The organism is Gordonia cholesterolivorans, assembly GCF_039531975.1.
In the GTDB taxonomy this organism is placed as follows: Bacteria; Actinomycetota; Actinomycetes; order Mycobacteriales; family Mycobacteriaceae; genus Gordonia; species Gordonia sihwensis.
In genome coordinates, this window is sequence record NZ_BAAARB010000006.1 from 1 (window position 1) to 114,401 (window position 114,401).

Below are 114,401 nucleotides of genomic sequence, written 5' to 3' on the forward strand. Positions count from 1 at the left end.
ACTTGCATGTGTTAAGCACGCCGCCAGCGTTCGTCCTGAGCCAGGATCAAACTCTCCAACAAAAAATGCAGAAACCACAAGATTTCAACACAAAGCCAGAAAACAGAACCTGACCAAATCCAAAAAAACTGACATGGTAAAAAATTCATCCAAAACACTCACCAACCCCCAAAAGGGCCGGCAAGCACAATCTGTCCAAAAATCTCCCACGCCACAAAACAAAAAATAGTGGCACAAGAAATCCAAAACACACTATCGAGTTCTCAAAGAACACACACCCACCAGAACCAACCCCCACAAACAAGGGCCGAACACCAGCAGACATCTGCAATTAACTGTCAGTCACCCCGTCTCCGAGGCGACCTTTCCAGCCTACCAGACCGGAATCCTCCCTGCAACCGCGACATTCTCGAACTCCGAAGAAGAACGGGAAGTCTGCCAGGGGCTGGACCGCTACTCTACCCCCACCGCCCCGGCAAGATCAACTCACCGACCGGAAGGGGCATTTCGCTCGCCAGCGCCGACGCGCTGACCTGCAATAAGTTACGCAGCGCGGCCCGGAAGGTCAAATCGCCAGGTCGCAAGAGTGAACATTCGGCGGTTTCCGCGGGTCGACGGTCGCAGACCTGTACTTTCGGTCAGCTCCCACGACCGTTGGGTCAGTTACCCCGAGGGCGCCACCGTCTTAGCGTCGGAGAATGAGCACCGCCACCGCACTCCCAGCCGCTCTATCTGCGCCGACACGTGGCTTGGTCGTCGAGACCGTGTCCGGCCGCTCGGCACTCGCCGGTTTCCGAGGATCCGGTCGGCTCAGGTGGCGTCGATCCGGCGATCTGCTCGAGCTGGCGCACCCCTACGGTCCACGCGACATCAGCGATTCGGTGGTTGTCGGCGAACTCACTGCGCTGGTGTCGGCCGGCGCGATCGCCGGCCAGGAGGAGTTCGAGGCCGCGGCGGTCGAACTCATCACCGGGTGCGCGGCCGATTCGGACGAGGCCTGGGTCGCCTTCTATCGCAACTCAGTCCGGGAACTCCGTGATGGCTCAGTGCCGTTCAGTCCGATCCATCGCCGCGCGCGCGGCCTTCTCGTCGGCGAATCCGTCCTCGAGGTGGGCTCGTGCTTCGGCTTCTTCGCCCTGCAGTGCGCCGGCGACGGATTCGCGGTGACGGCCACCGACATCTGCCAGGGCGCCCTGGACCTCCTCGGGAGCGCCTCGTCGAGCCTGAATCTCCCGGTGACGACCGTCCCGGGCGATGTTCGCCGCCTGCCTTTCACTGATGACAGTTTCGACACAGTGACGATACTGCATCTTCTGGAGCACCTCCCCGCAGACGATGTCTGCACCGCGATCGCCGAATGTTGCCGGGTCGCGCGGAGTCGCGTGGTGGTCGCGGTGCCGTACGAGGATGAAGTGTGTCCCCACTTCGGCCACCTCGAACTGCTCCGCGAGGCCGACCTCCGGCAGTGGGCGCAGGCGGTCGGTGAGCACCGCACGACGATCTTCGCCGACCACGGTGGCTGGCTCGTCATCGACCTGTAGACGAAGACCGCCGTCACTCACCGCCCGGGTCGGCGATCAGATCAGTCCGCGCTTGCTCGCGACGTACACCGCGTCCGTGCGCTTCGAGACCCCGAGCTTCCGGATCACATTGCGGATGTGGAACTTCACCGTCGATTCCGAGATGAACAGCGTTCTGCCGATGTCGGCGTTCGACTTTCCGTCCGCCAGCAGCTTGAGCACCTCGCGTTCGCGGTCGGTGAGATCCGCCGGCGCCTCGTGCTCGCCGGACACGGTGCGGAGCACGATCGCGGCACTGCGCGGGTCGAAGGCGCTTCCGCCCGTCGAGACGGTGCGGATGGCGCGGATCAGTTCGGTGGTGTCGACGTCCTTGACCACGTACCCCTTGGCGCCGGCGCGGACGGCCCGCACCACCAGATCGTCGTCGAGGAACGTGGTGAGCACCAGAGTCGCGACCCCGGGATTCCGCTTGGCTATCTCCCGGATCAGGCGCAGACCCTCGTATTCGGTACCCGCCGTGAGCTTGAGGTCCACCACGACCACATCGGGCGCACAGTGCGCGATCTCGGCCAGCGCGGCGTCGAAGGTTCCGGCTTCGCCGACCACCACCACGTCGTCGTCCCGCTCCAGCAACGACCGCAGGCCTTCGCGCAGCAACGCGTGATCATCGATCAGGACCGTCCGTATCGGTGCGCCCATCAGATCTCCTCCTCCGCCGAGTCGCCGTAACCCGGCGGAACGAGCGGCAACACGGCGGCGATCCGCACGCCACCGAGCCGCGACCTGCGGATACGCAGAGTCCCGCCGAGTTCTTCGGCCCGAGACGCCATGTTCGCCAATCCCCGATGACGGCCGGCCGCCCGGTCTCCGGCCAGTGCTGCCCGCAGAACCGAACGCAGGTCGTCGGGATCTCCGACCCCGTCGTCGTCCACCCACAGCGTCACCCGCTCATCGGTGTAGCCGAAGGTGACGTTCACCCGTTCGGCCTCGGAGTGCACGGCGGCATTGAACAAGGACTCCCCCGCGATCCGCAGCACGGCGTGCTGGAGGTTGCCGGAGAGCTCGCGCGGCCGCCCACGGACGGTCACTGACGTCTGTGTGTCGGCAGGCATGTGCAGGGCGCACAGTTCATCGAGGGTCTCGGCGATGCTGGGCGCCGGTGTCCGCGCATCGGCGAGCGTGTAGATCGCGTTCCGCAACTGCTCCATCGCGTCGCGAGTGAGCCGGACCGCCTTGTCGACGTGGTCGGCGGCCGGACCCGACACCGACGGGCGGCACAGTTCCATCTGCAGCCCGGCCGAGAGAACCGACTGACCGACCGAGTCGTGCAGCTCCCGCGCGATGCGCGCCCGCTCGCCGCCCAAGAGCGCTGTGCGCTGGGCCGCGGACAGCTCGCGCTGGGTCCGGAGCAGTTCCGAGTTCCGCTCCGCGAGTTCCTCAGCCCGACGGTCGGTCTCCGCGAACAGCGCGGCATTGACCATCGCCACGGTTGCCTGACCGGCGAGGATGCGTAGAACCATGAGATCGGCCGGGTCGACGTCGCGGTCGGAGGGCGTCCACGCCGACAGTCCGCCCACCACTCGCCCGTCCAATTCGACCGGCACATGGATGTGGTGCTCGGAGACGATCGGGCCGTGAAGGACATCGCGTTCGCCGCGCAGGACGTCGTTGAGCCGGTTGAGCACCTGATCGGGCAGATCCGTCGGCTCGGTCGCGATCCGGACGCCCTCGAAGGCCATGATCCGCCCGTCCCCCGACGCGATCAGGTGCCGCGGGGTGGTCTTGCCCAACTGACCGTCGGCCAGCGCGAACAGCACCCAGTCGGCGCCGAGATGGTCTCGTACCGTCTCGACCACCGCGACCACCAGTGCCTCGGGCCCCTCGGCGGTCTGCACCAGTGCCTTCGAGATCCCCTCCAACGCGGTCATCACCCGGCTCAGGCGCGCCGCCGTGCCCCGGAACTGCGCGTAGTGCCCGGCTTTGACGGTGCGCAGGCCGACGAGGCTGGCGAGATCCGGTTCCTTCTCGGGCACGGTCACATCGCCTGCCGGTACAGGTCGAGGATCGCGGCCTCCTCCGGCCGCCGCGGGTTGGTGATCATGCACGAATCCGCCAGAGCGTGTGAGGTGAGCAGATCCAGGTCACCGGACCGCACGCCGAGGGGCGACAACGTGTCAGGCATGCCGACCCGCGCCGCGAGCCGTGCGACGGCGTCGGCCAGCCGGTCGGCCACGGCCCGCGGGTCTCCCGACGTCGCCAGCCCGACGGCGTCGGCGAGTTGCACGAAGTCGTCCGCGCACACCACGGCGTTGTAGCGGATGACGTGCGGCAGCAGGACGGAATTGATGGTGCCGTGCGGGGCGTCGCAGTATCCGCCGACCGGGTGGCTCATGGCGTGGGCGGCGCCGAGGATCGCGTTGGTGAACGCCATACCGGCCCGCAGCGACGCCAGCGCCATCTCCTCGCCGGCTCCGGCGTCGCGCGGGTCGTCGACCAGCCGTTCCAGGTTGTTCCACACTCCGCTGAGCGACTCGAGCGCGAGCGAGTCCGTGAGCCTGCCGTGAGCCAGGGACACGTACGCCTCGACGCAATGGGTGAGCGTGTCCATCCCCGCCTGCGCGGTCACCTCCGGCGGTGCGGTGGTGAGCAGCGTCGGATCGATCACCGTCACATTCGGCACCAACGTGCGCCCGATGATGGTGACCTTGGTCCGCCGCTCGGGATCGTTGATGATGCAGAACTGAGAGACGTCGGCCCCGCTGCCGGCTGTGGTCGGTACCGCGACCAGCGGCGGCAGCGGCCGCACCGCACGGTCGATGCCCTCGAACTCGAGGATCACCCCGCCGTTCGACGCGAGCACGGCGACGCCCTTGGCCGTGTCGATCACCGATCCCCCTCCGAGGGCGATGAGGCCGTCGGCACCGTGTGCGCGATACGCGGCGAAGCCGTCGGCCACCTCGCCCGCCCGAGGGTTCGGCGTCACGTCCAGGTACGACGCCGGACTCAGACCCTGGGCGCGGAGGTCGTCGAGCAGTGCGCCGTACCAGGGCGCGGCCTCCAGGCGGCGGTCGGAGACCACCAGCGGCCGGCGGACCCCGAGCCCGGCGACGGCCACGGCGGCCTCCGGGAACGATCCGGGGCCGAGCACGATCTCCGGCGTGTGAAACTTCGCGACGCTGGTGGTGGCGCGCCGCGGCGCCCGGTCACCGGTCACCGATCACCTCCTGTTCGCCGGTGACGCTACCCCGCTCAGCGCAGCGCCGCGCCGAGTTCATCGCACCGGGTGAGGATCTCTTCACCGTCGCGCGCACTCACTACACCGGCACAGTGTTCGGCGTAATCGCCTAGCGCACAACCGGTTTGGTTCCAGTATCGGGACGGTTCCGGCGTCAGCCATGCCACTCGGTAAGCGCGGCGCGCGATCTCGGCGAAGAGGTCCACCCGGGGGTCGAAGGCGTTGCTCCGTCCGTCCCCGACCACCAGCACGCTGGTCCGCCGGGAGAGCAGGTCGCCGAAACGGTCGAGCACGGCGGCCCAGGTGCGTCCGTAGTCACTCGTCGCGGCGAGGTCGAGACCGTCGGCGGCCAGGACTGCCGCCAGAGCGTCGTCGGTGTCGGCGGCCCGCAGAGCCGGCGTCACGAGCACCGGATCGTCGACGAAGGCCATAACCTCGCATCGATCGCCGAAGCGGTGCAGGGTCTGAGCGAGCCGCAGGATGAAGCCGGCGACCGGGCGCACCGATAGGGAGACGTCCACGATCACCAACAGTCGCACCGGCCCGGGCACGGTCCGGCGTCGCCACAGGTCGACGGGAATCCCGTCGGTCGCGATCGCCGCGCGCATGGTGGCTCGCATGTCCAGACGGCCGGTGTCGGCGAGTCGGGGAACCCGTCTCGGAGCTCCTCGCATCCGCTGGACCAGCCGATGACAGGCCCGATCGAGATCGGCCTGGTCGCGGTGTTCGACGGCAGTCCCGGCCGGATCGGCCGCCACCGTCTCGATCCGCTCCGACAGTGCGTCGACGAACCGCGCGAGGGCTTCCTCCAGCGCCTCGCGCCGTTCGGCGCCGAGCCCGGCGACCTGGTCGCACGGACCGTCCTGCTCGTACGCCGTCCGGCCGTCACCCGCGCCGAGCGCGCGCAGCAGACTGGCCGCGTCGGCCAGCGACAGCGCGCCGCCCTGGACGCGCGCGGTGCTCGCGACCAGTTCTCCGACGTCCGCGGCAGCGGCGTGGTCGACATCGATCGTGTACGTCGCACCGCTGCTCACGTTGTCCGATTCGGTCGCGACCTGCAGTTCCTCGGTGCCGGACGAGACGGAGAAATCGTCGTCCTCGCGGTGCGAGCTCTCGCCCGTCCGTTCGGCGGCATCGGGATCGTCGATCATCAGATCGCCGATCTCCTCGGTGTGCTCGTCGGCACCGATCATCCGTCCGGCGCCGGTGAAGTCCTCGTCCCAGGCGACGTCGTCGGGCAGATCGTTGACGACGGTCCGCACCTTCGGCCGATCGGCGGCCGTCTCCTCGGGCCGGCCGAGACCGAAGTAGGTCGCGAACGCACGCTCGAACATCGGCTGCTCGTGCGAGTACTTCACGCTGGCGCACCGGAGCCCCGTCCGGAGGCGATCGAGATCGGCCGCTCCGACGATGTCCATCACACGCCGGATCTCGATCACCTCCGCGGGCGACGCCGGGAGGCCGTGGGCTCGCAGCGTGTGGCCGAAGGCCACGGCGAGACCGTCGAGCACGGTCATCGCCGCGCTCCGGCACCGGACCGGGCCCGGCCGGCACCGAAGGCGGTGGCGGTCCCCGAACCCGTCACGCCCGAACCCGCCGTCCCCGATCCGGCCTTCGCACCCGATCCGAGATCGGACGCGAGGAGCCGTCGCACCTGGTCGAGGTCGGTGCCGAACTTCACCAGCAACGACATCAACGCCGGGTCGCCGTCACCGGCTCGCCGATCACCCAGGAGTGCCGCGGCCCGCGCCGCGTCGATCACCTCGGCGATCGACGGACTCTTGCGGAGCGGGAGTTCGCGGAGCCGGCGCGCCAGATCGACGACGTCGGCGACCACCGCCTCGGGCACCCCGGGCGCCCGCACCGCCACGATGCGCTGCTCCCGCTCGGCCGTCGGGTACGACACCTGGAAGTGCAGACACCGCCGCTTGAGCGCGGGCGAGAGCTCCCGGGTGTCGTTGGAGGTGAGGATCACCCACGGCGCCGACCGCGCGACGAAGGTGCCGAGTTCGGGAACGGTCACCTGGCGTTCGGCGAGCACCTCCAGCATCACCGCCTCCATCGCCTCGTCCGTGCGGTCGATCTCGTCGACCAAGAGCACCGTCGGCGCCGTGGACATGATGGCCGCGAGGAGCGGACGCGGCACCAGGAAGTCCTCGGTGTACACGCCGACGTCGGTTCGCGCGAGCGCCGACGACGCGGCCGAGAGCGTCTCGTGGGCCGCCAGTTCGTCGCTGATGCGGTCACGGAGCATCTGCACGTGCAGCAGTTGGCGTGCGTAGTCCCACTCGTACAGCGCCCGCGCGTCGTCGAGGCCCTCGTAGCACTGGAGCCTGATGAGTTCCCGGCCCGACGCCGCGGCGAGGGCCTTCGCCAGCTCCGTCTTCCCGACGCCGGCCGGGCCCTCCAGCAGCAACGGACGGTCGAGCAGGGTCGCGAGGTGCAGCACCACCGCGAGGTCCGGCTCGATCAGATAACCCTGCGCCTCCAGCGACGCGGTCAGGTCGTCGACCGTCTCGAACTGCGCGATCGGTTCGCCGTCCCGCGGTTCGGCAGGCACGGGCTTCCTCGTCTTCGTCGTCTCCATCACGGCACGTATCTCCTCGTCCTGCTCGACCGTCGCGATCAGTAGCTTCCGGTCATCGCGTGGCGGATCATCGGAATCTGCGACTCGACCGTGCATTCGCGCGGATTGGCCGGCGTGCACCAGTCCTCCATCATGTGCTCGGAGATGGTGCGGATCATCTCGTCGGAGGTGTCGATCGACGAGCCGCGGCCTTCGTACTTGCCCGTGTTCATCCGGTTCTTCTGGTAGGTGTCGGGGTGCACCGAGCCGAAGTTGTCGGGAATGCCGAGGTCCTTCGACAGCCGGATCGCGGCCTCGACCGCGGCGTCGGCCGCCTGCACCGTCGTCATGTTGCGGGTGTCGACGCCCATCAGCGGAGCGATCTCGGCGAATCGCTCGTACCGCGCCGGCAGGTTGTACTCCCACACGCGCGGCAACGCGATCGCGTTGTTCAGTCCGTGATGCAGGTCGAAGTACGCGCTGACCGCATGCGACATCGAGTGGATCTGGCCGAGACCGCCCGAGTTGAACGCCTGGGCCGCGATGTACTGGGCGTGCATCATGCCGGTCCGTGCCTCCAGGTTGTGGGGGTCGTAGACGGCGGTGGGCAGGTGTTTCGCGATCAGCTCGATCGAGTACTTGGCGTTCCCCAGCGAGGGCGCGAAGTCCAGTCGCGAGACGTACGGCTCACTGGCGTGTGCGAGGACGTCGAAACCGCAGTACGCGGTGAACTCCTGCGGGCACGAGTAGTAGAGCAACGGATCGTCCATCGCCAGATCCACCAGGCAGGTGTCGTCGAAGGCCACCCACTTGTGCGGCTTGTCCATGTCGGAGGTGTCGGTGATGACGTACGCCCACGACGTCTCCGAACCCGTGCCCGCGGTGGTCGAGACCGCGATGTGCTTCGGGTTCTCCTTATTGGTGGCCTTGGAGAAGCCTTCGAACTCGTTGATGTTGCGGCCGTCGTGCGCGATCACCATTCGCGCGCCCTTCGCCGCATCGTGGCTCGAGCCGCCGCCGACCGAGATGATCCCGTCGCACTTCTCCGACTGGTAGCGAGCCGCGGCGTCCATCGCGTTGGTGTCCTTCGGGTTCGACTGCACCTCGTCGAACAGGACCACGTCGACGCCCTGGTACTCGATCTTCCCGGTCAGCTCCTCGATGATCCCGGAACCGCGCAGGCCGGTCGTCATCAACAGCACGCGGGTCATGCCGAGTTCCTTGGCTTCGACACCGAGCATGTCGTGCGCGCCGACGCCGAGCTTCGCCTTCGGGAACGGGTGGAACTCCTTGATCGGGAAGTCCCAGATCTGATTCAGCTCGATTGCCATGGGCTGGTCAACTCCTTCTGTCCGGGATGCGGTGCACCCCGTTGCCGAAACGGTCCCCACCAGCGTGTTCCCCGTCACATCATGGCGACAAGGGGCCCTGACCCGGCGCCGAGAGGATCAGCCCGAGCGGATGGGAGACGCACCTGGCCGTTCGGACAGGTTCTGCGTTGAAGGAGGGCGAACGACGAAGGGGCGTTCAGCCGGAGACGCGCTCGATCTTGCCGCCGAGCGCGCTCAGCTGCTCTTCGAAGTTCGGGTACCCGCGGTCGATGTGCTCCACGTCGTGCACCTCGGTGACGCCGTCGGCGACCAGACCCGCCAGCACCAGACCGACGCCGGCACGGATGTCGGACGACCACACCGGCGCGCTCGAAAGCGTCTCGACACCGCGGATCACCGCGTGGTGCCCGTCGGTGCGGGCGTCGGCGCCGAGCCGCACCATCTCCTCGACGAACCGGAAGCGCGCCTCGAAGACGTTCTCGGTGATCATCGACATGCCCTCGGAGACGGCCGCCAGCCCGATCGCCATCGGCTGCATGTCGGTCGGGTAGCCCGGATACGGCAGCGTCGCGGTGTTCACCGCCACCGGCCGGCCTGCCTGCACCACGCGGAAACCGTCGTCGAACCGCTCCACCGTGGACCCCGCGTCTTCGAGCTTCTTCAGCACGAGTCGGAGATGATCAGGGTCCACGCCGCGCACCCGGATGTCGCCGCGGGTCATCGCCGCAGCCACTCCCCAGGTTCCGGCGACGATCCGGTCGCCGACCACGTGGTGGCGGGTCGGGCTCAGCGACCGCACGCCGGTGACAGTGAGCGTGGGCGAGCCGACGCCGTCGATTCGGGCGCCCATCTGGATCAACATCTCACAGAGGTCGACGATCTCCGGTTCGCGAGCGGCGTTGTCGATGGTCGTGACGCCCTCGGCGAGCACGGCCGCCATCAGGATGTTCTCGGTGGCTCCCACCGAGGGGAACTCCAGCGCGACCGCCGCACCGGTGAGTTCCTCGGCCTCGGCGACCACGCAGCCGTGCTCGATCGCACTCTGTGCCCCCAGCGCGCGCAGTCCGGCCTGGTGCATGTCGAGCGGCCGGGAACCGATGGCGTCACCGCCCGGCAGGGCCACCACCGCCCGGCGTCGCCGGGCCATCAGCGGGCCCAGCACACAGACCGAGGCGCGGAACTGCTTCACCGCGTCGAAGTCCGCGTGGTACTCGGGCTCGGCGGGCACGTCGATCACCACCACGTCGCCGTCGATCATCACCTCGGCGCCGAGTCCGCGCAGCACGTCCGCCATCAGCGGGACGTCGGCGATCTCGGGCGCATTGGTCAGAACTGTGCGGCCCTCCGCGAGCAGTGCCGCCGCCATGAGCTTCAGAACGCTGTTCTTGGCTCCCCCAACCGTCACCTCTCCCGCCAGCCGTGCCCCACCAGTAACCAAGTAGCGATCACTCACGCACACAGCTTATCGCCGGACGCGTAGGTTGACAGACATGGCAGTCCATCTCACGCGCATCTACACCCGCACCGGCGACGACGGGACCACCGGTCTCTCCGACTTCTCACGAGTCCCGAAGACCGACTCCCGAGTGGTCGCGTACGCCGACTGCGATGAGGCCAACGCGGCCATCGGAGCCGCTCTCACGCTCGCCGCGGACGTCCCGCCCGATATCGCGGAGGTCCTGACCACGGTCCAGAACGACCTCTTCGACGCCGGGGCCGATCTCTCCACCCCGGTCGTCGACGATCCGAAGTATCCGCCGCTGCGGATCGAACCGGAGTACATCGACGCGCTCGAAGCCTGGTGCGACTCCTTCGGCGCCGAGCTCGCTCCCCTGGACTCGTTCATCCTCCCCGGCGGTACCGGGCTGTCGGCGCTTCTGCACCAGGCGCGGGTGGTGACCAGGCGAGCCGAGCGCTCCGCCTGGGCGGCGATCGCCGAACATCCCGACGATTCGTCCGTGCTTCCGGCCAAGTACCTCAACCGGCTCTCCGACCTGCTCTTCATCCTGGCACGGGTCAGCAACGTGCGCGCCGGGGTCGGCGACGTCAAGTGGGTTCCGGGAGGCGACCGGAAGCGGTGAGGAGCGGGGCGCGCCCGGTATCAGGCGGCCGGACGACGCCGCTTGGACCGCTTCGGGGCACGCGCCTCGATCCACGACTGGAAGGCCGTGGAGACCGCCGGGCTCATGCCGATTTCGTAGCGGCCACCGGCACCGGAGCGCCCTATCGACAGCTCGACGATGGCGAAGTCGGCGTCCATGATCTCCAGTTCGGTGCCGACCGGGGCTCGGCGTCCCACGATCTCGATCCGGCGGCGCGAGAGGCTGACGGTGGGGCCCGGACGCAGGGAACTGAGGCGGTAGTACGCGAGGGCGTCGTCGCCGTACTGCACCGACCCGTGCCGCCAGCCCTGATCGGCGTCGGCGGGCAGCGACCGCAGCAGCACCGGAGTCCCGGCGCGCCGGACCTCGATCAGCCGGTAGACGACGCCTGCGGCCACGAACAGGCCGGCCACGACGACGCCGACGATCACCCATACCCACATCGGCACCGCATCAACCTCCTCACATGCAGGTATACACGACCGCGGATGAGCCCTTCCTGAGACGACGACAGCCGCCCTGCAGAGCAGGACGGCTGTCGTCGTCTAAATCACATCTGCTGCGCGCAATGTCGCAGTCTCCCGGTCAGCCCACGGCTTCCGCGGCGCGGACCCGGGACTTGGCCCGGAGGAACTCCGCGCTGCCCTCGTCGGCCGACTCCAGCACCGAGCGCTCGGCGGCGACATCGATGTCGGAGGCGAACTGCGCGTGCTCGGCGAGCACGGTGACCGACTCGCCGGTCACCGACAGGAATCCGCCCTGCACCGCGAACGCGGTCCGGTTTCCACCGGACTCGGTCACGACGACGCAGCCGCCGGGAGCGAGCTCAGCCAGCATCGGAGCGTGGCTCGCGAGAATGCCGAGTTCGCCGACGGTGGTCTGAGCCACGAGGAACGTCGCGTCGCCGGAGTACAGTTCCGAGTCCGGCGAGACGACCTCGAGTCGGAAAGTCTTGTCAGCCATGAGCAGCGACTACTTTCCGGCGATCTTCTTGGCTGCAGCCTCGACGTCGTCGAGCCCGCCGCAGCTGTTGAAGGCCTGCTCGGGCAGGTGATCGAACTCGCCCTTGCACACGCGGTCGAAGGCCTCGATGGTGTCCGACAGCGGGACGACCGAACCCTTCTGGCCGGTGAACTTCTCGGCGACCAGGAAGTTCTGGCCGAGGAACTTCTGCAGGCGACGGGCGCGCGCGACCGTGACCTTGTCCTCTTCCGAGAGCTCGTCCATACCGAGGATCGCGATGATGTCCTGCAGCTCCTTGTACTTCTGCAGGATGCGCTTGACCTCGTTGGCGACGCGGAAGTGCTCGTCGCCCACGATCGAGGCCTCGAGGATTCGCGAGGTCGAGGTCAGCGGATCCACGGCCGGGTAGATACCCAGCTGCGAGATCGGGCGCGAGAGCTCGGTGGTGGCGTCGAGGTGCGCGAACGTGGTTGCCGGCGCGGGGTCGGTGTAGTCGTCCGCGGGGACGTAGATCGCCTGCAGCGAGGTGATCGAACGGCCCTTGGTCGAGGTGATGCGCTCCTGCAGCTCGCCCATCTCGTCGGCCAGCGTGGGCTGGTAACCCACAGCCGAAGGCATACGGCCGAGCAGGGTCGAGACCTCGGAACCGGCCTGGGTGAAACGGAAGATGTTGTCGATGAACAGCAGCACGTCCTGGTGCTGCACGTCGCGGAAGTACTCGGCCATGGTCAGGGCCGAGAGAGCGACGCGCATACGCGTGCCCGGCGGCTCGTCCATCTGGCCGAACACCAGCGCGGTGTCCTGAAGAACGCCCATCTCCTCCATCTCGAGGTGGAGGTCGGTGCCCTCACGCGTACGCTCGCCGACGCCCGCGAACACCGAGGTGCCCGAGAACTCGCGAGCGATACGGGTGATCATCTCCTGGATCAGAACGGTCTTGCCGACACCGGCGCCACCGAACAGACCGATCTTGCCGCCCTTGACGTACGGGGTCAGCAGGTCGATGACCTTGATGCCGGTCTCGAGGATCTCGGTCTTGCCCTCGAGCTGATCGAAGGCCGGCGGCTTGCGGTGGATACCCCACTGCACGCCGTCGCGACCGGTGCCCGGCGCATCCAGGCAGTCGCCCAGCGCGTTGAAGACGTGGCCCTTGACGACGTCACCGACGGGAACCGAGATCGGCTTGCCGGTGTCGACGACGGCCGCACCGCGGACGAGGCCGTCGGTGGGCTGCATCGAGACGGTGCGGACGACGTTGTCGCCGAGGTGCTGAGCGACCTCGAGCGTCAGGGTCTTCGCGACCGCCGGAAGGGTGACCTCCGCGTGCAGGGCGTTGAACAGGGCGGGAATGGCGCCGCGCGGGAACTCGACATCGACGACGGGGCCGATCACCCGGGCGACACGACCGGCTGTCGCGGACGCGGCCCCCGGCGTATCAGTGACTGCTGCAGTCATTGTTCTTCACTTTCCTTCAGGTGTGTCTTGTGTCGCGATCAGTTCGCCAGCGCTTCGACGCCGCCGACGATCTCGCTGATTTCCTGGGTGATCTGCGCCTGACGGGCCGCGTTGGCCTGACGGGACAGGTTCCTCTCGAGCTCGGTCGCGTTGTCGGTCGCCGCCTTCATGGCGGTGCGACGTGCCGCATTCTCCGATGCCGCCGACTCGAGCAGCGCAGCGAAGATCCGCGATGCCACGTACTTCGGCAACAGCGCGTCGAGCAGTTCCTTGGCCTCGGGCTCGAACTCCACCTCGGCGCTCACCTCGGCGTTGGCGGAGTCCTCGAGGATGTCCTCCCCCATGTTCAACTGCTCGATCTCGAACTCGACGTCGATCGGCGCCATCCGGCGCACCACCGGCTTCTGCGTCAGCATCGACACGAAACGCGTGTAGACGATGTGCAGTTCGTCGACGCCCTCGATCTCGCCGCCCTCGGGCAGCGCCACCGACTCACCGGATCCGGCCAGGAAGGAGTCCACGAGATGGTGGACCGCGTCGGCGCTGTCGGAGAACTTCGGCTGCTGGGAGAACCCGGACCAGCCGGCGGCCACCGGACGGTCACGGAAGGTGTAGTACCCGATGCCCTTGCGGCCCATCACGTACACGACCGGTTCCTTGCCCTCGCTGCGGAGCAACGAGAGGAGTTCCTCGGTCTCCTTCAGCACGTTCGAGTTGTACCCGCCGCACTGACCGCTGTCGCTGGTGACGACCAGGACCGCGGCGCGGCGCGGGTTCTCCCGATCGACCAGCAGCGGGCTGTCCAGGGACGTGGAGGCGTTCGCCAGCGTCGTGACGACCCGGGTGATCTCCTGGGCGTAGGGACGGGCGGCAGCCACCCGTGCCTGAGCCTTGGTGATCCGCGAGGTCGCGATCAGCTCCTGCGCCTTCGTGATCTTCTTCGTCGATTGAATCGACTTGATCCGTGAGCGCAGCTCCCGAATGGTTGCCATGTTACTTCAGCTTCTTCGTCACTCGGATCGTCTCGGACTCGACGTCCTCGGGCGCCAGCGGGTCGGCCTCGACCTCGACGACACGGCTGCCGTCAGAGGCGATGAAGCCGGCCTTGAAGTTGTTCGTGGCGGTCGCGAGCGCGGCCTTGTCCTCGTCGGTGAGCTTCTTGCCGCCGGCGATGTTGCTGTACACGCCGGAGGCGGTGTGCCGCAGATCGCCGAGGAGCTCGGCCTCGAAGCGACGGATGTCGGCCACCGGCACCGAGTCCATGAAGCCCTCGCCGCAGAGGTACAGCGAGACGATCTGGTCCTCGACGGCGACCGGGCTGTACTGATCCTGCTTGAGCAGTTCCACCCAGCGGGCACCGCGCTCGAGCTGTGCCTTCGACGCGGCGTCCAGGTCCGAGGCGAAGGCCGAGAAGGCCTCCAGCTCACGGAACTGCGCGAGTTCCAGACGCAGCGAGCCGGAGACGTCCTTCAGGCCCTTGGTCTGCGCGGCGCCACCGACACGGGAGACCGAGATACCGACGTTGATCGCCGGGCGGACGCCCTTGTTGAACAGGTCCGACTCGAGGAAGACCTGACCGTCGGTGATCGAGATGACGTTGGTCGGAATGAACGCCGAGACGTCGTTGGCCTTGGTCTCGATGATCGGCAGGCCGGTCATCGATCCGCCGCCGAGCTCGTCGGACAGCTTGGCGCAACGCTCCAGCAGGCGGGAGTGCAGGTAGAACACGTCACCGGGGTACGCCTCGCGGCCCGGCGGGCGGCGCAGCAGCAGCGAGATCGCACGGTAGGCCTCAGCCTGCTTCGACAGGTCGTCGAACACGATCAGGACGTGCTTGCCCTGGTACATCCAGTGCTGGCCGAGGGCCGAGCCGGTGTACGGTGCGAGCCACTTGAAGCCGGCCGAGTCGGACGCCGGAGCGGCGACGATGGTGGTGTACTCCATCGCGCCCGCCTCTTCGAGGGCGGTCTTGACGCCCGCGATGGTCGAGCCCTTCTGACCGATGGCGACGTAGATGCAGCGAACCTGCTTCTCCGGATCACCGGTGGCCCAGTTGGCCTTCTGGTTCAGGATGGCGTCGATGCAGAGCGCGGTCTTGCCGGTCTTGCGGTCGCCGATGACCAGCTGACGCTGGCCGCGGCCGATCGCGGTCATCGCGTCGACGGCCTTGATACCGGTGGCGAGGGACTCCTCGACCGGCTGACGCTCGAGGACGGTGGCTGCCTGCAGTTCGAGGACGCGGTCGCCCTCGGACTCGATGGCGCCCAGTCCGTCGATCGGCGAGCCCAGCGGGTCGATGACTCGGCCGAGGAACTTGTCGCCGACCGGGACCGACAGGACGTTGCCGGTGCGCTTGACTTCCTGGCCCTCTTCGATGTTCTCCGAGTCACCGAGGATGACGGCGCCGACCTCGTCCAGGTCGAGGTTCAGTGCGACGCCGCGGATGCCGCCGGGAAACTCCAGCAGCTCGTTGGCCATGGCACCCGGAAGGCCGCTGACGTGAGCGATGCCGTCGCCGGTGTCGGTGACGGTGCCGATCTCTTCTCGCGAGGCCTGGTTGCCCACGTCTTCGGTGTAACTTGCGATCGCGCTCCGAATTTCATCGGAGGAGATGGTCAACTCCGCCATGTTCCTGCTCTTCCTGGCTTTCTGGTTCTTGGTCTTGGGAATCGATTGTGGTGACGTGCGATGGTGTTACCGCAGGCCGCGACGCAGCGTCGCGATCTTGCCCGAGATGCTGCCGTCGATGCGTTCGTCACCGACACGCACCACGACGCCGCCGAGAAGCTCGGGATCGACGTCGACGTGCAGGGTGACGGGTGCCGAGTAGATCTCGGTGAGCTTGGCCGCGAGCGCGTTGCGCTGATCGCTCGACAGCTCGCCCGCGCTGGTGACGTAGGCGACCTTGCGGCCGTTGCTCGCCGCGGCGAGCTGCGACAGTTCGTCGACCGCGTCGCCGGGGAGCTCCTCGGTGGTCGCGACCGCGTTCACCGCCAGCCGCTCGGTGATGGTGTCCACCTTGCCGTCGATCAGCTTGTGCAGCAATGCGGTGCGATCGGCGGTGCTGCGTGCACGATCGGACAGTGCCTGCTCCAGAGCCGTGTCGCCCTTGATCACGCGTGCGAGGCGGAACAGCTCGTCTTCGACGGCATCGGACTTGCCCGCGTCCTTGGCAGCCAGCAGCAGAGCCTCTCGGCCCAGCCGGCGGAGGCCTTCGACGAGGTCGGCATCGCTCGACCACGCCCGTGCCGCCGTCGAGGAGACGATGGAACGGGTGGCGTCAGAGACCTTGCCGGTCAGGACCTTGTCGGCCACTGCCGCCCGGGTGTCGGGCGCAGTGCTCGAGTCGGCCAGCGCGATGCGCAGCGAGCGGTCACCACTGACGGCGTCGGACACCGACAGCAGTTCCTCGCCGACAGTCACCGCATCGGTGTCGGACGATGCGGAGGTTCCACGAAGGACGGTTTCCAGCTCAACGCGGGCCCCTTCGAGGGCTTCGCGGCTTGACGCTGCGTACATCTAGCTACATTCCTTGTCTAGGCGGACCCCGCCTGGGTGTCGGCTTGCCTCGGATGCGGCGGAGCGAGGGACGGAGATCTCTCCGACCCCCTCGCCGACCCGCACCATCGGTGTATCCATCGGATTACTTGGCGGTCTCGTTCGACACGCCGTCCAGCTCGGCGAGGAACCGGTCGACGGTTCCGGCCTGCTTGACGTCGTCCGACAGGGACGCACCGACCAGCTTCTCGGCCAGATCGACCGACAGCTTGCCGAGGTCACCGCGCAGTTCGGAGACGACCTGCTGGCGCTGGGCGTCGAGCTGAGCCGCGCCGTTGGCGATGATCCGCTCGCTCTCGGTGGTTGCCTGAGCCTTCATGTCCGAGACGATCTGCGCACCCTGGGTGCGTGCCTCGTCGCGGATCGCCGCAGCCTCTTCACGAGCGCCTGCGAGCTGCTCGCGGTACGCCGCCAGCTGCTGAGCCGCTTCGGCCTGAGCCGCCTCGGCGCGGGCGATACCGCCCTCGATCGTGTCGTGACGCTCGTCGAGCACCTTGCGGTACCGCGGGATGACGAACTTCCAGAAGACGAAGAGGACGACGGCGAAGGCGACCAGCGACCAGGTGATGTCGTACCACTCGGGAAGGAGCGGGTTATGGCTCTCGCTCTCTTCGGCGAGAATCAGACTGGTGTTGATCATGTCGTGGTCTCGTATCAGAAGATGAAGCCGGCGACGATACCGATCAGCGCCAGAGCCTCAGAGAGTGCGATACCGAGGAACATGGTGGTGCGGATCTGACCGGCCAGCTCGGGCTGACGGGCGATACCCTCGATGGCCTTGCCGGCCACGATGCCGACGCCGATACCGGGGCCGATGGCAGCGAGGCCGTAGCCGATCGCGCCGAAGCCCTTACCCGTGATGGTTTCGTCGGCCAGAGTCTGGGCGATGTAGCTCATCTTTGCGATTCCCTTTCTTGGTGGCTCCCCACCCGGTCGGGCGAGCGAGTCAGTCTGTGTCGGTCCGGCGCTCGTGCCGGCCCGAAGTATTCAGTTGGTCAGGACGAGTCGTGTCAGTGCGCGTCTGCGTGGATCGACTGGTCGATGTAGACCGCGGTCAGCAGAGCGAAGATGTACGCCTGCAGCGCGATGACCAGAAGTTCGAAGAAGGTGAAGCCGACGGCGGCGACGAGCGAGCCCAGTCCGGCGACGCTCCAGATGCCGCTCTTGTCGATGATGAAGAACTGCGTCGCGGCGAAGAACAGCGCGAGCATGATGTGGCCGGACAGCATGTTGGCCATGAGTCGGACGGTCAGCGTGAACGGCCGCAGAATGAAGGTCGAGACGAACTCGATCGGAACCAGCAGGAAGTGGATCGGCAGCGGCACACCGGGGAGCACGATCGAGGATCGGATGAAGCCGAAGAAGCCGAACTTGGCGATGCCCACCCAGCAGTAGGTGATGTAGGCGACCGCCGCCATCACCAGCGGCATGCCGATGCGTGCGTTGGTGGAGATGTTCAGGAACGGGATGATCGAGGTCAAGTTCAGGAAGATCGTCGCGAAGAAGATCGAGGCGATGATCGGCAGGAACTTGCGGCCGTTCTGCTTGCCGAGGATCTCCTCGGCGATGTTGATGCGCACCCAGTCGATGAAGCTCTCACCGACGTTCTGAAGACCACTCGGGACGATCTTGGGGCTGCGCAGAGCGAGCGCGAAAAACGCCGCGACGAGCACCGCCACGACGACTCGGATCAGCATGAGCCGGTCCATTCCCCACCAGGTGTCTTCTCCGAACAGCATCGGGGGGTAGAAGTCATCCAGGGACGGTGCGTGGAACTCGGCTGCGAGGGTGGCGCTCAGCGTTCTCTCCCGTTCTCGGGCCCGCACAACTTCTCAGCCGGCGGGTTCCATCGTTCAGTGTGCGAGGTGCCGCAGTGCATTGAACTGCACCTTGCCGCATCGACCCGCGGTGAGCAGACTAGCAAGTCAGGATGGTCAGCGACCAATCCGGGGCGACAATATCTGCATATCGTCCCGATGCAATCGTTCTACTATCAGTCGTAGTAGCTGGTCAGGCGACCCTTCGTGATACTCGTCACAATCAGACCTCCGAGTCGGCGTCCGGACCCACATAGGTCTGCCGTGTGGTCAACACTCCCCACAGTTCGCTGCCCAGAACCAGAACGATCGCGCCGATCAGCATGCTGACCAGCGCGCCTTTGCTGTAGAAGGTCATGTCCTTCAGAAGCGCGGTCACAGCGATCACGATGACCACCTTGACGAGGTATCCACCCATGAGGGCCCCCATCACCACGCTCGGTGACGCCTTCGCGGTGAGCAGGATGGTCAACACCGTGATGAGGATGAAGCCGCCGCCGATCGCTGCGCCCACCAGTACGCCCCACAACCCCGGAGTGCCCTTCCAGGGCCACCAGATCAGCAGGCCCGCGACGAGCAGCGCCCCGAGTCCGTAGAGGCCGTACTTGAGGCCGGCCCGCAGCGGCGCGGTGGGATCGGTGGCCTCGTCCAGCGCCCCCGAGTCGATGCCGCTCGCGGCCGGTTCGGGTGATTCGTTCTCGTCATTGGTCGACACGAGAGACCAGGTTAGCCAGCCGCCCCGCTATCGGGCGAACCGGCGGCTCAACCGCGGAGCGAAGGTCGCCGCCAGCGCGATGACCAGACCACCGAAGAACAGCGGCATCACCACCTCGAGAGGCAGCAGGCTGCCCGCCGCCACGGAGAAGGCCAGCACGCCCACCCACAGGTAGATCAGCAGCGCCACGCGTCGCTGCGAATGTCCGAGTTCGAGCAACCGGTGGTGAAGGTGCATCTTGTCCGGTGTGTAGAAGCCCACTCCGGCGCGAGTCCGCCGGATCACCGCCATGATCATGTCGAGCATCGGAATGAACATCACCGCCGCCACCAGGATCAGCGGCGAGAGCAGGGTGAACATATCCGCGGGGCCGTATGCGCTGCGGGCGACGCGGCCCGAGGCGCTCGTCGACGCGGCGGCGAGCATGAGTCCGATCAGCATGGCGCCCGAGTCGCCCATGAAGATCCGCGCCGGCGAGAAGTTGTGCGGCAGAAAGCCCAGGCACGCGCCGGCGAGAGCCACGGTGATCAGGGCCGGCGGGTAGTAACTCACGTCGCCGCCCTGGTCGTGGAGGAGTCCGAGGGAGAACAGGCAGATCGCACTGGCGGCGATGAGCCCGAGTCCGGCCGCGAGGCCGTCGAGTCCGTCGACGAAATTGATCGCGTTGATCGTGGTGACCGTGATGGCGACGGTGAGCAGGCCGGCCTGGAGCGGATCGAGGACCACCGTGCCGATGTCGGCGAACGGCACGTAGAGCAGGTACCAGCTGACGCCCATGATGACCAGGACGCCGGCGGCGGTGAGCTGTCCGACGAATTTGGTCAGCGCATCCAGGCCCCAGCGGTCGTCGATCACGCCGACGAGCACGATCACCAGTCCCGCGGTGATGACGGCCAGCATGTCGTGGGTGTACGAGAATCCGCGGTTCAAAGCGGGCAACTGTGCGGCCAGGCCGATCGCGCAGACGATGCCGATGTACATTCCGACACCGCCGAGCCGCGGCGTCGGGATCACATGGACGTCACGCTGCCGGGGCACGGCGACGGCGCCGAAGCGGACCGCACAGACCCGCACCAGCGAGGTCAGGAAGTACGTGATCCCCGCGGCGGTGAGGCCGACGAGCGCGAGTTCGCGCAAGGGCACGCCGGCACCGCCGCCGGACGACTCCAGCGCGTATCCGAGCACCGTCACCCCTCCCCCACGGCCGCCACGGCGGCGGTGATCGCCGCGCGGCGGGCCTCGTCGGATGGATCGGTCCGCATCGCGTCGAGCATGAGGTCGGCGATCTGCGGCATGTCCGCGGGCCGCAGTCCGTCGGCGGCAAGTACGGCCGTGCCGAAGCGGATGGCCGAGCCCTCGGAGACCGGCGCCTCGTCGAACGGGGTGACCGCCTTGTCGACGATGATCCGGCAGGCCGCCAGCCGCTTGGCCGCTTCCCGTCCGGTGATGCCGAGCGACGAGACCTCGATCACCGCCAGATGCGTGTCGGTGCCGCCCGAGACGGTGCGCAGCCCGCGCGCGCCCAGTTCGGTGGCCAGGGTGGCGGCGTCGTCCGCCACGTCGCGGGCATAGGCCGCGTACTCCGGGCGCAGGCACTCGCCGAACGCCACCGCCTTGGCCGCGATCGAGTGCATCGCCGGAGCGCCCTGCATGAACGGGTACACCGCCCGCGAGAGCGAGTCCTCGTGTTCGGACCTGGCGAGCAGCAGTCCGCCGCGCGGTCCGCGCATCACCTTGTTGGTGGCGACCGTCACCACGTCGGCGTACGGCACGGGCGAGTCGAGCACCCCGCCGACGGCGAGACCGGCCAGATGCGCCGCGTCGACCCAGAGGATGCAGTCGGCCTCGTCGGCGATGGTGCGCATCGCCGCGAAGTCCCACGACCGGGAGTAGGACGTACCGCCCGCGACGAGAATCCGCGGCCGGTGAATGAGGGCCAGATCCCGGATCTGGTCGTAGTCGATCCGCTCGTTGTCGCGGCGGACCTCGTAGTTCAGGACACTGAACCAGCGTCCCGACAGGTTCGCGCGCGAGCCGTGTGACTGGTGGCCGCCGTGCTTGAGGTTCAGGGAGAGCACCTGATCGCCCGGCTGCGAGAACGCGGCGTACACCGCGAAGTTCGCGAGCGCCCACGACAGCGGCTGGACGTTGACGTAATCGGCGCCGAACAGCGTGTGCGCGCGGCTGATCGCGAGCTGCTCGACCTCGTCGACCACCTCCGCTCCGCCGTGGTACCGGTGGCCGGGATAGCCCTCGGCGTACTTGTCCGCCAGAATCGATCCGACCGCGGCCCGCACCGCGGGGGTGGCCGTCGACTCCGCGGCCACCATCTGCAGGCTGCCGCGCCGGCGCGTCTCCTCGCGCCGAAGCAGTTCGGCGATCTCCGGATCACTCGCCAGCGGATCGGTCACGGCCGTCCCCGGAGCTCATCCGCGTCCACGTCGAGCACTTCGGCGATGTCCTCGGCGGTGATCGCGCCCTCACGCAGAATGCGAGGGTCCGGGCCGGTGAGGTCGACGATCGTCGAGGCGACGGCATGGTCGGCCGGACCGCCGTCGAGATAGACCGACACCTTCTCCTGCAGCTGCTCGCGGGCCTGGTGCACCTGCACCGCGGGCGGATGGCCGGAGATATTGGCGCTGGAGACGGCCATCGGCCCGATCTCCCGCAGCAATTCGATCGCGACCGGATGCAGGGGCATGCGGATCATCACGCTGCCCGAGGTGTCGCCGAGATCCCAGGCGAGAGACGGGGCCTGCTCCACCACCAGGCTCAAACCGCCCGGCCAGAAGGCCTGCACCAGCTCACGGGCCTGCGGCGACACCGACCTGACTAGACCGTCCACGGTATGCCACGAGCCCACCAGGACCGGTACCGGCATGTCCCGCCCGCGGCCCTTCGCCGCCAGCAGCGACGCGACCGCTTCGCTGTCGAATGCGTCGCACCCGAGTCCGTAGACCGTGTCGGTCGGCATCACGATGAGCCGCCCGGCGCGCACGGCTCCCACCGCCGCCCGGATTCCGGCTTCCCGCTCGTCTGGATCACTGCAATCGAACACCGCGCTCACGTATTCCATCCTTCCACGCCGTCGGCCCCCGATCGCGCAGGGTCACCGACGGCTGCTCGTACAGCGGTCACGAACCGGGGTCGCCCGGCGAGGTCGTCATGGGTGCGGACGGCGGCGAATCCGCCGGTCGCCGTCAGCGCGTCGCGCACCAGATCGGCGGTCGTGTCGTCGTGCTCGACGGCCACAGACGCGCCCACTCGCAGAGCCGAGGCGAGGATCGGCGCCAGTTGATCGATCAGGTCCATTCCGCAGTCGCCGGAGAAGACCGCCTCGGGCGGATCGTGCGCCACCTCCGGTGAGACCTCGGCGCCGGACGGAACGTACGGCGGGTTGCTCACGACGACGTGCGCCGAAGCCAGCAGGGGCGCGACCGCCGCGACATCGGTGACGTCGGCCCGCACCACGGCGACCCGTTCCGTGAGTCCGGTCGCCTCGAGGTTGCGTCGCAGATACGACAGCGCCCGCTCCGAGCGCTCGACGGCCGTCACCGTCGCGTCGGGTGCGCCGGCGGAGATCGCCAGGGCCAGCGCGCCGCTCCCGGAGCACAGGTCGACCACGCGGATCGGGTCGCCCGCACTCTCGCGGAGTTCGGCGATGCGGGCCAGCGCCCACTCCGCTAGCAACTCGGTCTCCGGCCGCGGAATGAAGACTCCCGGTCCCACCGTCAACTCCAGGCCCGCGAAGAATGCGCGAGAAGTGATGTGCTGCAAAGGAACCCGCGAGCAGCGTTGCTCCACGGCGGCAACGACGCGACCGCGCAGCTCGGCAGGCACCTCATCGACGAGAAGCAGCCGTCCGGGATCCACCCCGAGCATCTGCGCCACCAGTTCGGCGGCCTCGGCACCGGCCGAGTCGATCCCGGCCTCGGCCAGCCGCACCGCCGCCCACCGGCGCAGAGCGTCGGCCGAACCGCCTTCGGGTGCCGTCACTGCTGCAGGCGTGCCTGCTTGTCGGCGTCGACGAGCGCGTCGAGCAGCGCGTCCATCTCACCGTCGAGCACCGAGTCGAGGTTGTTGGCCTTGTAGCCGATCCGGTGGTCGGTGATGCGGTTCTCCGGGAAGTTGTACGTGCGGATCCGCTCCGAACGGTCCACGGTCCGGATCTGCGCCTGCCGGCCGGCGGCGGCCTCGGCCTCGGCCTCCTCCTCCGCCAGGGCCTTGAGCCGCGCCGCGAGCACCTGCATGGCACGGGCCTTGTTCTGCAACTGCGAGCGCTCGTTCTGACAGGTCACGACGATGTTCGTCGGCAGGTGCGTGATGCGGACCGCCGAGTCGGTGGTGTTGACGCCCTGACCGCCCTTCCCGGAACTGCGGTAGACGTCGATCCGGAGGTCGGACTCGTCGATGTGGATCTCCTCCACCTCGTCGGGCTCCGGGTAGATCAGCACCCCGGCGGCCGATGTGTGGATCCGGCCCTGGGACTCGGTGACCGGAACCCGCTGAACCCGGTGGACACCGCCCTCGAACTTCAGCCGCGACCACACACCGTCGCGGAGCGTCTCCCGCGCCTTGATCGACACGGTGGCCTCCTTGTAGCCGCCGAGATCGGACTCGGTGACGCCCAGGACCGTCGCCTTCCAGCCGCGCTTCTCGCAGTACTTCAGGTACATGCGGACGAGGTCGGAGGCGAACAGCGCCGACTCCTCGCCACCCGCTCCCGACTTGACCTCGAGCACGACGTCGTCGGAATCGTGTGGATCGCGGGGCGCCAGCAGGTCGGTCAGCGCGGCGTCCAACTCGGCGACGGTCGACTCGAGCGCCGGGATCTCCTCGGCGAATCCCGGATCTGCCTCGGCGAGTTCCCTGGCCGCCTCGAGGTCGTCGCGCGCGGCCGTGAGCTTGGTGTAGGTGGTCATCACGGGTGCGAGTTCGGCGAACCGTTTGCCCACGCGGCGCGCGTTGGCCGGATCGTCGTGCAACGACGGGTCGGACAACTGAGCCTGGAGTCCGGCGTGCTCGGCGAGGATGTCGTCGATCGCGGACGGTTCCTGCGTACTCACCTGATGATTCTCTTTCGTCCTAGGAGGCTCCACCCAGACACTCCGGCGCGGCGCGCCGCGGCAGACGGCGGCGTCGAACGACAGCGGGCGTTAACCGACGGTGGGCGTTAAACGACGGTGGGCATTAAACGACAGACGCCCGACTCGAGATCCGCTGGGATCTCTCGCCGGGCGCCGGGTGCAAGCTACTTGACGCGCTTGCCGTAACGCTTCTCGAAGCGAGCCACACGACCGCCGGTATCGAGGATCTTCTGCTTGCCGGTGTAGAACGGGTGGCAGTTGGAGCAGACTTCCACGGTGATGTGGCCGCCCTTGGCGGTGCTGCGCGTGGTGAACTCATTCCCGCAACCGCAGTTGACGGTGGTCACCTCGTAGTCGGGATGGATTCCCTGCTTCATTGATGTCCCTTCATCATGGTCGCCGGGTCACCTCTGATTTTTCAGTGGTGTGAACCGGAACCGGACTGACCGAAGAATTATTCCACAACCCCGGTCACCCCGGCCAATCGCGCAGGTGCGAGGCCTGGCGGTCCTCCAGCGCGACAGCAGTCAGATCGCAGTGAGACCGGTCTCTCTTCCTGTCGGGCCCAACCGGAGCCGACCGCCGGACGGTCTACCCTCGTACTCGGACCGGCCCGGTCGAGGACGCCGTCCACCCCGCACCACGTCCCTGCGAGCCTCCGGGAGCACCGAGTACACATGACGACCGCGAATCCGACGAGTGATGCCGCAACCGCCCGCGCCTCGAAACGGCCTCGCTGGTCCCGCCGGAATCCGTACCCTGCGACCGTGGTGCGCAACAGCCTCCTGACGGCACCCGACAGCGACAAGGAGGTGCGCCACCTCGTACTCGACATCTCCGGCTCCGGGCTGGAGTACCTGCCGGGCGATGCCGTCAACGTCACCCCCGCCAACGAGCCGGCGCTGGTCGCCGCGATCGTCGACCGGCTCGGCGTTCCGGGCGACACGGTGATCACCGACCGCAAGGGTGAGCGGACGCTCACCAATGCACTCACACACGGTTTCGAGATCACCTCGGTCTCGCCGTACCTGCTCGATCACCTCGCGAACGCCCGCGGCGTCGGAGAGGTGGCCGACCTGCTGGCCGGCGACCGTGCCGCACTCGAAGAATGGTCGCGCGGCCGGGACGTCCTGGACCTGCTCAACCTGGACCCCACCTGGTTTCCGACGCCCGAGGCCTTCCTCGGCGAACTGCGCCCCCTCGCCGCCCGGACGTACTCGATCTCGTCGTCACCTGCCGTCCACGAGGGAACCCTGCACCTGACGCCCGCCACCGTGCGACATTTCGCGACCGAGTTCTGGGGCGATGGCCGCGACCGCGGCGGCGCCGCGTCCACCTATCTCGCCGACCGCGTGGAACCCGGCGACACCGTGGGGATCTACGTGACTGCCAACAAGTCGTTCCGGCTGCCCGAGCCGGACACCGACATCATCATGGTGGGCCCGGGCACGGGCATCGCCCCGTTCCGGGCCTTTCTGCACGAGCGCCGCCAGGACAACGGCCGAGGACGCAACTGGCTGTTCCACGGTGCTCGACATCGCGACCAGGACTTCCTGTACCGCGACGAGATGTGGGCGATGGAAGCCGACGGGACCCTCCGGCTCGACGTCGCCTTCTCCCGCGAGCAGGACGAGAAGGTCTACGTCTCGCACCTCATGGGAGGACGGGGCGAGGAACTGTACAGCTGGATCCGCGACGGCGCGGTCCTCTACGTATGCGGCGACGCCACCAAGATGGCACGCGACGTGGAGGAGACCCTGGTGGCGATCATTCGCGAGTACGGCGGCTTCGACGATGAGGGAGCACGCGCCGAACTCCAGCGGCTGCGCGAGTCGGGTCAGTACCGCCGCGACGTCTACTGACGCCGCACTCTCCCGAAACGCCACTGTGCCGTACCCCGTGACCCGATTCGGGTCACGGAATACGGCACAGTGCACCAATCCGCGGTGGAGGCCTCAGTCGTTGTCGACGACGCTGGGCGCGTTCTTGCTCACCTGCATCAGGAACTCGACATTGCTCCGCGTCTTCTTGAGCTGCACGACGAGCAGGTCGATCGCGGCCTGCGAGTCCAGTCCGGAGAGCAGACGGCGCAGTTTGTGGACGATGGCGAACTCATCCGGCGACAGCAGGAGCTCGTCCTTGCGCGTGCTCGACAGGTTGACGTCGACCGCGGGGAAGACGCGCCGCTCGGCGATCTTACGGTCGAGCTTCAGTTCGGCGTTGCCCGTTCCCTTGAACTCCTCGAAGATCACCGTGTCGCCCGTCGACCCGGTCTCGACCAGCGCCGAAGCGATGATCGTCAGCGATCCGCCGTTCTCGATGTTGCGCGCGGCACCGAGGAATCGCTTCGGCGGATACAGCGCCTGGGAGTCGACACCACCGGAGAGGATGCGGCCCGAGGCGGGCGATGCGTTGTTGTACGCGCGGCCGAGACGGGTGATCGAGTCGAGCAGCACGACGACGTCCATACCGTTCTCCACCAGCCGCTTGGCACGCTCGATCGCGAGCTCCGCGACGCTGGTGTGATCCGACGGCGGGCGGTCGAAGGTCGACGCGATGACCTCGCCCTTCACGCTCCGCTGCATGTCGGTGACTTCTTCGGGACGCTCGTCCACCAGCACCACCATCAGGTGGCATTCCGGATTGTTGGTGGTGATCGCGTTCGCGATGTCCTGCAGGATCGTCGTCTTACCGGCCTTCGGCGGGGAGACGATCAGCGCACGCTGCCCCTTGCCGATCGGCATGATCAGGTCGATGACGCGGGTAGAGATCCGTTCGGGCGTGGTCTCGAGCCGCAGTCGCTGATTCGGGTAGAGCGGAGTCAGCTTGGTGAAGTCGGGACGCTTGCGCGCCGAGTCGACGTCGGTGCCGTTGACGGTGTCCAGCCGCACCAGCGGATTGAACTTCTGCCGCTGGTTGTTGGGGTTCTCGCCCTCGCGCGGCACCTTCACGGCACCGGTGATCGCGTCACCGCGGCGCAGTCCGTTGCGGCGGACCATGTTCATCGACACGTAGACGTCGTTGGGTCCGGCCAGGTAGCCGGACGTCCGCACGAACGCGTAGTTGTCGAGCACGTCGAGGATGCCCGCCACCGGCGCGAGGACGTCGCCCTCGTTGACCTGGGGCTCCCCCGCGTTGCCGCCGTCGCGGTCGCGTCCGCGACGACGCTCGCGGAACCGGCGTCCGCGGCGACGACCACCGCCCTCGCCGTCGTCGTCATCGTTGTTGTTGCGGTTCTGGTTCTGACCGCCGCCCTGGTTGCCGCCCTGGTTCTTCTGACCCTGGTTCTGGTTCCCGCCCTGGTTCTGATTGCCCTGACCCGACTTATCGCCGCCGTCCTGGCTCTTGTCGCCCTGGTTCCGCTCTCCCCCGCGGTTGCGGTTGCGGTTGCGCCGGTTGCCGTCGCCGTCCTGCTCGCCGCGCTGCTGGGCGGGCTTCTCGTCGCGGCCCTGCTCGGTGTTGCGCTGCTCGGAGCCCTTCTGGTCGGAGCTCTTCTGGTCAGCGCTCTTGTGGTCAGAGCTGTCGGTCTCCGGAGCCTTCGCGGCCCGCGACGATCCATCATCGCCCGCAGCATCGGCGCCGCGCCGGGCATTGCGCCGTCCACTGGGCTGCTGATCGTTCGCGGCACGCTCGCCGGCCTGCGGCTTCTCCGGCGCAGACTTCGCTGCGTCGGACTTCTCTGCGTCGGACTTCTCTGCGGGCTTCTCCGCACGCTTGTCCGCCGCGGCCTTCTCTGCGCCCTTGGCGGAGCCGGCTCCGCCGTGCTGATGAGCCCTGATCACGTCGATCAGATCGCCCTTGCGCATTCCCGACGTGCCCTTGATGCCCAGCTCAGCAGCCAGACTGCGGAGTTCGGGCAGCAGCATGGCGGAAAGTCCGGTACGGGCCCGCTTGGGTGCCTGCACATCCGTTTCGGTCACGGAATTCCTTTCGTTCCCCGGCTTCAGATGCCGGGGGCCCCACCCAGAACACGGGTGGAGGAGCAAAAATTGTTGGTTCGCCGGACAATCGGGTGGAGATCAGACACGCCCTGGGTCCCGGTGAAGCACTCTCAGCGTACCACCGGGTAGCCGCTGCGTCAGGAGACCACCTCGACGCCGTCCGCCACCGCGACGGGGATCATCGCGAAACCCAGATCGGCGGCGAGGTCTGCCTCGTGCGTTCCGAGGGGACGCGTTCCCAGCACCAGAACCGAAGGCCCAGCACCCGATACGGTAGCGGCGTGTCCGCGTTCGCGCAATGAATGCACCAGGCGAGTCGTCTCGGGAAGCGCCTGTTCGCGATAGCCCTGGTGCAGACGGTCCTCGGTGGCGTCGATCAGCCACGCGGGATCGGTGGTCAGTGCCACGACTCCCAGTGCCGCGCGGCTGACGTTGAAGACCGCGTCCGCTCGCGGCACCGCGTCGGGCAGCAGGCCGCGCGTGGTCTCGGTGGACGACTCGGTCTGCGGCACGAATACCGTGGCCACCACCGCCGGATGCAACTCCAACCGGCGGGCGTAGAACGACTCCTGACCGTGCGACCACGTCACCACCGCCGAGCCCAGCACGGACGCCGCCGCATTGTCGGGATGGCCTTCGAACTCACTGGAGAGCTGCACCAGCGCAGCGTCGTCGAGGGCCGGGCGCCGACCGTCGAGGGCCACCAGCGCCGACGCCGCCGCGAGTCCGCCCACCGCTGCCGCGGCCGACGACCCCAGCCCGCGCGAGTGCGGGATCGCGTTGCGGCATTCGAGGTGGAAACCGCCGACTGCGACGCCGGCGCTCTCGAATCCCCGGACCACCGCGCGCGCCACCAAGTGGCGCTCGTCGAGCGGAACCTGGCCGGCGGCTTCGCCGGTCACCGCGACGGTGATGCCGGTTCCGGTGACGGTGACCGCGACCTCGTCGTAGATCGCGAGGGCCATGCCGAGGCAATCGAACCCCGGACCCAGATTCGCACTCGACGCCGGGACCTTCACTCGGACCGAAAGCCCTTCGGGCAGAATGCATTCCGCGTCGGGATGCCCGATCAGCGCGTCGTTGGTCATCGCCGTTTCCACGTCGTCAGTTCACACCCAGCGCAGTCGCCACGGCGACGGGATCGACCTGGATCGCATCCACCTTCGGCATGCCGAGCAGCGCCGTGTCCGGGTCCTTCAAACCGTTGCCGGTCACGGTGCACACCACGGTCTCCCCCGGCTTCACCCAGCCCTCCTCGCGGCTCGCGAGCAGGCCGGCGACGCTGGCGGCCGAGGCCGGCTCCACGAAGACGCCTTCGCGTCCGGCGACCAGCTTGTACGCCTCGAGGATCTTCTCGTCGGTGGCCGCGCGGAACATGCCGCCCGACTCGTCCTTGGCGGCGACAGCCTGGTTCCAGCTGGCCGGCGAGCCGATGCGGATCGCGGTCGCGATGGTCTCCGGGTCGCTCACCGGGGCTCCGTTGACCAGCGGCGCAGCACCGGCGGCCTGGACGCCGAGCATGCGCGGCAGGGAGTCGATGATCCCGTCGGAGTGGTACTCGCGGTAACCCTTCCAGTACGCGGTGATGTTTCCCGCGTTACCGACCGGGAGTGCGTGCACGTCGGGGGCCTTGCCGAGGACGTCGACGATCTCGAACGACGCCGTCTTCTGGCCCTCGATGCGGGCCGGGTTCACCGAGTTGACCAGCTCGATCTCCGGGTAGTCGGCGGTCACCTTGCGCGCGAGCTCCAGACAGTCGTCGAAGTTGCCCTGCACCTGGATCACCTTCGCGCCGTGCATGACGGCCTGAGCGAGCTTGCCCATCGCGATCTTGCCCTCGGGGATCAGCACCGCACAGGTGATTCCCGCGCGCGTGGCATACGCCGCCGCCGAAGCCGACGTGTTGCCGGTCGAGGCGCAGAGGACCGCCTTCTTGCCGTTGTTGACGGCATTGGTGACGGCCATCGTCATACCGCGGTCCTTGAACGACCCGGTGGGGTTGAGCCCCTCCACCTTGAGGTAGACCTCGCAGCCGGTGATCTCCGAGAGCACCGGAGCCGCCACCAGCGGCGTCGCGCCCTCCAGGAGGGTGACGATCTTCCAGTCGTCGCGCACCGGCATGCGGTCGCGGTAGGCCTCGATCAGGCCCGGCCATCCGCGGTGGACGGGCTGGTACTCGGCGTTAGTCATTGGTTCCCTCCAGACGGAGCACGCTGGACACCTTGATTACGGAGTCCATCTGTTCAAGTGCGGCAACGGTTTCCGACTGTGCGCGGTCGGAGGCGCGATGTGTGACGACGATCAGCCGGGCGTCGGTGCCCGCGCCCTCCTGGCGTACCGCGGCAATGCTGACGTCGCGCGCCGCGAACTCGCCCGCCACCTGCTGAAGGACTCCGGGCTTGTCGGCGACCTTCATCGAGACGTAGTAGCGCGTCGGGACCTCGTCGATCGACGCGATCGGCAGCGAGGCGTAGGTGGATTCCAGCGGACCGCGCCCGTGGTACACCCGGTTCCGGGCGGCCATCACCAGATCACCGAGCACCGCCGATGCGGTGGGTGCGCCGCCGGCGCCCTGACCGTAGAACATCAGGCGGCCGGCATTCTCCGCCTCCACGGCGACGGCGTTGAACGCGCCGTTGACGGTGGCGAGCGGGTGCTCCAACGGAACCAGCGCCGGGTAGACGCGGGCGGAGATCTTCTCCCCGTCGGCGGTCTGGATGCGCTCGCAGATGGCCAGGAGCTTCACCGTGCAGTCGAACTTCTTCGCCGCCTCGAGATCCTTCGAGGTGATCTTGGTGATCCCCTCGCGGTAGACGTCCGACGCGGTGACCCGGGAATGGAAGGCGATCGAGGCGAGAATCGCGGCCTTCGAAGCCGCGTCGTACCCTTCGACGTCCGCGGTGGGATCGGCCTCGGCGTAGCCCAGCCGGCCGGCCTCGGCGAGTACCTTGCCGTAGCCCGCGCCGGTCTCGTCCATCTCCGAGAGGATGTAGTTGGTGGTGCCGTTGACGATTCCGGCCACCCGATTCACCGAGTCGCCCGCGAGCGACTGGGTCAGCGGGCGGATCACCGGGATCGCGCCCGCGACCGCCGCTTCGAAGTACAGGTCGACCCGGTTGTCCTCGGCCGCCTTGGCCAGTTCGCCCGAATGCGCGGCGATCAGCGCCTTGTTGGCGGTGACGACGGACTTGCCCGACTCCAGGGCGGTCTTGATGAGCGCGCGGGCCGGCTCGATGCCGCCGATCAGCTCGACCACCATGTCGACGTCGTCGCGGGCGACGAGGCTGTGCGGATCGTCGGTCAGCAACGCCGGATCGACGCCCTCGCGCGCTCGGGAGGCATCGCGCACCGCGACGCCCCGGAGCACGAGCGGCGCGCCGATCCGAGCCCGCAGGTCGGCGGCGTTCTCGGTCAGAATCCGAACGACCTCGGTGCCGACATTGCCCATGCCCAACACGGCCACGCCGATCGGACGGGATGATTCGCTCATTCCGGGTCCACCTCCAGGCTCAAGAAGTCCTCCACCGTCTCCCGCCTCAGCATGAGCCGGGACCGGCCGTCATTGACTGTCGCGACCGCCGCACGCGGCACCATGTTGTAGCGGCTCGACATGGAATAGCAGTAGGCGCCGGTGGCGCCCACCACGAGCAGATCGCCCGGGGCCAGGTCGTCCGGCAGCCAGCAGTCGCGGATAACGATATCGCCGCTCTCGCAGTGCTTGCCCACCACCCGGCAGACGACGGCCTTCGCGTCCGAGACGCGCGAGGCGAGCCGGACGTCGTACTCGGCGTCGTAGAGCACCGTGCGGATGTTGTCGCTCATGCCGCCGTCGACCGAGACGTACCGGCGCACGGTGTTCCCGTCGAGTGCGACGTCCTTGACGGTTCCCACCCGGTACAGCGTCACGCCCGCCGGCCCCGCGATCCCGCGACCGGGTTCGACCGCGATGGTCGGCATCGGCAGGTTCAGCGCGGCCGACTCGCGGCGGACGATCTCCGCCAGCGCCTCGGCCAGCACGCTGACCGGCGGCGGGTCGTCGCTCTCCAGGTACGAGATGCCGAGACCGCCGCCGAGGTCGAGCACCTTGAGCTGCGAGGTCTTCTCGACCCCGAACTCGGCGACGATGTCGGCGAGCAGGCCGATCACCCGGCGTGCGGCGAGCTCGAATCCGTCGATCTCGAAGATCTGCGAGCCGATGTGGCTGTGCAGCCCCACCAGACGCAGGTTGTCGGCGGCGAAGACCGCGCGAACCGCGTCGAGCGCCACACCGCCGGCGAGTGCGAAACCGAACTTCTGGTCCTCGTGCGCCGTCGAGATGAACTCGTGAGTGTGCGCCTCGACGCCTGGAGTCACCCGGACCAGCACGTCGGCGACCACTCCCCGTTCACCGGCGAGACGGTCCAGACGCTCGATCTCGATCATCGAGTCCAGGACGATGTCCCCGACACCGGCGTCGAGTGCCGCCGCCAGTTCGTCCTCGGCCTTGTTGTTGCCGTGCAGCGCGATGCGCTCGGCGGGGAATCCCGCGTGCAGCGCCACCGCCAGTTCGCCTCCGGAGCAGACGTCGAGCGAGAGGCCCTCGGACTCGATCCACTTCGCGACCTGCGAGGAGAGAAAGGCCTTCGACGCGTAGTGCACGCGGCCGTACGGCCCGAACGCCCGCTGCATGTCGGCGCAGCGCGACCGGAAGTCCGCTTCGTCGTACACGAACAGCGGGGTGCCGTACTGCTCGGCGAGCCGGTCGACCCGGACTCCGCCGATCGTCACGACGCCGTCCTCGTCGCGGACGGTCCCACGCGGGTAGACTTTCTCCGGGATACGGGAGAGCTCTTCGGGGCGGTTGGGGCGCTCCGCGAGGTGCGGAGCGGCGAGGATCTCGGCGTGGCGGGGGCCGGCGGGGTGTGCCATCACATTCTCTCCGGAGCGCTGACGCCGACCAGCTCGAGGCCGTTGGCGAGGACTTGGCGGGTGGCTTCGCAGAGCGCGAGCCGGGCGGCGTGCACATCGCCCGCCTCCTCGTCGCCCTGCGGGAGGACGCGGCAGCGCGCGTAGAACCGGTGATAGGCACCGGCCAGCGACTCCAGGTAGCGGGAGACCCGATGCGGTTCGCGCAGTGCGGCGGCGGTGGCGACCACCTCGGAGAAGTCGCCGATGGTGCGGATCAGATCGCCCTCGGACTCGTCGTCGAGAAGCTCCAGACGCGCGGTGCTCGCCGACAACCCGAGCTCGGCCGCGTGACGGGCCAGCGCCGACAGCCGGGCATGCGCGTACTGCACGTAGTAGACCGGGTTGTCGGAGGACTGCTTGCGCAGCAGATCGAGGTCGATGTCGATGTTGACGTCGATCGACGAGCGGATGAGCGCGTAGCGGGCGGCGTCGACTCCGACCGCCTCGACGAGGTCGTCGAGCGTGATGACGGTTCCCGCGCGCTTGGACATCCGGACCGGCTGTCCGTCCCTCACCAGATTCACCATCTGCCCGATGAGGACCTCGACGGCTTCGGGGTCGTATCCCAGCGCGGCGGCCGCGGCCTTCAGCCGAACCACGTAGCCGTGATGATCGGCGCCGAGCATGTAGATGAGGTGATTGGCGCCGCGGTCGTGCTTGTCCTTGAGGTAGGCGATGTCGCCGGCGATGTAGGCGGCGTTCCCGTCGCTCTTGATGACGACGCGGTCCTTGTCGTCGCCGTAATTCGTCGACCGCAGCCACCAGGCGCCTTCGGCCTCGTACAGGTTCCCGTTGGCCTTGAGCTCGTCGATCGCCTGCTCGACGAGGCCTCGATCGAACATCGAGTTCTCGTGCGTGTAGACGTCGAAATCGGTGCCGAACTCGTGCAGCGTCCGCTTGATGTGCGCGAACATGAGCTCCACGCCCTCGGCACGGAAGACCTCCCGCGCCTCCGCGACCGGCAGCTCGAGGACTCCGGGCGACTTCTCGACGACGGTCGCGGCGATCTCGTCGATGTACTCGCCGGCGTACCCGTCGTCGGGGGTCGGCTCGCCCTTGGCCGCGGCCAGCAGCGAGTTCGCGAACCGGTTGATCTGCTCGCCGTGGTCGTTGAAGTAGTACTCGCGCGTCACCTTCGCGCCGCGTGCGGTGAGCACGCGCCCTAGTGCGTCGCCCACCGCGGCCCAGCGTGTGCCGCCGAGGTGGATGGGGCCGGTGGGATTGGCGGACACGAACTCCAGGTTCACGTTCAGCGCCGAGAGCTCGTCACCGCGGCCGTACGCATCCCGCTGTGCGAGGACGGCGGCGACCGTCTGATTCTGTGCGGCCGCAGCCAAGCGCAGATTGACGAATCCGGGTCCGGCGACCTCCGCGGAGTCGATGCCGGGGTCGGTCGCGAACTCGTCGGCCAGCCACGTCGCCAGTTCGCGCGGATTGGCTCCCGCGCGCTTGCCCAGTTGCAGGGCGATGTTGGTGGCGTAATCGCCGTGCTCCGGGCTGCGCGGACGCTCCACGACCACGGTCTCCGGAATCAACGACGTATCGAGGTCATGAGCGTGGAAGACCTTCTGCGTCGCAGCGCGAAGCAGAGCAGCGAGTTCGGTGGGAGTCACGGGAACCTATCTTATTGTCCCAGGTGCGGTTCACGACAATCGGACCTCGGTGCCGGGAATCGGCGCTGTCCGAGGCCCCACCCGCCGGGGGAGTGCTCAGGGCAGGTTCAGCTGCCAGGACACTCCGAATCGGTCGTTGACCCAGGCGAAGGCCTGCGAGAAGCCGTAGTCGCCGATCGGCATCAAGACCCCGCCGCCTTCGCCGAGAAGTGCGGCGAGACGCTCGAGCTCGGCGCGTTCGTCGACGTCGACGAACAGCGAACTCGACGGGGTGAAATCGAAGGCGTGGCCGACGGCGCTGTCGCTGACCAGCACCCGCAGGCCGGCGAGATCGAGTTCGGCGAGCATGATGCCCTGGGCCGGGTCGGCGTGCGGCGCGGACGTGACCACGCGTCCGCCGGGGAATGCGGAGAGGTACAGGTCGATCGCGTCGGCGGCGACGGCCCCCTGGAACATGAGGAACGGACGGATCTGCGTCATGACGCGAGCGTAGTGGCGGTAGCTCGGTTCAGCAGCCGAGCAGGGTCGCGAGTTCGTCGATGCCGCGAACGTGGAAGCGATCGTCGGGGCAGCGCGCCTCCGGCTTGGGCTCCGGACCCCATTCCGCGGGCCGCTCCACATACGCCGTCTGCAGGCCGAATCCACGCGCCGCGGCGAGATCGGTCACGTGCGTCGCGACCATCAGGACCTCACCGGGATCCACCCGCATCAGCCGCGCGAGCCCGAGGTACACCTCACCGGACGGTTTGTAGTGGCGCCAGAGGTCCGAGCCGCCGATGAAGTCCCAGGGCAGACCCGCGGACTTGGCCATCTCGGTCAGGAGTGCCACGTTGCCGTTGCTCAGGGCGCAGATCGTGTACCTCTCCTTGAGGCGGCGGAGTCCCTCGGGCGAATCCGGCCACGCCGGGAGGACGTGCCACGCGTGCACCGCGGCGTCCAGCTGATCGGCGCCGGCCCGGATTCCGTGCTCTTCGCGCAGCAGCCGGTCGAGTGATTCGCGATGCAGATCGTCGAGCAGCGTCCAGTCCCGGCTCCCCTGTTCCACCTCGGCCAGTGCCGGCGCGTAGGTTCGTCGCCAGGAACGCGCCAGCGCCGAGGCGTCGATCTCCGGAAAGATCTGAGCCAGAACACGACTGACCCCGGTATGCCAGTCGGCCACCGTCCCGAAGGTGTCGAAGGCGATCACTTTCACCGAGGGCGCGCCGGTAGTCGAAGTCACCCGGTCAGTGTCGCATCGCCGGCACGTGAGTACTCGGACGCCTCCCGGATCTGTTCCGGCGTCGGCGTCACTCCGGTGTAGAGCGCGAACTGCGCCGCGGCCTGTCCGGCGATCACCGCGTCTCCGCTGATCGTCTCGAGTCCGCGGGCCCGCATCGCCCGCACCATCGGCGTGTCGGGCGGCATCGCCACCACCTCGAGACAACCGGTCGCCGCGTCGACGAGAGCCTCGTCGAACGGCAGCGCGTCGGCGTCCGGTCCCCCGGCCATGCCGATCGGCGTCGCGTTGACGAGAGTCGCGGGGGCGAGTCCCGCTGCGTTGACCGCATGCCGGTAGCCGTATCGCGCGGCGAGCACGGCACCGGCGGCCCGGTTGCGCGCGACCACGGTCACATCGGTGAAGCCGGTCGCACGCAGCGCCGCGACCACCGCCTTCGCCATTCCGCCGCTTCCGGCGACGGCCACCGGCGCGGTGCGATCGAAGCGCGAGGCGGCCAGCAGGTCGGCGACCGCCTGATAGTCGGTGTTGTACGCGTGGAGCACGCCGTCGTCGTTCACGATCGTGTTCACCGAGTCGATGGCCGCGGCCGACTCCTCCATCACGTCGATCAGGTCGATCACCGCCTCCTTGTACGGCATCGACACCCCGGCACCGCGGATCGGGAGGCCACGGATCCCGGCCACCGCCGAGGCGATGTCGGTCGGCGCGAAGGCCTTGTAGACGAAGTTCAGGCCCAACCGGTTGTAGAGATAGTTGTGGAAGCGGGTCCCGATGTCGGACGGCCGCGCCGCCAGCGAGACGCACAGCACGGTGTTTCGGTTGAGAGCGCGGGAATGCGGGGCGGTCATGGACCGACCGTAGCGGGCAGCCGGTGCCACGAGCCACCGAGCCGGCGACCGATTCGCTCTGAAGAATGCGAAACATGCAATTCTATCACGCCGCTGAAATCACTCCCGACGAGTTTGACATCGGTCGGACAATTCACCATCGTGACCCTTGGGACGACCATCGATCGTTTGACCACAGATGGGCCGGTACACGGCCCGGGACCGGCGGATTCCAACGACATCCCTCAGTCCAGTCTGGCGTGAAAGGTAAAATGTTGAATAGTGTGAAAAGAGTTGCGATCATCGGCGCGGGGCCCAGTGGAATGGCAGCCCTGCGCGCTTTCAAATCGGCGGAGAAGTCCGGCTCCGAGATCCCCGAAGTGGTCTGTTACGAGAAGCAGGACGACTGGGGTGGACAGTGGAACTTCACCTGGCGCACCGGAACCGACGGGTACGGCGAACCCGTGCATTCGAGCATGTACCGGAATCTGTGGTCCAACGGCCCCAAAGAGGCGCTCGAGTTCGCCGAGTACACATTCGACGAGCATTTCAACCGTCCGATCTCCTCTTATCCTCCTCGCGAAGTCCTCTGGGATTACATCAACGGCCGTGCCGTCCAGTCGGGTGTGAAAGAACTCGTCCGATTCGCTCACGTGGTGCGTCGGGTGGAATTCGACGATGAGACCGAACAGTTCACCGTCACCGTCGACGATCTGCGCGAGCATGTGACCTCCACCGAGGTCTTCGACGAAGTCATCGTCTCGACGGGTCATTTCTCATTTCCCAATGTCCCCGACATCGCGGGAATCGAAACCTTTCCCGGCGAGGTGATCCACGCGCACGAGTTCCGCGGCGCCGAGCGATTCGCCGGTCAGCGCCTGCTGCTCGTCGGGGGGTCGTACTCCGCCGAGGACATCGGCATCCAATCTCACAAGATGGGGGCCCGGCACGTGACGATGAGCTACCGGTCGCGGCCGCAGGGATTCGCGTGGCCCGACGGTGTCGACGAGAGACCGCAGATCGACCGGATCGACGGCGGTGTCGCCACCTTCATCGACGGCTCATCCGGAGAGTTCGACGCGATCATCCTCTGCACCGGGTACCTGCACCACTACCCGTTCCTCCCGGAGCATCTGCATCTGCGTTCGCCCAACAACCTCTACCCCGGCGGTCTCTACCGGGGCGTGACGTGGCAGGCGAACCCGCACCTGCACTACCTCGGCGCGCAGGATCAGTGGTTCACGTTCAACATGTTCGACGCGCAGGCCTGGTATGTACGGGACCTCATCCTCGGTCGAGCCCAGCTCCCGTCTGCCGATGAGCGTGCCGCGCACATGCGTCAGTGGGCCGATCGTTACCGCGGCGTCGAGGACGACGCCGCCGCGGTGCGTTTCCAGGCCGACTACATCCGCGATCTGATCGAGCAGACGGACTACCCGATGTTCGACCTCGACGAGGTGGTGCGGATCTTCCTCGAATGGAAGGCCGACAAGAAGCGGAACATCCTCACCTACCGGGATCAGGTGTACCCGTCGGTGATGACGGGAACGATGGCCGCCGTTCACCACACCCGCTGGATCGACGAGCTCGACGACTCCCGGGAGCGCTACCTCGAATCCCAACCCACGGCCGACCGTGTGACGAGCTGACGGCCACCGGCGCAGACGGCCGGATGTCGGAGGGCGCACCTACAATCGGGGCAGCATCCGCGCGACGAGGAGCACAGCGTGCAACAGCCGTCACTCTTCGAGCCCGACGACACCGGCCGTCCGCTCGCCGACCGAATGCGGCCTCGGTCGATCACGGAGGTGGTCGGGCAGGACCACCTCCTCGGCCCGGACGGAGCGATCGGCCAGATGGTCGCCGAGAAGCGGCTGGCGTCGATGATCCTGTGGGGTCCCCCGGGCTGCGGCAAGACGACGATCGCGCGGCTTCTCGCCGAACAGACCGACCTCGTCTTCGAACCGCTGTCGGCGACATTCGCGGGAGTCGCCGATCTGCGGAAGGTGTTCCGCGCGGCGGAGAAGCGCCGCGAGCTCGGCCGCGGCACCCTGCTGTTCGTCGACGAGGTGCATCGGTTCAACCGCGCGCAGCAGGACTCCTTCCTTCCCTACGTCGAAGACGGCACCGTCGTCCTGGTGGGCGCGACCACCGAGAACCCCAGCTTCGAGCTCAACGCCGCCCTGCTCTCCCGCTGCCGAGTCTTCGTTCTCAAACGACTCGAGGAGGCCGCGCTCGTCGAGTTGGTCGAACGAGCCGAGACTCTGACGGGACGGGAGCTGCCCCTCGACGGCGAGGCCCGGCAGGCGCTGGTCGCGATGGCCGACGGCGACGGACGCTATCTGCTCAACCTCGTCGAGCAACTCGGCCACATCAGCACGCCGATCGGCGTCGACGAGTTGGTCCGGCTGGTGCAGCAGCGGGCTCCCCTGTACGACAAGTCGCAGGAAGGGCACTACAACCTGATCTCGGCCCTGCACAAGTCGATGCGCGGCTCCGACGCCGATGCCGCCTTGTACTGGCTGGCCCGGATGCTCGACGGCGGAGAGGATCCGCTCTACATCGCCCGGCGCATCGTGCGCTTCGCCGCCGAGGACGTGGGCATGGCCGATCCCCGGGCGCTCGCGCAGGCGCTGGCCGCGTGGGACACATACGAGCGGCTCGGCTCACCCGAAGGTGAGCTCGCCATCGCACAGGCGGTGGTGTACTTGGCCACCGCGCCGAAGTCGGTCGCCGTCTACCGGGGATTCGGGGCGGCCCGGGCCCTCGCCCGGCGCACCGGATCGCTCATGCCGCCGAAGCACATTCTGAATGCGCCCACCGGATTGATGCGCGAGCTCGGCTACGGTGCCGGCTACCGCTACGACCCGGACACCGAGGACGGATTCTCCGGGGCCGACTACTTCCCCGAAGGCCTGGAGCACGAACCGCTGTACCGGCCGACGGCCAACGGTTTCGAAGCCTCCGTCCGCGAGCGCATCGCCGAATGGGACCGGTTGCGTCTCCGCCGCCGCGGCGAGGGACGGTGACCGCGCCTCAGCGGATCGAGCGGTACACCGCGGTCTCGAAGTCCAGGAAGGCGGCGACCGACGCGGGATCGGCGAACGGCAGCACTTGCGAGCCCCACATCCCGGCGACGTCCGCCTCCCTGTCGATCCAGTAGTAGAGGTTGGCCAGTCCGGCCCACGCGAGCGAGCCTGCCGACCGGCCCGTCGGTGCGGGCTCGTCGTTGACCATGAACGAGTAGGCCCACGACTTGGACTGCCCGGGGAAGAACTCCGCGTCGTGAGTCAGGGCCGGCGCCGACCCGACGAGCTTTCCGACCTTCAGCTCGCCCAGCCCGTTCCGGGATGCCGCCCGCACGGTCTCGGGCGCGAGCACCCGACCGCGCTCGCCCTCGCCGTCCCGCAACCACATCCGCAGGAAGCGGGTGTAGTCCGGGATCGTGGCGTACACCCCCTGTCCGCCCATGTCGACCTCCGGGTCCTGCGGAAGCACCAGGCCGGTGGCGACCAATGACCCGTCGTCGCCGCGCTGGTGGACCTCCGCGCGACGATCCGCCATCGACCGGCTCATGACGAAGGCCGAATCGTCCATGCCGAGGGGCTCGAAGATCCGCTCCCGCATCACCTGCGACAGCCGTTGTCCCCGAACGGCTTCCACCACCAGCCCGGCCCAGTCGATGTTGGTGCCGTATCCCCACCGAGTCCCGGGGTCGAAGAGCAGTGGCGAGGTGAGGCATTCGCGGGATGCGGTGAGAATGTCCGGCTGTCCCGTCGACTCGAGCAGGCGGGCGTAATCCGGTGAGAAGAAGGAGTACGACAGGCCCGCCGTGTGGAGCAGCAGCATCCGGGTGGTGATCTGCGTCGACGGTGGCCGCAGTCGCGGTGAGCCGTCCGGGGCGAAGCCCTCGAGCACCTGCAGCCGGCTGATGTCCGGTACATAGTCCGCAGCCGGGGCGTCGAGGTCGACCAGCGCCTCCTCCACGCATTGCAGCACGGCGGTGGAGGTGAGCGCCTTGGTGCACGAGAAGATCGCGAATACCGTGTCGGCGGTCATCGGCCGACCGTCGTCCACGGACCGGACGCCCGCGGTGCCGAGGTAGGCGTCGCCGCCGCTGCGGGTGACGGTCGCGACGACGCCGGGCACGCGCTGGGCGTCGTCGGCGGAGGCGGCTCGGTTCAGAATGTCGTCGAGGCGGGTGAGGTCGGGCATCGGGATCTCCTGTGCAGCAGTTGATGGCACCAGTGATCCTGGCCGGTGTTCACGGCCGGGTACGTCTGCGAACGGCAGGCACCGTCTCCGAGCGGCGAGCTTCTCGTAGCGGAGACTCGTCCCTACCGGCGGCGGGTCACGACCGCGCGCGAGCGAGCGTCTCGGAGGGATTCTCGCCGAACCTGCGTCGATAGGAGGCCGCGAAGACGCCGAGGTTCACATAACCCCAGGCGTGGGCGGTCGCCGTCACCGACTCGGCGCCGGAGCGCAGTTCGCGGTAGACGCCTTGGAGGCGCTGCTCGACGAGATAGGAGCGCACCGACGTTCCCAGATAACGAGCGAATCCACCGCTCAGCGACCGCACGCTCACGCCCGCCGCGGCCGCGATCTCGGCCACCGTCGGCAGGTCGCGGGCGTGGGCGTCGATGAAGTGCGCCGCGGTGCGGACATAGCCCGGTGCCGCCACGGCGGGCCGACGTTCGAGGTCGACGGCGGCTCGCAGCGCCCAATCGTGCAGGAGTTGCGCGGCGATGAGCTCCTGCAGATGGAGCCCGATTCTGCCCGAGGCGACTGCCTCGGGCGAGATGGCCGCCGTACTCGTCGCATACCCGAGCAGATTCCACCACGGGCTCCCCGATCCGCCGATCACGGCGCCGCGGGACCACAGGGCGTCGTCGGGGACGTGGCCCCACCACTGCAGCGAGAGATCGGCGAGCAGTCGGTGCGGCACCGTGAGATTGAGTTGCAGATGGTCGTCGTCGGCGGCGAGCCGGAAGTCGGTGCGGCTGCAGTCCGCGACGAACGTCTGCCCGGCCCCGAGTTCGGTCCCCTCGGCGCGCCCCACCCGGTGCCGCGTCCGTCCGCGCAGCGTGGTCAGAACCAGCACGTTGCCCGCTTCGGCGTCGAAGTCCCGCAGTGCCACCTCGGTGCCGTACCGGAAGTGCGTCATGGTGATCTCACCGACGTCGATCGAGAACATCGACGAGCAGGGCGACGTCGAACGGCCCGACGGCCGGACGTCGAATGACATGTACTTGTCGTCGGTCCACGCCGCGATCGCATCCCAGTCGGTCTCCGTCACGGACGAGAGGACACCGTTCGGGCGCGGATCGAGCTGTGTCGGCATGGTCGGTAGGTTACTGACACACTGCGACGTTCGGCAGGGATTCAGCAGGCCGGGCGAGGTCTGGGAAGACCGCTGAGAATGATCAGCGCTGACAGATCTGGTGCCCCCCGTAGGATTCGAACCTACGACCTTCTGCTCCGGAGGCAGACGCTCTATCCCCTGAGCTAGGGGGGCTCATCGGGCGAAAGCAACATTAGCGCACAGGGACCTCACCGCCCAACACCGGGGTCACCGCAGCGCGTCAGACGGCGATCAGCTTGGCTCCGGCCACTTCCCGGTACCGGTCGGGCGTGCAGGTCAGGACGATGATCTGCGCATCGCCACCCGCGGTGCCGAGCACATGGGCCATCGAGGCCAGGCGCGTCGGATCGGTGTAGCCGAGCGCATCGTCGAGGATCAACGGCACCCCGTCGGCCTTGTCGACCAGAGTGGCGCAGGCGAGCCGGGCGAGCAGACCGAGCTGCTCCTTGGCACCGCCCGAGAGCGAGTCGACGTCGACCGTGACGCCGTCGAGGGTGCGGGTGGCGATGACGAAGTCGTCGTCGATGTGGAACGACACACCGGAGCCGAAGACCGGGGCCGCCAGCTCCTCCAGACGCTCGGCGAATGGATCCACGTACCGCGCGCGGCTCTCGTTGCGCTTGCGCTGCAGCGTCTCGTGCAGCACACGCGCTCCTGCGGCGCGCTCTCGGACGCGTTGCAGGTGCGCCTGCGCGGCGTCGTTCGCCGCGACCGCCTCCGACAGTTCATCGAGACGTCCGTCGCTTCGGCACACCTCGAGTCTGGTCGACAGCTCGGTCTGGATTCGCTTCTGCTCCGACACCTGCCTGCGCAGCCGGTCCTGCGCGGCCTCGGCCTGCGCGAGCTTCTCGCGCAAACCGTTCAGATCCAGCTGCTCGAGGCGCTGCGTCAGCCGAGCCAGATCCGCCTCCGCGTCGTCGACCTCGGCCGCGTGCTCACGGACCCGCTCCGCGAGCGTTTCGTCGGACGCCGCGGCGGCGGAGTCGCTGAGCTCGGACTCCAGCGCGGCCGACTCTTCGGCGATGCGGACGCCGGTCTCCTCCAGCGCCGATGCCCGCGACTCGTACTCACGCACCGCTGCCAGCCGCGCCTGCCGTGCTCGGTCGGCTTCCGCGGCGAGATCGGACGCGTCACGCTCGATCCGCCGGAGCTCGGCGAGGTCGGCGTGAGCGCGCTCTCCCTCGTGCCCGTTGCCTGCGTCTGCTCCCGCCTGCTGAGTGAGGCGAGACAGCAGGTCCAGGCGCTGCCGTTCGAGGTCCTCCGCCTCGGCTCCGCCGAGCTCACGCGCCAGGGCACGCTCGGTGTCCTGAATCCGCCGAAGGATCTCCGCTCGTCGCGCGGCCGCCGATGCGACGAGCGACAGTTCGGCTACTCCGCACCGGCGACGAAGCTCTGCGGCCCGCTCGCGGAGCGTCTCCAGTTCTGCGGCCGGCTCGGCGGAATCGGCGCCCGGCCGGACCTCGACGCGCACCGATCCCGGCACCTCCACGACTGTGGGCCGCGCCGCCGAGACCTGCGCACCGTCCGCCGCCGTCTCACCGTCGAGGAGGACCTCGTCCGCGCCCAGGCGAGTGATCGTGACCGTGGGTGCGGCCGCGTCGAGCCGAGCCGCGGTGGCGGCGAGATCGCGCTCGAGTGCGGCGGCGAGCCGGACGTCGTCCTCGCTCACCGGGACGGCCGCGGCTTCGGCACGCGCCGACGCCAATTCCGATCGCAGCCGCCGGACCTCGTCGAGTGAGTTGTCCAGGCGGGCCAGACGGGCCCGATCCGATGCGACCACCGCCGCCCTCTCGGCCGCCCGGAGTTCCGCGCCGAGGTCGTCTCGCCGCTTCTGCGATTCCGCGAGCGCCGACGCCAGCTCGGCCGCCTCGCCGGCGGCGGCCTCGGCCTTCGCGCGCGCCTGACTCACGGCTCGGCGATTCTCCGCGAGGGACTCGCGCAGCGCCGCGGCTCGTTCCCGGTCGCGCCGACGGCTTCGCAGCGCGTCGGCCGCGACCCGGTGCGACAGCTTCCTGCTCTCGACTGTGGCCAGAGCCGCCTTGACCTGCTCGCTCACCGCTTCGGCCTCCGCCAGCGCCGCGGCGGCGGTGGAGACCTCGACGTTGCCCGACTGCTCTTGCGCCACCAACTGCCGGATGGTCTCGGCCACGCGGGGAAGCCGATCAGCGGCGTCCTGAACCCGCGCCAGGATCTCCTCGCGCTCGGCGACCGCGGCGGCTGCCCGATCGGCCGCATCGGCGGCCGCGGCGAGTTCACCGGTCGGCCGTCCTTGGGCGAGGGTGAAGTACTTCTTGTACTCCGCGGCCACCGCCGCGACCAGTTCCTGGGTCTGCGGCGTCTCGCCGCCGTCCGACTCGGACTGTCCCGCCGCACGGTCGAGCGCCTGCGAGAGCGCCGAACTGTTCGCGAGGTCGCCCAACCGCGGGTCGGCCGACTGCAGCAACCGGAGCGCCCCGAACAACGTCTTGTCGAGCGCCTCCGCGAGAATCTGGTCCACACGCTCGTGCGCCTCGCGCCCGGTGAGTTGCTCACGCACCGGCCGCGTGATCGTCAAGGTGGTCTCCGGCTGCCGATTGAAACGTTTGAAGTACTCGAAACGCCAAGAGCCGCAAGAGATATCGGCCCACACCTCGGTACCGACGTCGCGCCCCGCGGGCTGGACGGCACGGACGTTCCTCGCCTTGCTGCTCGCCTGAGCGGTCAGCAACAGGTCGAAGGCCTCCATCATCGACGACTTGCCCGCCTCGTTGTCGCCCTCGATGACGGTGACGCCCGTGTCGGCGAACTCCACCTCACGGGCGGCCACTCCGCGAAAGTTCGCCACTCGCAGTCGGTGCAGTCTCATCGGCCCGCCCCCGACAGCCGGTACAGCAGGGCGAGGGCCGCGCGCGCGTCGGCGGCGTCCGCGATGTCGGAATCCGACGCCGCCCGCTCGGCCAGCTCGGCCGCGGCGAGCGCCGCATAGCCTTGGAGATCGAGCTGGGCGACATCGGAAGGATCGGACACGACGGTCAAGTCGTGGTGCCGCTCCCAGATCTTCAACGCCGCGAACCGGTCGCCGAACTCGTCGAGCAGGTCGGCCAGTGCGACTTCGTCGGTCACGCTGATGGTCCCGGTCAACGCCAATTGCACCACCGTGCGCGACTTGTCCGGGATCTCGGAGAACAGTCCGCGCAGCCGCGCGATGTCGTCAGCGCCGTTCATGTGCTCGCGGACCGTGCGAAACGACCACTGCCCCACGCGGTGCGGGGTCACCTCGATCGATGACTCGCCGCCCCGGCTCAGGGTCACCTCCAGAACGTGCCCCGGCGCGGACTCGACATGATCGAACGCGGTCACCTCTGGCGCACCGGAGTACCACACGCGCCCCGAGTCGCCGACCGAAGTGAGCGAATGACGATCCCCCAGGGCGACGTAGTCGACGAGTTCCGCGGCCACCGCGACATCCAGGGCGGCGCTGCCGACGATCGACGGGTCGTCGTTGGGACTGAGCGAATCGACCCCGCCGTGTCCGACCACGATCCGAATGTCGTCGGACTCGGTCAGCTGGGACAGTTGATCGCTCACCAGGTCGGTCAACGGCCGTTTCGTGGTCCATGGGGCCGCCACCAATGCGACACCGTCGCGCACCGCCACCACCCCGGGCTCGTCGAGGACGATGACGTTGTTCGGGCAGGCGGCGACGAACTCGCGCGAGCGGTACACGCTGGTGGCATCGAGCGGATCGTGATTGCCGGGCAGCAGGTACACCGGGACCGGATACTCGCCCAGCGCAGCGAGCGTGCGGCGGATGATCCGGGTCGACACCCGGGGGTCGTCGAAGACATCTCCGCACACCACGACGAACTCCGCTCCGGTGGCGCGTGCGAGATCGCCGATGCGCACCACTGCGTCGTCGCGGGCCGCACTGTACGTCGACTGCGCGTCCCCGGACAGGAAGTGCCGGGTCATGCCGAGTTGCCAGTCGGCCGTGTGCAGGAAGGTGACGCTCCGTGCCGCGGCGGGCTCGGGCGTCGATTCCGCAGCGTCGGCGGGGACGGAGAACAATGCCAGCGGTTCGAGGTCGAACAGCGGTTCCGTCACGCACGACGCGCCGTCGAGCGCCGAATCGTCGTAGGCCGGCCGTGACATGCTCCCGCTCCCTCCAGATCGTCTGTCGGACCGGAGTCGGCCCGTCGTGACGATGGTACGAGGCACCTCCGACAATCCGGGTCAGACGCGGCCGCGGCTCAGTCCGCCGAACCGACTCAGGTCCGTACGAGGAAGAGCGTGGCGACGGCACCCACCAGCAGGACGGCGGCGCCGAGATAGATCGACTCGCCCATCGCTCTCGCGAATCCGTCGCGCAAGAACTCCGGCAGCTGATGAACCTCGCCGCTGTGGCCGGCGGTGTCGACTCCCGGCAGGTGCGCCGAGAGCCGTGACATCATCAGCGCACCGATTCCCGCCGAACCGATCACCGAGCCGATGACCCGCGTGGTGTTGTACACGCCGGCGCCCGCCCCCGCCTGATGCCAGGGCAGATTCCGCGTCGCGGTCGCCGCCAGCGGCGCCCAGATCCCGGCGCTCGCCAGACCCATCAGGAGCGTGGGCGCGACCAGGAGCCACACCGGGCTCTCCGGCCGGAACACGGCTCCGGCCCAGAAGGACGCCACCGCATAGACGAACAGTCCGAGCGCGACCACGTTTCGCGGATGGACCCGGTCGAGCACGCGCCCGACGATCGGCGCGAAGATGCCGGTCAGCACGGCCATCGGCACCAGGACGAGCGCCGACCGCAGCGGCGACATCCCGCCGACCAGCTGGAGGAAGAACATGATCGGGATCATCGAACCGGAGACGGCGAATCCCATCGTGGCGATACCCACGTTCGACACACTGAAGTTGCGGTCGCGGAACAGCGACAGGGGCACCAGCGGCTCCCCCCGCGTGCGGCTCTCCCAGAAGACGAACACCCCCATCACCGCGACTCCGGCGCCGATGAGCACCCAGATCCATGCCGCCCAGTGGTACGACTCTCCCTCCTGGATGCCGAAGACCAGCGCCGTCAGACCCACCGCGGACAGCGCGACGCCGACCCAGTCGAACTTGTGGTCGTGGGTCTCCACCCTGGGCACCAGCATCTGGGCGAGCACCAGTCCGACCAGCCCGACGGGGAGATTGACGAAGAAGATCCACTCCCACCCCAGCGAGTCGGTGAGGACGCCGCCGAGAAGCGGACCGACCAGTGTGGCGACACCGGCGACCGTGCCCCAGACGCCCATCGCCGCACCGCGCCGCTCGGGCGGGAAGATGCGGGTGATGAGCGCCATGGTCTGCGGTGTGATCAGCGCCGCGCCGAGTCCCTGCACGCTGCGGGCCGCGATGAGTTCGCCGATGCTTCCCGACAGTCCGCACCACACGCTCGCAGCGGTGAACAGGAACAGGCCGGCCTGGTACACCCGCTTCGGCCCGATCTTGTCGCCGAGACGGCCGGCGACCAACAGCGGCACCGCGTAGGTGAGCAGATAAGCGCTGGTCACCCAGACGATCCCGTTCACATCGGCGTCGAGCGCCTCCATGATCTGCGGCTGGGCGACCGCGACGATCGTCATGTCGACGAGGATCATGAAGAAGCCGACGCACAGCGCCATCAACGCCGCCCACGGCCGATCGGTGACCGATTTGAACACCGGAGTCTGCAGGGTTGTGGTCACGTGCGCGTCCTTTCGGATCCGGACATCGGCGCGAGGCCGAGCGAGGGCATCAGGTTAACACCGCTCACCGACCTGTTCCGGACGCCGCCGGGCTCTCTGGCGGACGCTCGGCGCACCACCGATGTCAGTGGTCGCGCATATTGTGGAGTCGTCGCCCGGCCATCGCGTCGCGCACCGGTCGCGCGGAATCCTCGCGCGGAATCGGAGTACACGTCCGCGCCGACAGCCCGGCCGACAGGGAGGATCGACACATGCGCAAGTCGAAATCCGTCGCGCACAGCGACGACAACCGCCGCAGTGGCGCGCCCGCTCCGGTGACCTACGTCGACGGCCGGGCCGCCCAGAACGCGGGCAAGTCGTCGCTGGCGATCTTGACCGTGCTCGTCGACAAGGCCCAGCGACTTCAACAACCGGCGGTGGCGAAGTACGTGCGCCGCGTGCGCCGCAAGCATCCCGACGAGGGTCCCGAGCAGGTGATCCGACGGCTGGAGAAGCACTACCTGCGCTCGGTCACCGCATCGGGAGGCGCGGTCGGCGCGGCCGCGGCGATTCCCGGCGTGGGCACCCTCACCGCCCTCGGCGCGATCACCGCGGAGAGCGCCGTGTTCATCGAGGCGTCCGCCCTGCTGGCCCTGGCGGTCGCCGAAGTCCACGGCATCTCGCCTGCGGACACCGAACGCCGCAAGACGCTGGTGCTCGCCGTCGCGCTCGGCGAAGAGGGCACGTCTGTCGTCGGGAAAGCGCTCGGAGCGCGAGGCGGTGACGCGATCGCCAAGCTCGGCGTGCCCGGGATGCCCGGGGTCAACCTCTCGACGCTCAATAAGACGCTCGGCAACCGGTTCATCAAGAAGTTCACGATCGGCAAGGCACCCGTCGTGATGGGCAAGCTCATTCCGGGCGGCATCGGCGCGGTGGTCGGCGGCGTCGGCAACCGGGCGCTGGGGTCGCTCGTGGTCCGCAATGCGCGCGAAGCCTTCGGTCCCCCGCCCCGCTTCTGGGACGTCGACGGGGAGGTTCTCGCGCACCAGCGCACGATCGAGGCCGGTTGACCGGCCGCGCGGCGCCGGCCGCGCAGGGCTGGATTCGCCGCCTGGTCGGCGAGTGCGGACGACACCGCCGCCTCGCCGTGGTGCTGGTCGCCGTCACCCTCGGCGCCGTTGCCGTCGATCTGGTCACTCCACTCATCACCAAGGCCGCCATCGATTCGGCCACCGGTCAGCAGGCGGCCCGTGTGGGATTTCCCGTCCTCATCGGTGCCCTGCTGGTGGCCGCGGCACTGCGCTACGCGTGTCAGTTCGGCCGACGGATGACCGCCGGTCGCATGTCGGTCACGGTCCAAGACGGTCTGCGCCGCCGGCTGCTGGACACCCTCCATCACGTCGACGGACCGGCGCGCGACACGATTCGCACCGGCCAAGTGGTGTCCCGCTCCATCTCCGACCTCCAGGTGGTCCAGTCACTGCTGGCCATGGCACCGCTCTCGCTCGGCGGCGCGGTCCAGGTGGTGCTGTCGCTGGGTGTGATGGCCTGGCTGTCGCCGCTGCTGACGCTGGTCGCGATCGCCATCGTCCCGCTCATCGCGGTGATCGTGTACCGCAGCCGCAAACGGCTGTTCGCCGCCACCTGGGCGGCGCAGCAGGCCTCAGCCGAGGTGGCCGGCCACGTCGAGGAGACGGTGACCGGCGTGCGTGTGGTGAAGGGTTTCGGCCAGGAACGCAGGGCAACCGACGAACTCGCCGCCCTGGGCGAGCGGCTGTACCGCTTCAAACTGCGCGCCGCAAACCTGAGCGCGCGCTTCACGCCGACCATGGCATCGATTCCGCAACTCGGGATGGTCGCCGTCATCGGTCTCGGCGGATACCTCGTGTATGCCGGCGACATCACCGCGGGCACCTTCCTCGCTTTCTCCACCTATCTCGCCACCATGACCGGCCTCGCGCGCATCCTCACCAACCTGGTCGTGAACGCGCAGCTCGCCGCATCGGCGGTGACTCGCGTGTACGAGGTGGCCGACCACCCGCGCGATCGCGCCTTCGAGAACACGACGACCGTTCCCGACGGCCCGCTCGGCCTGAGCTTCGACGGCGTCGGACTCACGCTCGGCGGACGCCGGGTTCTCCGCGGCGTCGACCTGCGCGTGGCGCCGGGGGAATGCGTCGCCGTGGTCGGCGGGCCCGGATCCGGCAAGTCGACCCTCGCCGAACTCGTGACCGGCGCCTATCGGGCCGAGTCGGGGACGGTCGCGCTCATCGGCGCCGAGGGAAGCGGTCTGGACGTCACAGAGCTGGCGCCCGACGAACTGTACCGAGCAGTGGCGTTCGCCTTCGACGACCCGTTCCTGTATTCGACGACGATCGCCGCGAACATCGGCCTCGGCCCGCAACCGGTGCCGCCGGACGGGGTCGACGATTCCATCCGGGTCGCCGCACGCGCGGCGGCCGCCGACTTCGCCGCGGAACTGCCCGACGGATACGCCACCGAGGTGGGCGAGCGAGGCCTCACTCTGTCCGGAGGACAGAGACAGCGAGTCGCCCTCGCCCGAGCCCTGTATCAGGGCAGCCGGGTACTGGTCCTCGACGACGCGACGTCGGCGGTCGATGCCGCGACCGAGGCGCGGATCTTCGCTCATTTCCGCGCTCTCGGGACCACGATGCTGGTGTTGGCGCACCGCGATTCCACGCTGGCGATCGCCGATCGGGTCGCGGTCCTCGACGACGGCGTGGTCACCGACGTCGGAACGGTCGCCGAACTCACCGAACGCAGTGCGCGTTTCCGCGCGCTGATGTCGCCGACCGACACCGCGGAACAGCGGGCGGCGGCCTCCGCGAGCGTGCGCGCGCAGAACGACATCGGCATCGAGGAGCTGTGGCCCGGCGGCGTCGACGCGCCGGCTCCGAAAGCCCGCCGTGAGGCCGCGCCCCCGATGCGCATCGGTCCCGGCGGCGGCGGTCGGGCCGGAGTGCTCGGCGCCATGCCCGCCACCGACGAGATCCGTGCCGCGGTGGCCGCACTGCCGCCCGCCGACGACGATCCGAAGGTGGACGTCGAGGCCGCCCGCGCCGAACGCACCGACTTCAGTCTCAAACAGATTCTGCGTCCGGTGGCCGGTCTGCTCGCCGTGGTGCTGGCGACGATCGCTGCGGACACGCTGATCGGACTGGCCTTCCCGTCGCTGGCGCGCACAGTTCTGGACGCCGCCTCGCGTTCGGATGCCGACGTGATCGGGGTCGCCGCGCTCACCGGCTTCGCGCTCGTCGCCGCCGCCTGGATCGCGGGGGCGGTGAACGTGGTGGCGGCGGCCCGCGCGGGAGAACGCGTCCTGTACGGCCTCCGGATCCGCAGCTACGCCCACCTGCAACGACTCGGCCTCGACTACTACGAGCGCGAACTCTCGGGCCGCATCATGACGCGGATGACCACGGACGTCGATGCCCTCTCCGGATTCGTCCAGAACGGGCTGTCGTCGGCCGTGGTCGCGGTGCTGACCCTGGTCGGTGTCTTCGGCGCCCTGATCGCGACCGACTGGGAGCTCGGTCTGGTGATCGCTCCGGTGTTCCCGGTCCTGCTGATCGCGACCGTCGTGTTCCGCCGGATCAGCTCGCGCGCCTACACCCGCACCCGCGAACTGGTGTCTGCGGTGAACGCGGACTTCCAGGAGAACATCGCGGGTCTGGCGACCACACGCGTGTACCGGCACATCCCGGTGGCACGGGCCGAGTTCGGCCGGCGCAGCGACGAGTGGGTCGACGCTCGGATGGACTCCCAGCGCGCCATCTCGGTGTACTTCCCCTTCATCACGTTCTGCTCCGACGCGGCCACCGCCGTCGTCCTCGGGTTCGGCGCCCATCAGGTGGCCTCCGGCGCGATGTCCTCGGGCACCCTGATCGCGTTCGTGCTCTACCTCGCGATGTTGTTCGGGCCCGTGCAGCAGCTCACGACGGTCTTCGATTCGTATCAGCAGGCGGCGGTCGGTCTGCGTCGCATCCGCGATCTGCTGCTGACCCCGAGTTCCCTGGTGGACGCACCGCAGGCCGATTCGGAGGCCTCGCCCGCCGAACTGGCGGCTCCCGCGTTCGACGGCGACGTTCGGCTCGACCGCGTGGACTTCCGTTACGCCGGGGCCGACCGCGACGCGTTGAGCGGGATCGAGATGCACATCCCGGCGGGCACCTCGCTGGCGCTGGTCGGCACCACGGGCGCGGGCAAGTCGACCATCGTCAAACTGCTTGCGCGCTTCTACGACCCGACGGCCGGCAGCGTGCGGATGGACGGTATCGATCTGCGGACCATCGATCTGCACCGCTATCGCAGCCGCCTGGGCGTGGTCCCACAGGAACCCCACCTGTTCGCGGGGACCGTTGCCGACAACATCGCCTACGGCAGGCCCGGTGCCTCGCGCGAAAGGATCGCCGAAGCCGCGCGACGAGTGGGCGCGGCGCAGATGATCGCCGGTCTCCCCGGAGGCATGGAGTTCGGCGTGTCCGAACGCGGGCGGGGACTCTCGTCCGGGCAACGCCAGTTGATCGCGCTGGCCCGCGCCGAACTGGTGGAGCCGGATCTGATCCTGCTCGACGAGGCCACCGCGACTCTCGATCAGGCCACCGAGGCGCAGGTTCTCGCGGCCGGCGAGGCACTCTCCCGGCGCCGCACGAGCGTGATCGTCGCGCACCGCCTCGCCACCGCCGCACGAGCGGATGTGATCGCGGTGGTCGAGGGCGGCCGGATCGTGGAGAGGGGCACGCACCACCGACTGCTGGCGGCACACGGCGAGTACCGGCGTCTGTGGGACGCCGGCGTCTCCCCCGACGACTGCGAGGCGCCGGCTGCCGGGCCGCGCCCGGCCGACCGCTCCAGCGTCGGCTGAGCCGCTCGGCGTTCCGCTGACCGAGACGATCCCCGCTGTCACACGGTGGTCAGCACGTGAGATTGACCACTTACCGCGGCGTGTCACCGTCTGTGCGGCACACAGCGCCCGAGCCGCGAGCGGTCCGCGTACCATCGATTGATGGCAGGTCGGCCGCGGTTCACGAGACCAGCGGTTCACCCGCCACGCGATCGAAGAACACCTGGGTGAATTGAGGCGAGACAGCGCTGTGAGCAGTTCGATTTCCGAATCCGACTTCGGACAAAACGAATGGCTGGTCGAGGAGATGTACCAGCGATTCCAGACCAACCCCGAATCAGTCGATCCGAGCTGGCACGAGCTTCTCAAGAACTATCGCCCGGGTTCGACGGCGACCGCCCCGTCCTCGAACGGTGCGGCCCAGGCGACCCGGGTGGCTCCGAAGCAGGCGGTCACGCTCGACACCGAACCGACCAAGGCCGCACCGGCGCCCACCCGCGCCCCCGCACCGGCACGTGAGTCGGCCGCGACCAAGGCCGCATCCGGTACCAGCCTGGCGGCGTCCGCCGCCAAGCCTGCCGCCGATGCCGGGACAGACACGAATAAGGTGCTCCGCGGCCCCGCCGCGACCATCGTGCGCAACATGTCGGCCTCGCTCGAGGTCCCGACCGCGACCAGCGTCCGCGCGGTTCCCGCGAAGCTGATGATCGACAACCGCGTCGTGATCAACAACCACCTCGCCCGCACCCGCGGCGGCAAGGTGAGCTTCACGCACATCCTCGGCTATGCGATCGTCCAGGCGATCAAGGCGTTCCCGAACATGAACCGCCACTTCGCCGTCGTGGACGGTAAGCCGAACGTCGTCACGCCCGCCCATACCAATCTCGGCCTCGCGATCGACCTGCCGGGAAAGAACGGGAACCGCACGCTGGTCGTCGCCGCGATCAAGGGCTGCGAGACCAAGAACTTCTCCGAGTTCGTCGCGGCGTACGAGGACATCGTCCGCCGGGCCCGCGACGGCAAGCTCGGCGCCGAGGACTTCGCCGGCGTCACCATCTCGCTGACCAACCCCGGCACCATCGGCACCGTCCACTCGGTGCCGCGGCTGATGCAGGGCCAGGGCGCCATCATCGGCGCCGGAGCCATGGAGTACCCGGCCGAGTTCCAGGGCGCGAGCGATGAGCAGATCGCCGAGATGGGTGTCGGCAAGCTGATGACGCTGACGTCCACCTACGACCACCGGATCATTCAGGGCGCCGAATCGGGCGACTTCCTCCGCAAGGTCCACACGCTGCTGCTCGACGACTCCTTCTGGGACGAGCTGTTCACCTCGCTGCAGATCCCGTACGAGCCCGTCCGCTGGCGTCGCGACGTCCCCGCCGGACTCGTCGACAAGAACACGCGCGTCCTCGAGCTCATCGCCGCGTACCGCAGCCGCGGTCATCTGATGGCCGACACCGACCCGCTGATGATGAACGCGGCCGCCAAGGCCTCGCATCCGGACCTCGACGTACTGACCTACGGCCTGACTCTCTGGGATCTGGACCGCACCTTCAACGTCGGCGGCTTCCACGGACAGCGGAACATGAAGCTGCGCGACGTGCTGTCGATCCTGCGCGACGCCTACTGCCGCCACGTCGGCGTCGAGTACACGCACATCCTCGACCCGGAGCAGCAGCGCTGGCTCCAGGAGCGGGTGGAGATCAAGCACGCCAAGCCGTCGGTCGCCGAGCAGAAGTACATCCTGAGCAAGCTGAACGCCGCCGAGGCGTTCGAGACCTTCCTCGCGACCAAGTACGTCGGCCAGAAGCGCTTCTCGCTCGAGGGCGCCGAAGCCGTCATCCCGATGATGGACGCGGTTCTCGATCAGAGCGCCGAACACCAGCTCGAAGAGGTCGTCATCGGCATGCCGCACCGCGGCCGGCTGAACGTCCTGGCCAACATCGTCGGCAAGCCGTACTCGAAGATCTTCACCGAGTTCGAGGGCAATCTCGGCCCCGCTGACGCGCACGGCTCCGGCGACGTGAAGTACCACCTCGGCGCCGAGGGCAAGTACTACCAGATGTTCGGCGACAACGAGATCACCGTCTCGCTCACCGCCAACCCCAGCCATCTGGAGGCCGTCGACCCGGTCCTCGAGGGCATCGTCCGCGCCAAGCAGGACGGCATGTCGGAGGACCGCGAGTTCGACGTGCTGCCGCTGATGCTGCACGGTGACGCCGCCTTCGCCGGTCAGGGCATCGTCGCCGAGGTGCTGAACATGTCGATGCTGAACGGCTACCGCACCGGCGGCACCGTCCACATCGTGGTGAACAACCAGGTCGGTTTCACCACCGCACCCGAGCACTCGCGCTCCACGCAGTACTGCACCGACATCGCGAAGATGATCGGCGCACCGGTCTTCCACGTGAACGGCGACGATCCGGAGGCCTGCGTCTGGGCCGCCAAGCTCGCCGTCGACTACCGCGAGGCGTTCCACCGCGACGTCGTGATCGACCTCGTCTGCTACCGCCGCCTGGGCCACAACGAGGGCGACGATCCGTCGATGACCCAGCCGGCGATGTACGACGTCATCAACAACATCCGCAGCGTCCGCAAGAGCTACACCGAAGCGCTGATCGGCCGTGGTGACATCTCCACCAAGGAGGCCGAGGACGCACTGCGCGATTACCAGGGACAACTCGAGCGCGTCTTCGTCGAAGTCAAGGAACTCGAACGGTTCACACCCGAGGCGTCGCCGTCGGTGGAGGGCGAGCAGACGCTGCTCACCAAGCTGGTGACCGCGGTGCCGCAGGAGAAGCTCGCGGAGATCGGCGACGCCTTCGGCAATCTGCCCGAGGGATTCAACGCCCATCCGCGCGTCAAGCCGGTCATCAAGCGGCGCCACGAGATGCCGGTCAAGGGCGACATCGACTGGTCGTTCGCCGAGATCCTCGCCTTCGGCACCCTGGTTCAGGAAGGCCGCACGGTGCGGCTGTCCGGTCAGGACTCCCGCCGCGGAACGTTCACTCAGCGCCACTCGGTGCTGATCGACCGCGAGAACGGCTCGGAGTACACACCGCTGAACCACCTGCCCGACGCGACCGGCCGCTTCCTGGTGTACGACTCGCCGCTGAGCGAGTACGGCGTGCTCGGCTTCGAGTACGGCTACGCCCTCGCCGACCCCGACGCACTCGTCCTGTGGGAGGCGCAGTTCGGCGACTTCGTCAACGGTGCGCAGTCGATCATCGACGAGTTCATCAGCTCCGGCGAGGCCAAGTGGGGTCAGCGCAGCGACGTCGTGCTGCTGCTGCCGCACGGCCACGAGGGCCAGGGTCCCGACCACACCTCGGGCCGCATCGAGCGCTTCCTGCAGTTGTGCGCCGAGGGTTCGATGACCGTCGCGCTGCCCTCGACTCCGGCGAGTTACTTCCACCTGCTGCGGCGCCACGTGCACGATGGCATCAGCCGGCCGCTGGTGGTCTTCACCCCGAAGTCGATGCTGCGCAACAAGGCGGCCGTCTCGCCGGTGGAGGATTTCACCGAGGGCAAGTTCCTCTCCGTGATCGACGATCCGCGTTTCGCCAAGCAGGGCGGCGACCGCGACAAGGTGCAGCGCGTGCAGCTGGTCAGCGGCAAGCTCTACTACGAGCTGGCCGCACGGCAGGCGAAGGACGGTCGCGACGACGTCGCGATCATCCGCGTCGAGCAGCTGTACCCGGTGCCCTACCGCAGGCTCGCGCGCACGCTGGAGCAGTACCCGAACGCGAAGGACTTCGTCTGGGTTCAGGAGGAGCCGGCGAACCAGGGTCCGTGGCCGTTCCTCGGTCTCTGGCTGCCGGAGATGCTCCCCGAGTTGCTCGGCGGCCTCCGCCGGATCTCGCGCCGGCCGATGTCCGCGCCGTCGTCGGGCTCCAGCAAGGTCCACGCGGTGGAGCAGCAGGAGATCATCGATCAGGCCTTCCGCTGATCTGATGCGACTCTGACACGACACACGAGAGGGGCCGCCCCGCTTCGGCGAGGCGGCCCCTCTCGTGTGTCCGCGGCCGGCATCGCCGGCGCCGGCTCATGTCTGAGTCACGTTCCCGACCAGCCCGGCTAGGGTGGGCAGAGCGGCGACGAAGATCTGTACGAGCTGTTCCCGGGTGATCACCGGGTCGTCGAGCCAGCGGACGAGCGTCTCCTCCACGAAGGCGATCCAGCCCGCCACCGACAGTTCGATCGCCGGGCTCCGTTCGATCCCGATGGCGGGCGCGTGCGTCAGAATCCGCTCGGTCATCGCCGCGCGCGTCCGGTCGGCGACCGCTCTGATCGCGTCGTCCGCACTCGCCGCGCCGCGGATGACTCCCACGAACCCGCGCCCGTTGTCGGCGACGTAGTCGACGTAGGCGGTCATCGAGGCCTGGAGCATCGCGATCGGATCGCCGAGCTCGGCCTGCGGCTCCGTGCGGGCGAGCATCTCCTCCGCCTGCTCGGTGATGACGCTCAGATGGAAATCGGCCTTGGACTCGAAGTAGTGGAAGATCAGTGCCTTCGACACTCCCGCCGCTTCGGCGACCGCTTCCATCGTGACCGACTCCAGGGGACGGTCGCGTGCCATCTGCACGCCCAGATCGATGAGCTGACGACGGCGTGCAGCAGGGCTCAAACGGGTTCTGGCGGTGGTCATGCACCAACCGTAAGCGCTTATTGACCTGAATTCAATTGCCTATTGACTCGCGGTCAACACGCGCTTATCGTAGGCACCATGACAACGCATGATGTAGAGATCGCGATCATCGGAGCCGGGTTCTCCGGACTCGGTGCAGCCATCAAGCTCAGCCAGGAGGGTGTGGACGATTACGTCCTGCTCGACCGCGGCCAGGACTTCGGCGGCACCTGGCGCGACAACGTGTACCCGGGTGCCGCGTGCGACGTCCCGTCGCACCTGTACTCCTACTCGTTCGCGCTCAACCCGGACTGGTCCCGGTCGTACTCTCATCAGCCCGAGATCCACCGCTACATCAACGCCGTCGCCGACGAGCACCGCATCGGCGAGCACGCTCTGTTCGGCTCCGATGTGCGCCGTGCGGAGTGGGACGAGACCGCCGGACGCTGGAAGCTGGACTACGAGCGGGACGGCGAGAGCCACACCCTCACCGCGCGCACCCTCATCGGCGGCGTCGGACCGCTGTGCGAGCCGAACCTCCCCGATATCGAGGGCTTCGGCGACTACCGGGGCAAGATCGTGCACTCGGCCCGCTGGGACACCGACTACGACTTCACCGGCAAGCGCGTGGCCGTCATCGGCACCGGCGCCTCGGCGATCCAGATCGTGCCGCAGCTGGGCAAGGTGGTCGGACACATGGACGTGTACCAGCGCACCGCGCCGTGGATCATCCCGCGCAACGAGCGCCCGTACCTGAGCGTGGAGAACTGGGCGTTCAAGAACGTCCCCGGTCTGCAGGCGGCCATCCGCGGCGGCATCTACTCGTTCAACGAGGTGGTCGCGGCCGGGATGACCTACGCCCCGAAGGCGCTCAAGCCCGTCGAGGCGCTCAGCCGAGCCAACATCTTCCGCGGTATCCGCGATCCCGAGCTCCGCAAGGCGGTGACCCCGCGGTTCGCGGTGGGCTGCAAGCGCATCCTGAAGTCCAATGAGTGGTACCCGACCCTCGACCAGGACAACGTGGAACTGGTGACCGACGGCATCGACCGCATCACCGAGACCGGCATCGTCACCGCGGACGGCACCGCCCGCGACGTCGACGTGATCGTCGTCGCGACCGGATTCCACGTCACCGACTCCCCTGTCTTCGACACCATCGTCGGAGCGAACGGCGAGAGCCTGGCACAGGTCTGGGAGCGCGAGGGCATGCAGGCCTACAAGGGCTCGTTCGTCCACGGTTTCCCGAACCTGATGCTGCTGATCGGACCGTCGACCGGCCTGGGCCACACGTCGATGGTGTACATGATCGAGTCACAGCTGAACTACCTGGTGGACTACGTGCGCAAGTCACGCGCCCACGGCATCACCAGAGTGGACGTGCGCAAGGACGCGCAGGACCGTTTCAACGCGGGGATCCAGCGCACGCTGCGGTCCAGTGTCTGGGTGAACGGCGGGTGCGCCTCCTGGTACAAGGATCACAACGGCGATATCACCGTCCTGTGGCCGGGGTTCACCTTCAACTTCCGCAATCAGACGCGTTCGTTCGACCTCGACGCGTACGACGTGCGCACCGCGGACCGGCCCGCCGTCGTCGCAGAGTCCGTGCAGACCGCTGACGATGCCCCGGCCGAACCCGTCGGCACCGACGCCTGACCCGACCGGCACCCGACTTCCCGACACCGCAACTTCCCGACTTCAGGAGAGAACTATGAAGGATTTCAACAACAAGGTCATCGTCATCACCGGCGCCGGTTCCGGGATGGGCCGCGACCTGGCGGTCAAGCTCGCCAAGCGCGGTGCCAAGATCGCCATCTCCGATGTGAACCCGGACGGTCTCGCGGAGACCGAGCGGCTGGTCGCAGCGACCGGTGCGCAAGTGCACAGCCAGTTGCTCAACGTCGCCGAGCGAGAGGCCGTCCTCGCGTACGCCGACACCGTGGCCGGCCACTTCGGCACCGTCAACGCGATCTTCAACAACGCCGGCATCGCGCACCACGGTGAGGTCGAGACCATGGAGTTCAAGGACATCGAGCGTGTCATGGACATCGACTACTGGGGCGTCGTCAACGGCACCAAGGCGTTCCTGCCGTACCTGATCGCGTCGGGCGACGGCCACGTCGTCAACACCTCGTCGCTGTTCGGCCTGCTGGCCGAACCGGGTCAGGCCGCATACAACTCCGCCAAGTTCGCCGTCCGCGGCTTCACCGAGGCGCTGAATCAGGAGATGATCATCGCGAAGCACCCGGTCAAGGTGACCTGCGTGCATCCGGGCGGAATCAAGACGGCGATCGCCCGCAATGCGACCACGTCGGGCGATCACGACCAGGCGAAGACCGCGGAGTTGTTCGACAAGTACCTGGCGAACACCAGCTCGGAGAAGGCCGCCGACATCATCATCAAGGCGGTCGAGCGCGACCGCGCACGCGTCCTCGTCGGCGCGGACGCGAAGGTTCTCGATCTGTGCGTCCGTCTGGTGGCCTCCGGCTACCAGGGCATCGGCGCCCGCGTCACCGGTTGGGCGCTCAAGCGCACCAAGTAGCCTCCCGGACCACGGACGGGGCCGCCGCGACGAGACGATCGTCGCGGCGGCCCCGTCTCGGTGTACGAGCCCGGCGGATCAGACGCCGTGCGTGCCGATCCATTCGTTCGCGACGGCCGCGGGGTCGGCGCCCCGCTCCACGCGCGCGGCGAGCTCGGCCAGATCCGCGGTGGTCAACTCACCGGCGACACGGCTGAGCGCCTTCATCTGCGGCTTGCCGATCAGGGATGCGCGGAATACGGGCACGAGATCCTGCGCCATCGGCCCGGATTCGGCCGACCGCAGGGCCGTCACGTCGTCGCGGCCGGCCAGCGCCGTCGCCGCCTCCAGCCCGGTCAGCGTTCCGAGCGCCTGCCCGCCGCGGACGCGGTCGACCACCTGCTGCGACGTCAGGCGCTCCGTGATCGCACCGAACCGGCAGACGCTGAACGCCTGCTTCTCCTCCGCGGTCAGCTCGCCGGTGCTCACCAACGGCAGTCCGGGCGGCACCGCCCCGCATTGCGCCAGGTCGGTGAGGTGATCGGCGTCGGAGACGGTCTGGGCGAGGATCAACTGCCTGCGGTCGTTCACCGCTGCCGGATCGCCGATCGTCACGCCCTGCGGCAGAGCGCGGTTCACCGCCTCCTCCACGTCTTCACTCGACACGGCGTCGGGCCCGGGCATCAACGCGGTCAGCAGATCGCCGGTGAACGCCGGGAACAGGTCCACATCGCCCTGCGCCGCCTCGTCGAGGAGCCGTCTGTCGGCCGACGCCCGGCCGCCGACGTCGACTCGGACGCCGGTGCGCGCGAGCGCTCCCGCGTAGATCTGCGCTGCCACCTGCATCTCGGGGGTGCCGTCGGTACCGACGCGCAGAGGTGCCGGTACATCGGATCCGCACGCCGTGATCAGGGTCGCAGCCGCGCCGATCGCGGCCGCGAGAGCGGCGGCGCGGCGGGAGAATCGTCGAGTAGACATCGCCGACCAGACTAATCGACGCTCACGCCGTGGCCGCGAAACCGATCACCGACGTCGCGATCAACTGGACCGCGATGGCCGCCAGAAGCAGACCGGCGATCTTGGCGAGCAGCGTGATGCCGCTGACCCGCAGCACCCTGATGATGCCGGTCGAGAAGAACAGCGCCAGCGCCACCACGGCATGGACGGTGAGAATGGCCGCGGCGATCGCCGTGTACCCGGGCACATCTCCGTGTACCTGGCTGACGGCGACGATCACCGCGGCGATGGCTCCGGGGCCGGCGAGCATCGGTGTGCCGAGCGGTACCAGCGCCACGTTGACGTCGTCGGACACCTGTGCGGCGGTCGAACCGCCGAGTCCCATGAGCAGTTGCAGCGCGACCAACAACAGCAGCAGTCCACCCGCGCCCTGCAGCGCCGGTATGCCGATGTGCAGGTAGGCCAGGATGGCGCGGCCGCCGACCGCGAACAGGCTGATGACGAGCAGCGACACCAGCGGTGCCTGCCAGGCGGCCTTACGCCGGTACTCGGCTGAGCGCCGGCCGACGAGGGACAGGAACACCGGAACCTGCCCGGGCGGGTCCATGATGACGAGCAGGGTGATCGCGGTCGTCGTGTACACGGAGACGTCGAATGGCACGGACTGAGTGTAAGCGGGCGGCCCGGCGGCTCGCTAAGGTCGACGTGTGCCGTCCATGCCGAGAATGCTGCAGCCGGGTAACCGCGGGCCGGGTAAGAACCCCGAGGTCGCAACGCCCCCGGTCCCCGTGGCTCGCGCGATCGTCGACTGCGGCGTCTACGTCGACGGCATCCGGCAGCCCACCCCGCCCGACATCCGCTCGGCTCTCGCATTCGTGCGGACCACCGGAAGCGGCTTCGTGTGGCTCGGTCTGCACGCACCGGACGAGCGGCAGATGAACGACGTCGCCGAGACCTTCGGGCTGCACCCGCTGATGGTCGAGGACGCCGTCCACGCCCACCAGCGTCCCAAGCTCGAGACCTACGACGACACTCTGTTCCTCGTTCTGCGGACCGTCAAGTACATCGACCACGACGACGACGAGGTCGCCAACGACATCGTCGAGACCGGCGAGATCATGGTGCTCGCCGGACGGGACTTCGTCATCACCGTCCGCCACGGGGAACACACACATCTCGCGGGCGTACGCGCGCGCCTCGAGCAGACACCCGAGCATCTGCGGCTCGGCCCCGCGACTGTCGTCCACGCGATCGCCGACCGGGTGGTCGACTCCTACCTGAGAGTCGTGCGCGAGATGGAGGCGGACGTCGACGGGCTCGAAGAGCGCGTCTTCGCGGCGTCGTCACGGGATCTCGACATCGACGTGGTCTACCTGTTCAAACGCGAGGTGCTGGAGCTGCGCCGCGCGGTCCAGCCGCTGGCGGTGCCGCTCTCACTGCTGTCGGGCAGCTCCGGCACACTCGAATCGGCGGCGCTCACCCCGCACGACACCGAGATCCAACGGCACTTCCGCGACGTCGCAGACCATCTGACCACGGCGAACGACCTGGTCGTCGAGTACGACGAGCGCCTGACGGCACTGCTGAACGCCGCCGCGACCAAGGTCAGCACCCAGATGAACACCGACATGCGGAAGATCTCGGCGTGGGCCGCCATCGCCGCGGTCCCCACCGCGGCGGCGGGGATCTACGGGATGAACTTCGACTTCATGCCCGAACTCCACTACCGGTACAGCTACCCGCTGCTGCTGCTCACTCTGTTCGCGGTGTGCTTCACCCTGTGGCGGATCTTTCACCGCTCCCACTGGCTGTGAGCGACGCTACGGCGACACCGCGGCCCGGCCGGGGTCGGTCACATCCGTGCCGGCCTCAGCCCACGCCGCGCGCAGCTCATCGGCGCCCTTGAGCCGCACCCATGCCGCTTCGTTCGCGGTGATCGGCACCGCACGCAGGAAACGCACCGGATCGGCGGGGTCGTCGAGCGGCAGATCGGCGAACCGGTCGTCGCCGGTGAGGAGGAAGGCCGAGCAGATCGCCCCGGCCCACAGCGGCTCCTGCAGGTCGATCAGCGAGTCCTCCGCCAGGATCAGCCCTTCGACGGCGGGCGCCGCGGCGAGCATGGCCAGCGACTTGTGCAGTCCTTGCAGCGGCATGCTCGCGCGCAGGGTCACCGTCACCTCGGCTCGCGGTCCGCGGACCGGGTCGGGAGCGAAGTCGGCCGGATCGTGCATCGGGTGGCGTGCGCACCCCACCGTCACGTAGACCACTCGGTCGCCGTCGGCGAACCGCAGCACGTCGATCGGTTCGACGCCGAGAAAGGTGACCGACGCCCGCTGCGGCTCGCTGCCGACGGCGGCGGACACGTGGGCGATCACCCGATCGCTGACAGAACTCACCCCACCAGTTAAACACCGGTGGGGTGAGTCGGATCGGTGCGGGGCCGTGCCCGGCGCACGGCCTCAGCGCAGGCTGACGCCGCTCGCGGTGTCGAAGACGTGCATCCGTGCCGGGTTCAGCGCCAGGGTGAGCGTCTCGCCCCTGCGGGCCTGGGTGTAGGGCGACAGCCGGGCCACCTTCTGCCCGCCCGCGGTGGTGGAACCGAGGTCCTCTGCCAGCTTCGAGAGCACCTGCGTCGCCGAGTCGGGCGCCTGCCAGCCGAAGTACACGTACTTGTCCGACCCCATCGACTCCACGAGGTCGACCGTGATCGGAAAGCTGAGGAAGCCGGCCAACTCGGCCTCGTGCGTCAGCGCCGCGTCCACCAGGTGCTCCGGCCGGATGCCCAGCAGCACCTCGCCGTTGCTGTCGGCCTGGCGCGCACGGCCGGCGATCTCGTTGTAGTCGGGGAACTCGATGTGGCCGATGGCGGTGTCCGCGCCGGTCGCGGTCAGCCTGCCCGGGAGGAAGTTCATGGCCGGCGAGCCGATGAATCCGGCCACGAACAGGTTGGCCGGGCGGTCGTAGAGCTCCTGCGGCGCGCCGACCTGCTGGACGTAGCCCGCGCGCATCACCACGACGCGGTCGCCGAGCGTCATGGCCTCGGTCTGGTCGTGGGTCACGTACACGGTCGTCGTCCCCAACCGGGCCTGCAGCGAGGCGATCTCGGTACGCATCTGGACACGCAGCTTCGCGTCGAGGTTCGACAGCGGCTCGTCCATCAGGAACGCATTGGGCGTGCGGACGATGGCCCGACCCATCGCGACGCGCTGACGCTGACCGCCCGACAGGTTGGCGGGCTTGCGGTCGAGGTACTCGGTGAGGTCGAGCATCGCGGCGGCCTCGTCGACGCGGCGGGCGATCTCGGCCTTGTCCATCTTCGCGAGGCTGAGCGGGAAGGCGATGTTCTGACGCACCGACATGTGCGGGTACAGCGCGTAGCTCTGGAAGACCATCGCGATGTCCCGGTCCTTCGGAGCCACCTCGTTCATCCGCTTGCCGCCGATGCGCAACTCACCGGACGTGATGTCCTCGAGACCGGCGATCATGTTCAGCGTCGTCGACTTGCCGCAGCCCGACGGTCCCACCAGGATGACGAACTCGCCTTCGGCGATGTTCAGGTTCACCCCGTGCACGGCGATCGAGCCGTCCGGGTACTGCTTGGAGACGTTCTCCAGAACGATGTCGGCCATGGGTTATCCCTTCACCGCGCCGGAGGTGAGGCCGGCGACGATACGACGTTGGAAGAAGAGCACGAAGATGATGATCGGAATGGTGATGACGACGGCCGCTGCGGCGATGGCCCCGGTGGGCTCCTCGAACTGACTGCTGCCCGTGAACTGCGAGATCGCGACGGGCGCCGTCTCCGCATTCTCGGTGGAGGTCAGCGACAACGCCAGAAGCAGGTCGTTCCACGCGAAGATGAAGACCAGGATCGCGGCGGTCACCACGCCCGGCGCCGCCAGCGGGACGATCACGCGGCGGAACGCCTGAGCCGGCGTGGCTCCGTCCATCTGCGCGGCCTTCTCCAGGTCCCATGGGATCTCCCGGAAGAACGCCGAGAGAGTGTAGATCGCCAGCGGCAGCGCGAAGGCCACGTAGGGCAGGATCAGACCGAGCCACGTGTCGAACAGGCCGAGCCGGCGTTCGATGTTGAACAGCGGCGTCACCAGTGAGATCTGCGGGAACATCGCGATCAGCAGGGCCGCTCCGATGAGCAGCTTCTTCCCGCGGAACTCGAGCCGCGCGACCGCGTAGGCGGCCATGGTTCCCAGCAGCACGGCGATTACCGTGGTGATCAGGCCGATGCCGATCGAGTTGATCAGCGCCGACGTGAACAGGCTGGTGTCGAAGATTCCCTTGTAGTTGTCGAAGGTCCACTGCTTCGGGATGAAGCTGCCGTCGGTCACACTGCCGGTCGGCTTGAACGACAGGCTGATGATCCACCACAGCGGGATGATCGCGTAGAGGACCACCAGAACATTGGCGACGGTCCAGCCGACTTTACGGCGAATGCTCGCATCCATCGGTGGTCACCTCCCCTCGTCGTCGGAGCCGGGGGCGGCGGTGCCGAACCCCTTGATGAACACGAAAGCGATGATGGCGACGCACAGGAAGATCAGGATGCTGATCGCCGAGCCGACACCGAGATTGAAGGCCTTGAAGAGGTTGTCGTAGCCGAGCATCGACACCGACCCTGTGCCGTTGGAGCCGGCCGTCAGGACGTAGATGTTGTCGAAGATGCGGAACGCGTCCAGCGTGCGGAAGAGCAGCGCGACGAGGATCGCCGGCTTCATCAGCGGCAGGATGATGCGGAAGAGCCGGGTCCACGCGCCCGCGCCGTCGAGTTGGGCGGCCTTGAGGAGGTCGTCCGGCACCAACGCCAGCCCGGCGAGCAGCAACAGCGCCATGAACGGCGTCGTCTTCCACACCTCGGCCAGGATGATGATGAACAGCGACGGCCACTGCTGGGTGAGCGGCGCGGAGCCGTCCGGGAGCAGGTTGGCCAGGTAGCCGGTGCCCGGCGTCCACGCGTAGTACCAGGAGAACGCCGCGGCGACCGTCACGATGCCGTACGGGATGAGGACCACGGTGCGGACCACGCCCCGGCCGAACAGGGTCCGGTGCATGACGAGGGCGATCGCCATGCCCAGCACCAGTTCGATCAGCACCGACACCAGGGTGATGAACACGGTCACGCCCAGCGCCGACCACCAGTAGCCGTCCGAGAGGACGGTGCCGTAGTTCGACAGGCCGATGAACTTCTGCTCGTCCGGCGCGGTCAGCGTCGCCTTGTTGAGCGAGAGCCAGAAGGCGTAGACGATCGGGTAACCGGTCACCAGCGCCATGACGATCGCCGCGGGTGCGATGAGCCAGTACGCCAGACGTCGCTCCGACGACTTGCGTCCAGTCGCCTTCGGCGCCAGGGGCGCCGGCTGCGCCGGAGTGGGACCGGTGTCGAGGATCTCAGACATCGAACCTCCGTTCATTCCAGGCCCGGCGGGAGTCGCTCCGGCGGCAGCCGCGGCCATCGCGGTCTCGGGCACGGCCTGCGGCATCGGTGGGGGCGGCGGTGGCGGGGCGGGTTCACCGGGTCGGGGTGCGGCGGCCTCCGGCGGCACCCATACGTCGGAGTGCACCGGCTCGGCGCCGTCGCGGGAGTGCTGACCGTGCCCGTCCCCCGAGACGCCGTCCCCGTCACGGGGTTCCGGCGACCGCTGGTCGTCGTGCTTGTCGTCGCTCACGGGATGATCCCCTCGCCGTCGATGGCCTTCTGGACCTGCTCGGTGAGCTTGTCGACCATCTGTGCGGGATCCCAGGCGCCCACCGGCGCGAGGGTGGCGGTCACGAGCGTCGAGATCGCCTGATACTGCGGCGACGCCGGCCGCGGCGCCGAGTGCTCGGATTCGAGCTGGGTGCGGATCACGTCGCCCATCGGATACGCGAGCTTGAAGTCCTTATCGTCGTAGATCGACGCGATGGTCGGCGGCGTTCCACCCGATATCGCGTACACCTTCTGCGCCTTCTCGCTGGTCATGCACTTCGCCGCCTCGAAGGCGAGCTCCGGCTGCCGGGAAGTGGATGCGACGGCCACGTTCAGCCCGCCGGGCGTCGACTTCGCGGTCTTGCCGGGGAAGACACCCGGGTAGAGCGCGAAGTCGAAGTGCTTACGCATCTTGGCGTTGATCGGAGCGAGCTGCGCGTCTGTCGGCGGATTGTCCTCGTCGGTGAGCAGAGTCTTGTACGGCGAGAGAACGTCCTGGAGGAAGGCGACGTCGCCGGTCGCACCGTTGGTGCGCGCCGAAGCCCACACGAACGGCCAGTTGATCTCGAACGCCGCCTTGCCCGTCTCCATCCCGAGCCGGGCGGTGCCCTCGTCGGACTGGGTGATCGACGGGTCGTGCCCCGGCGCCGTGGCCACCGCCTTCATCACCTCGAGCGCCTTCAGCGTCGCCGCCCGGTGCTCCGGGGTGTCGCTGAGGGTCACCTTGGACGCGTCGTTCGGATCGAGCACCGAACCACCGGCGCTGGCGAGCAGCGAGTTGAACCAGACCATCAGGCCCTCGTACTGCTTGGCCTGGACCATGATCCAGCTCGGTCCGCCGGCCTTCTTGATGGCCTGCGTATCGCTGAGCATCTCATCCCAGGTCGCCGGCGCCCGCCGGCTGCCGAGCGTGTCCTTCATCAGGTCGGGCCGGTACCAGAGCAACTGGGTGTTGGTCCAGATCGGCATCGCGTACATGCGTTTGGCCGCGTCGTCGGGCCGCTGCCACATCGCTGTGGCCACCGGGCCGCCGAGATTGGTCTTCTCGATCTCGGCCGCGGTGTCGTCCGGGACCGGCACGAGCCAGCCGGCGTTCGCGAACTCCGCGGTCCACACGACGTCCATGCCCATCAGATCCAGGGTGTGGTCGTTTCCGGCCAGCCGCCTGGCCAACTGCAGTCGCTGATCGTCGGCGCTCTTGGGCAGGACGTTGGCCTGCAGCTTGTAGCGCCCGCCCGACTCCTCGGTACAGGTCTGCGCGAACTGCTTGATGTAATCGAAGCCGTCGGCCGGCGCATAGATGTTCAGAACACCCTGCTCGTAGCCCGTGGAGCAACCGGCCAGCATCGGCGCGGCGACCGCCGCCGCCACCGCCACTGCCGACAGCCGCCTGGCCAGAGATCGTCCCCTCGGCGCGGATCTACCCTTGCTCATCTCGCTGCCAGCCTCCTGCCTGTCGGCCTCGTCTAAGAATCAGCTGTGAAAGCTGATGCGGGCCTTAGGTTATCCCACGACAGGTGACATAGCGCACACGATGGCACATCGGCGCGCCCGAGACGGCGGAGGAGCGGTCAGAGAGCCAGTTTGGCGAGCATGTCGCGCGCCTGTTCCGCGGTGCGCGGATCGCACAGCACGTCGTACCGTCCGGCGACCAGTTGCATGGTGGAGGTGAAGTCACGCTGGCCGCGGGTGGCCGCGTACGGGATGGCGGCGCTGATCAGCCCGAACACCATGCCGGCGAGCACGCCGAAGAGGATCGGCGTCCACGACGTCCCGACCACCAGTGAGACGAGTGCGCCGAAGAACAGGCCCAGCCAGGCGCCGGACCCGATGCCTCCCGCGATCACCTTGCCCCAGGTGAGTCGTCCGAGGACTTTCTCGACCTGCATCAGGTCGACGCCGACGATCGTCAGATTGTCGACCTGGAATTCGTTGTCGGACAAGTAGTCCACCGCGCGCTGGGCCTGCGCGTAGGTGTCGTAGGACCCTACCGGCCAGCCCTTCGGCGGCGTCGGCAATCCCGGCATCGGTCGCATTGGGTTCGTCACTTCGGCTCCTGAGCTCGGCTCACTTTAGGCTTGACGTATGACGCCCGCCCTCAAGGTCTTCGTCGCCAGACTAGTCGGCCTCGCCGTTCTCGGCCCTGATGGTGAATCAATCGGTCGGGTCCGGGACGTCGTGATCTCCATGCACATGCCGGGCAAACAGCCGCGCGCGCTCGGGCTCGCCGTCGAACTCACCACGCGCAGACGCATTTTCGTGCCGATGCTGCGTGTGACGAGCATCGAGCCCGACGCCGTCACCCTGACCACCGGACACGTGAATCTGCGACGCTTGCGGGTGCGCCCGAACGAGGCGTTGGCGGTGGGTCAGATCCTCGACACCCGGGTCCGCACCGACGATCCGGACTACCCCGAACTGCACGATGTGGACCTGACGGTGGTGGATCTGGCGATCGAGCAGAACCGCAGCCGCGACTGGATGGTCAGCCGCGTGGCGCTGCGCACCACCCGCAAGGGCCTGCGCAGGCGCGGCGAGACGATCGTCGTGCAGTGGCGCCACGTCCGCGGCATGAACCGTCTGGAACTCTCTCGCCCGGGACAGGGCGTGGAGATGGCCCTGGCGCAGTTCGAGGACATGCGTGCGCCCGACGTCGCCAACGCGCTTCGCGAACTGCCGGTGAAGCGGCGCGACGAGATCGCCGCGGCGCTCGACAACGAGCGTCTCGCGGACGTGCTGCAGGAGATGCCCACCGACGATCAGACCGCGATTCTCGGCAGCATGGAGCCCGACCGCGCCGCCGACGTCCTCGAAGCGATGGACCCCGACGACGTCGCCGACCTGATGGGTGAACTGCCCCAGGCCGAGGCCGAGGCGTTCCTGTCCCGGATGGACCCGGAGGACTCCGAATCCGTCCGGCGGCTGCTGCTGCACTCCCCCGACACCGCCGGCGGCGTCATGACGCCGGAACCCCTGATCGTCACCGCGAACGCGACGGTGTCCGAGGCGCTGGCCCGGGTGCGCGACCCGGACGTGAACTCGGCGGCCGCGAGCATGGTCTTCGTCGTCCGCCCGCCGACCAACACCCCCACCGGGAAGTTCCTCGGCGCGGTGCACACGCAGGCACTGCTCCGAGAGCCGCCGGCCAATCTGGTGGGCGGCATCCTCGACAAGGAGATGCCGCGACTGCTCCCCGACGACTCGCTGGAGAAGATGACCCGGTTCTTCGCCACCTACAATCTGGTCTGCGCACCGGTGATCGACGAAGCCGATCACCTCCTCGGCGCCGTCGTCGTCGACGACCTCCTCGATGCCCTGCTCCCGCGCGACTGGCGCGAGACCGACCCCGAAGGGACCGCTCCATGAGTCCTTCCGGACGCCATCTCGACACTCCGAGCCCTCGTCGCAGCCGGTTCAACGTCAATCTCGACTCCGACGTGGTGGGCGTGTACTCCGAGCGGATCGCCCGCTTCCTCGGCACCGGCCGGTACCTGCTGATCCAGACCGTGATCGTGGTGATCTGGGTGCTTCTCAACGTGGGCCTGTTCGCCTTCGAATGGGATCCGTACCCGTTCATCCTCCTCAATCTGGCCTTCTCCACTCAGGCCGCGTACGCCGCGCCGCTGATCCTGCTGGCACAGAACCGCCAGGAGAACCGGGACCGTGTCTCGCTCGAGGAGGACCGCGCCCGCGCCGCCCAGACCAAGGACGACACCGAGTTCCTGGCCCGTGAACTCGCCGCCGTGCGGCTCGCGGTCGGCGATACCGTCACCCGCGACTATCTGCGCCGCGAACTCGACGATCTGGTCGACGAACTGGTGGAACGGATTTCGGCACGCGCGGGCAAGGGTGAAGAACCGGATCCGACATGACCGGAGGAAACGCTGCATGTATGCTGGCTCACAGTCGTCGGGGGGATGATCGCAGACTCCCCCTGATTCGACGTGAACGACACGCCGAATGCAGTGAGAGTCGATGAGGACCAATGGGATGACTTTCTGGCGCAGCCGCCCGAACCGGATTCACGTGCCGCGCCGCGGCCTGGCGGTCGGGACCACCGCCGCCGCACTCGGCGCGCTGGTGCTCGGCGGAACGGTGTCGAGTGTCGCGGCCGATCCGGTGTCCTCGGTCCAACCGGGACCCTCGATCGATCTCGCGGGTGCCCAGAGCGCGGTGGCCGCCCGCGCGGTCGCGGAGACCGTGCCCTCCGGCAGCAGCCAACTCGTCGGATTCGCTCCCCCGGCCGACCCCACGGCCGCCGGCGGCGGCGACCCGCAGTTCCGGCTCGCCGCCGACCTTCCCGCAGGTCCCCTCGGCATTCCCGGGATGGTCCTCAAGGCGTACAAGCTCGCCGCCACCCGGGTGGCCGCCGAGTCGCCGCAGTGCAAGCTGCCCTGGTTCCTTCTCGCCGGCATCGGACGCATCGAGTCCGGCCACGCGGGCAACGGGAACGTCGACGCGTACGGCAACACCCTGACCAAGATCCGCGGCCCGGTACTCGACGGCTCGCTCGCCGGAAACGCCGTCATCCACGACTCCGACGGCGGCAGGCTCGACGGCGACGGCGGGCACGACCGCGCGATGGGTCCGATGCAGTTCATCCCGAGCACGTGGGCGGCCTGGGGCGCCGACGCCAACGGCGACGGCAAGGCCGACCCGGACAACATCTTCGACGCCACCTATTCGGCCGGACGCTACCTGTGCGCCGGTTTCACCGACATCATGGCCGGCCAGAACAAGGTGAACGCGGTCCTGCGCTACAACCACTCGATGGCCTATGTGAACAACGTGCTCGCATGGGCGGCCGCGTACTCGACCGGCGTGATGCCGACCACACCCATCCCGGAGATGTCGGCGACTCCGGACGACAAGGACAAAGACAAGAAGGACAAGGACCGCGACAAGAAGAACGGGGACCGCGACAAGAAGCCCGGCGAGTCCACCCGGCCGTCCACCCCGAAATCGTCCACGCCGCCGAGTAAGCCGTCACCGAGCAAGCCTCCGCAGGCCTGCCTCGGCATCATCTGCCTGCCGCCCGGCATCGGTCCGGCCCCGGCGCCCGCCCCCAAGCCCTCGCCCAAGAAGCCGGCGCCGGCTCCCGCCGGCCCGGCGAAGACCGCCGACCGCTGAGGCGAGAAGCCGAGTCCGTCTCGGCAGCGATATGGTTGAGGTGTGACCACCCCCGCCACACCCACTGAGTCCGCCGTCCGTTCCGCACTGAGCAAAGTGATGGACCCGGAGATCGGCAAGCCGATCACCGACCTCGGCATGGTCAAGTCCGTCGCGGTCGCCGCCGACGGCAGTGTCGACGTCGGGGTGTACCTGACCACGGCGGGCTGCCCGATGCGCACCAAGATCTCCGACAACGTCGAGACGGCCGTCGCCGATGTGCCCGGTGTGGGCGCCGTGCGCGTCGAACTGGACGTGATGGACGACGAACAGCGCACCGAACTCCGCAAGAAGCTGCGCGGCGACCGTGCCGAGCCGGAGATCCCGTTCGCCAAGCCGGGCAATCTCACCAGGGTGTACGCGATCGCCTCCGGCAAGGGCGGTGTGGGCAAGTCGAGTGTCACCGTGAACCTGGCGACCGCACTCGCCGACCGCGGTCTGTCCGTCGGCGTCCTGGACGCCGACATCTACGGTCACAGTGTTCCGCGCATGCTCGGCAGCGACGCGAAGCCCACCCAGGTGGAGTCGATGATCATGCCGCCGCAGAGTCACGGCGTGAAGTTCATCTCGATCGGCCAGTTCACCGACGGCAACACGCCGGTCACGTGGCGCGGCCCCATGCTCCACCGGGCGCTGCAGCAGTTCCTCGCCGACGTCTACTGGGGCGATCTGGACGTGCTGCTCCTGGATCTGCCGCCGGGCACGGGCGACGTCGCGATCTCGATCGCCCAGCTCATTCCGGGTGCGGAGATCCTGGTGGTGACCACCCCGCAGCAGGCCGCCGCAGAGGTCGCCGAACGCGCGGGCGCGATCGCCCTGCAGACTCGGCAGAAGATCCTCGGCGTGGTCGAGAACATGTCCTGGATGCAGCTCCCGGACGGCACGCGGATAGAGCCCTTCGGCTCGGGCGGCGGCCAGTTGGTGGCGCAGCGGCTCACCCGTGCCGTGGGATCTCCCGTAGAACTGCTCGGGCAGGTCCCGCTGGAACAGGAACTCCGCGAAGGCGGCGACGTGGGCACTCCCGTGGTGCTCTCGGCACCCGAATCCGCCTCCGGCTCGGCGCTGCGCGCCATCGCCGACAAGCTGGCCGTCCGCCGGCGCGGGCTCGCCGGCATGAGCCTCGGAATCGACACCACCCGGCACTGACCCGCCGGGACCCGACCGGTCCGGCTAGGTCGCGTCCCAGTCGGTCACGTCGTACTTGCGGGCAGGAGGTGCGGGCGGCTGCGGCGATTCGCGCGACACCTGCCGCTCCCCATCCGGCTTCGCCAGCGGCCGACTCACGTCGAGGGTCTCACGCACCGACTTGCCCAGATCGTCGATCGTCGACGAGTCACCGTCGAAGATGTGCTTGGTGACGATGCTCTTCGGGCTCATCTGGCGGAGTTCGTTGAGCTGAGTGAGCGGCTCACGGAGCTGATCGAAATCGGGCCCGAGTTCGTCACGCAGCTGCGAACTCGCCCCCGTCGCATAGTCGCGCACCTTGCGTACCGCGCCCATCGCCCAGCTGACCGCGCCCGGCAGACGTTCGGGGCCGAGGATGATGAGCGCTGCGGCCAACAGAATGAGGAGTTCACCCCAACCGACACTGCTGAACATGATTCCTCGCCGCTCTCTGGACTGGTCCGACGCTTCCGGCGCTAATCGCTGACCGGGGTGAGCTCGCCGTCGAAGTATCGACCGTCGCGCCAATACGTGAACTTCACCTGCTCACCGATTTTCGACGTCCGCACCGCGACGGTCAACTCGTCCGCGCTCTCGATCGGGCGCCCGTTGAACTTGGTGATCACGTCGCCCTCGCGCAGACCGGCCTGGGCCGCCGGACTGCCCCCGGCGACGTCCTTGATCTGCGCACCGAAGATGCGGTCGTTTCGAACGGTGGCGGCGGTGATGCCGACCGACGGGTGCTTCACCTTTCCGTCCGCGATCAGGGTGTTCGCGATCGGGATGACCTCGTTGATCGGAATCGCGAAGCCGAGACCGATGGACCCGCCGCCGGTCATCGCGCCGGCCGTGTTGACGCCGATCACCTGGCCGTCGTCGTTGAGCAGGGGCCCGCCCGAGTTGCCCGGGTTGATGGCCGCATCGGTCTGGATGGCGTTGATCACAGCGTCGGTATCGGAGTCGGCGTCCGGCCTCAGCGGCACCGGCCGATCGAGTGCGCTGATGATGCCGCTGGTGACCGTCTTGTCCAGCCCGAGCGGCGAACCGAAGGCGATCACCTCCTGACCGATCTGAAGGTCGGCGGAGTCGCCGAGCTTGGAGACCGTCAGATTCGCGACGTCGTCCACTTTGATGACGGCCAGATCGGTCTTCACGTCACGTCCGACGAGCCGCGCGGGCACGCGCTGACGATCGGAGAAGACGACTTCGAGCTTGGCTTTGGAGTCATTGGCGGCCTTGGAGATCACGTGGTTGTTCGTGACGATGTACCCGGCCTTGTCGACGATGAATCCCGAACCCGAGCCGCCGTCGACCGCGGTGCGGACCTCGATGGTGACCACCGATCGCTGAACGGCCTTGGCGACCCGCTCCACATCGGTGCCGCCGGTCGCGGAGTCGGGGCTGTCGCCCTCGAGGTGAACGGTGTCGGCGTGCAGCGGCGTGACGACCTCTGCGGTCCATCGTCCGACGAGCCCGCCGAAGAGTCCGACGAGCAGTGCGAGCAGTCCGAGAGTCGCCAGAGCCCACCAGTGCACCCGGCCGCCGAACAGCAGCTCGCGTATCCCCAGTAGCGGCCCCTTCTCCCTCGGCGACGACTCCGGGTCGACGCCGACAGCCGGTGCGGACAGGTGCGCGGCGCTGTCGGGATCACGCCACGGATCCGGTTCCGGCACGTCGTCCGTGGCGGGCTGGGCGTACGGGTCGCGCTGCAGCGTCTGGGTCTCGCCCTCCGGCCGGCCGAAGGCCTCCGCGAGGACCGGATCGGGCGGTGCGATCGTGGGCTGCGGGCGCTCCGCCGGTGATGCCTCGGGAGCGAACGAGCCGTCGACACCCTCCGGCCTGCCGAAGGTGGCGGCGAGGTCGGACGCCGGTTCGTTCGCGGGCAGCACCGGATCGGTCGGCCGGTCGTCGGACGAAGCAGAGCTGTCGGTCACGAGTCAGCGGCCCCAGCGGTTGGTGCGTCGATCCCTGCGGAAGTCGATCTCCTGAGTCGGGATCTGGCTGAGCTGCGCGCGGAGCGAGTCGGGCACGCTGAGGTCGGTCTGGCAGGTCTGCAGCATCGCCCGCGCACGCGCCTGTGCGGCGACCTCGCGCGAGCAGTCGGGGCAGAGCGCCAGATGAGCGTCGGCACGCGCCGACGCCTGACGGGTGAGTTCGTCGTCGACGTAGGCGACGACCGCCTCGGGATTCAGATGCTCGGTGGACGCGAATACGGTCGGGCGCCGGTATTCGGGGTTCGGTGCGATCGACGTCGGAAACGGCGACCACCGACTCCCGCGTGAACGTCCTGTCTGGCCCAGACCCACCGGCGTCACCCCTCTCCTCAGATGCACTCGAACTCGATTCAGAGCCACGGTCCAGCGTAGCCGACAGAACCGGAGAGGGTCGCGGAGGTCACTCTGCGGCCGCGACCGAGCGGCTGTCGGTGTGGCCGCGAGCCGCCAGGTACTGGCGGATGCCCTGGCGTCCGCGGTGGATCCGGCTGCGAACGGTGCCCATCTTGACCCCGAGCGTGGCGCCGACCTCCTCGTACGAGAGTCCCTCGATGTCGCAGAGGACCACGGCGGCGCGGAACTCCGGCGCCAGCGAGTCGAGGGCCGCCTGCAGATCGGGATCGAGGTTGGCGTCGGCGAAGGCCTGCTGCGGGTCCGGGGTGTCGGTGGGGATACGGTCGTAGTCCTGCTCCAGCGCCTCCATGCGGATCTTGGCGCGGCGTCGGACCATGTCGAGGAACAGGTTCGTGGTGATGCGGTGCAGCCAGCCCTCGAAGGTGCCGGGCTTGTAGTTGGTCAGCGACCGGAACACCCGGATGAAGGTCTCCTGGGTGAGGTCCTCGGCGTCGTGCTGATTTCCGGAGAGGCGGTACGCCAGCCGGTACACCCGGTCCGCGTGCTCTGACACCAACTCGTCCCACGAGGGCATCAGATCTCGATCGCCGGTCGCGTCGAAGCCCGCGGTTCCGCGGAACGCTCCGGTGGTGGTGTCGGGGTCTGCTTTGCCGATCATCGGGACGGTCATCGTGTAGGTGCCAGTTCCTTTCCTCGCTCCGGGCCTGTCAGGGCTATTCTCCCCGATCAACGCGCCCGGCGCGATCGATATTCCGGACCATTGCGCTCTACCCTGTCGCACCTGAATGTGGTGCCCCTATAACTGTCCTGAGGGTTTGATAAGGAAGACCGGGCCCGCAGACGGCGTGCCCGCAACCGCAGGTCAACGACCGTATGGCACCCTCGATGTCATGAGTGACACAGCGGCCGCGGCCGCAAGCCTGAGCGAGTACGCCGAAGCCGCGATCATCGAGGACGAGGCCCTGATCGAAGCCCGCATGCGCGCCGAGGAGCTCGGCGCCACGGCGATCTCCCCCGCCACCGGAGCGCTGCTGTCGCTGCTGGCCCGGGTCGCCGGGTCGACGCACGTGGTCGAGATCGGCACCGGAGTCGGCGTCAGCGGGCTCTGGCTGCTGGCGGGCATGCCCGAGAACGGCGTCCTGACCACGATCGATCCCGAGCCCGAGCATCACCGGGCCGCCCGCGAGACCTTCGCCGACGCGCACATCGGTCCCGGCCGCACCCGGCTCATCAACGGCGCGCCGACCGACGTGCTCACCCGGCTCGCCGACGAGACATACGATCTCGTCTTCGTCGACGGAGCACCGCTGAGCTATCCCCTGTTCGTCACCGAGGCGATCCGCATTCTCCGGCCGGGCGGACTGGTCGTCGTGAACAACGCCTCGGCCGACGGCACGATCGCCGACCGTGAGGCCGACGATCCGCGGACCCTGGCCGCGCGCGAGGCGGCGTCGATCATCGCCGAGGACGACCGGCTGCTGCCCGCTGTGATTCCGGTGGGAACGGGTCTGCTCGCTGCCGCCAAGGCCTGAGCGGCCGGCCGATCGCGCTCGGGATCACACGTCGGTCGAGAACCGGATTCCGCTCTCGGGGATCTGCACTCCCGGCCATACGCGCGCGCCGCGCAGCAGCTCGCATCGGGCACCGACCTGTGCACCGTCGCCGATGACGGTGTCGCGCACCAGCGCATGCGCGCCGACGGTGGCGCCGAACCCGACGATGCTGCGCTCGACCACCGCTCCTGCCTCCACCGACGCGCCGTCGAAGATCACCGCGCCGTCCAGCCGTGCCCCCGACCCGACCCGCGCGCCGCGGCCGACGACGGTGCCGCCGATCAGCACGGCGTCGGACGCCACGTCGGCGCCGTCGAGCGAGAGCGACTCCCCGCAGGGCTTCGCCAGCGCGGGCGACGGCGCGATGCCGCGGACCAGGTCCGCCGAACCGCGGACGAAGTCCTCGGGAGTCCCCATGTCGCGCCAGTAGGCGTCGTCGACGTGCGCCTGAATGTGCCGTCCCTGCGCGAGCAGCGACGGGAACACCTCGCGCTCCACCGACACCGGCCGACCGGCCGGGATCTCGCCGATCACCTTGCGGTCGAAGACGTAGGTGCCCGCGTTGATCTGATTGGTCGGCGGATCCTGAGTCTTCTCCAGGAACGCCGTGACCCGCCCGTCGGCGTCGGTCGGCACGCAGCCGAAGGCGCGCGGATCACCGACCCGGACCAGGTGCAGGGTCACTTCGGCACCCGAGCGCTCGTGCGTCGACAGCACGTCGCGGATGTCGGTGCCGCCGAGGACGTCGCCGTTGAACACGAGCACCGTGTCGGCGGTCAGCTCGTCGTAGACGTTGCGGATGCCGCCGCCGGTGCCCAGCGGTTCGCTCTCCGTGACGTAGGTCAGATTCAGGCCCAGATCGGAACCGTCGCCGTAGTGGTCGGAGAAGACGTGCGCCTGGTAGGAGGTGCCGAGGACCACGTCGGTGATCCCCGCCTCCCGGATCCGCGACAGCAGGTGAGTCAGAAACGGGGTCCCCGCAGTCGGGAGCATCGGCTTGGGCGCCGACAGGGTCAGCGGCCGCAGCCGCGTGCCCTTTCCTCCGACGAGGATCAGTGCCTGAACTGATGAGGTCACAGAGTTTCCTTCCTTGTCCACACTCGTGTCGCGGCTGTTCACGCGGGCCCTCCCGTACGGCGCTGTTCACGCAGGGCCGCGGCGACAGCGATCTTCGATCGCACCGCCAGCCCGGCCCGCAACGCCAGGCGGATCGGCGCGCGCAACGGGCCGGGATTCCGGTCGGCGGTGAAACGATAGGCGCTCGCATGATGAGCCGGAATCATCTTCTCCGGATGTCTGCTGACCGAATGGCTCTTCGCGTGCATCACCGACACCGACGGCACGAAGACGTTGAGCCACCCCGACCGGCCCAGCCGGTCGCCGAGGTCGACGTCCTCCATGAACATGAAGTAGCGCGAGTCGAAGCCGCCGATGGCGTCGAAGGCCGCGCGCCGCAGGAGCAGACACGAGCCCGAGAGCCAGCCGACCGGCCGTTCGGTGAGGTCGGCGTCGTCGTTGCGGTACGCAGCCGTCCAGGGGTTCGACTTCCAGACCGTGCCGAGCACCGCGTGGCCGGTGCCCGAGATCAGATCGGGGACGCGGCGCGCGGACGGGTACACGGTGCCGTCGGGCTCGGTGATCAGCGGCCCCAGACTCGCGGCCCGCGGCCAGCGGCGCGCCGCCTCGAGCAGTCCGTCGATCGCGCCCTCCGACCATTCGACGTCGGGGTTGGCCACCACCACGAACTCGATGTCCTCGTCTATCTGCGCGACTCCCCGGTTCACGGCGCCGCCGTAGCCGATGTTTCCGCCGGTGTGCACCAGGGTGACGTTGTCGTGGTCGGCCGCCGCCTGTTCCGGTGCGCCGTCGGTGGACCCGTTGTCGGCGATGATCACTTCGGGCGTCTCACGCGATGCGCGCGTCAGCGTGCGAAGGAAGTTGTGGAGGTAGTCGCCCGAGGAATAGGTCACGGTCACGACGGCGAAGCTGGCAGTCACGCGCTCAGACTAACCGAGCGTCCGGGTGCGGACCGCGATCGCATCGTGCAGGGCGAGCGTCCAGTTCCGCAGCGGTGTGAGACCCGCGGCAGCCCAACTCGCGCCGGAGAGCACCGAGTACGCGGGCCGCGGCGCGGGGCGCGGGAACTCCGCGGTGGTGCACGCCTGGACCCGGGCCGGGTCGGCACCGAGCTCGACGAACACGGCGCGGGCCAGATCGCACCAACTGGCCGTTCCGGCGTTGGTGGCGTGCAGAGTCGCGCCGTCGCGCAGATTCGGCCCGTCGCACCGTTCGGCGAGTTCCCACAGGCCGGCCGCGAGATCGCGCGCGTAGGTGGGCGATCCCACCTGATCGTCTACCACCCGCAGAGTATCGCGCTCGGCCTCCAGTCGGGCCATCGTCGCGACGAAGTCGCTGTCCGCGGACCCGCCGGTGAACACCCACGCGGTGCGCACGACGATCGTCCGCGGATCGGCCTCGCGCGCGGCGCGTTCGCCGGCGAGCTTGGTGGCGCCGTACACCGTCGGCGGCTCACCGGAGACGTCACCGGGTTCGAAGGGTCGCGGTGCGTCGCCGGAGCCCGCGTCGTCGCGGGCGAAGACGTAGTCGGTGGACAGATGGATGAGTCGCGCCCCCGACGCGCCGGTGACGGCCGCCAGATGGGCCGGACCGAGTGCGTTCACCGCGTGCGCCGCCTCGCGGTCGGTCTCGGCGGCGTCCACGGCGGTGTACGCCGCGGTGTTGATCACCACATCGCCGCGCGCAAGGCCACCGAACGCGTCGCGAACCGATCGCTCGTCGCGCACATCGACATCGGACGAGGTCAGCATGACCGCTTCCCGGCCGCCGCGCGTCGACGCGAGCGCCGATCCCACCTGGCCGGAGGCGCCGACGATGTACACCCGATTCGAACCCATGAGTGACCATCCTGGTGCATCCGGACCTCCGCCGGGAGCTCACGGTCGCGGGCAGTGCTGCAGATCACCGGGCCCGGCACCGGCTGCGCCTCCCCGGCAACGGCTCTCCCGATCAGTATTCTTGCGGAAGACCAGCAGCCGAGACGACCGGAAGGGACATCGCGACAGGTGGAGTCACGACGCGACGGCTCGGCAGAGCCCGAGGACACCGACGCCGACGCCGTTTCCGGCGGCCGTGCCGGGGAGCCCTCGACGCGGCGGTCCGTGCCGACGCGCACGGGTGCGGGCACCCGGTCCCGCCGGACCTCCGAGGAGATCCACACGCGGCCCCGCCGACGCCCCCGCAGCACCGACCCCCGCAGCAAGACGGACCGGGGCGCGCGCCACGGCGCCCGGACACGCACGCGGCCCTCCGGTCCACCGCCGGGCAGCTTCCGCGCCGCCCTCAAACTCTGGACGACCCGCCCGATCGCCGGGATCGCACCGAAGAACATCGGCCGGGCACTGATCGCCCTCGTCACCGTGATGACACTGGTCGTCACGGGGCTGGGCTGGGCGAAAGTGCGCAGCCTCAACGGGGCCGTCACGCTGCTGGGAGACCTCGGCCTCGGCGGCGGTGACGACGGCGCCATCGACATCCTCCTCGTCGGCACCGACTCCCGAGTGGATGCGAAGGGCAACCCGCTCTCGGAGCAGGAGCTCAAATGGCTGCGGGTGGGCGGCGACGTCAGCACCAGCACCGACACCATCGTCCTGGTGCGCATCCCGACCGACGGGTCCAAGGCCACCGCCATCTCGATCCCCCGCGATGCGTACGTCGACGTCCCCGGGATCGGCATGAGCAAGATCAACGCCGCCTACGGCGCCACCAAGGAGGGCGTCCGCGAGCGCGAGGTGGAGCAGGGCACCAGCGAGGAGCAGGCGGAGAAGGACGGGACCAAGGCCGGGCGCAAGGCCCTGATCGATTCCGTCGCGAATCTGACCGGCATCACCGTCGACCACTACGCGGAGGTGGGACTGCTGGGATTCGCGCTGCTCACCGATGCCGTCGGCGGAGTGGACGTGTGTCTCAAGAATGCGGTCGACGAGCCCTTCTCGGGCGCCAAGTTCCGCGCCGGCCGGCAGACGCTGAACGGTCCGAAGGCGCTCAGCTTCGTCCGGCAGCGCCACGATCTTCCTCGCGGCGACTTGGACCGGATCACGCGACAGCAGGTGTACATGGCTTCGCTGGCGCAGAAGATCCTCTCGACGCAGACACTGACCAACGCGGGCAAACTCCAGGAGTTGCAGGATGCCGTGTCGCGCTCGGTGATGATCGACGACGGCTGGGACGTCCTCTCGTTCGCAGAGAATCTGAAGGACCTCACCGGCGGCAACGTGAAGTTCACGACGATCCCGATCGAAGACGATCAGGCCTGGAGCGATGACGGGACGCAGAGCGTGTTGAAGGTCGACCCGCAGGCGGTCCACGCCTTCGTCGACCGGCAGCTCGGCCGCACATCGAAGGCCGGATCGGAGAATCCCCGCTCGGACTACACCGTCGACGTGGTGAACGCGGGCACCGTGGACGGTCTGGCGTCCAACGTGATGCGGCTGCTGAGCGGCCTCGGCTACCAGCAGGGCGCCACGTCGAGCAAACCGATGAACGAATTCGATTCGCTGATCTTCGCCGATTCGAAGGACAACGAGGGCGCCAAGCAACTGGTGAAGGACCTCAAGGCGGGCCCCATCGAGATCCGCGAGGACTCGTCGCTCCCCGAGGACAAGCTCCGGCTGGTGCTGACGAACACCTACAACTACGGTCTCGGTGCGGTCTCCGACACCGGCGGCGACAGCGGTTCGGACTCGGGGTCGTCGGCGGCGCCGTCGTCCAAGCGCCCGTCCCCGGTCATCAAGGCCGACGGCGACGGACCGGTCTGCGTCAACTAGCTCCGGCGGTCGCCGGAGCCGGACACGATAAGCGAGGACACTCGATGAGCCACGACACCGTCACGGGCGCGATCTTCGCGGCCGTGCCCGACCATGCGCGGCCGATGCTGACCTACTACAACGAGTCGACCGGCGAGCGCACCGAGCTCTCCGGTGCGACGCTGGGCAACTGGGCCGCCAAGATCGCGAACTACCTGCGGGACGGGCTGGGCCTGGCGCCCGGCGACCGCGTGCGGGTGGATCTGCCGGAACACTGGCAGACCGCGGCCGTTCTGCTCGGTGCGTGGTGGGCGGGCGTCGCCGTCGATCTGAGCGACGACGCGGCCGACGACCGCGCGACCTTCACCTCGCGGGAGCGGGTCGACGAGCACGACACCGACGAGGTGATCGCGGTTCCCCTGGATCCGTTCGCCATGGGTGTGCGCGACCTCCCGGTCGGCGTCGAGGACTTCGGCGAGTCGGTGCGCGCGCACGGTGACCAGTTCGTCCCGGCGGGTTCCGGGCGGGACGCCGTCGACGAGGTGACGGTGGCGCAGGTGCTCTCGGCCGCCGACGGCGGGCTCGATCCGGCCGACCGACTGCTCAGCACCCGCGGATGGCGCACTGTGACCGACGTCGTCGCGAACCTCGCCGCTCCGCTGTTGTCCGGGGCGTCTCTCGTCGTCGTCGCGGGGGGCGTCGAGGACTCCCGTCTGCGGGCGATCGCCGAGACCGAGAAGGCGACCGTCGTCCGGACCTGACCGAGACGAATGCGCGGGCCGACCGCCACCCGCTGACCTCTCGGTCGGGACGGCGGCCGGCCCGCCCATTCGACGGTCCGGCCGGGTTCAGCCGCGCAGCAGCGCGCGGCTCATGACGACGCGCTGGATCTGGTTGGTGCCCTCGTAGATCTGGGTGATCTTGGCATCGCGCATCATGCGCTCGACCGGGAAGTCGGTGGTGTATCCCGCACCGCCGAAGAGCTGAACGGCGTCGGTCGTGACCTCCATCGCGACATCCGACGCCAGGCACTTGGACGCCGAGCTGATGAAGCCGAGGTTGCCCTCGCCGCGCTCGGCACGAGCGGCGGCGGTGTAGACCATCAGGCGCGCGGCCTCCACCTTCATCGCCATGTCGGCGAGCATGAACTCGACGCCCTGGAACTGGCTGATGGTCTTGCCGAACTGCTTGCGGTCCTTGACGTACGCGATGGCCGCGTCGAGGGCGCCCTGCGCCACGCCGACGGCCTGCGCGCCGATGGTGGGACGGGTGTGATCCAGGGTGGCCAGAGCGGTCTTGAAGCCGGTGCCCTCGTCGCCGATGATCCGGTCGGAGGGGATGGTGCAGTTCTCGAAGTACAGCTCCGCGGTGGGGCTGCCCTTGATTCCGAGCTTGTGCTCCAGCGGGCCCACCGTGAAGCCGGGGTCGTCCTTGTGGACCATGAACGCGGAGATGCCGTTGGCGCCCTTCTCCGGGTCGGTGACCGCCATGACGGTGTACCAGGTGGACTTGCCGCCGTTGGTGATCCAGCACTTGGAGCCGTTGAGCACCCAGCTGTCGCCGTCCTTGCGGGCGCGCGTCTTCATCGAGGCGGCGTCCGATCCGGCCTCGCGCTCCGACAGTGCGTACGACGCCATGGCCTCACCCGAGGCGATCGACGGCAGCACCTTGGCCTTGAGCTCGTCCGAGCCCGACAGGATCAGGCCCATGGTGCCGAGCTTGTTGACCGCGGGGATCAGCGACGCCGAGACGTCCACGCGCGCAACCTCTTCGATCACGATGCAGGCCGCGACCGAGTCCGCACCCTGCCCGTCGAACTGCTCGGGAACGTGCACCGCGTTGAAGCCGCTGGCCACGAGTGCGGCGCGCGCCTCCTCCGGGAAGCGAGCCTTCTCGTCGACGTCCTTGGCGTGCGGTGCGATCTCCTTCTCGGCGAGCGCGCGGATGGCCTCGCGCAGCGCCTGGTGCTCCTCCGGGAGCTGGAAGAGGTCGAAATCGGGGTTCCCGAACTTGCCCATCGTTTCTCCTTAAACCGGCGCTACGAGCCCTGTCACTCAGTGCCGTGATCGTCTTCTCGATAAGTGCATCACGGCACTGGGTGCCGCGTCAATCGCCTCCGCACCGCCTCCGCGACCTCATCGGGCGTGGTCCCGGCCGGAAAGCTGACCACCGCGACCTCGGGAGCGGAGGCCGACGACGGATCGGCGTACTCACCGACCACGCCGTAGATCGCGAGCAACTCCCGCCGCAGGGTCTCGGCGGTGGCGTTCTCGTCGCCGCGGACCATCGACCGCAACAGATAGTTGTGGGCGCCGGTCACGGCGGCGGCGAAGGCCACGATCCGCACCCGCGGCACATCCGGCAGAGCGCGGCGGAGGAACTCCTCGAACTTGCGCTGATAGCGGTAGGTGGTGACCAGCTCCCGGTCGCGCAAGGCAGGCACCCGCGCCACCACCTGATAGCGCCGGACCGCGAGATCGCGGAGCGTCGCGAAGTGCGCGAAGACGAGCTCGGCCGCGGCACACACCGCCCACCAGGGATCGGTGCCCGCCTCTTCCTCGCCTCGAAGCAAGTCGGTGACCTGTTCGAGCAGGGACTCATGGTCGGCGAAGATGAGGTCCTCTTTGGACCGGAACTGCCGGAACAGGGTCCGGCGCGACACGCCGGCGGCGGCGGCGACCTCGTCGACCGGTGTGGCTTCGTAGCCGCGTTCGGAGAACAGGCGGATCGATTCCGCCACCACGTGCGCGGCGAACTCCGCGGGATCGGTGTGCACCTGGTCGGTCGTCGCCATGCCGACATTATCGCGCAGATCCCCTCGCCTCATGCCTCGGCCTCGCCGACCGCCCGTCGATACGGCAAGCTGGAGCACATGAAGGTTCCGCATGCCGTGGCGCTCGTCAACAAGTACGTGACCAATCCGATCCAAGGAGTGTGGGCGGGACGGATCGCGCCGTGGGCGATCGTCGAACACGTCGGGCGCAAGTCGAACCGCCGCTACCGCACGCCGGTCCTGGCCTTCGTCGACGCCGGCCGCATCAGCATCGCGCTGAACTACGGCGCCGACTCCGACTGGGTCAAGAACGTGCTCGCCGCCGGCGAGTTCACGCTCGTCCGCAGCGGTAGGGAGCTGAAGGTGGCCGGCGTGCGGGTGATCCCGTCCGACTCCCCCGACGTCGTGAAGTCCGCTCGGATTCCGGCCAAGCTGTCCGAATCGGTGCTCTACGGCCGCCTCGTCGAAGCATGACCGACGCACTCGACGGCTTCGACCGCGCAGAGTTCACCGACGACGGCGTCACCCACCGGTACTACCGCCGCGGATCGGGCCCGGCGGTGATCGTGATCCCCGAGATCCCCGGCATCACACCGAAGGTCGCCGCCTTCGCCCGCCGGGTCAGCGACGCGGGCTGCACGGTGTACGTCCCCTCGCTGTTCGGCGTCGACGGTGCCGATCCGTTCCCCGGCGGTGTGACCGGACCGGCCCGGACCGGTGCGCTGATGGCCCGAGCGCTCGGCCGGGTATGCGTCAGCCGCGAGTTCACCGTCTTCGCCACGGGACGGTCGTCGCCGGTGGTGTCCTGGCTGCGTGCCCTCGCGCGACGGGCCCACGCCGAGTGCGGCGGCCCCGGCGTGGGCGCCGTCGGCATGTGCGTCACCGGCGGCTTCGCACTCGCGATGGCGGTCGACGACACCATGCTGGCGCCCGTGCTGTCGCAGCCCTCGCTGCCGGTGGGCCTCACGCCCGCACGGCGCAGGACCATCGACATCTCGCCCGGCGATCTGGAGACCGTTAAGGTCCGCTGCGCGCGGGGACTGCAGGTGATGGGTGCCCGGTTCGAGGGCGACCGGCTGGTCCCGGGCAGCCGCTTCGATTTTCTGCGAGAACAGCTCGGCGACGCCTTCATCGGCGTCGACCTGCCCGACGACGCCGCTGCCCCGGACGCGTTGATTCCGCCGCACTCGGTGCTCACCGAGCACCTGATCGACCAACCCGGACAGCCGACGCACGACACGCTCGAGGCGGTCATCGCGTTCTTCCGCCGGAAGCTGGAAGTCGAATGACGGGCACCGTCGATCTGACGCCGCTCGACGATCCGTTCACCTGCGCTCTGACCGGGCGGCAGGAGCGGTTCGCCCGGCGGCGCGGCCGCATCAGTGCGTTCGAGCCGGAGGTCTCGGTGTTCTTCGGTCATCCGCGCGAGATGACCGACGCCGACTGGGTCGACATGGCAGCGCTGGCCGGACCCGGGAACACCGTCGGCCTGCGCGACTGCCGGACCCCGGCGCCCCCGGGTTGGCGGCACGTCGAGACCTTCGATCTGGTGCAGTACTCCGGTGAGGACACCGAACGGCGACCCGACCCGGAACTCGTCCGGCTCGGCCCGCCGGACGTGGCCGAGATGACCGAGCTGGTGACACTGACCAAGCCCGGGCCCTTTCTCCCGCGCACCGTCGAGATGGGCGTCTACCTCGGCTACCGGGACGGCGACGGCCGGCTGCTCGCCATGGCGGGTCAGCGGCTGCGGCTTCCCGGCTGGGTGGAGATCAGCGCGGTGTGCACCCATCCGGAGGCACGCGGACGCGGACTGGCACGCAGACTCGTCGCCGCGGTGGCTCAGGTCATCGTCGACGACGGCGACCTGCCCTTTCTGCACACGACGGCGGAGAATCCGGCGCGCAGCCTGTACGAGGCGATGGGATTCGTCCTGCGCAGCGAGGTGAGCCTGGAGATCGTCCGGGTTCCGAAAGGAGAGTGAATGATGTTCGATCTCGGTCTGCTCGGCGTTCCGATCGCGGGCGCTCCGATGGCCGGAGGCACGTCGACGCCGGAACTCACCGCAGCCGTCTCCGGCGCGGGTGGTCTCGGCTTCTACGGTGGCGCCTATCTCACGCCCGAACGACTCCGTGAGGACATCCGCGCGATCGCCGCGCTGACCGATGCGCCGTTCGGCGTCAATCTGTTCGTGCCCGAGGAGATCCCGTTCGACGAAGCGGCCTTCGCCGAGTACCGCGACCGGCTCGCCCCGCTCGCCGAGCGGCTGGGCGCACCGCTGCCCGAGCACGTTCCGTTCACCGACGACCACTTCGACGCCAAGGTCCAGGTGCTGATCGACGAGCGCGTGCCCGTCGCCTCGTTCACCTTCGGCTGTCCCGACGCCGCCACGGTGGCACGACTGCACGCCGCGGAGGTCTTCGTGGTCGGGACCGTCACCTGTGTCGACGAGGCGCTGATCGCGCGAGAGTCCGGAGTGGACGCGCTCTGCGCCCAGGGCGTGTCGGCGGGCGGACACCGCGGCACGTTCGGCATCCTCGACGCCGACCCGGGCATCGACACGCTGCCCCTCCTCACCGGTGTTGCTGACGCGGCGGGCCTGCCGGTGATCGCTGCGGGCGGCGTCGCCTCCCGCGACGACGCGATCGCACTGCTCGAGGCGGGCGCCGCCGCCGTGCAGGTGGGGACGCTTCTGCTCCGCTGCCCCGAGGCCGGCACCAAACAGGCGCACCGGGACGCCCTCGCCGACCCGCGCTTCACCGAGACCGTCACCACCCGGGCGTACTCGGGCCGCTTGGCGCGTGGCCTGGTGAACGAGTTCATCGCCGCCTACAGTGATGCGGCACCGCCGGTGTATCCCCAGGTCAACACTCTCACCGGCGGTATACGCCGGGCCGGTTCCACCGACCCGGACGTCATCAATCTCTGGGCCGGGACCGGCTTCCGGGCTGCTCAGGCGGTCCCGGCGGCCGACGTGGTGGCCGCATTGAGCCCGTAGCGGTCGGTCAGCCGTCGAGCAGGGTCCTGCGCAGCTTCTCGTCCTTCTCGAGGACCATCTCCTCCAGTCCGGCTTGGAACTTCGCCATCGCACTCTGAACGGCCGGATCGGAGGCTCCGAGGATGCGTGCGGCCAGCAGACCCGCGTTCCGGGCGCCGCCGATCGACACCGTCGCGACCGGCACGCCGGCCGGCATCTGCACGATCGACAGCAGTGAGTCCATCCCGTCGAGGTACTTCAGGGGAACGGGCACCCCGATCACCGGTAGCGGTGTGGCCGCCGCGACCATGCCCGGCAGATGAGCGGCGCCACCGGCACCGGCGATGATCACCGAGATACCGCGTCCCGCGGCGTTCTTCGCGTAGTCGAGCATCCGCTGGGGGGTGCGGTGCGCCGAGACCACGCCGACCTCGAACGGTATGCCGAACTCGGCGAGCGCCTCCGCCGCGGCCTGCATCGTCGGCCAGTCGGAGTCACTGCCCATGATGAGGCCGACGAGGGGTGCGGGCACGGTGGCGGGTGCGGTCATCGACGTCTCCAAGGTTCTCGGGGGCTGATTCTCAACAGCGTAGGCGAGGCAACCGTGCGCGGTGACGCCGGCTGTCGTCCCCGACACGGTGTGAAAGCGGCTCGAAGGCCGGCGGCCGGCGTCTTCGCGATCACCGGATCTTGCGGCGGTAGAGGCGAATCGCCGCCGCGTAGGCGATGGCGCCGATCCCGATGCACCACGCGAGCGCGGCCACGAGGTCGGCGGTGGCGACGGGCTGCTCGCCGAGCAGCGCGGAGACGGTGTCGACGATGGAGGTCACCGGCTGGTGCTCGGCGAAGACCCGCACCGGGGTGGGCATGGTGTCGGTCGGGACGAACGCGGAGCTGACGAAGGGCAGGAAGATGAGCGGGTACGAGAACCCGGTCGCACCGTCGACGGTCTTGGCGGCCAGTCCCGCGACGACCGCGATCCACGTCAACGACAGCGTGAAGAGGGCGAGGATGCCGGCGACTGCGAGCCAGGCGAGCGGTCCCGCGGACGATCGGAAACCCATCGCCAGTCCGACCGCGATGATGATGACCACCGTGACCGCGTTCGCCGCCATCGAGGTGAGGACGTGGGCCCAGAGGACGGCGGCGCGAGCGATCGGCATCGATCCGAAGCGCTCGAACAGCCCGCTCTGAAGGTCGTTGAACAGGCGCAGTGCCGTGTACGCGACGCCCGAGGCGATGGCCATCAGCAGGATTCCGGGAAGCAGGTAGTCGACGTAACTCGCAGTTCCGGTGCTCGCCTTGATGGCTCCGCCGAAGACGTAGACGAACAGGAGCATCATGGCGATCGGGGTGAGCGCGGTGGTGACGATGGTGTCGACACTGCGCGTGACGTGCTTGAGCGAGCGACCCAGGAGGGCGCCGGTGTCGCTGAGGACGTGTGTGGTCATGACCGGCCTTCGTTCTCGGTGCGGTGTCTGGTGAGCGCGAGGAAGATCTCCTCGAGGGTGGGCTGCTTCTCGACGTATTCGACCTTGGTCGGCGGAAGCAGTCGCTTCAGTTCGGCGAGTGTGCCGTTCGCGATGATCCGGCCGTCGTGCAGCACGGCGGTGCGGTCGGCGTGTTGTTCGGCCTCCTCGAGATACTGGGTGGTCAGGAGGATCGCGGTGCCGCGGCCGGCGAGTTCGCGGACGGTGTCCCACACGTCGATGCGGGCTTCGGGGTCCAGTCCGGTGGTCGGTTCGTCCAGGAAGATGACGGACGGATCACCGATCAGGCTCATGGCGATGTCGAGACGACGCCTCATGCCGCCCGAGTACGTGGCGACGGCGCGTCCGCCGGCGTCGGTGAGCCGGAAGCGCTCGAGCAGGCCGTCCGCGACGGCGCCGGGGCCGTGCTCGTGGCGCAGGCGGGCGATGAGCATCAGGTTCTCGCGGCCGGTCAGTACCTCGTCGACGGCGGCGAACTGACCCGTCAGGCTGATCGACCGGCGAACCTCGAGGGGCTCGGTCGCGAGGTCGTGGCCGCCGACGACGGCGGTGCCTGCGTCGGGCCGCGTCAACGTCGAGAGGATGCGGACGAGCGTCGTCTTGCCTGCACCGTTAGCGCCCAGGAGTGCGACGACGCTGCCCGCCTCGACGTCGAGGTCGACCCCGCGCAGCACAGAACGGCCGTCATAGGACTTCTCGATTCCGCGGATCCTGATCGCGGGCGGAGCGATGGTCGTGGTCATGACCGTGTTCCTTCGTCTTCGACTGAGCGAGCGCTGTCTGAAACCGAGTGGGCGCGCCGAATCTCGATGTCGCCGTACAACGTTCGCGCGCGAATGGACACATGCTCACCGGTCGACGGGACGGTGGAACCGTCGAGACGGTTGCGCAGCTGTCCTTGAGTGGACGAGAGGTCGAGCCAGGCGGGAACCCCGTCGGCGACGCCGACGACGATCGTCCCGAAGCTGCTCTCCAGGTCGAGAGCGCCGCCGCGCGCCTCACCGACGGTGACGCTTCCGTACGCGGTGCGCGCGGTGACCGACGACGCCGAACCGTCGATGTGCAGGTCGCCGTACGAGAGAGTGGCTTCGACGGCGGCGTGCGCCGTGCCGAGGTGGACGCTGCCGTACGACGACTTCAGTGCGGCGTCGCCGGCGACGGTGCCGATCCGGATCTGCCCGTGCCCCGCGACGACCTCGGCCGACCCGTCGACCGTGCCGACGGTGGCGTTGCCGTACGCGGCGTGCAGCCACAGGTCGCCGGTGGCGTCGAGGTCGACGGCACCGACGGACGCCTTCACCCGGGTCGCGGCCAGCCTGCCGGTGGCGCGGACACCTCCCGTGGAGCATTCGGCGGTGAATCGCGAGCCCTCCGGGAGTTCGACCGTGATGTCCACCGACTCGGAGGGGCCGAGGAAGCGGAACCTGGGACGCGGTCCGAGGACGGTGATTCGGCGGCCGTCGAACTCGACGGTGGTCGCTGCCGCACCGCGCTGATCGGCGGGTTTGTCCGGGTTACTGGGCGATACGGTCACGACGGCGTCGGTGCGGTCGCTCGCGATGACGTCGATGTGGCCGAGCGGCAGGTTCACGGCGAGATCGACGGGTTCTGGGGTGCGGTAGGTGGGCATGGGAGAGCCTTCCGGAGAGTGCAGTCGACCGACCCCGTGGTCGAGACGGGGTGATGGGATCGTTCGCGAAGGTGTGGAGAGTGGTCAGCGCGCCCAGCCGGCGAAGTCGCCGCCGGTGCGCAACGCGCGCTGCACGGATCGTCGCCGCCGCGGATTCAGGGCTGAGGCGACGGCGCGCACCAGCCAGGTGTTGACCGAGACGCCCTCGGCGGCCGCGGCTTCGTCCACCTGCGCCTTGAGGACATCCGGGAGTCGCAGTGTGGTGCGTGAGGTGGTGGTGTCGTCGAAGTCGACGCCGATCGCGGACTCCGAGTCGGCATCGTCGGTGGTGCGCGGCGTTGCGACTACGAAGTCCACCTCGCGCCCGCGCAGGCGGAGGTCGACCGACCCGGGAACCAGGTCACGAGTGATCTCGCCGGCCGCCGCGGACAGGACATCGAGCAGGGCGAGTCGGATGGTGGCGTCCATACTGTTCGCGAGACGCTCCGCGGCGGCGCGGACGTCGTCGACCCCGTTGTCAGCGGCGTCGGAGAGGTCACGTTCCGCCGCGGCTCCGAACCGGCGCTGAAGGTCGTCGACGTACTGATCGAGGTCCATGACATCAATCATGACACCACGATGGTGTCAATTCAACCCCGTGGCGGCTTCACACCCTCGTTCACGCACCGAGACCGCAGCGTCACGATGGTGTCACCACGTCCGACTAGCCCGCGTGCGGATCCCAGCCGTCGGTCCACACGGCCGCGCTCATCCACTGGGCGGCGCGCTCGGCCCGTTCGCGGACGTCGTCGACGCCCTCACCCGGACGTCCTACGACATTGACGTGTCCGATCTTGCGATCGGGCCGCTCGCCCTTCCCGTACAGATGGACCTTGGCCTCGGGCATCCGGGCGAACAGATGATGCAGGCGCTCGTCCATCGACATCTGCGGAGCCTCCGGCGCCCCCAGGATGTTGGCCATCACGATCACGTCGGCGCGCGCCGCGGTATCGCCGAGCGGATAGTCGAGAACCGCGCGCAGATGCTGTTCGAACTGCGAGGTGACGGCGCCGTCCATGGTCCAGTGGCCGCTGTTGTGCGGGCGCATCGCGAGCTCGTTGACCACCAGTTCGCCGTCCGTCGTCTCGAACAGCTCCATCGCCATGGCGCCCACCACGCCCAGTTCCTCGGCCAGCGTGAGCGACATCTGCTGCGCCTGCTGAGCGACATCGGCGTCCAGGCCCGGAGCCGGAGCCAGAACGACGGCGCACTGGCCGTTGCGCTGGACGGTTTCGACGACCGGCCACGCGGCGCCCTGTCCGTACGGCGACCGTGCCACCATCGCCGACAGCTCGCGCACCATCGCCACCTTCTGCTCCGCCATGAGCACGGTGTCGCCCGAGGAGGTGTCGTCGAAGACGCGCAACGCTTCGTCGCGGTTGTCGGTGAGCCACACTCCGCGACCGTCGTAACCGCCTCGGACCGCCTTCAGAACCACCTGCCAGTCGTGGGACTCGCCGAAGGCGATCAGCGCGGAGCGCGCCGCGCCGACCTCGCCCGACAGGTCGACGAAGTCGGGAACCGGGAGGCCCAGTTCCGACAGTTTGGTCCGCATGGCCAGCTTGTCCTGTGCGAAGTGCAGCGCCTTCGACGGCGGGCGCACCGCGACGCCCTCGGCCTCGAGCGCTTCGAGGTGAGCGAGCGGAACTCCCTCGTGATCGAAGGTGAGCGCGACCGCTCCTTCGGCGGCGGCGCGGAGGGCGTCGAGATCGTCGTGCGAGCCGAGCACCACGTTCGCGCTCACCTGCGCGGCCGGCTCGTCGGCGCTGCCCGCCAGAACCCGCAGGCACTGACCGAGGGCGATGGCCGACTGATGGGTCATTCGGGCCAACTGACCACCGCCGATCATGGTCACGGTGGGCATGCCGCTGGAACGTCGGTCTGGGCTGGAAGTCACCGTTCAATGTTGTCATGCCCGGCCGCGGACACGCGCACCCCGGCCGGTCGGTGACAATTCGGCGGGCCAGATTACGTACACTCGAACCTTGTGCCGACAATTGACGGGGCAGTGAAGCGACTGCCGGAGCCCGTGCGACGGCTGGTGCTCAAGCACAGCGAACTGATCAAGTTCGCGATCGTCGGCGGCACCACATTCGTGGTCGACATGGCGGTCTACTACGCACTCGCCCTCAGTGTTCTCGAATCGAAGCCGACGGTGGCCAAGGTGATCTCCGGCGTGGTCGCCACGATCCTGAGCTATGTCCTCAACCGCGAGTGGGCGTTCAAGAACCGCGGCGGACGCGAGAAGCACCACGAGGCACTCCTGTTCTTCGCCATCAGCGGCATCGCCGTCCTGATCGCCGCCGCGCCGATCTGGATCGCGAACAACGTCTTCAACATGCGTGAGAACCTGGTCGGCCTCGAACTCGCGATCTTCGACTTCCTGCTCGCCTTCGTGATCGGCAACCTGCTCCAGATGGTCTTCCGGTTCTGGGCGCTGCGGCGGTTCGCCTTCCCCGACGAGCAGCCGCGCGGCGGCGAAGGCGGATCCACCGACGTCAACCCCACGTCCGAGGAACTCAGCGATGAGGAACTCGGACATGCGTGAGCGTCGGCCCGTCGCCGTCTGTCCCGTCGCCGTCTGTCCCGGCACCGCCGTCCGCACCGGCACCGCCGCCGGCGTCTGACTCCTCGCCGTAGGACGCACCGCTCGCCGGATGCAGCGGCGCCACCACCGCGAACACCGCGGGCCGCCGCGACACCAGATCGAGCCGACCGCCGTCGGCCTCCACCAGGGCGCGGGCCAGTGACAGACCCAGCCCGTTCCGTCCCCCGCCCGACACACCCCGGCGGAACATCTCCGGTACCACCTCGTCGGGCACGCCGGCGCCGGCGTCCGACACCGTGACGCGGACCATCTCGCGCGATGTCAGCACCCCGACCCGGACGACGCACTCCCCGCCCCCGTGGACCAGTGCGTTGTCGACGAGCACGCTCAGCGCCTCGCGGAGGCGGCCCGGACGACCGTAGGTGTGCGGGACCGGTTCGTCGACCACCATCCGCACCGACCGCCCGGCCGCTCGATACGCGGGCTCGAAATCGCGCACCAGGGTTTGAACGACCGACGTGACGTCGATCGCGACCCGCGCCTTGGGATCCGCACGCGAGGCCGCGATCATCTCGTCCAGTTCGTCGGCGAGCCGTTCCACCTGCGCCAGTCCCGCCTCGGCCTCGGCGACCACTGCCGGATCGCGGTGCAGGGTCAACTCGTCGAGCCGCAGCCCGATCGCGGTGAGCCGGCTGCGCAGCTGGTGGGAGACGTCCCCGATGATCTCGCCCTCGCGCTCGAGCCGCAGGACGATCTCGTCATTGGCGTCAGCCAGCGCCGCCGAGACCCGATCGAGCTCATCGATGCCGTATGCAGGCCAGTCGGAGGAGAAGTCGCCCCGCCCCATGGCGGCGGCGCGGCGAGCGACGTCCGACAGCGGCTCCGACAGCCGCCGCGCCGTGAGGACGGCCACCACCGCACCGCCGACGACGGCGACCAGGATCGCCAGCAGCAGGGTCAGCACCGCCAGCAACTGGGTCGGACGGACGTCCTCCTGCGGTATCGCGAGCGTCAGGTCCACGTCGCGGCCGAGATTGACCGACTCCGAAACCGCCGCGCCGTCGAAGACATGGCCGATCTGGCGGATCCCGCGCTGGTAGCCGCCGGGCGCGTCCCGATCGCGAACGCGATAGGTGAGCGTGAGGCGACCGTTCGGCGGCACCAGCAGACGGAACTGTTCGAGATCCAGATCGTGCGGGGATACGGCGCGGCCGGCGGCCTCCTCCGCGAGCACGTGCTCGCTCATGCGTTTGAGCCGCTCGGAGAGGTCCTGGTGAGCGGAGGTGGAGAACCAGTCCCAGGTGATGATGGTCATCGGCACGCCGAACATCACGCCCATCGCCACGAGGGACGCGATCATCATCTTCAGGATTCGACGACGCACACGGCTCCTACGGGTCGAACCGGAAGCCGACACCGCGCACGGTCACGATGTGTCTGCGATTCTTGGGACGGTCGTCGCCGATCTTCCGCCGGATCCAGGAGATGTGCATGTCGAGCGTCTTCGACGACCGCAGATCCGTCGACCCCCACACCGCGTCCATGATCTCGTCGCGCGACACCACTTCGCCCGACCGCTCCATCAGGAAGCGGAGCAGATCGAACTCCCGGTTCGCCAGCGTCAGATCCTCGCCGTCCACCACCACGCGCCGAGCGCGCGGGTCGAGCTGGATGTCGCCGCTGTCGAGGATCTCCTCCCCCTCCACGGCCGTGACGCTGCGCCGCATCAGCGCGCGCACGCGCGCGAGCAACTCGGCCAGGCGGAAGGGCTTGCCGACGTAGTCGTCGGCGCCCGCATCGAGACCGACGACGAAGTCCACCTCGTCCGTGCGAGCGGTCAGCATCAGCACGGGCAGTTGCGGCAGTTCGGAGCGGATCCGGCGGCACACCTCCAGACCGTCCATCCCGGGCAGGCCGAGATCGAGGATGAGCAGTCCGTAGTCGCCGCTGCGCACCTTCTCCAGCGCCTCGGGACCGGTGGCCGCGATCTCGCAGTCGTTGCCCTCCCGGCTCAGCGCTCGGGCCAGCGGCTCGGCGATGGCCGCGTCGTCCTCGGCCAGGAGCACCGCTCGCGACCTCATCATCGGCGCCACTCGTCGACGCGGCCCGTCAGCGCGTCGTCGTCCTCGTCGAGCAGCTCCTGGTAGAGCTGAGCGTGCACCGCCTCCACCTGCGGGATGTCATGGAAGGCGAGCGGCTCGTCGGATGCCGATTCGATCACCAGAGTGCCGGTGCGGAGGATCCGGTCGATCACCCCGTGCCGGAACTCGACGGTGTTGATCCTGCGGATCGGAATGTCGATTCCGGACCTGGTCAGGACGCCGCTGCGGTAGATGACCCGACGGTCGGTGACGACGAAATGAGTGGTCTTCCACGAGATCAGCGGCCGGATGAGGAACCACGCCACGGCCGCCGCCCAGATCGCGACGACGACGGCGGTGACCCACAACGCGGCCCGGTCGGCCATTGCGGACGTCTGGGCGTAACCGACCGCGACTCCCGCGGCAGCGGTCACCGCCCAGAAGATCAGCACCGGCACCAGCAGGCTCTTCCAGTGCGGATGCCGGTGTATGACCACCACCTCGCCGGGCGCAAGGTTCTCGCGCGGGTAACCCATGGCGTTTCACCTTAGTGCCGGATTCTTAGGAGGGCCTGATATCGGCGCTACACTGGGGCGGATCTGGCCTCACGACCGCAGCGATACCGAGCAGCAACAACAGGCAAGGACCATGACGTACAACGATCCGCGCGACCCGAACCACCGTCCGCCTCAGCCGCCGGCGACGCGTGCCTACAGCCGGCCGAACGATTACAGGCAGTACACCGAGGCCGGCGACTACGGCCAGACCGGGTACGACGCCCAGTACAGTCAGGGGCCCGCCGCACCCCGCCGCCGCGGCCCGGACATCGACCCGCTGATGTTCTGCGGAGGCGTTCTGATGACCGGAGTGGTCACGGGGCTGGCCGCTTGGCTCGCCGCCTGGGTGATCCGCGCCGTCACCCAGAAGATCAACGAGTCGGGCCGGTTCGGCATCTGGAATCCGCTCGCACAGGACGAGGTGTGGTTCGCCGTCACCGGGTTCGTCGCCGCGATCGTCGCCGGCGCCCTGTGGTACCTGCTGCAGGTGGGTACGCCTGCGCCCAATCAGTTCTACCGATGGATCGTCGGGCTGCTGATCGCCGCCGCGGTGATCCTTCCGCTGCTGCTGTCGGAGCAGATCTCGTCCGGCATCGGCACCGCGGTGCTGCACCTGATCATCGGCTTGCCGGTGCTGACGCTGATCCCGACGATGGGCCGCGCCAGCAGCGACCGCAAACGCAGCTAGAGGTGTCCGGCGCTAGTCGACGGGCCGCAGATGCGTGACGTCGCCCGCCGACGCCGTGACCGGACCGTCCGGACCGTCGACGATCACCCGCCCCTCGTCGTCGATGTCGGTGGCGATACCGACCACCTCGACGTCGCCGGGCAGGATCAGCCGGACCCGTGACCCCAGGGTGGCGCTGACGCTGCGATAGTTCCCGGCGAGGACGTCGATGCGGTCGGGCCAGTCCGCGAGCCGCTCGGACAACGCCCGCAGATACGCGGCCGCGACTCGGGTCTGGTCCACCGGCGCGTCGGCGAGGCCACTGATCGAGGCCGCCGTGTCGGGCGCCGACCCGGCGGGCAGATCCAGGTTCAGTCCGGTGCCGATCACCGCCACGCCCCCGCCGTCGCCGGTGAGCCGGAACTCCGAAAGAATGCCCGACAGCTTGCCGCCACCGGGTGCGAGGACATCGTTGGGCCACTTGAGCTCGAGACCGGTTCCGGTGAGTGCGGAGACGGCGTCGTGGACGGCGAGGCCGGTGAGCAACGACAACCAGCCGAGGCTGCGAATCGCATCGGCGTCGACCGCGATGGCAGCCGAGACGGCGAGTTGTCCGGGCGGTGTCTCCCATACCCGCGCATGCCTGCCGCGGCCCGAGGTCTGCCGCGCGGCGATCAAAACAATGCCGTCGACGTCTTCCCCGGCATCGATTCGCGCAATCAGATCGGCATTGGTCGAGCCGGTCTCGGCGATCACCTCCACGGCGCGCCACCGCGTGTCCGACAGCTGTTCGGCGAGGATTTCCTGATCGGGCACGTCGTTGCTCATGTACGAGCACTTTACGGCCCGCGAGTGAATACACTCACAGCACCGCTTCCGCAGTGATCCCGAATGTGAGGATATTCTCACATTATCGGCGCGGTTGACCTCGCATAGGTGTCGGTCGTTAGCATCGGATCCCATGACGACTGCTTCACGCGACGACGGCGCTGCGCCGGACATCCACACCACGGCGGGCAAGCTCGCCGATCTGCGCAACCGCCTCGCCGAGGCCGAGTTCCCGGTCGGCGAAGCCGCTGCGGAGAAGGTTCACGCCAAGGGCAAACTCACCGCACGCGAGCGCATCACCCACCTTCTCGACGAGGGTTCGTTCGTCGAACTCGACGCGCTGGCGCGTCACCGGTCCACCAACTTCGGGCTCGCCGAGCGGCGCCCGATGGGCGACGGTGTCGTCACCGGCTACGGCACCGTCGACGGCCGCGAGGTGTGCGTGTTCAGCCAGGACGCCGCGGTCTTCGGCGGCAGCCTGGGCGAGGTGTACGGCGAGAAGATCGTCAAGGTCATGGACCTGGCGATCAAGACCGGCCGCCCCCTGATCGGCATCAACGAGGGTGCGGGCGCCCGCATCCAGGAGGGCGTGGTCTCCCTCGCCCTGTACGGCGAGATCTTCGGCCGCAACGTCCGCGCCTCCGGCGTCATCCCCCAGATCTCGCTGATCATGGGCCCGAACGCCGGTGGCCACGTGTACTCCCCCGCTCTCACCGACTTCGTGGTCATGGTCGACCAGACCAGCCAGATGTTCGTGACCGGTCCCGACGTCATCAAGACCGTCACCGGTGAGGACGTCACTCAGGAGGACCTGGGCGGCGCGCACACGCACATGACCAAGTCGGGCGTCGCCCATTACGTCGGCCAGGACGAGGAAGACGCCCTCGACTACGTCAAGGAACTGCTGGGTTACCTGCCGAGCAACTGCCGCGCCGAGGCCCCGCGCCTGCCCGCACCGGAGCGCGTCGGCGCCATCGAGGACAATCTCACCGAGGACGATCTCGCGCTCGACACGATCATCCCCGACTCGCCCAACCAGCCGTACGACATGCACAACGTCATCCGGAACATCCTCGACGACGAGGAGTTCCTGGAGGTGCAGGCCGAGCGTGCGATGAACGTCATCGTCGGCTTCGGACGGGTGGACGGCCGCAGCGTCGGCATCGTCGCGAACCAGCCGACCCAGTTCGCCGGCTGTCTCGACATCGACGCCTCGGAGAAGGCGGCGCGCTTCGTGCGCACCTGCGACGCCTTCAACGTTCCGATCGTCACCCTGGTCGACGTCCCCGGCTTCCTGCCCGGCACCGAGCAGGAGTACAACGGCATCATCCGCCGCGGCGCCAAGTTGCTCTACGCCTACGGCGAGGCGACGGTCGGCAAGATCACCGTCATCACCCGCAAGGCCTACGGCGGCGCGTACGACGTCATGGGCTCCAAGCACATGGGCGCCGACGTGAACCTGGCCTGGCCGACCGCTCAGATCGCGGTCATGGGCGCCTCGGGCGCGGTGGGCTTCGTCTACCGCAACCGCCTCAAGGAGGCGCAGGCGAACGGCGAGGACGTCGACGCACTGCGCCTGGAACTGCAGCAGGAGTACGAGGACACCCTGGTGAACCCGTACGTCGCGGCTGAGCGCGGCTATGTCGACGCGGTGATCCCGCCGAGCCACACCCGGGGCCAGATCGCGAATGCCCTGAAGCTGCTGGAGCGCAAGATGGTGCAGCTGCCGCCGAAGAAGCACGGCAACATCCCGCTGTAGTCCGCTCCCCGATCCAGAAAGGCGACGACATGAGTGACGACGTCACCTCGGCGGGCAGCCAAGAGCAGCCCGCCCGCCCGTTCCTGACCATCGTCGACGGCAAGCCCACCGACGCGGAACTGGCCGCCCTGGTCGGTGTCTTCGCCGCGGCGAGCGGCGGCACCGCCGACACCGGACCGCAGATCCGGAACGACTGGGGCCGCCCCGTCGACATGTTCCGGGTGAACTGGGGCCAGCCCGGCAGCTTCACCAACCGCGGCGGCTGGTGAGCCCCGCACACCGTTCCACCGCGACGACCGTCGTCCTCGGTTCGGCCTCGCCCGCACGCCTGCGCGTGCTGCGAGACGCCGGACTGCGGCCGGCGGTCGTCGTGTCAGACGTGGACGAGGACGCCCTGCTCGACGAGCTGGCGGGCGCCCCGCCCGCGCAGATCGTCACCCGGCTGGCCGAGGCGAAGGCCGACGCGGTGGTCGCCGCCGTCCTCGGTGACGGCGCACCGCAGGCGGCGGGTGCGGCGACCGACGGCGTGGTCGTGACCTGCGATTCGATGCTGCTCACCGGCGGGTCGCTCGCGGGCAAACCGCACACTGCGGCGGCCGCCGCCGAGCGGTGGAGACGGATGCGCGGGACCACCGGTCATCTCATCACCGGACACTGCGTGCGGCGCCTGCGTGACGGCGAGGTCGTCGCGTCCGCCAGTCACAGTCAGTCGACGGCGATATTCTTCTCCGACGTCTCCGACGAGGTCATCGAACGCTACGCGGCGACCGGCGAGCCGCTCGAGGTCGCGGGCGCGTTCACTCTCGACGGGATCGGCGGCTGGCTGATCGACGGCATCGACGGCGACCCGTCGTCGGTGATCGGCATCAGCCTGCCGCTGGTCCGGCGCCTGCTGACGCAGGTCGGCGTCGACGTCGCCGACCTGTGGTCCGCCGAGCGCTGAGACCTCACTGCCGGAGTACGGCGGGCCAGTACGCCTTGAGGCAGTCGCCGGGCTGTCCCTGCCGTCTGAGGTTGTCGGTGAATCCGCGCCAGAGGGCCCGCGCCCGCGCTACGGAGGTTCCGTGGCCCTGCCCGGGCGCGGCGTCGCCGACACTGACGATCAGCGCTGCGGCCTGCAGCATCGACGTGAATGACAGGTCTTTGCGCTCGAAGACGGTGGCCGCCCAGTTGCCCGCGAAACAGTCGGCGATCAACTCGCGGTCGTCTCCGGGCGGCCCGGCCGCGTCGCCCATGCCGTACGCCTTCGCGAGGCGGTACACGACGTTGTGGCCGTATTCGTGGGCCATGATGGTGGCCGCGGTGAAGTCACCGAGCATGATGCCGGACGAGCCCATGAGCTTGCCGTTCCAGATGTCGGCGAAGGTCTGCACGGGCAGGATCACCGACCCCTGCCTGTCGGTGCCGCCGCCGTCCGGCCGGCGGTCGAGCGGGCAGAAGAAGGCGTTCGGGAAATCGCTCGGGATTCCGTCGGGCAGTTCACCCGAGTCCAGGCACGCGCTGTGGAAGGCATCGCCCGGGGCGATCAGCACCCGGCCCGCCGTCGACCCCTCGATCGCCAACTGGGCGAACCAGTCCTGCCACACCGAGTCCAAGTCGTCGAGCACCGCCGACATGTACGCCGGGACCGCGGTCGACTGATTCGTCTCGTCGACCCCGGAGGCCGCCAGCCGCTCAGCCGAGACGGCGGCCAGTTCCGGACACCGAGCGGCCGAACAGTGCGCGGGTGGCGTGGGCGCCGCGCGATGCGCCGTTCCGTCCACCCCGCATGCGCTCATCGTCAGCGCGGCCACGACCGCCAGGGCCGTACCCACCACTGTCCGGAGCCCGCGCCCCGATCCCCTTCTCGGCATGACGGGAACGCTAACACCGTCGCCCCCGGCGACGTGCCCGACGTCATTCGGACGATTGCGCAGGCCGGACCGCGGATCGGAACGAACTTGAGACCGGTCCGGCGAAACGCCTCGGCGCGGTCGTCCGTATGCTTGTATCCGCGGCCGGTTCCGGTCGCCTCCGACATCAGCAGAGGCGGGAGACCCTCAGTGACTGTGGAATTCGATCCGAATCCGGCTTTCTCCGCATACGCACATCCGGAGCGCTTGGTGACGACCGAGTGGTTGTCCGCGCACCTCGGCGCGCCCGGATTGAAGATCATCGAGTCGGACGAGGACGTGCTCCTCTACGACATCGGCCACATTCCCACCGCCCAGAAGGTGGACTGGCACCTTCACCTCAACGATCCGGTCACCCGCGACTACATCAACGGCGAGCAGTTCGCGAAGCTGATGAGCGAGAAGGGGATCTCCCGCGACGACACGGTCGTGATCTACGGAGACAAGAGCAACTGGTGGGCCGCGTACGCCCTCTGGGTCTTCACGCTCTTCGGCCATGAGGACGTCCGGCTCCTCGACGGCGGCCGCGACGCGTGGATGGACGAACAGCGCGAGACCTCCTTCGACGTCCCGGTCTACCGCCCGACCGACTATCCGGTCGTGGAGCGCGACGACTCCAAGATCCGCGCCTTCGCCGAGGACGTGCTGTCCGAGATCGGTTCGACTCCGCTGATCGACGTGCGCTCGCCGCAGGAGTACACGGGCGAACGCACGCACATGCCCGATTACCCGCAGGAGGGTGCGCTGCGCGGCGGTCACATCCCCGCCGCCGTCTCGATCCCGTGGGCCAAGGCCGCCGCCCCCGACAGCCGGTTCCGCAGCCGGGCCGAATTGGAAGACGTGTACGCCGGTCTCGACCCGGCCACCCCGACCATCGCGTACTGCCGGATCGGCGAGCGGTCGAGCCACACCTGGTTCGTGCTGACCCATCTTCTCGGCTTCGAGAACGTCCGCAACTACGACGGCTCCTGGACCGAATGGGGCAACCGCGTCCGGGTTCCGATCGCCGTCGGCGACGAGCCGGGCACGGGCGTCGCCGACTGACGCCGGAAAACAGTTCCATGACGCTGCCCGCCCCTCTCGCCGAGATCGTCTCGGATTTCGCCGATCTGGCGGATTCGGACAAGGTCACTCTGCTGCTCGAGTTCTCCCGCGAGCTCCCCGAGCTGCCCGAGTCGCTGAAGCCCGAGTCGATGGAGCCGGTTCCCGAGTGCCAGTCGCCGATCTTCCTCTCCGTGGACGCCTCGGACGCCGAGGCCGTGCGCCTGTACTTCAGCGCTCCGCCCGAGGCACCCACCACCCGGGGTTTCGCCTCCATCCTGCACGAGGGGCTCGACGGCGCCAGTGCTTCGGAGATCACCGCGGTGCCCGACGACTTCTTCCACGAGCTGGGTCTGTCGTCGGTGATCAGTCCGCTGCGTCTCAACGGGATGGCGGGCATGCTGACGCGGATCAAGCGTCAGGTGCGCGAGCAGACCTCCCGCTGAACGCCGTCGCAGCGCAATGGACTTTCTGCAGATCCTCGACGCCCCGATTCAGCCCGGCGGCCTGGTCGAGTGGATTCCGGCTGTGCCGGGCGGTCTGGGCAGCTGGAGCCGAGACGTACGCGAGACCTCGCACAACCACGAGGAGCATCTGCGGTCGGCGTTCGAGTACCGGGCGCTGACGCATCGCGAGGGCGGCCGCGAATCGTGGCTCGGGCTCGCGATCGAGTTCGACGAACCGATGTCGGTGCCCTCGGTCCGCTCCGCGCTGGTGGCGTACATCAATCGCCACGAGGTGCTGCGGACGCACGTGGTGCTCAAGGCCGACCGCGACGCCCGCTACCGCACGGAGCGCTACACCACCGAGCCCGACACCGTCCGGGTCAAGATGGCACGCATCGGCTGGTACACCGAGACGCCGCTGCTCCTCGAGCAGATCGCGGGATCGTTCGACCGCGCGACCGCCCCTCTGCACTGGCCGGCGTACCGGTTCGCGACCGTGGCGCGACCGGACAGTTTCACCCTGTTCTTCGCCGCCGACCACTCGCTGGTGGACGGCTACTCCCTGGTCAATGCGCATCACGAGTTGTCGGAGCTGTACCGGGCGGCCCGCGAGGGTCGTCCACCGGCTCTCGAGCCCACGGGCAGCTACCTCGACTTCAGCGACGCCCAGCGCCGCGCCGCCGACGTCGCCGACCCCGAGCACCGCGCAGTGCGCACATGGGCCGAGTTCGTCGCCCGGTTCGGCGGCCGACTGCCACCGAACCCCCTGCTGACCCCCGGTCGGGCGGGGCCCGCCGAGGAGGGCACCGGGCCGGTCCAGCTCGCGCGCACCCGGTTGCTCCTCGACGACGCCGGCGCGACGCGCTTCGAGGCCTTCTGCGCCGCCTCGGGCGCGTCCCCGGTGGGCGGGATCCTGGGAGCGATGGCGGTGGCCTTCCGCGAGACCAGCGGCGCCGACGACTTCGCCGTGATCATGCCCCGGCATACGCGGACCGACCGCTCGTGGCTGCACTCGCTGGGCTGGTTCGTCGGTCTGGCGCCCCTGGTGATCGACGTCTCCGACGATCCCACGCCCGCCGAGGCGTCGCGGCGGAGCACCGCGGAACTGAGCGCTTCGCGGCACGGAAGCGAGCTTCCGTTCCTTCGTGTGGCGGATCTCATCGGCGTCACCGGCTCGCCGCATACGGTGGTCTCGTACATGGACACGCGCGGGGCACCGCGTGCCCAGGCCGCCGACGACGGTGCCGCACGGGTCCTGCGCAGCCATTCTTATGCCGACGACGAGGTCTACGTGTGGGTCAACCGGACGCCCGGCGGCCTGCGGATGCACGCTCGCTATCCCGCCGAAACCGCAGGTGATGTTCCCGTCTTCCTCGACCGTTTCGCGGACCTACTCGCGCGTACAGCCGAAGCCGGGTAGACAATTTTCTTGACCTGCGTGAGATGCGTCGTACCGAGCAATTGATCGGTGCGTTAATCTGAGTCGCGGAAATCACGTTGCCCGTCTGATGCGAGCCACGTGTAGGACGCCACGAGCGGGAGAATCCCGCGCGAGACGCAGCCCGTCGACCCCGGATGGTGAGAGCCGTCCCCGACAACGGCACCGCCTGACCGGTGGTGCCACAGGAGTGCCAGTGACCAGTTCCGCTGAGATCAGTCAGACGACCATCAAGAAGGTCCTCATCGCCAACCGCGGTGAGATCGCCGTTCGCGTGATTCGCGCCGCGAAGGACGCAGGCATCGCCAGTGTCGCCGTGTACGCCGAACCGGACGCCGACGCACTGTTCGTGCAGCTGGCGGACGAGGCGTTCGCACTCGGCGGCCAGACGTCGGCCGAGTCGTACCTGGTGTTCGACAAGGTCCTCGACGCCGCCGCCAAGTCCGGCGCTGACGCAGTCCACCCCGGATACGGCTTCCTCTCGGAGAATGCGGACTTCGCACAGGCCGTGATCGACGCCGGTCTCACCTGGATCGGCCCGCCCCCGTCGGCCATCCGTGACCTCGGCGACAAGGTGACCGCACGCCACATCGCCGAGCGCGCGAAGGCGCCGATGGCCGCCGGCACCAAGGATCCCGTCGCCGGCGCCGACGAGGTGGTCGAGTTCGCCAAGCAGTACGGCGTCCCGGTCGCGATCAAGGCCGCCTTCGGCGGCGGCGGCCGCGGCATGAAGGTCGCGCACACCGTCGAGGAGATCCCCGAGCTGTTCGAGTCGGCCACCCGCGAGGCCGTCGCGGCATTCGGTCGCGGCGAGTGCTTCGTGGAGCAGTACCTCGACAAGGCGCGACACGTCGAGGCCCAGGTCATCGCCGACCAGCACGGCAACGTCGTCGTCGCCGGAACCCGTGACTGCTCGCTGCAGCGCCGGTTCCAGAAGCTGGTGGAGGAGGCCCCCGCTCCCTTCCTGACCGACGAGCAGCGGGCGCGCATCCACTCCTCCGCGAAGGCCATCTGCCGCGAGGCCGGCTACTACGGCGCGGGCACCGTGGAGTACCTGGTCCAGGGTGACACCGTCTCGTTCCTCGAGGTCAACACCCGACTCCAGGTGGAGCACCCGGTCACCGAGGAGACCTCGGGCATCGATCTGGTGCGCCAGCAGTTCCGCATCGCCGAGGGCAAGCCCCTGGAGATCACCGAGGATCCGACCCCGCGTGGTCACTCCTTCGAGTTCCGGATCAACGGTGAGGACGCCGGGCGAGGCTTCCTGCCCGCGCCCGGCCCGATCACCGTCTACCGCGAGCCCTCCGGCCCCGGCGTCCGCGTCGACTCCGGCGTCCGCCAGGGCGACGTCATCGGCGGTCAGTTCGACTCGATGCTGGCCAAGCTGATCGTCACCGGCGAGAACCGGACCCAGGCACTCGAGCGCGCCCGCCGCGCACTGGCCGAGTTCGAGGTCGACGGCCTCGCCACCGTGATCCCGTTCCACCGCCACATCGTGTCGAACCCCGCCTTCATCGGCAGCACCGACGAGAACGGCGTCGAGGGCTTCGAGGTCTACACCAAGTGGATCGAGACCGATTGGGACAACCCGATCAAGCCCTTCACCGGCGGTGAGCCGCTCGACGACGAGGACGACACCCAGCGCCAGAAGGTCATCGTCGAGGTCGACGGCCGCCGCGTCGAGGTCTCGCTGCCCGGCGATCTCAACCTGGGCGGCGGTGGCGGCACCAACGGCGCCATCCGCCGCAAGCCGAAGTCGCGCACGCGCAAGAAGGGCGGCGGCGCCGCTGCCTCCGGCGACGCCGTGACCGCGCCGATGCAGGGCACCGTCGTCAAGGTGGCCGTCGGTGAGGGCGACGAGGTCGCCGAGGGCGACCTGGTCGTGGTCCTGGAGGCCATGAAGATGGAGAACCCGGTCACTGCGCACAAGGCCGGCACCATCACCAGCCTGTCCGCCGAGGCCGGTGCCGCGGTCACCCAGGGCACGGTGCTGCTCGAGATCAAGTAGAACCGGATACACCTCCGGCTGTGCCGTTCCGCCTGACCGATGTGGAGTCAGGAGGAACGGCACAGCCCGTTTTCGGAGCCGTGCACGCGCCCGGATCCGGCCGATTCGTGAGCGAACGAGAAGGACCCGTCATGGAAGCTGTCGAGATCAACGCCGGTGCGTGGTATCTTCGCGCCCTGCGGCACGACGAGCGGTTGTCCGATGTGCCCGCGCTCGAGCTCCTCGGCGTCGGCGATCCGGTCGAGTACATCCGAGCCGCCGACGCCGCGTGGGCCGACGAGTCGCGTCTCACGTGGGCGGTGTGCGTCCCCACCACCGGAGAACTCGCGGCGCTGATCGGCGTCGACGCCGCCGGGTCGGTGGCCGGCCTCGCCCGCGACGGCTACGACGCCGCGCTCGCGGCCGCGGTCGATCCCGCCACCCGTTGCGCGAGCGCACTGCTCGACGTCGAAGCGGCGGCTCTGCGCTCCGGACTGCCGGGCCGCTGACCCGGACGCCGCGCATCCAGGTCGCCGCGCATTCAGGCCGGCGCTCAGAGGGGCGAGTCGGCGGGGTTCCCGAGATCGGTGCAGTCGACCAGCACCATGTCGTCGCGGTGCGCGACGAGATACCGCACGGCAGGCAGTCCCGCCCCCAGCTCCGCGATGGCCTCGCGAACGCGTTCGGCTCCCAGGTAGAAGGGTTGGGCGGGACGGCCGCCGAACGCCGCGCGGCACAGACTCGTCGGGCAGTCGGCGGCGGCCTCGATGACGCGTGCGACGGCGATCGAACCGGCATCCGGGCTGTCGAGGGTCTGGATCACCGCCCCCGCCAGACTCGGATGCTGATCGACGAACTTCAGCGCCGCACTCGAGCAGGCGTCGAGACTGTCGTACCACTCGGGGAGATAGAGCGTCGTCGACGAGGTGTCGGGCGCCGGAACCACGCGGGCGCCGAGCGCCACATAGATGTCCTTGCAGCCGCCGGCGCCCAGACTTGACACGCAGGCCATCAGTCGCTGTTCTGTCGGAACATCGCCGTCACCTGCGGGATTCCGCTCGTCTCCACGGGCTACGAGGATGATCCCAGCGACCGGATGAGCCGGTCCGCCGGAGTTAAAATCACCGCCGGATCCCATGCTGCCCAATGGTACCCGGTCCTTTACCATCGATAACTGCAACTGGTTCGCCCGGCCGGGATCACTATGGAGCCCCTGCTTCCCGCCGGGCGTCGACGCGAGTTCGCTGCCGACGGCAGCGACCGCCCGCGAAGAGGGAATCCGGTGAGACTCCGGAGCTGACCCGCAGCGGTATGTCGGAACGACCGCCGTCACACGCACTGGGACCGCCCCGCCCGAGCCACGGCTCACCGGCGGCGGCGCCTGGGAAGCGACGGCCAGTAGAAGCGGGCTCCATTCCTGGCCCGCGCGCCGACGAGCCCGAAGACCTGCCGGATGTATCGAGCGCATCCGCGCCCGGTGGCTGTCCGCCTCGAGGAAACGGGCGACTGACGAACTGCGGTTCGCAGCGCCCGGTATGGCGACGGCTCGAACTACTCATGCAGGAGAAGAACACGTCATGTCCGATGACACGACTATCACCACCGACACCAGAACCACCGACTCGGCGGGCTTCACGGCCACCGTCCCCGGCGTCGCCCGGATCGGCGCCAACCGGGAGCTCAAGCGCGCGGTCGAAGCCTATTGGGCGGGCCGGATCGACGCCGCCGCACTCACCCGGGTCGCAACGGGCATCCGCCGCGACAGCTGGAGCAGACTGATCGACGCCGGTTTCGACTCGGTGCCCGTCAACACGTTCTCGTACTACGACCAGGTGCTCGACACCGCTGTGATGCTCGGCGCGCTGCCACCGCGAGTGGCGGCGATCGACGATCCGCTGGACCGCTACTTCGCCGCCGCCCGCGGCACCGCCGGCGGCCCGGGCCCCGACATCGCACCGCTGGAGATGACCAAGTGGTTCGACACCAACTACCACTATCTGGTTCCGGAGATCGGTCCGGACACCGAGTTCACCCTCGACCCGGGCACAGTCCTCGATGAGATCGCTCAGGCGCAGGCTCAGGGCGTGCCCGCCCGTCCCGTGGTGATCGGACCGATCACCTTCCTCGCGCTCGCCAAGGCGGTCGACGGCGGCCCGACACCGCTGACCCGCATCGACGATCTCCTGCCGCTCTACACCGAGCTCCTCGGCCGCCTGGCCCAGACCGGTGTCGACTGGGTCCAGATCGACGAACCCACGCTGGTGACCGATCAGGCCGACGGTCTCACCGACCTGGCCGAACGCGTCTACGGTGTGCTGTCGGCTGTCCGGACGCGCCCGCGGATCCTGGTGCAGACGTACTTCGGCGATGCGGGCGACCGTCTCGCGGCACTGGCGCGGACCGAGGTGGAGGGCGTCGGAGTGGACCTGGTGACCGGCTCTCCGAACACCGTCCGCACGGCCGATCTGACCGGAAAACTGGTAGTCGCCGGCGTGGTGGACGGCCGCAACGTCTGGCGCACCGACCTCGACGCGGCGCTGGCCGCGCTCGAGTCGCTGCGCGCGCACGCCGGTGCCCTCGCGGTCTCGACCTCGTGTTCCACACTGCACGTCCCGTACACCGTGCGCGGCGAGTTCGAACTCGACCCGGTGCTGCACGGATGGCTGGCCTTCGCCGAAGAGAAGTTCGGCGAGGTGGCCGCGCTCGCTCGGGCCCTGGCGCACGGCCGGGACGACCAGGCGTGCCGGTTCGAGGCGGCGCGCGCGGCACTGGCGTCCCGGGCAGCGGACCCGCGCGTACACGTCGCCGCGGTCCGCGAACGCCTCGCCGGGCTCACTCCGGCCGACTGGACCCGCTCGCCCGCGCCCGACCGCCGTGAGGCGCAGGACGCCGCGCTCGGCCTGCCCGTCCTGCCGACCACGACCATCGGCTCGTACCCGCAGACGGTCGAGATCCGCAAGGCGCGCCTCGCGCTGCGGAATGGAACCATCGACTCGGCGGCCTACCGGTCCCGGATGGAGCAGGAAGTCGCCGCGGTGATCGCCCTGCAGGAGCAGGTGGGTCTGGACGTCCTCGTCCACGGGGAACCCGAGCGGAACGACATGGTCCAGTACTTCGCCGAACAACTCGACGGCTTCTTCGCGACGGCCGCCGGCTGGGTCCAATCGTACGGGTCACGCTGCGTCCGGCCGCCGATCCTCTTCGGCGACGTCCGGCGGTCGTCGCCGATGACGGTCGGCTGGATCACCTACGCGCAGTCCCTGACCGAGAAGCCGGTCAAGGGCATGCTCACCGGCCCGGTGACGATCCTCGCGTGGTCGTTCGTCCGCGACGACCAGCCGCTCGCCGAGACCGCGCGTCAGGTGGCTCTCGCGATCCGGGACGAGACCACCGATCTCGAGCGCGCGGGGGTACCGATCATCCAGGTCGACGAACCGGCACTGCGCGAACTGCTGCCGCTGCGGACCGCCGACCGCGCGGCGTACCTCGACTGGGCGGTGACCGCCTTCCGTATCGCCACCGGCGGGGTCGGCGACGCCACCGCGATCCACACGCATCTGTGCTACTCGGAGTTCGGCGAGGTGATCGGTGCGATCGCCGCGCTCGACGCGGACGTCACTTCCATCGAGGCGGCGCGCTCCCATATGGAGGTCCTCGACGACCTCGACGCGGCAGGCTTCGCCGCCCAGGTGGGTCCGGGCGTCTACGACATCCATTCGCCGCGCGTGCCGGCCGCCGATGAGGTGGCCGCGTCGCTGCGTGAAGCGCTCGACGCGGTGCGCGCCGACCGGCTGTGGGTCAATCCCGACTGCGGGCTCAAGACCCGCCGCACCGACGAGGTCACCGCCGCGCTGCGGAACATGGTCGACGCCGCCCGCCGGGTCCGCGAGGAGATCGCCGCCGATCGGGCCACGGTGCCCGCCACCTGATCGCGACCGGATCCATCGGACACCGCTCACCGGTGACCGATGGATCCGGTGCGCCCGTCCTGCCTCCGGTACCGCCGCGTCCGAACTACAGTGGGAGCCGCCCGATTCCCCGACCGGCGGTGCCCGCGACAAGAGGTGGAGACGATGCTCAGATGGTTGGCTGTTGCCGCGACGTGGGTTCTCGCCGCGGTGTCCTCGACGCTCGTCCTGGTCTCCCCGTGGTGGCTATTCGTCACCGGCGTCCTCGCCTTCATCGCCCTGGTCGGCACGTACGACCTGGTGCAGGCCCGCCACAGCATTCTGCGGAACTATCCGGTGCTCGGGCATTTCCGCTTCCTCATGGAGAGCATCCGGCCGGAGATCCAGCAGTACTTCATCGAACGCGACACCGACGGGACCCCGTTCGACCGGGAGACGCGCACCACGATCTACGAACGCGCCAAGGACGTCAAGGACGTCGACCCGTTCGGCACCCAGCGCGATCCGACGGTGATCGGATACGAGTACGTGCGGCACTCGATCGTCGCGCACTCCGCCACCGACGAGACCCCCACCGTGCGGATCGGCGGGCCGGCGTGCACTCAGCCGTACGACATGGCGATGTACAACGTGTCCGCGATGAGCTTCGGCGCGCTGTCGGCGAATGCGATCCTGGCACTCAACGGCGGTGCCGCCAAAGGCGGCTTCGCACACGACACCGGTGAGGGCGGGCTCAGCTCCTACCATCTGCGGCCCGGGGGCGATCTGATCTGGGAGATCGGCACGGGTTATTTCGGCTGCCGCACCCCCGACGGGCACTTCGATCCCGAGCAGTTCCGTGACAAGGCATCGAACCCGCAGGTCAAGTGCATTTCGATCAAGCTGTCCCAGGGGGCCAAACCCGGTCTCGGCGGAGTGATGCCCGGCCCCAAGGTGACGGCCGAGATCGCGCAGATGCGGGGTGTCCCCGCCGGGCGGTCCGTCGTCTCACCGCCCTCGCACAATGCTTTCCACACCCCCGTCGGGCTGTGCGAGTTCATCGGCCGTCTGCGCGACCTGTCGGGCGGCAAGCCGGTCGGCTTCAAACTGTGCGTCGGTTCGCGCAGTGAGCTCCTCGGCATCTGCAAGGCCATCTGCCAGACCGGGATCGCACCCGATTTCATCATCGTCGACGGGGCCGAGGGCGGCACCGGGGCCGCGCCGGTGGAATTCGAGGACAACGTGGGGACCCCGCTGACCGAAGGCCTGATGACGGTGCACAACGCGCTGGTCGGCACCGGTCTGCGCGACCATATCCGGATCGGCGCGTCGGGCAAGATCACCAACGGCATCGACATCGTCAAGCGCGTGATCCAGGGCGCCGATTTCACCCTCGCGGCGAGGGCGATGATGATGGCCGTCGGATGCATTCAGGCGCAGCAGTGCCACACCAACAAGTGCCCGGTCGGCGTCGCCACCCAGGATCCGAAGCGAGCCCGCGCACTCGACGTGTCCGATAAGACCGAACGGGTCTACAACCTGCAGCGCCACGTCGTCGACAACGCCAAGCAGTTCGTCGCGTCGATGGGGCTGACGAGCTTCGACGATCTCCACCCGTCGATGCTGATGCGGACGGTGGGGCCGAACAGATCGAAGTCGTACGCGGAGATCTACGAGTGGCTCGCGCCGGGCGAACTGCTGACCCGCCCGCCGGAGTCGTGGCGCGAGGACTGGGAGTACGCGAGTGCGGAGTCCTTCGTCCTCACGAGTGCGCACGAACCCGATCCGTCACACCGGCCGCCGAGCCACGGCAGCACCCAGCATCCGCTCGCGGTGTAGGCCCGCTCGCGGCGCTCTCAGCGCCAGGCGAACACCGGCTGTTCGAGATCGTGAACGCGGGTGTCCCGGCCCGCCAGCACCACCTCGGCGAACTGATACACGACCGCGGCCGTCGGCGCGTGGATCCGGGCGCCGGCGATGTTCAGCGCGACCAGGGTGCGCGGCGACTCCGGTATCCGGCTGAACACCGCCGGCCTGCGCAATTCGTCGAAGGACACGAAGAAGAGCTTGTCCACCTCGGCCGGACTCGGATGGACGGGCGGGTCGTCGTCCACCCAGCACACCACCGGTGTCATCAGATAGCCCGACCGCGTCTCGTAGTCGTCGAGAAGGCCGAGCACCGTCTCCTCACCGAGCTCGATCCCGATCTCCTCGTGCAGTTCGCGCAACGCGGCCCGGGTCGGCGTCTCGCCGGGATCGAGGCGTCCGCCCGGGAGCGCGAACTGATTGGAGTGGTTGCGCAGGGACGACGGCCGCCGGGCGATCCAGATCCCGTACTCCCCGCCGTGACGGACGACGGTGATGGCGACCGCCGAGTGCCGGAGCCTGCCCGCCGGGTCGTCGATGGTCCGGCGGGCCCAGCTCCCGATCCGCTCCCGTGCCAGTTGCCGCGTGATCTCCATGCCTTCATCTCTACCCGGTGCGGCGTCCCGAGGGCGGCTAACCGATCACCACGAGCAGGTCGCCGGGCGCCACCTCGGCGACCGCGTCGACGGCGACCCGCTCGACCACCCCACCGACGGGCGCGGTGATGGAGGCCTCCATCTTCATCGCCTCGATCGTCGCCACGGTCGATCCCGCGGTCACGCTCTCGCCCTCGGCCACGGTGACGGTGACGACGCCGGCGAAAGGCGCACCGATCTGGCGCGGATCACTGCGGTCGGCGCGTTCGGCGACAGCTGCCGACGGCTCCACCGACCGGTCCTGGGCCGGCACCGGCCGCAGTGTCCCGTTCACCGTGAACAACACGGTGCGGAGTCCTTCGTCCTCACGAGTGCGCACGAACCCGATCCGTCACACCGGCCGCCGAGCCACGGCAGCACCCAGCATCCGCTCGCGGTGTAGGCCCGCTCGCGGCGCTCTCAGCGCCAGGCGAACACCGGCTGTTCGAGATCGTGAACGCGGGTGTCCCGGCCCGCCAGCACCACCTCGGCGAACTGATACACGACCGCGGCCGTCGGCGCGTGGATCCGGGCGCCGGCGATGTTCAGCGCGACCAGGGTGCGCGGCGACTCCGGTATCCGGCTGAACACCGCCGGCCTGCGCAATTCGTCGAAGGACACGAAGAAGAGCTTGTCCACCTCGGCCGGACTCGGATGGACGGGCGGGTCGTCGTCCACCCAGCACACCACCGGTGTCATCAGATAGCCCGACCGCGTCTCGTAGTCGTCGAGAAGGCCGAGCACCGTCTCCTCACCGAGCTCGATCCCGATCTCCTCGTGCAGTTCGCGCAACGCGGCCCGGGTCGGCGTCTCGCCGGGATCGAGGCGTCCGCCCGGGAGCGCGAACTGATTGGAGTGGTTGCGCAGGGACGACGGCCGCCGGGCGATCCAGATCCCGTACTCCCCGCCGTGACGGACGACGGTGATGGCGACCGCCGAGTGCCCGAGCCTGCCCGCCGGGTCGTCGATGGTCCGGCGGGCCCAGCTCCCGATCCGCTCCCGTGCCAGTTGCCGCGTGATCTCCATGCCGTCATCTCTACCCGGTGCGGCGTCCCGAGGGCGGCTAACCGATCACCACGAGCAGGTCGCCGGGCGCCACCTCGGCGACCGCGTCGACGGCGACCCGCTCGACCACCCCACCGACGGGCGCGGTGATGGAGGCCTCCAACTTCATCGCCTCGATCGTCGCCACGGTCGATCCCGCGGTGACGCTGTCGCCCTCGGCCACGGTGACGGTGACGACGCCGGCGAAAGGCGCTCCGATCTGGCGCGGATCACTGCGGTCGGCGCGTTCGGCGACAGCTGCCGACGGCTCCACCGACCGGTCCTGGGCCGGCACCGGCCGCAGTGTCCCGTTCACCGTGAACAACACGGTGCGGCGGCCGAGGTCGTCGGGTTCGCCGACCGCTTCGAGACCGACGAGCATCTCGGTGCCGGGACCCAGTCGGACGCGATGCTCCTCGCCGGGCCGCAGACCGTAGAAGAACTCCGTCGCCGACAGCCGCGAGGTGTCGCCGAACGTCGCCCGATGGTCGCCGAACTCGGCCGCCGGACCGGGGAACAGCAGCCGGTCCAGAACCCGCCGCCTGCGCGGCCCGGATCGGGTGAGCGCCTCGCGATCGTCGGCCGCGAGGGCGGCGGTCGGCGGCGTGTGGGTCCGGCCCGCGAGGGCCTGCGTGCGCAACGGTTCCGGCCAACCGCCGGCGGGCTCTCCGAGATCGCCGGCGAGGAAGCCGATCACCGAGTCGGGGACATCGTGCGATGCGGGGTCGGCGGCGAACTCGGCAGCGGTGATCTGCTGCGCCACCAGCGACAGGGCGAGATCGCCGACCACCTTCGACGACGGCGTCACCTTGATCGGCCGCCGCAACAGTGCGTCGGCGTCGGCGTAGGCCCGTTCCACCTCCTCGAAGCGGTGGCCGACGCCGAGGGAGATGGCCTGCTGCCGCAGATTCGACAGCTGTCCCCCGGGGATCTCGTGTTCGTAGACGCGTCCGGTCGCGGCTCCCACCCCGGACTCGAACGGCGCGTACACGCGGCGCACCGCCTCCCAGTAGGGCTCCAGGGAGCACACGCTGCGAAGATCCAGCCCGGTGTCGTGTTCGCCGTTCTCCAGCGCCGCCACCACCGCCGAGAGCGATGGCTGGCTGGTGGTGCCCGACAGCGGAGCGCTGGCGGCGTCGACCGCGTCTGCTCCCGCGGC

105 protein-coding genes, 1 tRNA gene, 1 rRNA gene and 1 riboswitch (1 of these 108 running past the window's edge) are annotated in these 114,401 nt (G+C 68.7%); of the genes, 34 read left to right on the forward strand and 73 right to left on the reverse strand.

Annotated elements, in window-relative coordinates:
• Positions 1 to 62 (reverse strand): 16S ribosomal RNA (locus tag ABFX36_RS07360); the annotation flags it as partial.
• Positions 63 to 698: 636 nt separating this feature from the next.
• On the opposite strand from ABFX36_RS07360, the gene mftM reads away from it, so the two are divergent.
• Positions 699 to 1,541 carry a mycofactocin oligosaccharide methyltransferase MftM gene (gene mftM / locus ABFX36_RS07365; protein WP_039867425.1) on the forward strand — a complete coding sequence of 281 codons (843 nt, stop codon included), beginning with the start codon at positions 699 to 701 and terminating at the stop codon, positions 1,539 to 1,541.
• Between the two features lie 36 nt (positions 1,542 to 1,577).
• Here the strand turns inward: mftM and ABFX36_RS07370 are convergent, their stop codons facing one another.
• The 7 genes from ABFX36_RS07370 to murA form a co-directional block, all read right to left on the reverse strand.
• Positions 1,578 to 2,219, reverse strand: a complete 642-nt coding sequence (locus tag ABFX36_RS07370; protein ID WP_006896388.1) for a MadR family response regulator transcription factor — start codon at positions 2,217 to 2,219, stop codon at positions 1,578 to 1,580.
• Positions 2,219 to 3,553 (reverse strand): MadS family sensor histidine kinase, encoded by a 1,335-nt coding sequence (locus ABFX36_RS07375; protein ID WP_006896389.1) that lies wholly within the window; start codon positions 3,551 to 3,553, stop codon positions 2,219 to 2,221. The genes ABFX36_RS07370 and ABFX36_RS07375 overlap by 1 nt, the downstream gene beginning before the upstream one ends.
• A 2-nt stretch (positions 3,554 to 3,555) precedes the next feature.
• Positions 3,556 to 4,734, reverse strand: a complete 1,179-nt coding sequence (locus tag ABFX36_RS07380) for an iron-containing alcohol dehydrogenase (RefSeq protein ID WP_346075714.1) — start codon at positions 4,732 to 4,734, stop codon at positions 3,556 to 3,558.
• Positions 4,735 to 4,769: 35 nt separating this feature from the next.
• Positions 4,770 to 6,272, reverse strand: coding sequence for a MadC family VWA domain-containing protein (madC, locus tag ABFX36_RS07385; RefSeq protein WP_006896391.1), 1,503 nt, complete (start codon positions 6,270 to 6,272; stop codon positions 4,770 to 4,772).
• Entirely contained in the window at positions 6,269 to 7,315 is a 1,047-nt protein-coding gene (locus tag ABFX36_RS07390) for a MadB family AAA-type ATPase (protein WP_006896392.1), read from the reverse strand. Before ABFX36_RS07390 ends, madC begins: the two co-directional genes overlap by 4 nt.
• Before the next feature lie 65 nt (positions 7,316 to 7,380).
• Positions 7,381 to 8,652 (reverse strand): NDMA-dependent methanol dehydrogenase, encoded by a 1,272-nt coding sequence (gene mdo / locus ABFX36_RS07395; RefSeq protein WP_006896393.1) that lies wholly within the window; start codon positions 8,650 to 8,652, stop codon positions 7,381 to 7,383.
• Between the two features lie 196 nt (positions 8,653 to 8,848).
• Positions 8,849 to 10,105 (reverse strand): UDP-N-acetylglucosamine 1-carboxyvinyltransferase, encoded by a 1,257-nt coding sequence (gene murA, locus ABFX36_RS07400; RefSeq protein ID WP_006896394.1) that lies wholly within the window; start codon positions 10,103 to 10,105, stop codon positions 8,849 to 8,851.
• Positions 10,106 to 10,142: 37 nt separating this feature from the next.
• On the opposite strand from murA, the gene ABFX36_RS07405 reads away from it, so the two are divergent.
• Entirely contained in the window at positions 10,143 to 10,733 is a 591-nt protein-coding gene (locus ABFX36_RS07405; protein WP_006896395.1) for a cob(I)yrinic acid a,c-diamide adenosyltransferase, read from the forward strand.
• Positions 10,734 to 10,753: 20 nt separating this feature from the next.
• Here ABFX36_RS07405 and ABFX36_RS07410 read toward each other — a convergent pair whose 3' ends face one another.
• The 16 genes from ABFX36_RS07410 to rpmE form a co-directional block, all read right to left on the reverse strand.
• Positions 10,754 to 11,203, reverse strand: a complete 450-nt coding sequence (locus ABFX36_RS07410) for a DUF2550 domain-containing protein (protein ID WP_006896396.1) — start codon at positions 11,201 to 11,203, stop codon at positions 10,754 to 10,756.
• Positions 11,204 to 11,339: 136 nt separating this feature from the next.
• On the reverse strand, positions 11,340 to 11,717 hold the full coding sequence (locus ABFX36_RS07415) for a F0F1 ATP synthase subunit epsilon (protein ID WP_006896397.1): 378 nt from the start codon (positions 11,715 to 11,717) through the stop codon (positions 11,340 to 11,342).
• Positions 11,718 to 11,726: 9 nt separating this feature from the next.
• The gene (gene atpD / locus ABFX36_RS07420) at positions 11,727 to 13,172 is read right to left on the reverse strand and encodes a F0F1 ATP synthase subunit beta (RefSeq protein ID WP_346075719.1); all 1,446 of its coding nucleotides are present in this window, start codon (positions 13,170 to 13,172) and stop codon (positions 11,727 to 11,729) included.
• A gap of 38 nt (positions 13,173 to 13,210) precedes the next feature.
• Positions 13,211 to 14,164: a F0F1 ATP synthase subunit gamma gene (locus ABFX36_RS07425; protein ID WP_006896399.1), complete on the reverse strand. Its 954-nt coding sequence runs from the start codon at positions 14,162 to 14,164 to the stop codon at positions 13,211 to 13,213.
• A gap of 1 nt (position 14,165) precedes the next feature.
• Positions 14,166 to 15,800 (reverse strand): F0F1 ATP synthase subunit alpha, encoded by a 1,635-nt coding sequence (gene atpA / locus ABFX36_RS07430; protein WP_006896400.1) that lies wholly within the window; start codon positions 15,798 to 15,800, stop codon positions 14,166 to 14,168.
• A gap of 66 nt (positions 15,801 to 15,866) precedes the next feature.
• Positions 15,867 to 16,691 (reverse strand): F0F1 ATP synthase subunit delta, encoded by an 825-nt coding sequence (locus ABFX36_RS07435; RefSeq protein ID WP_346075722.1) that lies wholly within the window; start codon positions 16,689 to 16,691, stop codon positions 15,867 to 15,869.
• A gap of 124 nt (positions 16,692 to 16,815) precedes the next feature.
• Complete coding sequence (locus tag ABFX36_RS07440) at positions 16,816 to 17,370, reverse strand: F0F1 ATP synthase subunit B (protein WP_006896402.1); 555 nt, start codon at positions 17,368 to 17,370, stop codon at positions 16,816 to 16,818.
• Between the two features lie 14 nt (positions 17,371 to 17,384).
• Complete coding sequence (locus ABFX36_RS07445; protein ID WP_006896403.1) at positions 17,385 to 17,627, reverse strand: ATP synthase F0 subunit C; 243 nt, start codon at positions 17,625 to 17,627, stop codon at positions 17,385 to 17,387.
• A 113-nt stretch (positions 17,628 to 17,740) separates the two neighbouring features.
• The gene (gene atpB / locus ABFX36_RS07450) at positions 17,741 to 18,469 is read right to left on the reverse strand and encodes a F0F1 ATP synthase subunit A (RefSeq protein WP_231875735.1); all 729 of its coding nucleotides are present in this window, start codon (positions 18,467 to 18,469) and stop codon (positions 17,741 to 17,743) included.
• A gap of 301 nt (positions 18,470 to 18,770) precedes the next feature.
• Positions 18,771 to 19,262: a Cg1360 family ATP-synthase-associated protein gene (locus tag ABFX36_RS07455; protein ID WP_006896405.1), complete on the reverse strand. Its 492-nt coding sequence runs from the start codon at positions 19,260 to 19,262 to the stop codon at positions 18,771 to 18,773.
• Positions 19,263 to 19,289: 27 nt separating this feature from the next.
• The gene (locus ABFX36_RS07460; protein ID WP_062367574.1) at positions 19,290 to 20,447 is read right to left on the reverse strand and encodes a glycosyltransferase family 4 protein; all 1,158 of its coding nucleotides are present in this window, start codon (positions 20,445 to 20,447) and stop codon (positions 19,290 to 19,292) included.
• Positions 20,448 to 20,449: 2 nt separating this feature from the next.
• Positions 20,450 to 21,673 carry a serine hydroxymethyltransferase gene (locus ABFX36_RS07465; protein ID WP_346075726.1) on the reverse strand — a complete coding sequence of 408 codons (1,224 nt, stop codon included), beginning with the start codon at positions 21,671 to 21,673 and terminating at the stop codon, positions 20,450 to 20,452.
• Positions 21,670 to 22,329, reverse strand: a complete 660-nt coding sequence (locus ABFX36_RS07470; protein ID WP_039867458.1) for an L-threonylcarbamoyladenylate synthase — start codon at positions 22,327 to 22,329, stop codon at positions 21,670 to 21,672. The genes ABFX36_RS07465 and ABFX36_RS07470 overlap by 4 nt, the downstream gene beginning before the upstream one ends.
• Positions 22,326 to 23,258, reverse strand: coding sequence for a peptide chain release factor N(5)-glutamine methyltransferase (prmC, locus tag ABFX36_RS07475; RefSeq protein WP_062367564.1), 933 nt, complete (start codon positions 23,256 to 23,258; stop codon positions 22,326 to 22,328). The genes ABFX36_RS07470 and prmC overlap by 4 nt, the downstream gene beginning before the upstream one ends.
• Entirely contained in the window at positions 23,255 to 24,328 is a 1,074-nt protein-coding gene (prfA, locus tag ABFX36_RS07480) for a peptide chain release factor 1 (protein ID WP_062367563.1), read from the reverse strand. Before prfA ends, prmC begins: the two co-directional genes overlap by 4 nt.
• 185 nt (positions 24,329 to 24,513) lie before the next feature.
• On the reverse strand, positions 24,514 to 24,726 hold the full coding sequence (rpmE, locus tag ABFX36_RS07485) for a 50S ribosomal protein L31 (RefSeq protein WP_006896411.1): 213 nt from the start codon (positions 24,724 to 24,726) through the stop codon (positions 24,514 to 24,516).
• Between the two features lie 300 nt (positions 24,727 to 25,026).
• Here rpmE and ABFX36_RS07490 point away from each other — a divergent pair, with 300 nt between their 5' ends.
• Positions 25,027 to 26,211 (forward strand): diflavin oxidoreductase, encoded by a 1,185-nt coding sequence (locus ABFX36_RS07490; protein ID WP_062367562.1) that lies wholly within the window; start codon positions 25,027 to 25,029, stop codon positions 26,209 to 26,211.
• A 93-nt stretch (positions 26,212 to 26,304) separates the two neighbouring features.
• On the opposite strand, the gene rho is transcribed toward ABFX36_RS07490, so the two are convergent.
• From rho to ABFX36_RS07535, 9 genes are all read right to left on the reverse strand, one after another.
• A complete protein-coding gene (gene rho / locus ABFX36_RS07495) occupies positions 26,305 to 28,269 on the reverse strand; it encodes a transcription termination factor Rho (RefSeq protein ID WP_428832048.1) in 1,965 nt (654 codons plus the stop codon).
• A gap of 158 nt (positions 28,270 to 28,427) precedes the next feature.
• Positions 28,428 to 29,378 carry a homoserine kinase gene (gene thrB / locus ABFX36_RS07500; RefSeq protein WP_346075731.1) on the reverse strand — a complete coding sequence of 317 codons (951 nt, stop codon included), beginning with the start codon at positions 29,376 to 29,378 and terminating at the stop codon, positions 28,428 to 28,430.
• A 16-nt stretch (positions 29,379 to 29,394) separates the two neighbouring features.
• Positions 29,395 to 30,480, reverse strand: a complete 1,086-nt coding sequence (gene thrC, locus ABFX36_RS07505; protein WP_006896415.1) for a threonine synthase — start codon at positions 30,478 to 30,480, stop codon at positions 29,395 to 29,397.
• The gene (locus ABFX36_RS07510; RefSeq protein ID WP_222111053.1) at positions 30,473 to 31,780 is read right to left on the reverse strand and encodes a homoserine dehydrogenase; all 1,308 of its coding nucleotides are present in this window, start codon (positions 31,778 to 31,780) and stop codon (positions 30,473 to 30,475) included. The genes thrC and ABFX36_RS07510 overlap by 8 nt, the downstream gene beginning before the upstream one ends.
• Positions 31,777 to 33,201: a diaminopimelate decarboxylase gene (gene lysA / locus ABFX36_RS07515; RefSeq protein ID WP_346075735.1), complete on the reverse strand. Its 1,425-nt coding sequence runs from the start codon at positions 33,199 to 33,201 to the stop codon at positions 31,777 to 31,779. The genes ABFX36_RS07510 and lysA overlap by 4 nt, the downstream gene beginning before the upstream one ends.
• Positions 33,198 to 34,850 (reverse strand): arginine--tRNA ligase, encoded by a 1,653-nt coding sequence (gene argS, locus ABFX36_RS07520; protein WP_006896418.1) that lies wholly within the window; start codon positions 34,848 to 34,850, stop codon positions 33,198 to 33,200. Before argS ends, lysA begins: the two co-directional genes overlap by 4 nt.
• A gap of 96 nt (positions 34,851 to 34,946) precedes the next feature.
• Positions 34,947 to 35,330 carry a VOC family protein gene (locus ABFX36_RS07525; protein ID WP_346075738.1) on the reverse strand — a complete coding sequence of 128 codons (384 nt, stop codon included), beginning with the start codon at positions 35,328 to 35,330 and terminating at the stop codon, positions 34,947 to 34,949.
• A 28-nt stretch (positions 35,331 to 35,358) separates the two neighbouring features.
• Positions 35,359 to 36,069 carry a haloacid dehalogenase type II gene (locus tag ABFX36_RS07530; protein WP_231875733.1) on the reverse strand — a complete coding sequence of 237 codons (711 nt, stop codon included), beginning with the start codon at positions 36,067 to 36,069 and terminating at the stop codon, positions 35,359 to 35,361.
• On the reverse strand, positions 36,066 to 36,917 hold the full coding sequence (locus ABFX36_RS07535) for a shikimate 5-dehydrogenase (RefSeq protein WP_346075740.1): 852 nt from the start codon (positions 36,915 to 36,917) through the stop codon (positions 36,066 to 36,068). The genes ABFX36_RS07530 and ABFX36_RS07535 overlap by 4 nt, the downstream gene beginning before the upstream one ends.
• Positions 36,918 to 37,168: 251 nt before the next feature.
• Here ABFX36_RS07535 and ABFX36_RS07540 point away from each other — a divergent pair, with 251 nt between their 5' ends.
• On the forward strand, positions 37,169 to 38,545 hold the full coding sequence (locus ABFX36_RS07540; RefSeq protein WP_222111052.1) for an NAD(P)-binding domain-containing protein: 1,377 nt from the start codon (positions 37,169 to 37,171) through the stop codon (positions 38,543 to 38,545).
• Positions 38,546 to 38,623: 78 nt separating this feature from the next.
• On the forward strand, positions 38,624 to 39,925 hold the full coding sequence (locus ABFX36_RS07545; protein WP_346075743.1) for a replication-associated recombination protein A: 1,302 nt from the start codon (positions 38,624 to 38,626) through the stop codon (positions 39,923 to 39,925).
• Between the two features lie 7 nt (positions 39,926 to 39,932).
• Here the strand turns inward: ABFX36_RS07545 and acmB are convergent, their stop codons facing one another.
• The 6 genes from acmB to ABFX36_RS07575 form a co-directional block, all read right to left on the reverse strand.
• Positions 39,933 to 41,111, reverse strand: a complete 1,179-nt coding sequence (acmB, locus tag ABFX36_RS07550; RefSeq protein WP_346075847.1) for a methyl acetate hydrolase AcmB — start codon at positions 41,109 to 41,111, stop codon at positions 39,933 to 39,935.
• A gap of 136 nt (positions 41,112 to 41,247) precedes the next feature.
• Positions 41,248 to 42,237, reverse strand: coding sequence for an AraC family transcriptional regulator (locus ABFX36_RS07555; RefSeq protein WP_346075744.1), 990 nt, complete (start codon positions 42,235 to 42,237; stop codon positions 41,248 to 41,250).
• A 98-nt stretch (positions 42,238 to 42,335) separates the two neighbouring features.
• Positions 42,336 to 42,411, reverse strand: a tRNA-Arg gene (locus ABFX36_RS07560).
• Positions 42,412 to 42,478: 67 nt separating this feature from the next.
• Complete coding sequence (locus tag ABFX36_RS07565; protein ID WP_278126833.1) at positions 42,479 to 45,103, reverse strand: AAA family ATPase; 2,625 nt, start codon at positions 45,101 to 45,103, stop codon at positions 42,479 to 42,481.
• The gene (locus ABFX36_RS07570; protein ID WP_346075745.1) at positions 45,100 to 46,389 is read right to left on the reverse strand and encodes a metallophosphoesterase family protein; all 1,290 of its coding nucleotides are present in this window, start codon (positions 46,387 to 46,389) and stop codon (positions 45,100 to 45,102) included. Before ABFX36_RS07570 ends, ABFX36_RS07565 begins: the two co-directional genes overlap by 4 nt.
• 116 nt (positions 46,390 to 46,505) lie before the next feature.
• Positions 46,506 to 47,891 (reverse strand): DHA2 family efflux MFS transporter permease subunit, encoded by a 1,386-nt coding sequence (locus ABFX36_RS07575; RefSeq protein WP_051999642.1) that lies wholly within the window; start codon positions 47,889 to 47,891, stop codon positions 46,506 to 46,508.
• Between the two features lie 314 nt (positions 47,892 to 48,205).
• Here ABFX36_RS07575 and ABFX36_RS07580 point away from each other — a divergent pair, with 314 nt between their 5' ends.
• The 3 genes from ABFX36_RS07580 (at position 48,206) to ABFX36_RS07590 (ending at position 56,746) form a co-directional block, all read left to right on the forward strand.
• Entirely contained in the window at positions 48,206 to 49,003 is a 798-nt protein-coding gene (locus ABFX36_RS07580; protein WP_006896431.1) for a hypothetical protein, read from the forward strand.
• Positions 49,000 to 52,818 (forward strand): ABC transporter ATP-binding protein, encoded by a 3,819-nt coding sequence (locus ABFX36_RS07585; RefSeq protein WP_346075748.1) that lies wholly within the window; start codon positions 49,000 to 49,002, stop codon positions 52,816 to 52,818. Before ABFX36_RS07580 ends, ABFX36_RS07585 begins: the two co-directional genes overlap by 4 nt.
• Before the next feature lie 229 nt (positions 52,819 to 53,047).
• Complete coding sequence (locus ABFX36_RS07590; protein ID WP_006896433.1) at positions 53,048 to 56,746, forward strand: multifunctional oxoglutarate decarboxylase/oxoglutarate dehydrogenase thiamine pyrophosphate-binding subunit/dihydrolipoyllysine-residue succinyltransferase subunit; 3,699 nt, start codon at positions 53,048 to 53,050, stop codon at positions 56,744 to 56,746.
• Positions 56,747 to 56,842: 96 nt separating this feature from the next.
• Here the strand turns inward: ABFX36_RS07590 and ABFX36_RS07595 are convergent, their stop codons facing one another.
• Positions 56,843 to 57,445, reverse strand: coding sequence for a TetR/AcrR family transcriptional regulator (locus ABFX36_RS07595; RefSeq protein ID WP_006896434.1), 603 nt, complete (start codon positions 57,443 to 57,445; stop codon positions 56,843 to 56,845).
• A gap of 78 nt (positions 57,446 to 57,523) precedes the next feature.
• On the opposite strand from ABFX36_RS07595, the gene ABFX36_RS07600 reads away from it, so the two are divergent.
• Positions 57,524 to 59,077: a flavin-containing monooxygenase gene (locus ABFX36_RS07600; RefSeq protein WP_346075751.1), complete on the forward strand. Its 1,554-nt coding sequence runs from the start codon at positions 57,524 to 57,526 to the stop codon at positions 59,075 to 59,077.
• A gap of 55 nt (positions 59,078 to 59,132) precedes the next feature.
• Positions 59,133 to 59,963, forward strand: coding sequence for an SDR family NAD(P)-dependent oxidoreductase (locus ABFX36_RS07605; protein ID WP_045538384.1), 831 nt, complete (start codon positions 59,133 to 59,135; stop codon positions 59,961 to 59,963).
• Between the two features lie 78 nt (positions 59,964 to 60,041).
• Here ABFX36_RS07605 and ABFX36_RS07610 read toward each other — a convergent pair whose 3' ends face one another.
• Positions 60,042 to 60,920, reverse strand: a complete 879-nt coding sequence (locus ABFX36_RS07610; RefSeq protein WP_346075753.1) for a glycine betaine ABC transporter substrate-binding protein — start codon at positions 60,918 to 60,920, stop codon at positions 60,042 to 60,044.
• A 22-nt stretch (positions 60,921 to 60,942) separates the two neighbouring features.
• Complete coding sequence (locus ABFX36_RS07615) at positions 60,943 to 61,560, reverse strand: MarC family protein (protein ID WP_039867436.1); 618 nt, start codon at positions 61,558 to 61,560, stop codon at positions 60,943 to 60,945.
• Between the two features lie 55 nt (positions 61,561 to 61,615).
• Here ABFX36_RS07615 and ABFX36_RS07620 point away from each other — a divergent pair, with 55 nt between their 5' ends.
• Positions 61,616 to 62,713 carry a magnesium and cobalt transport protein CorA gene (locus ABFX36_RS07620; protein WP_039867437.1) on the forward strand — a complete coding sequence of 366 codons (1,098 nt, stop codon included), beginning with the start codon at positions 61,616 to 61,618 and terminating at the stop codon, positions 62,711 to 62,713.
• A gap of 6 nt (positions 62,714 to 62,719) precedes the next feature.
• Here the strand turns inward: ABFX36_RS07620 and ABFX36_RS07625 are convergent, their stop codons facing one another.
• The 6 genes from ABFX36_RS07625 to ABFX36_RS07650 all read right to left on the reverse strand — a co-directional run bounded on the left by ABFX36_RS07625 (position 62,720) and on the right by ABFX36_RS07650 (position 68,648).
• Positions 62,720 to 63,295 (reverse strand): suppressor of fused domain protein, encoded by a 576-nt coding sequence (locus ABFX36_RS07625; protein ID WP_039867438.1) that lies wholly within the window; start codon positions 63,293 to 63,295, stop codon positions 62,720 to 62,722.
• A 63-nt stretch (positions 63,296 to 63,358) separates the two neighbouring features.
• A complete protein-coding gene (locus ABFX36_RS07630) occupies positions 63,359 to 64,528 on the reverse strand; it encodes an ABC transporter ATP-binding protein (RefSeq protein WP_006896441.1) in 1,170 nt (389 codons plus the stop codon).
• A 3-nt stretch (positions 64,529 to 64,531) separates the two neighbouring features.
• Complete coding sequence (locus ABFX36_RS07635; RefSeq protein WP_222111042.1) at positions 64,532 to 65,362, reverse strand: carbohydrate ABC transporter permease; 831 nt, start codon at positions 65,360 to 65,362, stop codon at positions 64,532 to 64,534.
• Between the two features lie 6 nt (positions 65,363 to 65,368).
• Positions 65,369 to 66,580: a carbohydrate ABC transporter permease gene (locus tag ABFX36_RS07640; RefSeq protein ID WP_346075756.1), complete on the reverse strand. Its 1,212-nt coding sequence runs from the start codon at positions 66,578 to 66,580 to the stop codon at positions 65,369 to 65,371.
• Positions 66,577 to 68,034 carry an extracellular solute-binding protein gene (locus ABFX36_RS07645; protein ID WP_051999639.1) on the reverse strand — a complete coding sequence of 486 codons (1,458 nt, stop codon included), beginning with the start codon at positions 68,032 to 68,034 and terminating at the stop codon, positions 66,577 to 66,579. Before ABFX36_RS07645 ends, ABFX36_RS07640 begins: the two co-directional genes overlap by 4 nt.
• Positions 68,035 to 68,171: 137 nt before the next feature.
• Entirely contained in the window at positions 68,172 to 68,648 is a 477-nt protein-coding gene (locus ABFX36_RS07650) for a YflT domain-containing protein (protein ID WP_039867440.1), read from the reverse strand.
• Positions 68,649 to 68,685: 37 nt separating this feature from the next.
• On the opposite strand from ABFX36_RS07650, the gene ABFX36_RS07655 reads away from it, so the two are divergent.
• The 4 genes from ABFX36_RS07655 (at position 68,686) to ABFX36_RS07670 (ending at position 72,915) form a co-directional block, all read left to right on the forward strand.
• Positions 68,686 to 69,966: a magnesium transporter MgtE N-terminal domain-containing protein gene (locus ABFX36_RS07655; RefSeq protein WP_006896446.1), complete on the forward strand. Its 1,281-nt coding sequence runs from the start codon at positions 68,686 to 68,688 to the stop codon at positions 69,964 to 69,966.
• Complete coding sequence (locus tag ABFX36_RS07660; RefSeq protein WP_006896447.1) at positions 69,963 to 70,472, forward strand: DUF1003 domain-containing protein; 510 nt, start codon at positions 69,963 to 69,965, stop codon at positions 70,470 to 70,472. Before ABFX36_RS07655 ends, ABFX36_RS07660 begins: the two co-directional genes overlap by 4 nt.
• A 118-nt stretch (positions 70,473 to 70,590) precedes the next feature.
• Positions 70,591 to 71,730: a lytic transglycosylase domain-containing protein gene (locus tag ABFX36_RS07665; RefSeq protein ID WP_222111040.1), complete on the forward strand. Its 1,140-nt coding sequence runs from the start codon at positions 70,591 to 70,593 to the stop codon at positions 71,728 to 71,730.
• Positions 71,731 to 71,772: 42 nt separating this feature from the next.
• Positions 71,773 to 72,915 (forward strand): Mrp/NBP35 family ATP-binding protein, encoded by a 1,143-nt coding sequence (locus ABFX36_RS07670; RefSeq protein WP_006896449.1) that lies wholly within the window; start codon positions 71,773 to 71,775, stop codon positions 72,913 to 72,915.
• A gap of 24 nt (positions 72,916 to 72,939) precedes the next feature.
• Here ABFX36_RS07670 and tatB read toward each other — a convergent pair whose 3' ends face one another.
• The 4 genes from tatB to sigE form a co-directional block, all read right to left on the reverse strand.
• Positions 72,940 to 73,368 (reverse strand): Sec-independent protein translocase protein TatB, encoded by a 429-nt coding sequence (tatB, locus tag ABFX36_RS07675; protein WP_062367549.1) that lies wholly within the window; start codon positions 73,366 to 73,368, stop codon positions 72,940 to 72,942.
• Positions 73,369 to 73,409: 41 nt separating this feature from the next.
• The gene (locus ABFX36_RS07680) at positions 73,410 to 74,867 is read right to left on the reverse strand and encodes a S1C family serine protease (RefSeq protein WP_082781301.1); all 1,458 of its coding nucleotides are present in this window, start codon (positions 74,865 to 74,867) and stop codon (positions 73,410 to 73,412) included.
• Positions 74,868 to 74,870: 3 nt separating this feature from the next.
• Positions 74,871 to 75,248 (reverse strand): zf-HC2 domain-containing protein, encoded by a 378-nt coding sequence (locus ABFX36_RS07685; RefSeq protein ID WP_346075761.1) that lies wholly within the window; start codon positions 75,246 to 75,248, stop codon positions 74,871 to 74,873.
• Positions 75,249 to 75,327: 79 nt separating this feature from the next.
• Positions 75,328 to 75,951, reverse strand: coding sequence for an RNA polymerase sigma factor SigE (gene sigE / locus ABFX36_RS07690; protein ID WP_006896453.1), 624 nt, complete (start codon positions 75,949 to 75,951; stop codon positions 75,328 to 75,330).
• A gap of 220 nt (positions 75,952 to 76,171) precedes the next feature.
• Here sigE and ABFX36_RS07695 point away from each other — a divergent pair, with 220 nt between their 5' ends.
• Entirely contained in the window at positions 76,172 to 76,813 is a 642-nt protein-coding gene (locus ABFX36_RS07695) for an O-methyltransferase (RefSeq protein ID WP_006896454.1), read from the forward strand.
• A gap of 24 nt (positions 76,814 to 76,837) precedes the next feature.
• Here the strand turns inward: ABFX36_RS07695 and manB are convergent, their stop codons facing one another.
• The 3 genes from manB to rfbD are packed head-to-tail and all read right to left on the reverse strand — an operon-like array spanning position 76,838 to position 79,749.
• Positions 76,838 to 77,911 (reverse strand): mannose-1-phosphate guanylyltransferase, encoded by a 1,074-nt coding sequence (gene manB, locus ABFX36_RS07700; RefSeq protein ID WP_006896455.1) that lies wholly within the window; start codon positions 77,909 to 77,911, stop codon positions 76,838 to 76,840.
• 38 nt (positions 77,912 to 77,949) lie between these two features.
• On the reverse strand, positions 77,950 to 78,831 hold the full coding sequence (locus tag ABFX36_RS07705; protein WP_006896456.1) for a glycosyltransferase family 2 protein: 882 nt from the start codon (positions 78,829 to 78,831) through the stop codon (positions 77,950 to 77,952).
• 9 nt (positions 78,832 to 78,840) lie between these two features.
• On the reverse strand, positions 78,841 to 79,749 hold the full coding sequence (gene rfbD, locus ABFX36_RS07710) for a dTDP-4-dehydrorhamnose reductase (protein ID WP_062367548.1): 909 nt from the start codon (positions 79,747 to 79,749) through the stop codon (positions 78,841 to 78,843).
• A 168-nt stretch (positions 79,750 to 79,917) separates the two neighbouring features.
• Here rfbD and ABFX36_RS07715 point away from each other — a divergent pair, with 168 nt between their 5' ends.
• Together ABFX36_RS07715 and ABFX36_RS07720 are read left to right on the forward strand one after the other, a co-directional pair.
• A complete protein-coding gene (locus tag ABFX36_RS07715; protein WP_346075766.1) occupies positions 79,918 to 81,678 on the forward strand; it encodes an LCP family protein in 1,761 nt (586 codons plus the stop codon).
• A gap of 44 nt (positions 81,679 to 81,722) precedes the next feature.
• Positions 81,723 to 82,418 (forward strand): TIGR03089 family protein, encoded by a 696-nt coding sequence (locus tag ABFX36_RS07720; protein WP_006896459.1) that lies wholly within the window; start codon positions 81,723 to 81,725, stop codon positions 82,416 to 82,418.
• A gap of 87 nt (positions 82,419 to 82,505) precedes the next feature.
• Here the strand turns inward: ABFX36_RS07720 and ABFX36_RS07725 are convergent, their stop codons facing one another.
• Complete coding sequence (locus tag ABFX36_RS07725) at positions 82,506 to 83,675, reverse strand: acyl-CoA dehydrogenase (protein WP_006896460.1); 1,170 nt, start codon at positions 83,673 to 83,675, stop codon at positions 82,506 to 82,508.
• A 68-nt stretch (positions 83,676 to 83,743) separates the two neighbouring features.
• Positions 83,744 to 84,451 carry a TetR/AcrR family transcriptional regulator gene (locus tag ABFX36_RS07730; protein WP_006896461.1) on the reverse strand — a complete coding sequence of 236 codons (708 nt, stop codon included), beginning with the start codon at positions 84,449 to 84,451 and terminating at the stop codon, positions 83,744 to 83,746.
• Positions 84,452 to 84,529: 78 nt separating this feature from the next.
• Here ABFX36_RS07730 and ABFX36_RS07735 point away from each other — a divergent pair, with 78 nt between their 5' ends.
• Genes ABFX36_RS07735 through ABFX36_RS07750 form a run of 4 tightly spaced genes read left to right on the forward strand, consistent with a single transcriptional unit; the run spans position 84,530 to position 87,428 of the window.
• On the forward strand, positions 84,530 to 84,904 hold the full coding sequence (locus tag ABFX36_RS07735; RefSeq protein ID WP_006896462.1) for a nitroreductase family deazaflavin-dependent oxidoreductase: 375 nt from the start codon (positions 84,530 to 84,532) through the stop codon (positions 84,902 to 84,904).
• Positions 84,901 to 85,719, forward strand: a complete 819-nt coding sequence (locus ABFX36_RS07740; RefSeq protein WP_006896463.1) for a dienelactone hydrolase family protein — start codon at positions 84,901 to 84,903, stop codon at positions 85,717 to 85,719. The genes ABFX36_RS07735 and ABFX36_RS07740 overlap by 4 nt, the downstream gene beginning before the upstream one ends.
• Positions 85,716 to 86,414 carry a GNAT family N-acetyltransferase gene (locus tag ABFX36_RS07745; protein ID WP_006896464.1) on the forward strand — a complete coding sequence of 233 codons (699 nt, stop codon included), beginning with the start codon at positions 85,716 to 85,718 and terminating at the stop codon, positions 86,412 to 86,414. Before ABFX36_RS07740 ends, ABFX36_RS07745 begins: the two co-directional genes overlap by 4 nt.
• 3 nt (positions 86,415 to 86,417) lie before the next feature.
• Positions 86,418 to 87,428 (forward strand): NAD(P)H-dependent flavin oxidoreductase, encoded by a 1,011-nt coding sequence (locus ABFX36_RS07750; RefSeq protein WP_039867471.1) that lies wholly within the window; start codon positions 86,418 to 86,420, stop codon positions 87,426 to 87,428.
• Between the two features lie 7 nt (positions 87,429 to 87,435).
• Here the strand turns inward: ABFX36_RS07750 and purE are convergent, their stop codons facing one another.
• The 6 genes from purE to ABFX36_RS07780 form a co-directional block, all read right to left on the reverse strand.
• Positions 87,436 to 87,957, reverse strand: coding sequence for a 5-(carboxyamino)imidazole ribonucleotide mutase (gene purE / locus ABFX36_RS07755; RefSeq protein WP_006896466.1), 522 nt, complete (start codon positions 87,955 to 87,957; stop codon positions 87,436 to 87,438).
• A 130-nt stretch (positions 87,958 to 88,087) separates the two neighbouring features.
• Positions 88,088 to 88,858: an ABC transporter permease gene (locus ABFX36_RS07760; protein ID WP_006896467.1), complete on the reverse strand. Its 771-nt coding sequence runs from the start codon at positions 88,856 to 88,858 to the stop codon at positions 88,088 to 88,090.
• Complete coding sequence (locus ABFX36_RS07765) at positions 88,855 to 89,640, reverse strand: ABC transporter ATP-binding protein (protein WP_278126806.1); 786 nt, start codon at positions 89,638 to 89,640, stop codon at positions 88,855 to 88,857. The genes ABFX36_RS07760 and ABFX36_RS07765 overlap by 4 nt, the downstream gene beginning before the upstream one ends.
• Positions 89,637 to 90,527: a DUF4097 family beta strand repeat-containing protein gene (locus tag ABFX36_RS07770; RefSeq protein ID WP_222111029.1), complete on the reverse strand. Its 891-nt coding sequence runs from the start codon at positions 90,525 to 90,527 to the stop codon at positions 89,637 to 89,639. Before ABFX36_RS07770 ends, ABFX36_RS07765 begins: the two co-directional genes overlap by 4 nt.
• An 84-nt stretch (positions 90,528 to 90,611) precedes the next feature.
• A complete protein-coding gene (locus ABFX36_RS07775; RefSeq protein WP_341338674.1) occupies positions 90,612 to 91,124 on the reverse strand; it encodes a histidine kinase in 513 nt (170 codons plus the stop codon).
• Between the two features lie 106 nt (positions 91,125 to 91,230).
• On the reverse strand, positions 91,231 to 92,463 hold the full coding sequence (locus ABFX36_RS07780; protein WP_278126801.1) for a 5-(carboxyamino)imidazole ribonucleotide synthase: 1,233 nt from the start codon (positions 92,461 to 92,463) through the stop codon (positions 91,231 to 91,233).
• 90 nt (positions 92,464 to 92,553) lie between these two features.
• On the opposite strand from ABFX36_RS07780, the gene ABFX36_RS07785 reads away from it, so the two are divergent.
• The gene (locus tag ABFX36_RS07785; protein WP_045538607.1) at positions 92,554 to 93,114 is read left to right on the forward strand and encodes a GtrA family protein; all 561 of its coding nucleotides are present in this window, start codon (positions 92,554 to 92,556) and stop codon (positions 93,112 to 93,114) included.
• Here ABFX36_RS07785 and ABFX36_RS07790 read toward each other — a convergent pair.
• Genes ABFX36_RS07790 through ABFX36_RS07800 form a run of 3 tightly spaced genes read right to left on the reverse strand, consistent with a single transcriptional unit; the run spans position 93,086 to position 95,731 of the window.
• The gene (locus ABFX36_RS07790) at positions 93,086 to 94,498 is read right to left on the reverse strand and encodes a HAMP domain-containing sensor histidine kinase (protein WP_045538605.1); all 1,413 of its coding nucleotides are present in this window, start codon (positions 94,496 to 94,498) and stop codon (positions 93,086 to 93,088) included. The two genes, ABFX36_RS07785 and ABFX36_RS07790, sit on opposite strands and share 29 nt — an antisense overlap.
• 7 nt (positions 94,499 to 94,505) lie before the next feature.
• Entirely contained in the window at positions 94,506 to 95,198 is a 693-nt protein-coding gene (locus ABFX36_RS07795; protein WP_197078082.1) for a response regulator transcription factor, read from the reverse strand.
• Complete coding sequence (locus ABFX36_RS07800; RefSeq protein WP_006896475.1) at positions 95,195 to 95,731, reverse strand: PH domain-containing protein; 537 nt, start codon at positions 95,729 to 95,731, stop codon at positions 95,195 to 95,197. The genes ABFX36_RS07795 and ABFX36_RS07800 overlap by 4 nt, the downstream gene beginning before the upstream one ends.
• Before the next feature lie 112 nt (positions 95,732 to 95,843).
• On the opposite strand from ABFX36_RS07800, the gene ABFX36_RS07805 reads away from it, so the two are divergent.
• The gene (locus ABFX36_RS07805) at positions 95,844 to 96,440 is read left to right on the forward strand and encodes a hypothetical protein (RefSeq protein ID WP_346075774.1); all 597 of its coding nucleotides are present in this window, start codon (positions 95,844 to 95,846) and stop codon (positions 96,438 to 96,440) included.
• Between the two features lie 12 nt (positions 96,441 to 96,452).
• On the opposite strand, the gene ABFX36_RS07810 is transcribed toward ABFX36_RS07805, so the two are convergent.
• Positions 96,453 to 97,247 carry a biotin--[acetyl-CoA-carboxylase] ligase gene (locus ABFX36_RS07810; protein ID WP_006896477.1) on the reverse strand — a complete coding sequence of 265 codons (795 nt, stop codon included), beginning with the start codon at positions 97,245 to 97,247 and terminating at the stop codon, positions 96,453 to 96,455.
• A 133-nt stretch (positions 97,248 to 97,380) separates the two neighbouring features.
• Between ABFX36_RS07810 and ABFX36_RS07815 the strand changes: the two genes are divergently transcribed.
• Genes ABFX36_RS07815 through ABFX36_RS07825 form a run of 3 tightly spaced genes read left to right on the forward strand, consistent with a single transcriptional unit; the run spans position 97,381 to position 99,949 of the window.
• Positions 97,381 to 99,006: an acyl-CoA carboxylase subunit beta gene (locus ABFX36_RS07815; protein WP_062367543.1), complete on the forward strand. Its 1,626-nt coding sequence runs from the start codon at positions 97,381 to 97,383 to the stop codon at positions 99,004 to 99,006.
• Between the two features lie 29 nt (positions 99,007 to 99,035).
• Positions 99,036 to 99,275, forward strand: coding sequence for an acyl-CoA carboxylase subunit epsilon (locus ABFX36_RS07820; protein ID WP_006896479.1), 240 nt, complete (start codon positions 99,036 to 99,038; stop codon positions 99,273 to 99,275).
• Complete coding sequence (locus ABFX36_RS07825; RefSeq protein ID WP_346075777.1) at positions 99,272 to 99,949, forward strand: Maf family protein; 678 nt, start codon at positions 99,272 to 99,274, stop codon at positions 99,947 to 99,949. The genes ABFX36_RS07820 and ABFX36_RS07825 overlap by 4 nt, the downstream gene beginning before the upstream one ends.
• Before the next feature lie 4 nt (positions 99,950 to 99,953).
• Here the strand turns inward: ABFX36_RS07825 and ABFX36_RS07830 are convergent, their stop codons facing one another.
• On the reverse strand, positions 99,954 to 100,859 hold the full coding sequence (locus tag ABFX36_RS07830) for a neutral zinc metallopeptidase (protein WP_346075779.1): 906 nt from the start codon (positions 100,857 to 100,859) through the stop codon (positions 99,954 to 99,956).
• A 189-nt stretch (positions 100,860 to 101,048) separates the two neighbouring features.
• Here ABFX36_RS07830 and ABFX36_RS07835 point away from each other — a divergent pair, with 189 nt between their 5' ends.
• From ABFX36_RS07835 to ABFX36_RS07855, 5 genes are all read left to right on the forward strand, one after another.
• Positions 101,049 to 101,942, forward strand: coding sequence for a sulfurtransferase (locus ABFX36_RS07835; protein ID WP_346075781.1), 894 nt, complete (start codon positions 101,049 to 101,051; stop codon positions 101,940 to 101,942).
• A gap of 17 nt (positions 101,943 to 101,959) precedes the next feature.
• Positions 101,960 to 102,385, forward strand: a complete 426-nt coding sequence (locus ABFX36_RS07840; RefSeq protein WP_006896483.1) for a SufE family protein — start codon at positions 101,960 to 101,962, stop codon at positions 102,383 to 102,385.
• A gap of 16 nt (positions 102,386 to 102,401) precedes the next feature.
• Complete coding sequence (locus tag ABFX36_RS07845) at positions 102,402 to 103,805, forward strand: condensation domain-containing protein (RefSeq protein WP_006896484.1); 1,404 nt, start codon at positions 102,402 to 102,404, stop codon at positions 103,803 to 103,805.
• 214 nt (positions 103,806 to 104,019) lie between these two features.
• Positions 104,020 to 105,831, forward strand: a complete 1,812-nt coding sequence (locus tag ABFX36_RS07850) for an acetyl/propionyl/methylcrotonyl-CoA carboxylase subunit alpha (RefSeq protein ID WP_222111024.1) — start codon at positions 104,020 to 104,022, stop codon at positions 105,829 to 105,831.
• A 131-nt stretch (positions 105,832 to 105,962) separates the two neighbouring features.
• Positions 105,963 to 106,319 carry a hypothetical protein gene (locus tag ABFX36_RS07855; RefSeq protein WP_006896486.1) on the forward strand — a complete coding sequence of 119 codons (357 nt, stop codon included), beginning with the start codon at positions 105,963 to 105,965 and terminating at the stop codon, positions 106,317 to 106,319.
• A gap of 44 nt (positions 106,320 to 106,363) precedes the next feature.
• On the opposite strand, the gene ABFX36_RS07860 is transcribed toward ABFX36_RS07855, so the two are convergent.
• The gene (locus ABFX36_RS07860) at positions 106,364 to 106,813 is read right to left on the reverse strand and encodes a hypothetical protein (RefSeq protein WP_231650343.1); all 450 of its coding nucleotides are present in this window, start codon (positions 106,811 to 106,813) and stop codon (positions 106,364 to 106,366) included.
• 231 nt (positions 106,814 to 107,044) lie between these two features.
• Positions 107,045 to 107,278, forward strand: a riboswitch (cobalamin riboswitch).
• Positions 107,279 to 107,387: 109 nt separating this feature from the next.
• Between ABFX36_RS07860 and metE the strand changes: the two genes are divergently transcribed.
• Both metE and ABFX36_RS07870 read left to right on the forward strand, forming a co-directional pair.
• Entirely contained in the window at positions 107,388 to 109,739 is a 2,352-nt protein-coding gene (gene metE / locus ABFX36_RS07865; protein WP_346075785.1) for a 5-methyltetrahydropteroyltriglutamate--homocysteine S-methyltransferase, read from the forward strand.
• 144 nt (positions 109,740 to 109,883) lie between these two features.
• Positions 109,884 to 111,536, forward strand: a complete 1,653-nt coding sequence (locus tag ABFX36_RS07870; RefSeq protein WP_346075787.1) for an FMN-binding glutamate synthase family protein — start codon at positions 109,884 to 109,886, stop codon at positions 111,534 to 111,536.
• Positions 111,537 to 111,553: 17 nt separating this feature from the next.
• Here ABFX36_RS07870 and ABFX36_RS07875 read toward each other — a convergent pair whose 3' ends face one another.
• The 4 genes from ABFX36_RS07875 to ABFX36_RS07890 all read right to left on the reverse strand — a co-directional run.
• A complete protein-coding gene (locus tag ABFX36_RS07875) occupies positions 111,554 to 112,159 on the reverse strand; it encodes an NUDIX hydrolase (RefSeq protein ID WP_278126774.1) in 606 nt (201 codons plus the stop codon).
• A 37-nt stretch (positions 112,160 to 112,196) separates the two neighbouring features.
• Entirely contained in the window at positions 112,197 to 112,538 is a 342-nt protein-coding gene (locus ABFX36_RS07880) for a biotin/lipoyl-containing protein (protein ID WP_346075789.1), read from the reverse strand.
• Positions 112,539 to 112,618: 80 nt separating this feature from the next.
• A complete protein-coding gene (locus tag ABFX36_RS07885; protein ID WP_346075791.1) occupies positions 112,619 to 113,224 on the reverse strand; it encodes an NUDIX hydrolase in 606 nt (201 codons plus the stop codon).
• Between the two features lie 37 nt (positions 113,225 to 113,261).
• On the reverse strand, positions 113,262 to 114,401 hold the 3' portion of the coding sequence (locus ABFX36_RS07890) for a pyruvate carboxylase (RefSeq protein ID WP_346075793.1). The gene runs 2,253 nt beyond the window's last position; only the last 1,140 of its 3,393 coding nucleotides appear in the window; its start codon lies off the right edge, out of view; its stop codon occupies positions 113,262 to 113,264.

What these genes read in the sequence shown, in the direction of transcription:
- ABFX36_RS07795 (WP_197078082.1), bottom strand. Translation starts at nt 95,198, where the DNA reads ATGATGAGGTCGCGAGCGGTGCTCCTGGCCGAGGACGACGCGGCCATC.
- ABFX36_RS07750 (WP_039867471.1), top strand. Translation starts at nt 86,418, where the DNA reads ATGTTCGATCTCGGTCTGCTCGGCGTTCCGATCGCGGGCGCTCCGATG.
- ABFX36_RS07885 (WP_346075791.1), bottom strand. Translation starts at nt 113,224, where the DNA reads ATGGAGATCACGCGGCAACTGGCACGGGAGCGGATCGGGAGCTGGGCC.
- ABFX36_RS07870 (WP_346075787.1), top strand. Translation starts at nt 109,884, where the DNA reads ATGCTCAGATGGTTGGCTGTTGCCGCGACGTGGGTTCTCGCCGCGGTG.
- ABFX36_RS07815 (WP_062367543.1), top strand. Translation starts at nt 97,381, where the DNA reads ATGACGACTGCTTCACGCGACGACGGCGCTGCGCCGGACATCCACACC.
- ABFX36_RS07540 (WP_222111052.1), top strand. Translation starts at nt 37,169, where the DNA reads ATGTTGAATAGTGTGAAAAGAGTTGCGATCATCGGCGCGGGGCCCAGT.
- ABFX36_RS07610 (WP_346075753.1), bottom strand. Translation starts at nt 60,920, where the DNA reads ATGTCTACTCGACGATTCTCCCGCCGCGCCGCCGCTCTCGCGGCCGCG.
- ABFX36_RS07775 (WP_341338674.1), bottom strand. Translation starts at nt 91,124, where the DNA reads ATGGACCTCGATCAGTACGTCGACGACCTTCAGCGCCGGTTCGGAGCC.
- mftM (WP_039867425.1), top strand. Translation starts at nt 699, where the DNA reads ATGAGCACCGCCACCGCACTCCCAGCCGCTCTATCTGCGCCGACACGT.
- ABFX36_RS07510 (WP_222111053.1), bottom strand. Translation starts at nt 31,780, where the DNA reads ATGAGCGAATCATCCCGTCCGATCGGCGTGGCCGTGTTGGGCATGGGC.
- ABFX36_RS07820 (WP_006896479.1), top strand. Translation starts at nt 99,036, where the DNA reads ATGAGTGACGACGTCACCTCGGCGGGCAGCCAAGAGCAGCCCGCCCGC.
- ABFX36_RS07760 (WP_006896467.1), bottom strand. Translation starts at nt 88,858, where the DNA reads ATGACCACACACGTCCTCAGCGACACCGGCGCCCTCCTGGGTCGCTCG.
- ABFX36_RS07875 (WP_278126774.1), bottom strand. Translation starts at nt 112,159, where the DNA reads ATGGAGATCACGCGGCAACTGGCACGGGAGCGGATCGGGAGCTGGGCC.
- sigE (WP_006896453.1), bottom strand. Translation starts at nt 75,951, where the DNA reads ATGACCGTCCCGATGATCGGCAAAGCAGACCCCGACACCACCACCGGA.
- ABFX36_RS07525 (WP_346075738.1), bottom strand. Translation starts at nt 35,330, where the DNA reads ATGACGCAGATCCGTCCGTTCCTCATGTTCCAGGGGGCCGTCGCCGCC.
- atpD (WP_346075719.1), bottom strand. Translation starts at nt 13,172, where the DNA reads ATGACTGCAGCAGTCACTGATACGCCGGGGGCCGCGTCCGCGACAGCC.
- ABFX36_RS07570 (WP_346075745.1), bottom strand. Translation starts at nt 46,389, where the DNA reads ATGTCACGGCCGGCCTACGACGATTCGGCGCTCGACGGCGCGTCGTGC.
- ABFX36_RS07665 (WP_222111040.1), top strand. Translation starts at nt 70,591, where the DNA reads ATGACTTTCTGGCGCAGCCGCCCGAACCGGATTCACGTGCCGCGCCGC.
- ABFX36_RS07725 (WP_006896460.1), bottom strand. Translation starts at nt 83,675, where the DNA reads ATGGGCAAGTTCGGGAACCCCGATTTCGACCTCTTCCAGCTCCCGGAG.
- rpmE (WP_006896411.1), bottom strand. Translation starts at nt 24,726, where the DNA reads ATGAAGCAGGGAATCCATCCCGACTACGAGGTGACCACCGTCAACTGC.
- ABFX36_RS07405 (WP_006896395.1), top strand. Translation starts at nt 10,143, where the DNA reads ATGGCAGTCCATCTCACGCGCATCTACACCCGCACCGGCGACGACGGG.
- mdo (WP_006896393.1), bottom strand. Translation starts at nt 8,652, where the DNA reads ATGGCAATCGAGCTGAATCAGATCTGGGACTTCCCGATCAAGGAGTTC.
- ABFX36_RS07720 (WP_006896459.1), top strand. Translation starts at nt 81,723, where the DNA reads ATGAGCCACGACACCGTCACGGGCGCGATCTTCGCGGCCGTGCCCGAC.
- madC (WP_006896391.1), bottom strand. Translation starts at nt 6,272, where the DNA reads ATGACCGTGCTCGACGGTCTCGCCGTGGCCTTCGGCCACACGCTGCGA.
- ABFX36_RS07535 (WP_346075740.1), bottom strand. Translation starts at nt 36,917, where the DNA reads ATGACCGCCCCGCATTCCCGCGCTCTCAACCGAAACACCGTGCTGTGC.
- ABFX36_RS07745 (WP_006896464.1), top strand. Translation starts at nt 85,716, where the DNA reads ATGACGGGCACCGTCGATCTGACGCCGCTCGACGATCCGTTCACCTGC.
- ABFX36_RS07565 (WP_278126833.1), bottom strand. Translation starts at nt 45,103, where the DNA reads ATGAGACTGCACCGACTGCGAGTGGCGAACTTTCGCGGAGTGGCCGCC.
- purE (WP_006896466.1), bottom strand. Translation starts at nt 87,957, where the DNA reads ATGACCGCACCCGCCACCGTGCCCGCACCCCTCGTCGGCCTCATCATG.
- ABFX36_RS07620 (WP_039867437.1), top strand. Translation starts at nt 61,616, where the DNA reads ATGCCGAGAATGCTGCAGCCGGGTAACCGCGGGCCGGGTAAGAACCCC.
- ABFX36_RS07810 (WP_006896477.1), bottom strand. Translation starts at nt 97,247, where the DNA reads ATGAGCAACGACGTGCCCGATCAGGAAATCCTCGCCGAACAGCTGTCG.
- ABFX36_RS07635 (WP_222111042.1), bottom strand. Translation starts at nt 65,362, where the DNA reads ATGGATGCGAGCATTCGCCGTAAAGTCGGCTGGACCGTCGCCAATGTT.
- ABFX36_RS07415 (WP_006896397.1), bottom strand. Translation starts at nt 11,717, where the DNA reads ATGGCTGACAAGACTTTCCGACTCGAGGTCGTCTCGCCGGACTCGGAA.
- ABFX36_RS07800 (WP_006896475.1), bottom strand. Translation starts at nt 95,731, where the DNA reads ATGGGTTACCCGCGCGAGAACCTTGCGCCCGGCGAGGTGGTGGTCATA.
- ABFX36_RS07845 (WP_006896484.1), top strand. Translation starts at nt 102,402, where the DNA reads ATGGACTTTCTGCAGATCCTCGACGCCCCGATTCAGCCCGGCGGCCTG.
- ABFX36_RS07435 (WP_346075722.1), bottom strand. Translation starts at nt 16,691, where the DNA reads ATGTACGCAGCGTCAAGCCGCGAAGCCCTCGAAGGGGCCCGCGTTGAG.
- ABFX36_RS07630 (WP_006896441.1), bottom strand. Translation starts at nt 64,528, where the DNA reads ATGGCCGACATCGTTCTGGAGAACGTCTCCAAGCAGTACCCGGACGGC.
- ABFX36_RS07555 (WP_346075744.1), bottom strand. Translation starts at nt 42,237, where the DNA reads ATGCCGACACAGCTCGATCCGCGCCCGAACGGTGTCCTCTCGTCCGTG.
- ABFX36_RS07575 (WP_051999642.1), bottom strand. Translation starts at nt 47,891, where the DNA reads ATGGCGCTGTGCGTCGGCTTCTTCATGATCCTCGTCGACATGACGATC.
- rfbD (WP_062367548.1), bottom strand. Translation starts at nt 79,749, where the DNA reads ATGGGTTCGAATCGGGTGTACATCGTCGGCGCCTCCGGCCAGGTGGGA.
- ABFX36_RS07695 (WP_006896454.1), top strand. Translation starts at nt 76,172, where the DNA reads ATGAGTGACACAGCGGCCGCGGCCGCAAGCCTGAGCGAGTACGCCGAA.
- ABFX36_RS07765 (WP_278126806.1), bottom strand. Translation starts at nt 89,640, where the DNA reads ATGACCACGACCATCGCTCCGCCCGCGATCAGGATCCGCGGAATCGAG.
- ABFX36_RS07440 (WP_006896402.1), bottom strand. Translation starts at nt 17,370, where the DNA reads ATGATCAACACCAGTCTGATTCTCGCCGAAGAGAGCGAGAGCCATAAC.
- acmB (WP_346075847.1), bottom strand. Translation starts at nt 41,111, where the DNA reads ATGCCCGACCTCACCCGCCTCGACGACATTCTGAACCGAGCCGCCTCC.
- ABFX36_RS07445 (WP_006896403.1), bottom strand. Translation starts at nt 17,627, where the DNA reads ATGAGCTACATCGCCCAGACTCTGGCCGACGAAACCATCACGGGTAAG.
- ABFX36_RS07730 (WP_006896461.1), bottom strand. Translation starts at nt 84,451, where the DNA reads ATGGCGACGACCGACCAGGTGCACACCGATCCCGCGGAGTTCGCCGCG.
- ABFX36_RS07660 (WP_006896447.1), top strand. Translation starts at nt 69,963, where the DNA reads ATGAGTCCTTCCGGACGCCATCTCGACACTCCGAGCCCTCGTCGCAGC.
- ABFX36_RS07770 (WP_222111029.1), bottom strand. Translation starts at nt 90,527, where the DNA reads ATGCCCACCTACCGCACCCCAGAACCCGTCGATCTCGCCGTGAACCTG.
- ABFX36_RS07840 (WP_006896483.1), top strand. Translation starts at nt 101,960, where the DNA reads ATGACGCTGCCCGCCCCTCTCGCCGAGATCGTCTCGGATTTCGCCGAT.
- ABFX36_RS07605 (WP_045538384.1), top strand. Translation starts at nt 59,133, where the DNA reads ATGAAGGATTTCAACAACAAGGTCATCGTCATCACCGGCGCCGGTTCC.
- metE (WP_346075785.1), top strand. Translation starts at nt 107,388, where the DNA reads ATGTCCGATGACACGACTATCACCACCGACACCAGAACCACCGACTCG.
- atpB (WP_231875735.1), bottom strand. Translation starts at nt 18,469, where the DNA reads ATGCTGTTCGGAGAAGACACCTGGTGGGGAATGGACCGGCTCATGCTG.
- ABFX36_RS07490 (WP_062367562.1), top strand. Translation starts at nt 25,027, where the DNA reads ATGACGACCGCGAATCCGACGAGTGATGCCGCAACCGCCCGCGCCTCG.
- ABFX36_RS07740 (WP_006896463.1), top strand. Translation starts at nt 84,901, where the DNA reads ATGACCGACGCACTCGACGGCTTCGACCGCGCAGAGTTCACCGACGAC.
- ABFX36_RS07600 (WP_346075751.1), top strand. Translation starts at nt 57,524, where the DNA reads ATGACAACGCATGATGTAGAGATCGCGATCATCGGAGCCGGGTTCTCC.
- ABFX36_RS07830 (WP_346075779.1), bottom strand. Translation starts at nt 100,859, where the DNA reads ATGCCGAGAAGGGGATCGGGGCGCGGGCTCCGGACAGTGGTGGGTACG.
- ABFX36_RS07370 (WP_006896388.1), bottom strand. Translation starts at nt 2,219, where the DNA reads ATGGGCGCACCGATACGGACGGTCCTGATCGATGATCACGCGTTGCTG.
- ABFX36_RS07595 (WP_006896434.1), bottom strand. Translation starts at nt 57,445, where the DNA reads ATGACCACCGCCAGAACCCGTTTGAGCCCTGCTGCACGCCGTCGTCAG.
- ABFX36_RS07855 (WP_006896486.1), top strand. Translation starts at nt 105,963, where the DNA reads ATGGAAGCTGTCGAGATCAACGCCGGTGCGTGGTATCTTCGCGCCCTG.
- ABFX36_RS07580 (WP_006896431.1), top strand. Translation starts at nt 48,206, where the DNA reads ATGCGCAAGTCGAAATCCGTCGCGCACAGCGACGACAACCGCCGCAGT.
- ABFX36_RS07805 (WP_346075774.1), top strand. Translation starts at nt 95,844, where the DNA reads ATGACGTACAACGATCCGCGCGACCCGAACCACCGTCCGCCTCAGCCG.
- ABFX36_RS07655 (WP_006896446.1), top strand. Translation starts at nt 68,686, where the DNA reads ATGACGCCCGCCCTCAAGGTCTTCGTCGCCAGACTAGTCGGCCTCGCC.
- ABFX36_RS07735 (WP_006896462.1), top strand. Translation starts at nt 84,530, where the DNA reads ATGAAGGTTCCGCATGCCGTGGCGCTCGTCAACAAGTACGTGACCAAT.
- thrB (WP_346075731.1), bottom strand. Translation starts at nt 29,378, where the DNA reads ATGACCAACGACGCGCTGATCGGGCATCCCGACGCGGAATGCATTCTG.
- atpA (WP_006896400.1), bottom strand. Translation starts at nt 15,800, where the DNA reads ATGGCGGAGTTGACCATCTCCTCCGATGAAATTCGGAGCGCGATCGCA.
- ABFX36_RS07645 (WP_051999639.1), bottom strand. Translation starts at nt 68,034, where the DNA reads ATGAGCAAGGGTAGATCCGCGCCGAGGGGACGATCTCTGGCCAGGCGG.
- tatB (WP_062367549.1), bottom strand. Translation starts at nt 73,368, where the DNA reads ATGTTCAGCAGTGTCGGTTGGGGTGAACTCCTCATTCTGTTGGCCGCA.
- thrC (WP_006896415.1), bottom strand. Translation starts at nt 30,480, where the DNA reads ATGACTAACGCCGAGTACCAGCCCGTCCACCGCGGATGGCCGGGCCTG.
- ABFX36_RS07425 (WP_006896399.1), bottom strand. Translation starts at nt 14,164, where the DNA reads ATGGCAACCATTCGGGAGCTGCGCTCACGGATCAAGTCGATTCAATCG.